We start from the raw sequence: 111,679 nt of genomic DNA on the forward strand, positions 1-111,679 counted from the left end.
GCAGCGGATTGAGACTCTAATTCAGTCACTTAAAAAAAAATATACAGTGATCATTGTTACCCATAACTTACAGCAAGCGCTTCGAGTATCTGATTATACTGCTTTTATGTATGTGGGGCAACTCGTAGAATATAATGATACTGTGTCTATTTTTGAAAGACCTCAAAGCGAGTTAACTGAAAATTACATTAACGGTAAATTCGGTTAGAACAGCATTACTAAAACAGTATGTTTTTTACCCTAACTTATTGATTTATTCGCTTTAATTTTTATCCCAAAACTTTGACAACATATAGTTAGGTATATAGTTTATTTGTGCAACTCTTAATAGTGCTGAGACGACATTCTGTTTGACAAAACCGCAGGCCAACAATGTAGGGCTCAGCGAATCCGCGTCTAAGCCACGAGCAATCCCTTAAGCGAACCCTTTTTTGCCCACAATAGGCGTTCGATTCGCTGAGTAACCATTCTTGCTCCAAAAATCACCATGGGTTTCTGGGTTAGATTTGGATAACCTTCAAAAGCAGCATTTCAGCCATTCATAGAATAATGGTTCCTGTTCTAAACGTTAATTGGCAAAGCCCACCCACCGACTACACGCTTAGCGAACGCGATGCAGACCTGCTCTCGCTGATAGAAACCGAGGACTTGGCGGTTTTCACATTCGATGGGCTAAAACGCAGAACAGGCTTGCACCCCGAGACCCTTTCGCGCATCCTGAGTCGCCTCGAAGAGGAAGGCATAATCAAAAAGGAACCTTCAGGTTACCGAGTTACCCCAAAAATCACCGAACTAAACCTCCAACACCCCAAAACCGAAACTCCCTGTTCACAGCTCATACAGACATTTCTGCCCTCAGACCTTCTCACCCAGCAGCTTATCCTGCAGCTTAAGGGTAAATGGTTCGGGGTGCTGCGTTGGTTGGGCATATCCGAAAACCAACAGGGCGTGACGCTGAAATGGGTAACCGAGGATGGGGGTATCCAAATTGCCGCTAACATCCAAGGCTCTGCTCTGTGCATCGAAGCCAAATTCCTCACAAGCAACAACCTAAACGTGGCGCTCAAAGCTGCATACCAGCTTATGTCGCTTATCGGCAAAATAGCTAACAGTTCAAAGACAGCTGGACCAGCGGTTGCTCGACATGTAGGCTACTTCGGCGAGTATAACATGCCCGCTTAGGCACAAATCTGCCTTTTGTGACTAGCTCTGTTTGTTCCTTAGTCAACAAATACCTTTCTGCCCATTATCTTTCTGTGAAAAGACATGACCCAACTAGTCAACTCACTCGAAGTCCTAAAATCCGTCTCAGACGCCACCAGCGCCCTCATCAAGAAAACCTCGCAGTCCGTCGTCGCAGTAAAAGCGCAGATGTCACGGGGCACAAGCGTCGTACTCTCCAAAGACGGCTACATCGTCACCTGCAACCATGTGCTGGCAGGCTGTAGCGCCGTCAAAATCGGGCAGGGAGAAAAAACCTTGAACGCTAAAATCGTGGGCACCGACCCCTACAACGACATAGCCCTGCTCAAAGCTGAACGCGGCGAGTTCACACCCATAGAAGTAGGGGACTCGGAACAGCTTAGTGTAGGACAATACGTGTTGGCGTTGGCAAACCCGTTCAACCGAAACCAACCCACCGCCACCCAAGGCATGGTCACCAACGTAAACAGCACCATACGCGGTTGGCGAGGTGCAACCGCCATGGAAAACGTCATCGCAACCGACGCCCAACTCAACCCCGGCTTCAGCGGCGGACCCCTAATCGACGTAGAAGGCAAACTCATCGGCATAAACACCGCCTACGTCTGGCAACGCGGCATCGCCATACCCATCAACAAAGTCAAAGCCATCACTGATCGACTCATGACAGGCAAAACCGCACAGCGCGGCTACTTGGGCATAATCGCCAACACCGTCGCCATCCCCCAAGAAATCGCTGAGCAGGCAGGATTGGAGCAGGAAACAGGCGTCATGATCTTCAGTGTGGAGGCGAATTCGCCAGCGCGCAAGGCAGGCTTAGCCATGGGTGATGTGCTCGTGAAATTCAACGGCAAACCCGTCACCTACTTCTACGACTTGCCCCGACTGCTCGCCGAAGACGTAGTCGACAAACCCGTCAAAGCGGTCATCATCCGTCGTGAGGCGCTCCTCGAAGTAACCCTCGTTCCAACTACTCATGGAGGCGAAGAAGACTGATAAACAAAACACCGCTCGAATTGGAACCGCCCTCGCCGATGCCGTCGCCGCCGCTACGCAAAAGACCCACCATAACCCCGCAGTTTAGCACCGTAACCGAGCCATCAACGCTCAGCTGTTCATCGACCAACGCTGGAACTAAACATTTTTTATTTTCTTATTTTTATGAGTGGTACATCCAAGTTATTGAGTTCTTTATCGCTACCAACTACAAGTTTTGATTTTGTAGCTTGTGCTGTGACAACTGCGAATGAATCTCCCAGCGATAAATGATATTTATTTTTTATGAGCGCTGCTTCACGCCACAGGCCATTATCTTCAACAGGTACTATCTTTAATCCGTAGAGTCGTAGCAGTTTCTGATTTTCTTCCGCTGCTTTTAGCTCTCGGCGTGCAATTGTGTAATAAACTTCGGTTAAGTTGAAGATATTGATGTATCCTTCTGCATCTTTGTTTTGAACTTTCTGTAGTAGGTCTATAACCTGTCTAGCCCACGGTTCACCACGGAAGAAAGCCACGATTGGTTCGGTGTCAAACGTCAGACAATCCAGCAAGTCTGAGCAACCTCTTTTCACGTTCGTAGTCTTCTCGTCGACCTTCTTCAACTAATTCTCTTGCAGTTTTATCGGGAAACAAGTGTTTTAGAGAACCGAATCCGTCGGCGGGTGATGGCAAAGGTTTGAGTAATATGCCCTTTTCGTCGTCTACAAGTAGTGCCTTGTCTTTGATGCGGTATTTTTCTCTGATTTTTTTGGGGATTGTTGCCTGTCCCTTTTTGGTGATGCTGACAACAATGACTTCTTCGACCATACTGATTTCACTGGTATTACCTTTATATTGAGTAATACTTATTGTTAACGGTGTTACAATGGGGAAAAGGTTTACTGCTCTTTTGCTGCTTTCACTGCCCTTTCCAGCACCAACGCGGCTGCGTCTTGGCTGGGCCAGCTTCCCAAACCGCAGTCAGGACCCGTAAACGTCATCTTCTCCCCATACTTTTCTTTAGCAAAAGCATACCGCTTCTTAATCACCTCCAAAGGCTCCACGAGCTGCTCAGCAGTCGGCTCAGTTACGCCTTTCTCGTAGAGCTCCGCCCAAATCGCGTCTATGTCTGTTCGGGCTATGCCCACACGGATCTGCTTGTCCGCCTCTTCCAACATGGCTTTGGAGACGGAGCCGATGTTTTTCGGTGAAGCGGCATACTCAAAAGACACAACATCCAACCCCTCAACGGAGAGCAAATCGTGGATGGCTGAAGCAAAATGCAGATGGATTTGTTTGGTTGGGCCTTGGAAATCGTAGGCTTTTTCCAGCGTTTTTCTGATGAGTTCGGGGGTGCCGCTGAAGCTGCTGTGACCGAGGCTGGGTTCATCGATTGAAACCACCGTGGTCTCTATGTATTTGTTGTTTAGGATGGTGCTTTTGGCGAAGCGATTAATCGTTTCCGCAAACCCTTCCAGCACGTCGGGGTAGGCTGTGGCGCCGACTTCGTTTAGGTACTGCTCTAAGGGGCCGAATAGGGAAATTCGCAGCTGGATTTTTCTACCGAACTCCTCACTTAACTGTTTGGCTTCTCTGTTTAATACGTAGACTTCTGGGAGGAACGCTTTTTCTTTGGGCACCACAAAGGAGCCTGCGGCCATGGCTTCATGGATTGCGTCGCCTACTTGGCGAAGTCCGCTGAAGTGCTGGGGAAAGTTAACCACATCTAGCCCAGTCGCCAGTTTTTTCTTGAAGGATTCGACTACGGTGTCGTAGAAGGTTTTCTTCACAAATTGGCTGCTTGTGGGGTCTTGGCCTTTGGTTATGGCTTCTCGTGCGGCTTCGTAGGCTTTGGTGTAGTCGTCTCTTTTGATTCCCGCTGGCAGGGGGAAACTACCGATATCATCCACTAAAGTATCCATATCTGTATTGAAATGGGGAATTCTATAAAAGCAATCTCCTACCACTAAACCCCTGAAAGGTATGACTCAGCTAAGTGAAAACTGCATTTTCTGCAAAATAATCCAAAGAGATGCCCCTGCGGATTTCGTCTATGAAGATGACGGGGTTGTGGCTTTTTTGAGTAACCGCCCAGTTAACCAAGGTCACACCTTAGTTGTACCTAAAAGGCACTACGAGAACATCCACGACATACCAGAAGACGAAGCGGCTTACCTGTTCAAAATCGCCAAGCGACTTGCGGGGGCGGTTAGGGATGCTTTTGGCGCGGCTGGTGTAAGGTTGGTGCAGAACAGTGGGGAAGCAGCGGGGCAAGTGGTTTTTCATCTGCATGTCCATGTCATACCAATGTACCAGCGAAACGTGGGCAGCCATGATGGGGCATTCCGTGACCACACGTCTATGCGTGACCCAGAAAGTTTGGAGTTAGATGCAAAAAAGCTACGGCGGCACATCGTTTAGTCTTCTTTGTTGTGTTGGTGGGGATGGGTTAATTGGAGTTTGCATACTTAGCCCTCTGGGCTTTGCTTAGCGGTTTAGCGCTTTGTTAAATTGTGTTCGCAAAAACGCTTATGTTTCTATGAAGTCGTCATATTCTCAGCAGCCTCTGGGCTGTAAAGGGGACGAGTTGAACTGATAACAGTTTCTTCCATAGTAGCGCCATTGATGACCTTCTTAGCCTTCATGATTATCGGGGCAAGCTTCAACTTCTTTGCGTTTCCGAAACTAAAACGAGCTACGTTGCTGGTTATTTTTGCAGTCGTGGCGGGTTCGCTTGCGTTAATTTTGGCAACTCAGTTTAGGGGTTCGTTGATGATGATGTATGAGTTTCAAAGTTTCGCCGCCATCTTCGAAGCCATAGGCGTGGACCTCATAAGATACAACGCACCCATAGTTGCAAGTTTAATTCTTGTCGCCATAATGGAGGTGGGTTTAGCTGCAGGTTTCATCGCCGCCTGCCGAATCGGCCAAACACAGGCCCAAGACAACCCTGTCGTTGTCCCTTTAAGCAAGGCTGAGGTTAAACGCATGGTTCAAAACGCCAAGCAAACTCGCCAAAGCAACATGTAGCTGTCGATTTTTGGTTGCATGGGTATGTGCTTGTTTTGTCAAAGACCGTGTGGTAACCCAAGTTATAGTAGCAGTTGGTTTAGCGATAGAACCGCAACGCCGCATAGAATTAGAAACGGCAATATTTTCAGTGCTTTCATGTTTATTTTTTCTGCAGCTTCGTCTTTTTTCTGGTCTACGTAGCGCATTATCAGAACTGAAACTGAAAGATTGTACAGGAAAATGATATAGACAAAAATCATCATCTTATCTGCGAACGTTAAATACCCCGTCGGCGGAATCCCGTTTAGAAGCGAGAGATGAAACGCGGTCGCAGAGAGCAGGGTAGTAACGCCTAATCCTATTCTTTGTGCAAAGTTTTTAGGTGACACAAAAAAAGCCAGCAGAGCTATCGTGGTTATTACTGCAATCGGCATTACGCTCTTAAAAATTGATGAAAACAGGGGACGCTGCAAAACAACGCTAGAGACAAAACGAGAGAAGGACTCATAGCCATATGAATGGGTAACTGTGCCTACTTCGAAGCTGCTGATGCTCCAGCCTGCCACGTTGGCTTCTGAATCAATGTTTGATTCCTCTTCGTCTGGGACATAAACAAGTTTTGTGGTGTCGAGGTTTTTATGTTCTATTTGTAGGTTTAATTTTTGGTTTTCGAAGGGATATTTTGTGAAGTCGAAAGTTTTGAAGAAGTCTCCTTTAATTCTGTATTCTAAGTATCCTTTTTCTGCTGTAACCTCGTATCTGGTCGGGGCTCCGTTTACGAATTCGAATTCCTTTACTTCTTGGAGGCTTATTTTGTCGGGGTCAAACTTGAACCATATGTAGAAATCTAGTTTGAAGGTGCTGGCTGCTAAATCTACTTTTTCTACGTTGATTAGCCAGACTCCAACTTTTACTTCTGTTGGATCGTTTTGTGTTTGGGCTTTTGCTGCTGGTGCCATTATGGAAAAGGTAACTATGAGAAACAATGTGACGAGGAGTACGCAGGCTTTTTTCATAATTTTATCATTGCTGCTTCATCAGAGTTATTTTTTAACCTTATTGTTTCTGATGGGAATTTTTTCCAACACAAAATATGAGATACAACCTAACGGTAACATGCTAAGTCATATTATGTCAGATATAATAGTGGTTGTTTACCTTGCTTAAAGAATTACTTAGGTAAAGCGATTAGACCAATCGATATTCTTTTGCTGACTGAATCAGTTGCGTATTAGCATAATAGTTCTTGAACAGCATTTGGTTCTCGGTGTGTATTGGAAAGAGGATTCGTGGGTTTATTGTATCAATCATGTCACATAGATTTTCTTTATTCATGTGTCCTGAAGCGTGCATCTGATGGAACTCTAGCTTAAAGTGCTCAAGCCAGTTGTGCATGACTTGGTCTTCTATGTCTTCTTCGCTGAAAGGTTCGCTCATACTGTGAATAAAGTGGCTGCTCGGCTCTGGTTTGATGTCGATTAGTTCTGTGAATTGATAGAAATCTAGATCCATAACGAGGTGCTTTTGGTTTTTGTGAACATAATCGTGGGTTACCATTTTGTCCATGAAGGTTCTTTCCCATAGGAAGTAGTCTTTGTCATCGTGGTTTCCAGATTTCTTGCGTTTATAGTAAACCAAGATGTTGCTGTCTTTTAGAGGGTCGGGCACTGATAGGTGTCTGTCGTCTTGGAGTTTTGTAAGCAGATACGCCGCTTTTGGGGTTATGACAAGTTTGCGGTTTGCTTTTTTAGCTGCAGCGTAGAAAGAGTTGAAGCGATCAATATCTCGACTGTAACGGGATGCAAAAACAATCTTATCAGTATTGCCAATTACTTGCTTAGCGTGTTTTTTTACGTCTGGTTCACTTATGTTTTTGTGTTTTTCAGTTCTTGCCATCCTGGTTCCTTCGCAGATCATGGCCACAGGATCAGCGGCTTTTGCTTTTTGGATAAAGTCTTCTGTTAAATCAGACCTTGGACCATGCCTGCGTAAATCGCCAGTGTAAACAACGTTTCCTGCTGAGGTTTCTATTATGAAGCCATAGGCAGCGGGGATTGAATGATCAACATGAATTGGCTCAACTGTTAGGTCTCCGACCTTGAGTTTATCGCCTGTTCTAAAAAGATTAAAGGTGTGGTTTCCGTAATTGCAGGAGAACCCTGTTTCTTCCATGCATTCCATAAACAGTTTGGTTCCGACACCTGCATAAACAGGAATTTCAGGATCCAGAAACTGCAGATGATTGATGTGGTCGAAGTGGGCGTGGGAAACAAAGACTGCATCTATCTTGGGTTTGCAGTACTGCAAATCGCAGTGGGATAACATTTCTTTAGAATACAGGCCTTCGATTCTTGGTAACAAGTTGAAGCATAAATAGTCTCCTAACCCGTTAAGGGCTCTTGGAGCTAACCAACCAGTGTAGTAGTCCTGCCCAAAGACAAAGGATTGACCAAAATCTAAGAGAACCTTTGTTTTCTTGTCTTCGAGGAGTATTTTGTTACCGCCAATTTCGTTAACTCCTCCGTAGAACTTTATTTTGACCATTGCCTACCACTAAGAGTTTGTTTTTGGTTCTATTAATAACATACAGCATACTATTACATATCAATACTAAATATTGAGAAACACGGTGGAGCAACTTTCAACAACCTGACTGTGCACTTTTTATCGGAAACCTACGCTATTATGGTTGAATGGACAACACTAGATGATAAGAATTAAAGTGCGACGATAGGTTTTTATGTTCCGCCTATGTCTCTATGGTGCACTAACGTATATTAAACCGTTAAAACAATGGATTGATGGACCAGTATGGTACGAAAAGCAAGAATACGCCTCACAAGCACCGATTACGCGAAACTAGAAGAGGTTTGCGGAGAACTACGAAGCATCGCTTCTAAGACAGGGGTCAAAATGAACGGTCCAGTCCCGTTGCCGACTAAACGCCTACGTGTTCCAGTCCTTAAAGGTCCATCAGGCGAAGGCACAGCAACATGGGACCGCTGGGAAATGCGCATCCACAAACGCCTCATCGACATCGACTCTGAAGAGCGTGTCATGCGTCGAATCATGCGTATCCGTGTACCCGAAGAAGTACACGTAACAATCGAACTTATCTAAGCAACTTTTTGCTTTTAATTTTGTTTTAGGCACCCCTTAAATTACGTCGCTAATCCATAAAGTATTCGTTGGAAAATTTTTTGGGGGAAGGCGTTGCATTTCGGTAGTGCGATGTGACTTTTTAGAAGAAGATTATCCAGCCTGTTATCGCTGTTAGAATAACTGCTGGGATAAACGCGGCCACCCACACTTTTTTGTTTAACATAAAGATTTTGTATCCATCCAAGATTCCGAAGGGCACCAAGTTAAAGATCGCCATAAACGAGTTTATGTAAGCTGAGAAAATCAGCATGGCCCACCAGTAACCATCTATGAAGGGCAATCCAAACGCTAAAGCCAGAAACACCGCTGCAAAAATCATGTTGGTTACGACTCCTGCAACAGAGATTTTTATCATGTCTTTAGCTGTCGGCGGGTTGCCTCCAATCATCATAGCGCCGGGGGCAATCATTTTGAATGGCATAAAAACTGAGACGAAGGTTAAGAGGGCTCCCCACGTGGTTAGGCGGAACTCTGCCCACATGCCTGCTTTCTGCGCCATAACTTTATGGGCGATTTCATGAACCAGAAAAGAAGCTGTCAGAACCAAAGCGAACGCCGACATCACTAACAGGTTCAAGCCGAAGCCGCCGAAACTGTAAAACGCCATGGAGTAACCTATGCCGATGACGAGCGCTGCAGCGATGGATAGGTGTTTGACTTCTTTTTTGCTCCAGCGTATGCGGTACTGGCGTTGCAGGGGTTGCTGTCCAAACACGTAGCTGTAATTGTAAGAGTTATAGGCTTGAGGCGTCATGACCCGTTCTTGGGTTTGTGCTCGGGCGGTGCTGATGCCTAGACACTTATGGTTCTCTGGCAAGCGGTGTGCACTGCAGAATTGTCCGCCGCAGAAGGGGCAGCGGAACGGCATCATGGTTTCTTGTCCGCATGTTTGGCATTTCATGATTGTTGGGCGCCTTTTCACTGTTAATGCATGTTGTATCTTATATTTTTACGCCAAAAAGTCGCCTAAAAATCGGGAAGAATCGGCTATCATAAATGCTTTAAAGTAGAACATCATATCAACAACGAATGGGTGTGTAAGGGAGTCTTTACCTGCTTGAAACCATTTAGCTTTGTCCATGCCTCTGACCTGCATTTAGGTTATGCGCAGTACGGCTTAGAGGCGCGTAGGCAAGACTTCGACAACGCCTTTAGCGAACTCGTAGACAAAACCATCGAGTTAAAACCTGACTTTATGATCATCGCAGGCGACCTCTTCCACCAAGCCCGCCCCAGCAACCACACCTTGGAGAACACTATTCGGAGTTTTAAGCGCCTAAAAGACGCAGGCATCCCCGTCCTAACCGTCGACGGCAGCCACGATTCAGCTCCGAACACCATAACCAGCACCATACTCTACCCGCTCGACAGCGCAGGACTAATCATTCACTTGCCAAGGCACAAGGGTGCGTGCTGGACTAAACTTGACTGTTGCTACGTGTACGGTATCCCCAACTACCACAACCGCCATAAAACGCAGGAGGCGCTCCCCCGATTCATGGAGGAAAACCCGCCCCAACCCCAAGCTGGCCTGGCCAACATCTTTGTTTTTCATGGCGCTGTGGATTTGCCTGACGTTACGCCTCCCTACATTGAGGCTGAAATCTCCCCCGATTTGTTACCCGATGGCTTCTGTTACTACGCCGCCGGCCACATCCACGACCGTCACATGGGCAAATTCAAAAGCGGCCTCTTAGTGTACAGTGGCTGCATCGAAACCGTGGGTTACGACGAAGCCAAAATCACCAAAGGCTTCTACCACGTTCAAGTAGACGAAAAAGGCCAAGTTACCCCTGAACTAATCGAATTAACCTCCCCCCGCAGGTTCATCATTTTGGAGTACGATTTCACGGGGATGGCGTCTTCGAAAATCACTGAGCAAGCCGCCCAGATGGTCAAGGAGGCTGATGAAGCAGACGCCATAATTATCCCCGTTCTCAAGGGGACGTTGCCCGCGGAAGCTAGCCGAACCGAGGTGGATGTGCCCAAAATCCGCTGCGCCGCCCAAAAAGCTTTGTTGGTGCACCCGATTGTGCAGCTTAAAGAAACTGCCGTCGCCGACGAAGTGGTGCGCTCGATTTTTGAGGGCGAATTCAAAGACCTAAAAACCAAAGCCTACGATTACTTCGTGCAGATTTTCGCTGACCGCTACGGCAAAGAAGACGCAGAAAAAATCGCCCACGGCGCCCTCAACCTCATCGACCCGCTGGCCCGTAAGCAGGACGAAAAAGTCAAGCAAACCATCGAGGAGTTGACCCAATGAAAATCGACGTCGTCCAGCTTGAAAACATCCGTAGCCACACCAAATCCACCGTGCCCTTCACTCGTGGCTTCAACTGTGTCGTGGGCGGGGTTGGATGCGGCAAATCGAGCGTGCTTTACGCCGTTGATTTTGCTTTGTTTGGGGATTCGGTGGGGCGTAGTTTTGAGTATTTGATGCGTGAAGATGCGGATTGGTGTCGGGTTACGGTGCAGTTTACTCAGAACGGCAAGACTTACAAGCTTACCCGCGGGTTAAAGCGTAAAGGCAAGGGCATTAGCCAAGATTTTGAGCAGCTTAAACTCTGGGAAGACGACCGCCTAATTGCCAGCATGAAAACGGAAGCCATAGCTGAACAATTTAAAGCCATAACCGGATTGGACAAGGAGTTGTACCGTGAAATCGTCTGGTTCCGTCAAGAGCACCTAAAGGAACTGTTGGATGCGGCTCCGCGGGATAGGCAGAGGCGGCTGGATGAGCTTTTCGGTTTATCCGACTACGAGATTGCATGGAGCAACATAGCCCAGTACCAACGTGACTACGAAACAGAGAAGCGCGTTTACGAAAAAGACCCTGATGTTAGCGGGTTGGAGAAGCTTAACGCGGAGTACAACCGTGCCAGCGAAGAATTCACTCTGTTAGAGATGGCATTGGAGGATTCAGTCCAGAAATTAGAGATAGCTAAACGTGGCTTGGAAGAAGCTGATTTGCGCCTCAAACGCTGCGAAGAGAAGAAACTCGCCGTTGAAGAGGTTAAACGTAAAGAAGCCCGCCTAAACGCCAACCTCGCGAACATGACCAAAACGTTGGCGTCGCTGGCTGAGCGGCTTGAAGGCAAAAAAACCATAATCGACAACCTCCAGCAACGCCAGAACTCGCTGGATAGCCAGATGAAGCTGTGCCTTGCTAAACTGGAGCAAGCGGGGCTGCCTACCAACCAGCCCTTTGAGCAACTAAGCGCTTACCTTGCAGGGTTTGACGATAAAATCGCTCAGCTTCGCGCCGAGCAGGAAGCCACTTCACGAAGCCTGCAGCAGGACCAAAAACGAGCCGCCACGCTCTCCGAAGCCACAGAGGACAGCAAATGCCCAGTTTGCAGTCAACCCCTAGTGGGCAGCTACAAGACGGATCTGCTGCAGAACATAAAACAGGAAAACGCCGAACGCGAAAGACTCATCAATCACCTGCGGCTTGAAGTGGCGACGCTGCAGAAAACCAAAACCCTCGCTTCCCAAGCCTACAGCGACTTGCAGACCTGCCTCACTCGCGGCGCTGACCTAAAGGCGCGTATCGCCGAAGAAGAGGGCAACTTGAAGAATCTATCCGCTGAACTCGAAGCGCAGCAGGGGCAGGAAACAGCGCTGAAAGCTGAGCTGGATGCGTGTGTGGCTGAAATCGCCAAATTCGACCTCTCCGAGTTGCAGGCGGCTAAAGACCGAAAAGACCAAGCACTCAAGCAGTACTACGCCGTCGAATCTGACCTGCGCACAAAGGAGAGCCGCAAAACTGACTTAGCCCGCCGCTTAGACGACACCAAAGAACGCATCAACCTCGCCCAAGAAAAGCTGGATCGGATAGAAAAAATCCGCCGAACCGTCGAACTCCTAAGCGCCATACGCGACGCCTACCGCAGCATCCAACCTAAACTCCGCAGCGAATTCGTCAAAGTCCTGCGAAACTTCGTGCAACAAATCCTTGACAGCCTCGTCGGCGGCGAAACCCCCATGCTAAACATAGTCATAGACGAAACCTACAGCCCCTACGTCAAAAGCGAATCAGGCGTAGCCCGAGAAGTCAGCAACCTCTCAGGCGGGGAACGCACGTTGTTGGCGTTTGCTTACCGTTTGGGTTTGGGGCAGTTGATTATGCAGTCTCGGACGGGGCATGGGTTGAGTATGTTGATGCTTGATGAACCCACAGAGAACTTGGGCAGCGAAGACGGCAGCATAGAACGCTTAGCCGAGGCGATAAGCCGCTTCAAGGCGATTGAGCAAATCATCGCGGTTACCCACAGTGAGGCGTTTGCCGCTAAGGGTGATCATGTGATTATTTTGGAGAAAGAGGCGGGCGTCAGCAAAATCTCAATAGAAAGATAAAAGGCTAAAAAGTAATTGTCGCTAAATAAATTCGGTATTCGCTATGGCAAATAAGAAGCTCTTAATTTTCAATGCGGTCATGGTTTTCTTTTTGTTTCTTTCTAGTCAATTTGTGCTGCTTTTGTTGAATGGAAAAATAGTGCAGGGCATTGGGCTATTTATTGACTCAGGGTTTCCAGTGACTCCGGGGTATCCGCCTCCTCCAACAGTGGCTGAACCCTTACCCAACTATCCATTGCTGATTTTTTTGGTGATGCTAATAGTGAATTTATCGTATTTCTTTTACACTAAACCTTGGAATAAAGCGCCATAAAACGGAAAAAAGGTAAAGCTATGGGGGGATGACTCCCATGCGGCTGCATTCTTCTTTGAGGCTATCTCGGACTTGCTTGAGTGTTTGGCGTTTCTGCATGTATTCGTCGCCGTCGATTTTTTCTGTTCGGAAATCGCTGTCTAACTGGCGCATCTGGTCGTTTATTTCGATTATGCGCGCTTTGATTTGGTCTACATATGAGTGGGCTTTTTCTTGCTCGATGACCTCGGAGGGAGCCAAAGCGGTTTTGATTACGCCGTCTTCGATGCGCAAGATACGGCTGGAGACGCGGGCGACGCTTGGGTCGTGGGTAACCATGATGATGGTTTTTCCGAGTTCTCGGTTGATTTTGACGAGGTGTTCTGCGATGATGCGTGCGTTTGCTGTGTCGAGTTCGCCTGTGGGTTCGTCAGCTAAGATGACGGGGGCGTCGTTGGCTAAGGCTGAGGCTATGGCGATTCTTTGCTGTTCGCCGCCGCTGAGTTCTTCGGGTTTGTGGTGGGCGCGGGCTTCTAAGCCTACGATTTTGAGGAGTTCTTGGACGCGTTCTTTGCGTTTGCTGCGTTTGACGCCTGATGCTACCATGGAGAACTCGATGTTTTCCTGCGCTGTGAGGGTGGGGATTAGGTTGAGGTTTTGGAATATGTGGCCGACCATTTTTCTGCGGTAGTCTACGAGTTGCCGTACGGAAAGGGAGGTTACGTTTTTTTCTCCGACGGTTACGGTGCCTGCGGTGGCTTTGTCTAGGCCGCCTATGATGTTTAGCAGGGTGGATTTGCCGCTGCCGCTGGGGCCGATGATGGAGACGAGTTCGCCTGAGGATATGTCAAGGTTTAATCCTCTGAGGGCTTGTACTTCGATTTTTCCTGTGTGGTGGATTTTTACTAAGTCTCTTACTTTTACGTTTAGTCCGCTCATCTTGCTCTTACCATCTTTTCTAGTTTAGTTACATATTGGCTGGTCATGACTATGATTGCCCCGATTGTGGAGGCGTATATGAGTGCAACGTAGGTGCCTATGGTGGCTAGGGCGTTTGCGGGGAAGATTATGCGTTGCATGACGAGGCTGTAGCTGCTGATGGCGGAGTTGGCTGTGGCTACGTTGCCATACACTATGATGACGCCTACTATGATGCCTAAGATGACGGCGAAGGTGATTATCGCCATGCTTTCCGTTACAAACATCCACACCAACTGTCGGAAGGATAATCCTCTAACGCTCATCAGGGTGGCTTCTCTGCTGCGTTCTTTGAGGCTGACTATGGCGATGAGGGCTGTTCCAACCGAAGCCGAGAGCACCGCAAAGATGAGGCCGAAGCTTTGCACGTCGAGCACTTGGATGCTGCTGTAGGTGTATATGTCTTCCATGCCTGTGGCGCGTCGCCATTGTTCGTCAAAGGAGTCTACGCCGTAAACTTCCAAGTTGAGGCTACGGATTTGGTTTGCCACTTCGGTTCCGTTGACGCCGGGGTTGAGGCTGATTAAGATTTTTGTGCTCCAACTTTCAAGAGTGTAGATGTCGCTGCCCTCTGTCATGTTGAAGAGGTCTCTTGGCACATAGGAGTAGAACTGCGAGTAGAAGGTTGGCGCGATTGAAGACCTTGCGTCTATGTAAACTTGGCCTTGGTTGCTGGTTTGAGGTTCAGGACCAAAGAACCCGACTATTCTGAGTTGCCGTGCGCATGAAGCGAAGTCCACTGTTATGGTGTCGTAGAGTTTGTAGCCGTACTGTTTGGCGATGCTTCGGTCAAGGATGATGGTGTTGTTGCTTTTTCTGAGGTCGATTAGCATCTGCTCCAAGGTGGGACCGCCACTGTACCAGCCTTCCTCGTAATAGGCGGAGACGCCCCATGCAGCGGGCTGTATGGTTTTTATCGTCATTGTGCCGTATTTTTCGCTTAACGTGGCTGTAAGTTGGCTTTCTATGCTTGCGTTTTTGATGCCTGGAACGGTTTGGGTGATGTTTTTGAGGATTTCTTGCCCTCTTGAGCCGTTAACGACGCTGACAGTGACGTCTGCTCCTACGTTGTTGCGGACGGTTCTGTATATGTAGTCTTCTTGGCTGGCTATCTGCCCCGTAACCTGCACGCTGAGCCCGATGATTAAGGCGATTAAGAACGCTATGGCTGCTAAGCGGGCGGGGTTTCTTCTAACGTTTTTTGCGGCTAAAGCGCCCAAGTCACCCATGACTGAGGAAATCTTGGATGCTGCTGCTTGGAATTTGGTTGAGTCCCGAATGACGAGTTTGGTGAATCCCCAGAAGAACAGTATGGGACCGATGAAAGTCATCGCTGCGTCAAACAGCACTAACGGCGAGGCGAGGTAAGTTAATAGTATGTTTCCGCTTGAGTAACTCCACTGATAAATCAACTGCTCCATGTTTAGGCCCAAGAGGTACACTGCGATTTTGTAGCTGCCCAAAATCAACGCGACTATGGGGATGATTCTGCGGCGTGGTCGCTCGTCGGTGGGCATGTAATCTCTAAGTGCTTCAACCGCAGGTATCCTTGAGGCTTTGCGTGAAGACCAAAACACCGCCGCAAAGGCCAAGATGACGCCGAATACGACGGTGACCACCATGATTATGGGGCTAAACATCTGAGAACTGAAAAGAGTGTTCAAGTTTACGGTTCCAGCATAGTACTGGTTTAGGATTAAGCCGCCGACTACACCCAATACGCCTCCCACTGCACCGATGACTATGGCTTCAGTGAGAAACATGCGCTGAATTTGCCCACTTGAAAGCCCCTTCGTGGAGAGCAATCCGATTTCTCTTCTGCGGATGTTGAAGGATACGTCGGAGACTGTGGCGCCAAGGTACCAAGCGACGAAGAAAATCGGTGCACAAACCATAAAGAAGTTAATTACCATGTTGCTGAAGCTGTACTGGAAATTCCACAGCGCATTGCTGAGCATGTTGTTTACCCAGCTGTAGGACATGTATTTGCCGAGTATTTGGTTTTGGATTTTGTCTGAAATCTGGTTTATTTTGGTGACTGAGGCTTGGATGTTCCAGGGGCTGATGAGACCTTCGCGGTCTACGTCGATGGAAAACGTTATTTCCACGGTGCTGCTGGGGTCTTGGGTGGAGTTCCACAGCTTCATCAAGGTGCTGTCCCAGCCGACAATCATCAAATCCGCGCGGTAACCGCTGTATGAACTTAAACTGGTTGCGTATCCGTAAGTGATGTAGTTGGTGCCTGAAACGTAGGCGTAGCCGTTGTCAGTTAACTCTGCAAACCCTGCCACCGTAAGATTGAGGTAAATGGTGGTTTGGTTGTAGTATTTCGGCTGCGGGAAAGTAATCATTGTTGTGATGTTGTCGCCAACGGAAACTCTTTGCGCCAACTCGGAGCCAGCCACGAGATACGTGTAGTTTTCAGGTATGCCGCCTAAGGGTCGATTGAGCCATTCAGGATAAATCTTCGAGTCGTCAGGGAAAGCCGCCATCTGAGAATAAATTATTTTAGTGTAATTATCAGCTGGAACCCCCACAGGCGTATAGAACCTTGCAACCATATCGACCCTTTTTACGCCCTCCATTGCCTTAATGTCCCTTAGAGCCAAAGGCAGATTTGTCCTGTTGAGGCTTACCCGTGATTCCATGTCGGTTAAGACGGAGCTGACCTGCTTGTCCAGCGATTGTTCCGCGGCTAAATCAGTTTTTATCCAGATGCCTGTGAAGAAGGTTGCTGCCAAAGTTACGCCGATGAGGAGCGCCGCGAAGAGTTTCCAGTTCCTATAGACGTGTTTGATTGAGTACATTAACGGCATAGCCATCAAGCTTTCTATTTGAAGTCATTTACCTTTTAAATCTACACATTAGAACACCTGTTCCGCCACGCCATTCAGTTATTGAAGTGCCAGAAAGAATTAAATCAACAACCCTAACTCTACTAATTCATGAAACCGTTTCTGGGCTACCTCAAAGAGGAAAACATGAGCCTCTTCACCGACTACTACGAACTCACCATGTGCGCCGCCTACTTCGACAACCAAAACTTCGAAACCGCAACGTTTGACCTCTTCATCCGCCGCTTGCCTGAGAACCGCAGCTACTTCCTCTTCGCAGGATTAGAAGAAGCCCTCAGCTACCTCCAAAGCATCAAATTCACCGAGGAACACCTCGCTTACCTTAGAAAGCAAGGTTTCAAAGAGGACTTTCTGGCTTATCTTAAAAACTTCAAGTTCACAGGCGAAGTGTGGGCCGTCCCCGAAGGCACAATTGTTTTCCCCAACGAACCGCTTATCCGCGTAACCGCCCCCATCATCGAAGCGCAACTCGTCGAAACCTTCCTACTCAACAGCATCAACCTGCAGACTATGATTGCCTCCAAAGCCAGCCGCGTCGTCCACGCCGCCAAAGGCAAAGCCGTCATAGAATTCGGGTTACGCCGCGAACCAGGCATAGACGCAGGCATGAAGGTGGCCCGCTCCAGCTACATCGCAGGCTGCCAAGGCACAAGCAACGTCCTAGCAGGCTTAACCTACGGCATCCCCGTGTTCGGCACCATGGCTCACAGCTTCATCATGTCTTACCCCAAAGAAATCGACGCCTTCCGCGCCTTCGCCAAAACCTTCCCCGACAAATCCACGCTGCTAATCGACACCTACGACGACATAGCGGGCGCCGAAAAAGCCGCCGTAGTCGCCAAGGAACTGGAAGCCAAAGGTGTCCGCCTAGGCGGAGTCAGGTTGGACAGCGGCGATTTGGTGCAGACAAGCAAAAAAGTCCGCTCAATCCTCGACGCCAAGGGTTTGCATTACGTGAAAATTTTTGCCAGCGGCGACTTGGATGAGTACAGAATCGCCGAGTTGCTCTCTGCGGATGCGCCGATTGACGCGTTTGGTGTGGGCACAAAGATGGGAACCAGCGCTGACCGACCCTACCTTGACGGCATCTACAAACTCTGCGAAACCCAAACCCCCCGCGGGGAATTTTCGCCCATCATGAAGCTTAGCAAAGACAAAAACACCCTGCCCGGAAGAAAACAGGTCTACCGAATCCGAGGTGGCGATGGCTTCTTCCAGAAGGATGTGCTTGCACTTGCTGATGAGCCGCCTGTGGGTGAACCTTTGCTACTTAAAGTCATGGAGAAAGGCGAGTTAACCTACAAGTTGCCGACGCTAAAAGAAATCCGCGACTCAGCCGCAGCCAACCTTGCTCAGTTGCCCAGCCAGTACAAGGTGTTAACCCACGCGCCTGCGTATCCTGTTGAGGTAAGCCAAAAACTCCAGCAGTTAACGGAGTGCCTAAAAATACAGATAACCGAAAACGAAATCAACCATTCCGTTTAGGTTTCGGCGCGGTTTCTCTTTTTGTATTCGCCGCAGTAGCTGCTTCCACCCGCACAGCATTGAGGCGACACTTTGCTGCATTCTTTTACGTATTCACATTTGTAGAAGAACCCTTCAAACCGTTTCTGCACACTGCTAAACATTCCCTCTACCCCTTTGTTCTCTCTTACCGAGGTTTGCTGCAGTCTTCCTATATTAACGGGTAGGGTTTTTTGCTCCTAATTTGGCAAATCCTTAATAGGCTTCCTCGAAAACCTTTAATGCTAAACCAAAAAGGGGAGACCACCATATGCAAAATCGCCCAGCCATCGTTGCTGTTGGCAGAACCAAGTTCGGTGAGCACTACGGGAAAGAACCCGAAAAACTCATCGAGGAAGCTTGGCTTGCTGCTTCAAAGGAATGTAGCATAGAACGCAAAGACCTACAAGCCTGCTACATGTCCGACTGCTTCTTACCTATAACCAACAAGTTAGGCCTCGAAGAAGGCTTCCTATCCGAATTAACCGAACTCCACGTACCCATGGAAGTCACCCGCTCATTCAGCGCCGCACTAAACACCGCTTGCCACGCGATTCAGGCAGGCGTCTACGATACCGTGCTAGTGGGCGGCATAGAGAAGATGACTGACCGCTGGGACAAAATCCGCGATGACCTTATGCTCCTCGACGACCCCTGGAGCTACTATGCAGGCGGAACCCCAGAATCCAACCATGAACTCATGATGCGGGCCTACATCAAAAAACACGGCATAAAAGGGCAAGACCAAGAGAAACTTGAAGTTGCCCTCGCTCAGGTCGCAGTTAAAAACCACGCGAACGGCGCAAAAAACCGGTACGCCCAGTTCCAACGCAAAATCACCATCGACCAAGTCTTAAACGCCCGCAAAGCAGCACATAAACCGCTTGGGCTCTACGATTTCGCGCCAGTCTCAGACGGCGCCACCGCGGTGGTTCTCACAAGCGAAACCGTCGCCAACAAAATGACTAATCGACCCGTCTTCGTTTTAGGGGTTGGTGCAGCGACTGATTACCTCAACTACACAGCCAGAGAAGACCTGTCAAGGTTTTTGGCAGCAGAACTCGCCATGCAAAAGGCAACCCAAACCGCCAAGGTGGCTGCTTCGGATTTGCAGTTAATCGAGCTCAACGACCAGTCCACCATGATGGAGTTGGTGTCGCTTGAAGACCTCGGCTTCTGTCCAGCTGGAACAGCTTGGAAAAGCATCTACGAAAGCTCCCAGACGGGGCAGCTTAGCTACGAATTGGGCGGCAAACCCGTCTACGTTAATACTGACGGCGGCTTAAAAGCAGACGGCAACCCTTTAGGCGCAACCGGCGGTGCACAAATTTATGAGGTTTATCGTCAACTTCGAGGCGAAGCCGTTGAACGCCAAATCAGCCTACCTAACGGTCTCCGACACGGCGCGACAGTGGAGTTCGAGGGGTTTGGAACTAAAGCTTACGTAACCATTTTAGGAGAGAAAACTCAATGAGCAGTGAACCGATAGAGCGTCGCGTCAGCTATTTAGGCGACCGATTGAAGGCATGTAAGTGTCAGTGCTGCGGAAAAGAGTACTTTGAAGTCCGCGACTACTGCAGTGTTTGCGGTAGAAAAAGCTACGGCAAAATGGACTCCATCGACCTCTTCTACGACAAAGGCACCCTCGAGTTATGCACCTACATAAACGAACCCACAAACAAATTCACTAAACTATCCGCTTTTGTTTACGGTATCGTTTCTTTCCACGGCGGCAAAATCCGTGTTCCCGCCCGTTTAACTGACCAGTTAGTCTGCGGCGGCGCAAACATAGACCTTGCCAGTTTGGAAGGCCGCGAAGTCATTCCTCGATTCCGCAGACGCTACTCAGTAGGCAAAAGCGAAGTCATACCCACGATTTCTTTAGCTTTCACCTTAGCCGACGAATACTACCCCCACCAAGAATACAAGGTAGTTCAACCCACCAAAGACTACGAGTTACCAGGAGTCGTGGGTTACGGTGTTTATTCTTCGCGGTTCCGCATAAAAGAAGACGGCTACGAACGCGCCGTGCCTTTTATGGATGAAGACTCCGTGACGGCCGCGGTGGAAGCGGGGAAACTGTCACTCATCCATTCAGGTTTAGACAGCACGTGGGTCGGCAAAGTCTACGCTGGCTCCGAATCCAACCCCTACGCAGTTAAACCCATCGCCGCCAAAGTCGCGCAGGTTCTTAAACTGGGTACAGAAGACGGCGACGTACAAGGCGTCGATGCAGTGGACACTGAATTTGCCTGCAAAGCCGCTTCAAGCATGTTCAAAGACGCCTGCGCGTTGGTCAGCTACCCCAAGTCAGGCATCAACTACGCCATGGTTATCGGCGCTGACAACTCTCAAGCTGCACCTCGCGGTTGCCCCGGCGGCGAATTAGATGCGTTTGTGGGTTACGGCGGCGCTGCATTCATCTTCGGCAAACGTGACGTTATCGCTGAAGTGGAAGGCTGGTACAGTTGCACCTCTGACACCCCTGACTTTTGGCGCAGAGACGGCGAACCATACCCCATGCACGGCGGCAGATTCACAGGCGACCCCGCATACCACAAGCACGTCAAAAGTGCAGCCTCAAAACTCATGGATCGCTGCAACTTCAAAGCTTCTGACATAAACTACTTTGTGCCTCACCAGCCGAACCCGTCTTTCCCCGTCAGGGTGGCGAAGGAGTTGGGCTTCAAAGAGGAACAGTTCATGCCTTCAATTCAGATGACAAAGTTCGGCAATACCTACTCTGGTGCCTCATTGGTCGGGTTAGCTGCGGTTTTAGATGTCGCCAAACCCGAGGAGCGTATCTTGGTTACCAGCTACGGTTCAGGTGCAGGCAGCGACGCATACATACTGCGCACTACAAGTCAACTGCTCGACAAACGGTCACGCCAAAAAATCAACGTCAAATTCCTCGCTGAAAACCCGTTTGTTGAATACGTGGATTACACGACGTATAGAAGACTAAAACTGGGCATGTAAAAGAGCCCTACTTTTTCTTTTTCCTTCTATACACATACACGCAAACAATGATAGCCGCTATTGTAATTGCGCAAATGATCACGACAAGTATGGAGGCGAACTCTGAGGGTGGCGTTATTGTAAAAGTGATTGTTTCTGAGGAGGCTGTGTTGCCGTATTTGTCTTTAGCGTAGACTGTAATGTTATGTGGACCTGTAGAGAGGTTGGTGAGGGTTAGGTTTCCAGTGATTGTTGCGTTGTCTTGTCCGTCTAAACTGTAGCCCAACCATGAAACTTGCTTGTTTAAAGTGAAGTTTAAGGTGACATTGGCGATTGGGAAAGTTGTGTTCAGTGGGTTAATCAAGCTCACTGAGGGCATCACCAGCCAATCAGGCACCAATTCCTCTATGGCGGAAAGGTTGTAGGGTGACATAAGCGGGTACTGGTCGAGGTGAGTGGAGTCCAAATAGAATGGCGAATCGCCAATGCCGTCATTGTTGCTGTCTAAGCCTTGATAAGTGCTCCAGTAGTTGCCTTCTTTGCCGTTGTCTAAATAGTCGGTATCGTTTGACATAGCGAATGTCCACATTTGGTAGTATCGATTATCTACGAAGTTGTTGTGTGTCAAGAAGCTGAGATTACCATTGGGGTTTAGGATAGAGTTACGTGCGTTTATAGTCCACTCATTATATGCAACATAGTTAGCATACATGTAACTATCTGGACTTGGAGCGATACCTATTCGGCAATAAGTTATGTTATTCAACAAGGCTCTATTGCCAAAGCCGACTAAAACTAAACCTGAACCATAATGATCTAGCACATTTCTACATATGATATTGTTGTTGCCATTGACTTTGAATTCTCCGCTTTCCTTGAAGAGATTTTTGTAATAGAAACAATCATCTGAAACCGAAGAAAAGGAACCTGTGACGTTGTTAAAGGAAATAACATCATAAGTGCCAGCGAAATTGACATCGCCGCAATTTATTTCATTTAAGGTAAAGTTGCAGTGGCTCCCTGCAATATTATAATCGTACAAACGTTTGACAGTGGGGCTTTCTGAAAATGTATTGCCTGTTATGTCGTTATGATTTCCAATAATAGTCAATGAGGCAGCTATTGAGTTGTCTTTTATTCGGTTATTATTTCCAGTTATGTTAATGTCTCCGCCTGTTGTAGTGATTTTGAAGCCAGATAATTCAAAGTTGTCAGTGTGCACAAACATCGCTCTACTGTACCAAACGGGAATGGGGAAGAGGTCTGGAAGATACCAATACAACGGTTCACCCACATTTCGTTTAGATTGTAGATTCAGTGTTGTCGATTGGGAACCCTCCCCTACTAATCTAATAGATTTGGTTATGGTTAGTTGATATTCAGTGTAGGTTCCTCTTTTAACGTAGACTGTGTCTCCATCTGTGGCGTTTGCAATTGCACTGGATATAGAAGGGTAACTGTCTGGGACAACAAGGGTTCTAGCCCCCGTTGCCTTAACAGGTAAGAATGTAATTATTGATGATGTGATAAGAAGCAGAAGGATTATTGAAAATGCGCGTTTAGTCACTATTGTGCGCTCCTTCTTCTTAAAAAAAAGTAAAGTAAAACAACGCTGACTAAAACTACTACAGGTAGAGAGAATAAGGCACCGACCGAAAATTCCAGTGGTTGCTCGATTGTGAAGTTTGTTGTTTCGGAAGCGGCCAGGTTGCCAAAGTTATCTATAGCATAAATCGTTATGTTATGCTGACCAGAAGGTAACCCCCAGAGGGTGGTATTTCCATAAATGACAGTGACTTGTCCGTCTAAAATGTAACCATACTCCAAGACTTGCTTATCGACTAAAAAGGTTATTGTTAGGTTTCCAATAGGATATGTTGTGTTTTGTGGGCTAATCAGGTTCACCGAAGGGGGAGATAACCAGTCAGGGGTTGGTCTGGACACGGTTGATGTGTTAAAGGGCGACATAAGGGGGTAATGGTCTATGTGAGCGGAATCTAAAATGTAAGGTTCGTCGCCTATGCCGTCGCTATTTGCGTCAGTTCCGCTGTAGTCACTCCAATAGTTTCCTTCTTTGCCATCGTCAAAGACGCATTGCTCAGAAGATGTAACTGGGTGTTTTAGGTTATAATTGTGGTTATCCTCAAAGTTGTTATGCGCTAAAACGCTTTTGTTTCCTTCTCCAGTGGTCATCGTTTCAAAGTTGCTAAGAATCCATGCGTTTCCAGAAAAATAATTCGCATAATACTTGTTGCCTGTTCCGGGTGAAACAGCCATTCCGCAGCGGGTTATCTGATTTAGGAGAAACGTGTTGTTGGAGCCACTTACTCTTAGTCCAATAGCGTAACGGTCGACAGTATTATCGGATACTATATTGTTGTTGCCGCTGACAGTGAAGAAATCGCTGGAGTCATGAAAGTGGTTGTTTTCTATTAGGGAGTTATTAGCTGAAATACCTACGTTGCCTCTAACGTTGTTTGAAGAGACAAGACAGTGTTCACCGTCCACATACAGTGCCCCTGCGACCTGATTAGAAGAAACGTTGCAGAACGACCCGGTTACAGATACTCCGTTTAGTGATACTTGTGGATAAAAACTGTTATTACAAACTTGATTGTGAGAACCCGTAACTGAAATGTGTGCAGTAATTGAGTTATCAGTCAGTTTTGTTTCGTTGCCGTTTATTGATATAATTCCACCTGTGGTAGCGATTGTGAAACCTGAAAGCCTGAAGCCGCTGCAGTTAACAACCAACGCGGGGTCATACCAAACGTAATGGAAGATTAGGCTCATTACGTCTTCGTGGCTGGGTGAATCTAAGTTGATTATCGTTGAATCAGCGTTTTCTCCGATTATCGAAATTGACTTGTTAATCGACAAAGAAAACTCGTTGTAAGTGCCGCTTTTTACGTAGATGGTGTCTCCGATAGCGGCATGGAAAATAGCCTCCGCGATTGAACCGTAATCGTCTGGCACAAACAAGGTTTCTGGGGAGGTTGCATTGACGGAAAACAGCGTGTTGCATGAGCTGAGCAAGAGAAGGATAAGCAGGGCGGTGGAGGCGTTTTTTGGCATGAGTTTTGATGGTTTTGCAGGGAATTTAAGGGTTCTTGTATAGGTTTCTTGACTATGCAGAGGCGTTTTTAGTCAAGATATGTTGACAAAACTGATTCAACCAGAAACACAATTAATCTTTCAGATACAGCACACTTTTGCCTTTAAATAAGGGGAGGGAGGTCAGCAGAGAGAGGTCGTGTAGTTAGGCTTTTGTAAATTCCCTTTTTTTACATGGTTTCACTGTTTTAGGGTGCTGCGCATCCACCCAAGATACTCCGCTGAGCCATCCACAACGGGCAACGCCAAAACCTCAGGCACCTCATAACTATGCAGAGCCTTCACTCGGCACGCTAACTCTGCAAACAAATCCTTACGCGTCTTCATCACAACTAGGCATTCTTCTGCGCGGTCGATTTTGCCTTGCCACAGAAAACACGACGCCACAGGGTTAACTATGTTTGCGCAGGCAATCAGGCGTTCGTCGAGGAGGGTTTGGCTGATTTTTTCTGCTTCCGCTTGGTCTTTGGTGGTGACTAAAACAACGATAAAATCCGTATCCATACCTCATCGCTAGATATGTTTGTGTTAGCTGGCTAAAAACGCTTCCCAACGTTGATTTAAATTAGCGTATGCTTATATGAGCCCCCAGCTTACTCTATAGGTCACACAAAAAATTGAGGCACCACCCTATGTCTGCGTTTGCATCCCCCGGAGCATACGATCATGCACACACCGTTTTCTCGCCTGACGGGCGACTTTTCCAAGTAGAATACGCCATGGAACTAGTGAACCGCGGAGCCACCATAGTGGGCATCCAATGCCCCGAAGGCGTGGTTTTAGGTTCCGAAGAGAACGTGGAACCCCTTGAGGAAGAGGGCAGTTCATGGAAGATTTTCCGCGTTGACAGCCACATAGGCGCAGCTATCGTCGGGTTGAGTTCTGACGCAAGAATTCTAATCGACCGCGCACGTCTTGAGGCACAGAGAAACCGATTAACCTACGATGAACCCATAGACGTTGAAGTGGCTACAGAAAAAATCTGCGACATCCAACACACCTACACCCAACACGGCGGAGGTCGACCCTTCGGTGTAGCCATGATATTGGCTGGTGTGGACAAGACGGGGCCGCATGTTTTGGCTACGCATCCAAGCGGAACCTACCGCGGCTACAAAGCCACAGCGGCAGGCGGCGGAAGAGAGACTGCTCTGGCGATTCTCAAAGAAGAGTACAGGGAGGATTTGTCTTTGCAGAAAAGCGCTGAGTTGGCTGTGAAGTGTTTGGTTAAGGCTTTGGAGGCGAGGCAGTTGCCTCTTAGAATTAAAGTCGCAGTGATTCCAACTCAATCGAAGAAGATGGATATGCTTTCTGAAGAGGCGGTTGAGGGCTACATAAAAGCGGTTGCGTCGAAGAACTAGACGCGGCTTTTTGTTTCTTTTTTGTTTTCAACTTATAGTCAACTCGCTGCTTGGTTTGCGTGGTAGTGGATATTTTATCAATTGGTAAATTTGTAAATTTACCAAATAGCGAGTCTTTATATTTAAGATGATACATTTCTTCTAAGGGGAAGAAAGGAGAAAATGAAAGAAATTCAATCTCAAATCAAAACTCTAACCGCAGGCGACCTCGTCTGCGTAGAATGGTGCGACGCCAGCATCGGCAAATCACTCAGCAACGGCTTAGGCGGCATAGACGTACCCGTCAAAAGCTGGGGCGTCTTCATCGGCGTCCTCGGCAAGCGCCGCGAGCACGTAGTTTTAGCTCAGAACGCGTTCCGCTACAGCGACGGCCTCTACGACATCGACTACACGGCGGTGCCACTGCCTTGGGCAACGGGCGCAACCCTCATCGAAAAGGCGCATGTCGGCGCTGAAGAAGCCAAGGTGCTGCTCAACAGTTTCACCATCAACCAGAAGACCAAGAGCGAGAAAACGACGTTTAACCGCTCCCGATGCAGCCAGCGGAGGCTACGGAACCATTGACGGACTGGGTGAAACGGGCGCTGACTCGCAAGACCAGCAGCAAAAGGGGAATCAAAGAAGAAATTGAACCTGACGAGCGACTTGTATTAGGCACTAAAGTCGTAATAGCTCTGATATTCTGCCTAACTGCGCTTGAAATCTCGCATTTAGCGTTTTTAGGAACGTGGAGCAGCGAAGTTTTTGCGGCGATTACGGGACTAACCGGAACCGTCACAGGCATACTGATTTCACAGAAGTCGCGTTGAGGCGTGTCTTTTTGTCCGAGGATCAATCGGAAGGTTTTGTTGCTCTCAGAGGACCCCCATCCCCCTATAAAAAGGACGAAACAGCGCAAACCAGAGGCGCGACAGAACTCATAAAAACAGAGTGGAAAATAATCGACTCACTGCTAGGCATGGTTGAAAACGCCAAAGACGACACCAAAAAAGCCTACATATACCAAGTCATGATGGGACACACAAGAGTCCTCTCCACACTCCTCAAAGAACACGGAGCCGCCGACCAGAGCCAAGACCTCGCCAAAGTCCTCAGCGAACTCACCAAAGAAGCCAAAACCACAGCCAAGAGGTTGAAACTGCGATGAGCGCCCCAGACGCCACAGAAGCGCTGAAACGGCTAGCCGAGGAACCAACGCTGTTTGCGCAGTTGCTTTTGGATTTTAAGCCGTTCTCCTACCAAGAGCGGCTCCTAAACGACCAATCCGAACGCATCATCGCCTGCATGGGACGACAAACAGGCAAAACCACCACCATAGCCACCAAAGCCATCCACTACGCCTACACCCACCCCAAAACCACAACGCTCATCGTTTCGCCTTCGCTGCGGCAGAGCATGATAATGTTCGACAAAATCCTCACATTCACCCAAAGCAACCCATACCTAAAGAAAAGCGTAACCAGAAAAACCCACACCCTAATCAAACTCACAACAGGCTCACAAATCATCGCCTTGCCTTGCAGCGAGCACATGCTAAGAGGCTACACGGCGAATTTGGTAATCTGTGACGAAGCCTCATTCATCCCAGAATCTATAATCACAGAAATCATCTACCCCATGATAAGCACAACCAAAGGCACTACAATCCTACTCTCCACACCATGGGACAAAAACCACTTCTTCTACAAAGCCTTCCTCAACCCAACCTACAGCGCCCACAAAATCCCCTCCACAGAAAACCCCTCATCCCGCAAGAATTCCTTGAAGAAATGAAGCAAACCATGACACAAGAAGCCTACATGCGCGAATACCAAGCGGAGTTCACCGAAGCCGCAACCAGCTACTTCCAGCAGGAACTCATCCGCAGATGCATCGAAAAAGCCCAGCAACTAAACCTCGAGCCATACACAAGCCTCGAACAAACCATCCTAAAGGGCGATTATTACGCTGGGTTGGATTTGGGCAAAATGCAAGACTACAGTGTCTTTGTAGTCATACAGAAGACCCAAGACCACCTAAAAGTCGTCTACACCCACCAGTTCCCATTACAGACACCCTACACCGAAGTCATAAACACCCTTGTTGCGGCTGATCAGAAATTTCAGTTCAAAAAACTCTTAGCCGACCAATCAGGCATCGGCGAACCGATCCTCGAAAGCCTAAAAGACGAGGGCTTAACCTCAGCCGATGGACTCACCCTCACCCAAGACTCCAAAACCGAACTCCTCACATTCCTCAAACTCTCCATGGAACAAAACAGCATAGCCATCCCCTACAACAAAAATCTCTGTCAACAAATCAACGACCAACAATACAGTTACGGCAAAAACGGCAAACTAACATTTGACCATCCACCAAACACGCACGATGACATGCTTTGGGCACTGGCACTAGCCGTCTACGCCGCGAAGAGTCAGGTGACACCTAAGCTTTGGGTTGTTTCAAAAACTGCCCGACGCAGAAGTAGACTTCAAACGCTAAAACACAAACTTGCCCACATAGGAGGCGCAAATAGATGACACGACGTAGACCAGAACATTTTCATATTGCCCAACTAAAACGTACTTACGACAGAAAAACCGATACTTTCACGGTTAACATCAGCTACGAAACGGCTCCAACACTCTTAACAGAACGCACTAAAGAAGTGGCAGAAGCTTTTGGGCTCGGCGTTGACCAAACCCGCCAATTCACCCTCTATGACAACGTCAACATCCATATTCGCCCAACTGACGTGGTTCTGATTACGGGCGACAGCGGAAGCGGAAAAAGCGCATTGCTGAAAGCAATTAAATCTGATTTAGGCTCAGAGGCGCTAGACATAAAAGACATACCCATTAACAGCAACCAACCTATCATCGAAACAATAGGAACAAACACAACCACAGCCATAGAAGCCCTTAGCCAAGTTGGGCTAAACGATGCCTTCATATTTCTACGCCCATACAACCAACTGAGTGAGGGACAGAAACACCGTTATCAAGCCGCGCTACTTGCCGCCTCAAGCAAGCCATTTTGGATTGTTGACGAATTTACAAGCACCTTAGACCGTGATACCGCGAAGATTTTGGCGTTTAATCTCCAAAAATTAGCTCGTAAGAATGGCAAGGCAGTAATCGCCGCTACTACTCACCGAGATCTTCTAAAGGACTTTGCCCCCAACGTTCACATCCATAAACGGTATGGGAAAGAAGTCACTGTCCGCTACTACCCCAAAGCCAAAGCCGTCCACTGCTCACTCACACGCCAAATGTCCATAGCTCAGGGCACTTCAGCCGACTACAAAGCACTCTGCGAATTCCACTACCGCGCCCACCGCACCCCGCCAACAAGAAAAATCTTTACCCTAAAACGCAAAGACGAACTCTGCGGAGTCATAGTCTATTGTTATCCGCCGCCGATGAGTTTTGGCAGAAAAAAGGTCTGGAAAGGCGACATCAAGCAACTTCAGAAAGAAGTCAGCGTTATCAGCCGCGTAATCATTCACCCGAAGTATCGCAGTATTGGTTTGGGCGAAAAGTTGGTTCGGGACACGCTAATGTTTGCGGGGACGCCTTATGTTGAGGCGGTTGCTGTTATGGCGAAGTACAATCCGTTCTTTGAGAAGGCGGGGATGCAGAAAATCGCTGAAAGCAAACCCAGCAAACCCATAACCGAAGCACTACAACGGCTCGAGAAGTTGGGCTTTGACTGCATGCTCATGGGCTCAGCAAGCTACAACCAACAAAAAATCGCCCAAACAGGCACCCAACCAATCATCGACATCCTAACCGAACTCTCGCAACGTGACGGCGGAATCAGACGCAGACTAGCCAACACCACAAACCCCTATCCACGCCACCCCGAAGCAGCGCAAAAAATCGCCGCCTACACCTCAGCCGACCTAGCAGAAGCCCTAAAACGCCTCAGCTTCGCAAATCAAACAAAAACCTACCTATTTTGGAGACCGCCTTAGATCTTCTTTAAAAACACAACTGTAAATAGTTAAGACCTAAAAGGAATAGTCAATTAGGCAGGTTTCTTTGGCCAGTCTTCAAACTTCAAGGTTATTGACTTGTCGCCTACAGGTTTGAGTACCAAATTGAGTGTAGAACCATCAGTCTGTGCATCTGCGAGCCGTTCCACCTCGTCTATGGGGAGCGCAAACTGCATATCAGGTAAGTCGATGGTATTCTTCCCAAACGGAATCTCCTCGTCGAAGAGCTTTAGCGTTGTGGTCTGTGTTACTTTCATTTGAGAAATCTTGCCTTGCTTTTTCTGAATATCGATAATCTGCCTTGTGCCTTGCTTCAGGAATCCCATTGTTATTTCGTTGATTTGCCCTGAGTCTTCGCCTGTGTCTATCACTCGGATGGCAGTGAAAATATCTTTTATGTCTTCCTGAGTGATTTTCTTTGGCATTTGTATTCTATGATTGATTTTCTCTTGGATATAGGCCAGTTTTGACAATAGATAGCGCCAGTCCTCCGATTGCTCAAAGGTGTCACGCATTTGGAAAATGAGTAACGGCTTGTTATCTTTCGGATTTACAAGCGAAATACGCTTGTGCTTATTGATAGCACTTATCAACTCTTGAAACTGATAAGCCTGCTTTACATCAGCCTTCTCCGTTTCAAACTCAAAGTTAAACTTGTTACTTTTCCCTGCCGCATCAACTATGAAATTGAAAATAAAAGGCAAATTCCTATCCTGTGATGACAAGTAATTAACGGTTCCCTCTGATTTGGTACGCCAGAGGTGGACATTATCAAATGCAATGTCGGAGCCGGGCACTTCCAGCCTTACGGGTGGTGCGGCTTGCGGTTGTGGAGCGAAAGTTAATGAAGCCTTTCCTTTTTCCACATCTATCAGTGACTTTCCATTCATTGTCAAGCCTTTGAGTTGCGGCGACTCTATCGTAAATGGCTTTAAGGTCTTAATCGACTCATTCAACCTTTCTAAAAGAGTTGGCTCACCTTTCTTTGTCTCTGCCGTAATAGTAAACGGTATGCCGCCTTCCTCAGGAGGCTTGGTCGATTTGAAAGCAAGACTAACCTCTGGCTTTCCTAAGACACCGTCACTGAGGCCCTCGCTTAAGCCCTTGACCACCTCTTCCAAAGCCTCTCCGAGAGGTCGAGATTGCATTTCTCTCTTTATCTGCTCAGACAAGTTGTGTTTAAGGCTTAGAGTTTGCAGTTTTCCCTCAAGCTTTCGCTTGTTCTCCTCATTACCGTAGATATCCTCAAAAAGAAACAGGTTATGCTGAGCGATATAATTAGTCAAATCATCTTTATGGCCTTCGGAAAGCTTTCCCTTGTAGATTATCATAAAATGATGCCAAGGCTTCGGCACCTTACCTGTTGGTGTCCCGTAAATCTTCAGAGTGTTCGCAAATATTGACCTATTATCCTTAGTTTCAACCTCAAAGGTCATGAGAGGGGTTTGCTCTTTCTTAAGCTTCCAAATAACATCAACAAAGTATTCTCTGGCAACCAAAGGGTATTCTAATTCAGCTATGTACCCAAGCGATTCTCCTTTTGCCTTTAACCAATCGATAAACTCTAAAGTATCTCTATCTCTATGCTTTCCCATAGCTGGTAGATACGCTGGTTAGTATATAATTTTGTTTATTCAGAGATAAAGAAAAAAGAGGAGAAGAATCAACCCTTTCGGGTGTTGTACGCTGGGTATTTACCAGACTGCCTGCGATATGTATCAAGTTCTGCATTTTGCCTCTGAACGCAACGATCCTTTCCACCAGTATATTCAACTCTATAGTAGGACGCACCAGGACATGGTTCTGAACCTTGTGCAAAATGGCACATCAGTCTATCGTATATGCGACCTTCACCGATGTATATAACTCCAGAGCCATTTCCAAGTTCATAGATACCATAGTTATTGCTCTCTCTCCCAACGTTTTCTTTAGTGTAGTACGACCATTTTATTGCTAATGGCACTGCTATCACCAAGGTAGGGTTTACTTGATTGGAAATAAAAGTGTTCTTTGCATAACTAGCAATTTTTTCAGGTACCTGAATGAAATTTTACAGAAAAAATTCTAAGAATACTAATCAGGGTATTAAACGGAAGCTGGTGCGAAAAAGTTCGAAGTAACGATGGACTACAGCAGCGATTCCCGAGGCTCCCTCGAACTATTATGGATTCACCTAAAAAGTCTCTCAGTTCAGCGTTGAGGAGTTGGTTTTGGCGCTTGCGCGGTTTGGGTTTTGTGTGCAGAGCAAAGTGTACTTGTTTTGGGATTCTAGCAAGTAGCTCTTTTTTGGATTATTTTATATTGAACTTTACACAGATAGCTATACTGATATAGGCGCATTTTATGTCTGAATCCTCCACTGTGGTGGACCGAAACGCCCATTTAGCTTCGTTTCCGATTCTTAATCCCAGCCCAATTATCGAAGCTGACTTTGAAGGTAATTTGCTGTTCGCTAACCCCGCAGCACAAATCATCTTCGCAGGTCTTACAAGCAACCCTGCGGTTCACCCGATTTTTAGGCAATGGAAAGAAATCGTCTCCGCCTTCACCGAGAAGAAGGTGACGCATTTTCAGCGGGAAATCGAAGTTGAAGGTTCATGGTTTATCCAGCAAATCTTCGTAGTTCCAGGCAGCCAGAAAATAAGGATCTACTTTACCCCGATTAACGAATTAAAAAAGACGCAGCAGCTTTTGGAGAGAGAAAGAAACCTGCTACGTTCAGTGATGAATGGCGCTAAAAACGTACATTTAGTCTATCTTGATAGGGACTTCAATTTTGTCCGCGTCAACGAAGCTTACGCCAAAACCTGCGGCTACACACCTGAAGAGATGGTGGGGAAAAACCATTTTGTTCTCTATCCAAATCCAGAGAATGAATCGGTTTTTAGGCGGGTGAGAGACACAGGCATATCCATCGAGTTTAAGGATAAACCCTTTGTTTTCCCCGACCAACCAAATCGAGGCACCACATACTGGGATTGGACGCTTGAACCCATCAAAAACAGCCAAGGAAAAGTGGAAGGCCTAGTTTTCTCGCTGGTGGAAACCACAGAACGCAAACGAATCCAAAGAAAACTCGAAGAATACGCTTGCCGTATGGAAGAGTTGGCGCGGCAGAGAGCCAAAGAGTTAAGCAACAGTGAACGGATGGCGGCGATTGGGCAAACCGCGGGTATGGTTGGCCATGACATCCGTAATCCACTGCAGGCTATTGCGGGGGAACTTTACCTTGCTAAAGAGGAGTTGGAAGCGATGCCTGATTCTGACTCTAAACGGTACCTGCAGGAGAGCATCAGCGGGATTGAGCAGAACCTTTTCTACATCGACAAAATCGTGGCTGACTTGCAGGATTACACTAAACCCCTAAAACCCAACATGGAACAAGTAGAAATCAACAAAGCCATCGAAGAAGCCTTACTCGTCGTAACTATCCCCAACAACATCGCTGTGAACATAAACACAGAAGGCTGCACCCCAATCAACGCAGACATGTCGATGCTCAAACGAGTCCTAATCAACCTCATCCAAAACGCGGTGCAAGCCATGCCAAACGGCGGAACCCTAAAAATCCACGCAGCCAACCAAAACAGCCAAACCCACATCGCCATCCAAGACACAGGAGAAGGCATCCCCCAAGAAGTCCAAGAAAAACTCTTCACTCCCCTTTTCACAACGAAATCTAAAGGTCAAGGCTTCGGATTAGCAGTCGTTAAACGCCTCGTCGAAGCCCAAAATGGCACAATCAGCTACCAAACCCAAAAAGGCAAAGGCACAACCTTCACCATCCAACTCCCCCAAAACCAAAAACAGTAGCGATGGACCACAGCAGTTCGACGCCCAGACTCCACCTAGACACCCTCAACCCTACACTCTTACCCGCACCCCCTTGAGCGCATAACGTCCAAACTTAGGTTGCTCTCTCCCGAGCCTAGCCGGGTTCGCCTGCTAAACAACGAAACAGTTTCCCTACGGAAACCGCCCGTTGACCGCCAGCCCCAAAGGACGGATAGTCACTGGTTCGGAAATGAAGATCTAAGCGGCCTTTGACGCCTCAGCTGCCGATGTCAGCCCGTCATGTAGAGGATTTACGGAAGTAATGGACCCCTAACCCACCGCCTAAGATCCATCGCCGCAGATAGATGGGGCAGTGTTTGGTTTAAAACTTTCGCAAAACCCAAAACAGCATCATAAGGGTTCTACAGGCGAAAAGCAAATAGCTAAAGAAAAACATAGTTTGGGTGAGGTTTTTGTGTGACTTGTTGGAAGTGGTTTGGAGGCGTTCTAAAAGAGGCAGGCGTGGAGGCAACGGATGCAAACAAAACAAAAATCGACCAAGTTATTCATAGCTACATCGGGGAACAGTCAAGTTATGGGCGATGTTCGGCAGACTGGAAAACCGCGCGCAAACAGATTGCTGGCGACGAAAAGATGAAGGCAGAACTCATCGCGGAACTCAAGAAACTGGTCTGAGCCTGCCTCTCCTAACTTTTTTTAGTTGCCCTTTTGAGTGCTTCTGCACTGGTCTGCAGCTGGTTTAGCATGTCGTTTCGGTTTTGTTGCACTATGTTGATGAATGCGCTACCCACGATGGCGGCGTCTGCCCCCGCGTCGATGACGGTTTTGACGTGTTCAGGTTTGGATATGCCAAAACCCACTGCGAGCGGTACTTTGCCCGCCACTTGAGGCTGCACCTTTTGGATAAGCTGCACAGTGGAGTCCGCTACGTTTTGCTGTGCGCCTGTGACCCCAAAGCGTGAGACCAAGTAGAGGAACCCTGAGGAGGCATTGACGATTTTGGTTAAGCGGTCTTTGGAGGTGGCTGGAGAGGCGAGGAATATGGTGTCGAGGTGGTGTGCTGCTGCGGCTTTGCGGTAGTCATCTGCTTCTTCTACAGGCAAGTCGGGAACGATAAAGCCGTCTACGCCCGCCGTTTTGGCTGCACCAAGGAAGTGGTCGAGTCCAAGGTGAAACACCGGGTTGTAGTAAGTCATCACAACCACTGGCACATCATGCTTGCTTTTGATTTCTTTGGCTATTTCCAGCACCTGCATCGGTGTTGTGCCTGCGGTTAAGGCTCGTAGACTTGCCGCCTGAATTGTTGGGCCATCGGCGATGGGGTCAGAGAACGGCAACCCCAACTCCAAAATGTCCACGCCGCCTCGAATTAGAGCGTCTGCGATTTGAGGTGTCGCTTGGGGTGTGGGGTCACCTGCAGTTATGTAACCGATTAGGCAGCCGCTGCCGTTGGCTTTTGCTTTTTGGAAAACTGATTGTATGCTGTTCATATCTTTGCACCCATGTATTTGGCTATTGTTTCTACGTCTTTGTCTCCGCGCCCCGAGAGTGTAACTACGATGGATTGTGACTTCTGCATCTTCGGCGCTAACTTGACGGCGTGCGCTATGGCATGCGAGGATTCTAACGCGGGAAGAATTCCTTCTTGTTTGCAGAGCAACAGAAAAGCGTCTACCGCTTCTTTGTCGTTAACGTAGGCGTATTCAGCTCGTTTGATGGATTTGAGGAAGGAGTGCTCTGGGCCGACACCGGGGTAATCTAAGCCTGCAGACACGCTGTGGGTTTGGGATATCTGCCCGTTTTTGTCCTGCAGTACATAGGTGTACATTCCGTGAAATACTCCTTCGCTGCCAGCCGCCAACGTAGCGGAGTGTTTGCCTGATTCGATGCCTTCACCTGCGGCTTCGACGCCATAGAGCTTGACGTCTGTGTCGTCTTCGAAGGGGTAGAAGGTTCCCATCGCGTTGGAGCCGCCGCCGACGCAGGCAACCAGCGCGTCGGGTAAACCGCCTGTTTTCTGCTTGAACTGTTGCTTGATTTCTTTGCCGATGACGCTTTGGAAGTCTCGCACGATCATGGGGTATGGATGTGGCCCCATGGTGGAGCCGATGAGGTAATATGTAGATTCCAAGTTGGTTACCCAGTCACGAAACGCCTCGTTAATGGAGTCCTTCAAGGTTTTAGAACCTGAATCGACAGGGTAAACTTCGGTGTCAAGGAGCTTCATGCGAAAAACGTTCAGCCGCTGCCGCTCACAATCCTCGGTTCCCATGTATACGACGCCTTTCAATCCAAGTGCAGCGCATGCGATTGCTGTGGCGACGCCGTGTTGTCCTGCGCCTGTTTCGGCTATGACGCGGGTTTTACCCATCCGTTTGGCGAGTAGCGCTTGCCCCAGTGTGTTGTTGATTTTGTGTGCGCCGCCATGTGCGAGGTCTTCGCGTTTCAGGTAAATTTTTGCGCCGCCGAGTTTGCGGGTGAGGTTTTCGGCGAAATAGAGCGGTGTAGGTCTGCCGACGAATTCGGCGAGGTAGTAGTCGAGTTGTTTTTGGAAAGTTGGGTCCGCTTTGGCTTCCGAGTATGCCTTTTCTAACTCGGTGATGGCTTCCATCAAGACCTCAGGGACGAAGCGTCCGCCGTACTTGCCGTATTTTCCGTCTATGGGGTAGTTGCTTAACTTCAAGGGGTATTCACTAACTCCTTAACTTTACTTTCAACGTCTTTCGTTAACATGATACTTGAACCGACCAAAAAAGCGTCCGCACCGCAACCGCGCAGAAACTGTAAATCAGAAGGCGATTTTATGCCGCTTTCGCTTACCACAGTTTTGCCTTGTTTGCGGTAGTTTTGGAGGATTTGCTGGGTGGTGTTTAGGTCGATTTTTAAGGTGGCGAGGTTGCGGTTGTTTATGCCGACCAAATCTGCCTCTGTTTCGACGGCTACTTCGAATTCGGCTTCAGTGTGAGTTTCAAGCAACACTTCCAATCCCTTCGCGTGCGCATAAGCTATCATTTTGTCAACATCCATTTCTGTGCAACGCCTATCAAACAACGCCTGAATAAGCAGGACAGCGTTTGCGCCGATTTTTGCTGCCGCCTCAATTTGGTCTGCAACGATAACTATATCTTTCATCAGAATCGGCAAATCCACTGCAGTGCGTGCTTGGATGAGGGCTTCAAGTGAACCATTGAAGTGAATGGGTTCCGTCAAAACCGAAAGCCCTACAGCGCCGCCACTCTGCATAGCTTTTGCGATTTCAGCGGGGTTTGTGTTGCTGCGTATGGTTCCAAGCGAGGGCGATGCCGATTTTATTTCGGTTATGACGGCGTTTATTTTGCAGTTTTGGATTGCAGTTTTGAGGCTGATTTTTGGGTGGCTTCGCGTTGGGATGTTTTGGTAGTAGCCGCGTTCAATTGTCTTGACGGCGTCCATCGCCAAAGTGTCCAGAAAATCACTCATTTGATTCTAACTCCTCAAGGTTTGCCAAGTTGCCGCCTGACGCTTTGACTAATTCTTTGAGTTTAGCGTAAGCTGCGCCGCTGTTGACAGATTTTTTGGCTAACTCCAATCCTTCAGCGAAGTCGCAGGCTTTTCCGCCGACGATGATTCCCGCAGCTGCGTTAACGAGAACTATGTCGGCTTTAGCGGTGCCGTTTGCTTTTCCGTTTAGGATTTTGAACATGCTTTCAGCGCTTTCATCAGCAGAGTCACAATGCAAATCTTTAACTGCAGCCTTTTTCACTCCGAAATCAGCTGGAACCAGCGTTTTACGTGTCACTTTTCCCTCTTTAACGTGGGCCATTGCTGTTTTCCCCAATGTTGAGATTTCGTCAAGCCCATCAAGACCATGCACCACAATCGCTTCTTCGCAACCCAACTTTTGCAGCGTGTACGCCATCGGCTCAACCAATTTGGCATCGTAGACACCGAGCAGTTGCCCAGCGGCAGATGCAGGGTTAGTTAGAGGCCCCAAGATGTTGAAAACGGTGCGTATGCCGATTTCACGTCTGGGTTCAGCGGCGTATTTCATGGCGGGGTGGAAGGCTGGCGCAAACATAAACCCAACACCGACTTGCTCAATGATTTGTTCTATGGTTTGGGGTTCCAAAGAGAGACTCAACCCTAGTTTTTCTAAGACATCGGCGCTTCCGCTTTTACTCGTCACTGCCCTGTTGCCATGCTTCGCGACTGGAACGCCTGCGCCAGCGATGACAAACGCAGCAGCTGTGCTGACGTTGAAGGTTTTGACTTTGTCGCCTCCAGTTCCACAAGTGTCCACAAGTCGACCCTTGACTTTGGGGTGGATTTGGCGGCAGTGTACCTTCATAACTGAAGCAAACGCGATGAGTTCTTCGACTGATTCGCCTTTCATGCGCAGGGCTGTGAGAAATGCTGCGGTTTGTGAGTTGGTGGCTTTACCCGACATTATCTCAGTCATTATCGCACCTGATTCCTCGAAAGTGAGGCTGGCGCCTTCGATGAGTTTTTGGATGCCCTCGAGAATCAAGGCTTTATCCCCAAGAAGTTTTTGATTATGATTTTTCCGTCTTCGCAAAGGATGCTTTCAGGGTGGAACTGGACGCCATAGATTGGGTACTTGATGTGACGTATACCCATGATTTCTCCATCATCTATGGCTTCAGCAGTAATTTGGAGACACTCTGGAATTGAAGTTCGTTCGCCTGCCAGCGAGTGGTAACGTGTGGCGTTGAAGGGGTTGCGAACGCCTTTGAAGATGCCTTTCTGGTCGTGGCGTATAACACAGGTTTTGCCATGCATGAGTTTTTTGGCGTGCACGACTTTGCCGCCATAGGTGTGGATGATGCCTTGGTGACCGAGGCAGACGCCGAGTGTGGGAATAGTGGGGCTAAGTGTTTGCAGTATTGCTTTGCAGACGCCGAAGAATTTGTCGTCTTCAGGGTTGCCTGGTCCAGGTGAGATGACGATGCGGTCTGGTTTGAGTTGGGCAGCTTCTTGAAGGGTGATTTGGTCGTTTCGGTAAACTGCGGTTTCTGTACCTTGTTCACCTATGTATTGGACGAGGTTGTAGACGAATGAATCGTAATTGTCAATGACTAAAACTTTCATGGTTGTCTTTCTCCTGCGGCATGTTCAAGCGCCTTCATCAATGCCTTGGCTTTGTGGTCCGTTTCATACCACTCTTTCTCAGGGTTCGAGTCCGCAACAATCCCTGCGCCTGCTTGGATGTACGCTCGGTTGCCTTCCGCGAACAGGGTGCGTATGGTTATGGCAAAATCCGCGTTGCCGTTACAGCTAAAGTAACCCACAGCGCCAGCGTATGGTCCACGACGTGAAGTTTCAAGTTCCTCAATGATTTCCATGGCGCGAACTTTAGGTGCTCCAGAAACCGTACCCGCTGGAAAAACCGCTTTGAGAGCATCAAAACTCTCTAAACCCTCCTGCAAGTCACCCATAACTTGGGAAACAATGTGTTGAACATGGCTAAACTGGTGCACTTGCATAAACTCTGGGACAGAAACGCTGCCGTACTTGCTGATTCTGCCAATGTCGTTTCTGGCTAAATCAACCAGCATGACGTGTTCAGCGCGTTCTTTTTGGTCTTTGAGTAAATCGTTGGCGAGGCGCTGGTTTTCTTCTGGGTTGGGCGTGAAGGGTGCAGTGCCAGCGATGGGGAAGGTTATGACTTTGCGTTTATCTACTCGGACTATCATTTCGGGGCTTGCACCGACGATTTGGCGGCTTCCTGACTTGTAATAGAACATGTAGGGTGAGGGGTTGATTTGACGCAGACTCTTGTAGAAAGAGAGCAGGCTACCGCTGTATTGGAATTGGAAGCGTTTGGAGAGAACTACTTGGAAGATGTCGCCTGCTGTAACGTACTCTTTAGCTTTCACGACGGCTTTCTCGAAATCAGCTTTAGCTGTGTCAACTGTTGGCTGCGTGTAGCTGAAGGGTGAATCTTTTGTGGCGGGTTCTTTGAGTAGTTCTTCGATTTCGCTTAGGCGGTTTTCTCCGCGGAAATAGTAGTAGGCTTGGTTTTGGGTGTGGTCAAAAACGACGCCGTCCTCAAAGATGCCCATCTCAATGTCGGGGAAACCGAGGGTGTCGGGTTTCTGGTTTGGTAGCTTTTCGATGTAGCGTATGGCGTCGTAGCTGATGTAGCCTAATGCGCCTCCGACGAAACGGAAGTCCACCATGTCGTTGTCGTAGGGGCGGAGTTGTTGTTGGATGATTTTGAAGGGGTCGCTGGTTTGCTGAGTAGTGGTTTGGGCTGTTTTGGTGTTGGTGATGGTTAGGGTGCCGTTTTTGGCGGTTATGGTGGTTTTTGGGTCGAAGCCTAAGAAGCTGAACTGGGCGAGTTTTTGGGGGCCTTCGATGGATTCGAGGAGGTATGTGGTTTGGTAGTGTTGGTGGAGTTTTGAGAATACTTCTATGGGTTGGTTTGTGTAGGTGAATTTAACGTAGTTTAGTGGTTTGGTTTGGGTGGTTGTTTGTGGGCCAAAGGCGATTCCCCATTTGAATCATGCTCCAGTATGGTTCACAACCATACAGCAATGATATATTTAAGGCTTGTTTGTACAAAAATGTGCGTGGAGCATGCGGCATCGTATCCGCACCTGCTGAAAACCACGCGACGTCTCAGCAGCTACCTCCCCTCCCTTATATAAAGAACAAAAATGGCAGTTTGAAGTTTGCCTCGTTGCCCAACGTTTCTATCTGTTAAGGCTCATAGGGCTGATGGCAGGGTTTGGTATACTATACCCTTCTTAGTTAGGATATGGCTAAAATGTTAAACCCAACATTTGGGGGTCTAGCAATTTTAATAAGGGCGATACCAAACGATTTGTTGGAGACCTATCTTTGCCAGAGAAAGTTCTTGTAACATCCGCTTGGCCCTACATCAACGCCACCCCACACTTAGGCAACCTAGTCGGCTCCGTCCTCTCAGCCGACGTAACAGCCCGCTACTACCGATTGAAGGGTGCAGATACGTTGATGGTCAGCGGTTCAGACACCCACGGCACACCCATGGAAGTCGCAGCCCTAAAAGAAGGCATAACCCCCAAAGCCCTCACCGAACGCAACCATGCCAAAGTCGCTGAGCTGTTTCGCCGTTGGGACGCCTCGTTTGATAATTACACCAGCACAGAGAGTCCAGTGCACAAAGAGTTCGTACAAAAAACACTCCTCCAAATAGAAAAAAACGGCTACATCTTCGCCAAAGACACCCAGATGCTCTACTGCGAACATGATCAGCGTTTTCTACCCGACCGCTTCGTGGAGGGCAAATGCCCCTACTGCGGTTGCGAAAAAGCCCGCGGCGACCAATGTGACAGTTGCGGCAAGCTTCTTGAACCCACACTCTTGGTTGAGCCTTACTGCATCATATGCAAAAGCAAACCCATAGTGAAGACCACAAAACACTGGTTCATCGACCTAACTAAACTCGAGCAGCCCCTGATCCAGTACATAGAAAACAACTGTCAACTGCCGACTAACGCCAAGAACTTTAGTTTAAACTGGATAAAAGAGGGCTTAAAACCCCGAGCAGTCACCCGTGACGTGGACTGGGGGATTCCAGCGCCGTTTGAGGGCGCAGAAGGCAAAACGATTTACGTCTGGGTTGAAGCTGTGTTGGGTTATGTTTCAGCCACCATTGAGCATTGCCAACGGCTTGGGCAGCCTGAGCGGTGGCGTGAATTCTGGTTCAACAAAGACGCAAAGACCCTGTACTTTGTTGGCAAAGACAACATCCCCTTCCACACAATCATCCTCCCCGCACTGCTGCTGGCTTCTGGTCAAGGCTACAACCTGCCATGGAACGTGTCCGCAACCGAGTTCCTCCAGTTTCGCGGCCAAAAAGCCTCAAAAAGCCAACGCGTGGGCATCTGGATAGATGAAGCCTTAGAGATGTTTCCTGTGGATTACTGGCGCTTTTTCCTCATTTCGACGCGTCCAGAAAGCAAAGACACTAATTTCACTTGGTGTAGCTTTGCCGATAAAATCAACGCGGACTTAAACGACACCTTCGGCAACTTTATCCACAGAACGCTCTCGTTTATCAACAGCAAATTTGAAGCCACAATCCCCGCACCCACCAAAATGGATGCCGACGACCAAGCGGTGCTCGACTGCGTAAAAGAGAAGGTGGCGCAGGCAGCTAAAGAAATCGAGGATGGTTGGCTTCAATCCGCTGCCAACACGCTTATCGCGATTAGTCGCGCAGGGAACCAGTACTTGAACACTAAAGAGCCCTGGAACCTTATGAAGACCGACAAAGAAAAAGCAGGAACCGTATTCTACGTTTCAGCGCAGGTCGTAAAAGCTATTGCAGTGGTTTGTGAGCCGTTTATGCCCAGGACTGCGCAGCAATTGTGGCAAACCCTAAACCTGGCGGGCGCGGTTGACCAGTGCAAATGGGCAGATGCATTGGTACCTGTTGAGGCTGGACATAAAATCAACAAGCCAACGCCGTTGTTCCACAAGATTGACCCAGACGAAGATATCCTTGACGGGCAACTGGCAGAGGTACGTGCGAAGTTAGGGTCAAAATAGAGCGACCCAGCTATTTCCTACTTTTATTGGTTTTTCCGACATTTTTATAAGTGTAAGTAAGTTAAATTTATGTAAGGAGAAAAGAATTTTGGTTGAAGCAGAGACTGTAACTGTTTCTTCAAAAGGACAGGTAACTCTCCCCTCAAAACTACGAAGACGCCTAAAAATAACCAAAGGCGAAAAACTCTTAATCGTTAACGAAGACAACATAATTAAACTGGTTCCTGTCCCAAAATTATCCAAGCTTGCGGGTGCCGATGAGGAATTATTCGCTCATAGAAAACCCTCGGAAGAACTAAAATCCATGCGCAAAGAGTGGACAACAGAATTTGACAAACGAATCCAAGAACTGTAGATTACTGCTGGACACAAAGCCGTTGATTAAACTCTTCGCAAAAGAACAAGGTTGGGAAGCAGTACAAAATATCATCCTGCAAATAGAAAATGGAGAAATAGACGCAGCCATAAGCGTAGTTACATTAACGGAGATCTATTACAAATATTTGCACGAAAAAAGGCCCGATTTAGCCAAAGCAAGAGTTGAAGCCCTAAAGTATGCGACTTACATAGAAAAAATTGGCATCGACGAAAAAATAGCGATAAAAGCAGGCGACTTTAAAGGAAAATACCGCATCCCCATATCAGACTCACTGATAGCCGCAACGGCATACTACAGCGGCGCCATCACAGTAACTGACGACGATGACTTCAAGCAAATCTCTGAAATAACCGTGTTAAGTGAAAAAGAGTTTCTTTCCTCCAAAAAACAACGTTAAGGAAAAACAGAAAGTGACGATACAAATAAGAGCCGACCTCCACGTTCACACCACTTACTCAAATGACTCGCTAATCACACCCAAAGACCTCGTCTTCTACGCAAAAAAACGCGGCTTAAACGCGTGCGCAGTCACAGACCACAACTTTTTGGATGGCGCTTTCAAGATTGCAAAAGAAACCGATTTCCTCATAATCCCCGGCATGGAAGTCTCCAGTGCCCACGGACACATCGTAGCTCTCAACGTCAAAGAACCCGTACCTCGAGGCTTAAGCGCAACTGAAACGGTGGAGCGCATCCACAAAGCTGGAGGAATAGCCATCGCCTGCCACCCATACGTCTTCTTCAAAGGTTGCCTGCGAAACAACGTCTGCGAAGCCTTCGACGCTATAGAAGTGATTAATGCGCGGGCGTTTCCGTTTGGCAGCAGCGTCAGAAAAGCTCAAGAAGCTGCTGAGAGGTTCAGGTTGTCGCGTGTGGCGGGGACGGATGCGCATTATGGGCCGCAGATTGGATACGGCTACACCGAAATCGAAGCTTCAGCACCAACGGTTGAAGCCGTTGTTGAGGCGATTGTGGAGGGACGTTGTTCACCGCATGGGCAAAGGGTGCCTGTTTATTTGAATGCTGCGCAGACGGTCATGAGGTTTAAGCGGATGGTTAAGAAGCTCAGCCATGTATGAGAGTTTATTGCTGTATCTGCTTTGAACGAATTAGTAGACGGTTGCGGGTATCCACAAAATGAATATATTACGGGAAGCTATTTAGCGCTTTAAGTGGGCAATTTATGAAAACCAAAGTTATCGCAACAGTAGCCGTGATAATAGCAGTTATTGTAGGTGCAACGTTTGCAGCGTTGTACTTCACCACCTACAACAATTTGGTCGCTTTAGACGCCTCAGTAGATGAAAAGTGGGCGCAGGTGGAGCAGGAGCTGCAACGCCGATACGACTTAATCCCCAACGTGGTGGCTGCCGCGCGGGCGTACATCAACTATGAAGGCTCAATCTTAGAGAACATCACAAGACTGAGGAGCCAATGGATGAGTGCAGCACAAAGCGGAGATTTAGACGCAATAAACAGCGCCACCAGCCAGATGGAGTCAGGCATATCAAACTTGGTTGTTACCTTTGAAGCGTACCCTGATCTAAAAGCTTCAAGTGTTGTACAGTCTTTGATGATTACTTTAGAAGGCACAGAAAACAGAATCTCCACCGAACGCATGCGATACAACGAAGCAGTTCGCGACTACAACACCGCCATCAAAGTGTTCCCCGCAAACCTCTGGAGTACAGGATGGGGTTTCACAACTGCGGCGTACTTCCAAGCTAAGGTTGGTTCAACTGAAGTTCCGCCAGTAGATATTTGAGGCAACACATTTTGGCTAAATGCGTCTACGCCATTATTTTTCTCTCACTTCTGCTGATACCAGCCACTTTTGCAGTCCCATGCAACGCCCAACTCATCGAAACCGAATGGATCGACAGCATCGAAAACTACGCCTACGCAATTGACCAAAACACCACTGCAGAAATCGTCGTTTGTGTGTTTCCCTCACTGTTTGGGCATGGCATAAAAGACAAGTCTGGCCAAGAAATCAATGACATAGTCAAGTTAGGGGTTCATGTTTTCAATGATGAGGCGCTGGATGTTTTGGACGGCACGCAGACGGGAATTGGCAAAAAAGGCAAAGACAACGGAGTGCTGGTGCTAGTTGCACTTGCGGAACAGCAGTGGCGCATCGAAGTGGGCTATGGTTTAGAAGGTGACATAACCGACATAGAGACAAACCTAATTGCGCAACAGTACCTTGTGCCAGCTTTAAAGGAGGGCTACTTGGGTCAAGGCCTATACGATACAGTTGTGGCTCTGGGCGAGCAAATTCCTCCAAGCAACCAACCTGCCAGCTATGTTAGGGGTTACTATTACTATGAAAGCGACACCACCACCCCGAAGTCTACGCCGTTTTGGCTCTACGAAATCTATGGGTTACCGCTGTGGCTGATTATTTTGCTTGCAATCCTCGGCGTAGGTGTGCCTGTTTTTGGTGGCAGAGGCCGAAGAGGCGGTGGTCGCTCAGGTGGCGGTGGCTCTTCGGGTAAATGGTAACTTAGAGGTTGAGTCTAAAAGCCAGCATATCGCGCATTATCTTTTTGGAGTCCCTCATGGGGTTGACTTTTGAGCCATTCTTGTTGTGCTCACACCAGTTGACTGGAACTTCAGTTACTGGGAACCCCATCTTTTTGCAGTTCACAATCATTTCCGTGTCAAAAAAGTAGCCGTCTGAGCGGGAATTGCTAAGGACCACTGCGGCGAGGGTTCGGCTCATGGTTTTAAAGCCGCACTGATGGTCACGTATACCGTCGAGGAAAAGCAGCCGTACAAAAACGTTGTAGCTTAGGCTGAACAGGGTTCTTTTGGCGTGGCGCTGCACGTTGGAGCCTTTGACGTGCCGTGATCCGATTGCCATGCCACCGCGGGATTTGGCGACTTCGAAAAGTTTTGGCAAACAGGCAAGATCGGTGGCTAAATCCACATCCATAAACGCTATGTATCTGCCTTTGGAGGCGTTGACGGCGTTTTTGATGGCTTTGCCTTTTCCCAGCCGCTTGGGGTAATGTAGTAGAACCAAATCTGGGTTACCTTTTGCCATTTCGGCGACGATTTTGTCTGTGCCATCCGTGCTGCCGTCTTCGGAAACGATGATTTCGTAGCTATTACAGAATTGTCTAACCGCCGCATCGACTGCTTGTATGCACCGCCGTATCTGCGATGCCTCGTTAAACGCTGGCAGCAGTATGGAGAGTTCCTTTTGGGGCGGTTGATTCTTCAAGCGGATTCCACGACGTTTAGACTTTTGAAGAACCAACCTTCCATAAATTACTTGTGCATCCAGCTGGGGTTTGTTATCGCAAACTCTTTTTAGAACCGCCAACTAATCATCCATCCAAAAAGAGAGGGGCGCAATCATCACCCAAACCAGCAGCACACACAAAAACGGCTTTGTGAAAAACCAGAAATACAGGTTGGCGTTGCTTGCGTTTCTTGTAGTTTTCGCTGCTGCCGCCAGCTACGAGTTAGGGTACATGTCGGTGCAGTGGGATGAGATGCCTCACCTCTTCGGTGCCACCCTACTAAGCCGCGGACAAATTTGGGATTACATGACCACATACGGCTATTACCCGCCTCTTTTTGACTTAGCCGCAACAGGCTTCTTCGCGTTGGTGGGTGTAACTGAGGTGGCGGGGCGGCTTGTAGCGGTTACGTTTTCGGTTTTGGCGATTTGGCTGCTCTTTGAATTCACCAAGCGCACCTATGGACAAAAACACGCCTTGCTTGCCAGTGTATTGTTGGGGACGATGCCGGGGTTCTTTTGGCTCAGCCGCGTAACCATGCTTGAAACCATGCTCATTTTCTTCTTTACGCTGGTCATGTTTGCCTTCTACACTTGGCTAAACAAGCAAGACAGCAACCGGGCATTGATTTTTTGCGGTTTAGCGTTGGGTATAGGTGTCTTGGCGAAGTACCAGATTATCGTAGCCGCGTTAGCGATGCTACTAAGCGTCCTGTTTTTGGCGCGCAAACACCTAAAGCGCAACATCGGCAAACTCGTCGTAATCGGCGTCATCACTGTTTTGATTGTGTCACCGTGGTTCTTGGCGATTTACCACTATAATGGCATGACTAAATTTGAAACCATACAGTACGTCATGAGCGAAGGCGGACAAGACCGCCCTGCATACAGCAACCGCTTCCAACCCTTGCCCATCTTCTACCTCGTCGAGATGACTTGGCCGTTTAAAGACATCCCCGTCCACCCCATTGCGTTACCCATCTTCCTCTTGGGGTTATGCGGGTTGGGGTTGTTTGCGTACCGTAGAAACCGCCAAGACATCTTCTTCTTAACATGGTTCTTGGTGGTTTATGTTTTCTTTTCGTTCATCCCCAACAGGCAATGGCGCTACATCACGCCGCTGTTTCCCATCATGGCGATTTCAGCTGCAAGTTTTGTCATGTTCCTCTACGGCAAAGTGGAACGGTGGCATCCAAAGCAAGTGGGGCTCAAAGCTGAGCGGCTAAAGAAACTGGCTGCATTATCCTTCATCGCGTTGATTGCAGGTGCCGTAGCTTACAGCGGATACGCCTCATATCAAATGACTGAGCGCGACCAAATCCACATCCCAATAAAAGAGGCAACAGCATATCTCGCAGGCAACTTAACCAAAGACCAATCGGCGGTGTTGGTCTGCGCCTACAACCTCTTGAGCCAAGACATGTTCCGCTTCTATTTACCTCAAAACATGTCCAGTGAACAAATCTGGCAGTACCCCGCGCTTGCCGTAGACGCCTTTACGCCGTACTTTAACATAACGGAGTTTGTGGAGTTGTGCCGCGAGCGAAACGTGAAATATATAATACTCTACGATTACGGCGTCAACGCAGAATTCTTCAACACTACGCTTGATTACACACAGGTGAGGCGGATGATTGCCGAGACAGGTTTGTTCGGTGACCCCAAAGACCAACCGTTCTGGGGCGAATACAACGGTTGGATGGGCTACCGCATATTCCTCGTCCGCTTCTTAGGATAACTAGACGGTTTCAAGGAACTCAAAGCCAGTAGCTTTATTTTTAACACGCTTCGCAGAGCCACCCGTCAATTCTAAAATGGCGACTTCGCCTATTTGCCAAACCTCAACCCCCATCCGCACGCAGCCCGTGACTGCGTTGTCGTTGCGCCCGAAGCTTGCATGCATGTGGAGTTTGGGTGTGCCTGATTCATCGGTGAATATGGTGCCGACTCCAGCGCCTTCATGTACCCCTTTGAGTAGCGTAACCATGGGTTGTGGGGGCATGGCGTTGCCGTCTTTGGGTCCGACGACTATTTTGCTTTGGTCTTCTGCGCCGCCTAAAAAGAAGCACAATGCGCTTTTGATTTGTTTTTGAGCTGCTAGTTTCTCGATTTCTTGGTGGAGGATGTCTCCTTGGTGGAGTCGGAGGATGAATATTCTGCCTATGGTGGCTTCAGTGTAGTCCATGTTTAGTCTTCTCTGGTTAAACGGAAGGCGAAGGGGTATAAAAGAATTAAAAAACGCCCATTCAAAGATAAGTGGCCTGTATAAAGCAGATTATGGAGCAATTAGGCAGGCGATTTTTCCTTTAGACGCGGGTTATGTAAAGCGGTTCTTGGGCGTCGTTTTTGCGTGTCTTGGCTGAAACGACGATTTCCGCCATTACCTCTGATGATTCATCTGAAAATTCGAGCTTGGTGATTTTTTTCTGGGACATATTCTGTGACCTCGTAAGAGTCCAACGTAGTATCACAGACCCCTTATAAATGTTGCCTTATTTTTAAAATATTAAACTAAGCGCTCAAACTATTGCAAACCACCCAACAGCAAAAACCACATTGATTTAATCGAAACCCCGCTCAACGGCGGTAGCGGTCGTTTCGCCACACATCGGCGCTGTCACTGTAACCCCGCCGCTCCCAAAACCCCAACTCCTTGACGCGGGTAAATTTTAACCCAACAACCCACAAAGCACTCTTATACGCATATTTACTGGGTACAATTAACCGCACAGGAAACCCAAGCCCCTCCTCTAAAGGTTCATCGTTTAGTTTATGCGCCAAAAGTACATCGTCGCCTGCGAGTTCCTCTCGGAAAAGGGAGGTTGTGTAGTTGTCGGCGCATTCAAACGTGACGGCTCGGGCAACATCGCGGGGTTTGACGAGTGCCTCTATGTCGCGGATACGTACGCCTGTCCATTTGCAGCCCAAAACGCTCCAGCCCTCGACACAGTGAAAATCGCTAACAGAAACGGTCTGCGGCAACGCCAAGAAATCTGACCAGCTAAGCTTGGCGGGGTTTTCGACTTCGCCGTCTATTGTGAGGGTGTATGTTTCGAGTTTTAGCTGCGGATTGGTGGTGGTTATGCCTGGGTGGTCGGTGCCCCATCTTAGAATGTGGTCTGTTTCTGTTTGGTCAGGCGGTAACCTGTTTTGTTTATGAGTCATGGAAAACCCTGTTTTGTTATGGTTTTCTTTGATAATTAAATGTTGTTGTTTAGTTGGTGTTTGATTCAAATTTTTATAAAACTTCACATAGGTATTTAATGTTTTAAAATTATCGATTATTATTAATTAAATTATTGAGAATTTTCAGCTTTAAAAAACAGCATCACAAATATATCTTAACATTTCATAAACAATATAGTTGTCACCGACCTTCTTGATTTAAGAATCTATACAGGGGAACAGAACACACCATGAAAATCAAAGGAAAAATGTTAGCATCCTATATGCTAATAGTTGCTCTTTTCGTCGGCATAGGCGTTGCCATAACATTAAACACAATGAAAATGAGCGAAATCCAAGCCAACGTAAACAAGCAAGTAGAAATCGGAAACTACGCAAACGCATACCAGAAAGGTTTCCAGCTAAGAAGTCAAGGACTTGCTGAAGTCACAAATGACCCAGAAAACGCAATCAAAGACACACAAACAGGCCAAACCCTGACAGCCGCAACCTCAGAATACCTATCAAATAACCTACCAAAAGACTCAACCCTATACACAGTTTTTAGCTTATGTAAACAAATAGATACAACCATCATAACACCAGCCGTTGACAAAGCAATCCAAGCATACAGTTCAAAAGACATGACTGGTTTTGCTGCACAGATGGAAATCATCGAAAACGCAAATCGCGAAGTCGACGCAAACATGGACAACTTCCAGCTGCTAGTAGTAGAAAACGTGCAAGCTGCAACTGAGGAATCACAGAACTACGCAAACTTTAGTGTACTCCTTTCAGCAGCAGGCATCTCCTCTATTGCAGTCGTGTCAATCGTGATGGCATTAGTCATGGGCAACCGCATCACTAATCCACTCAAAAAACTAACTGACATCGCAGGCAAAGTAAGCATGGGCGAACTTGAACACGAAGTTAAAATCAACAGCAAAGACGAAATCGGCGACTTAGGCGAAGCCTTCCAGAGAATGATAAACGCCTTCAAGATGACAAGTGCAATGAGCCAAACGGAGGAATAAGTCAATGTCACTGGAACAACAATGCCTAGCCGTACTGACAAAACAGATGGGTCCAGCAGCTAAAGCCTTCCTTGAGAGGCAGTGCAAGTCACACCTCAAAAAGGAACCCGCCGCATTACAGAAAAGCGACCTTGACGAATTGGCGAAGTGGTGCCAAATCGGTACGCAACTCATCTTGGGTCAAGTAGTCGGGGACAAAGTCAAAGCTGACCTATTGGCACTCAAATAAGCCAAACACCCTTTTTCCTTTTTTCAAATTTTATTGACCAAAAAAGAAGCTCAACTGTTTCTGCTTAGGTTCTTCTTTGCTGAATCCTGAAACCTTCACGCCGACCCGTCGGATTTCCAGCGGCGACTCAGAGAGGAACTTTTCAAACAGTGACTTGACGTTTCTTAGGATTGTTTCTTTGTCTTTGGCTGGTTGCTCTAACGTGATTGAGCGGGTTTTGCTACTTAAATCCACGTTAACCACGTAGATAGAGATGGTTTTGTAGTTGTAGCCTTTGGCTGTGACTTCTTTGTAAACGTATTCGGTTAGTTCGTCAGTTTTCTGCAGAATAAAAGCGAGGTCGTGTGTGTCTTGTTTTAGGGTGCCGATTTTACTTATGGATTCGGCTTCGCCTTGCTCTTGGACGGGTTCGTTGTCGATGGCGTTGGCGGCGTTGTGGAAGTATATGCCGAGAGCTTTGCCGAAGACTTCGATGAGCACTTGGCAGTCGTAGTTTGCTAGGTCGCGGATGGTTTTTATGCCCATCTTTTCCATTCGGGCGGTGGTTTTTTTGCCCACACCCAGCAGTCGGTCAACGGGCAGCGGTGCAAGAAACGCCTCGGCTTCGTCGGGTTTGATGATGGTTAAGCCGTCGGGTTTTTGGCTGTCGCAGGCAATTTTTGCCACAAGCTTGTTGGGTCCAACGCCGATGGTGAAAGTTATGCCGACTTGTGCTTTCACGTCAGCTTTGATTTTGAGGGCGTAATCCTTTGCCTTTTCAAAGCTACCCTCCACCTGCTCCGTGACATCCAAATAAGCTTCATCCACGCTGACCTGTTCGATGGCGGATGCGTGGGTTCGGAAGATATTCATGATTTTGGTGCTGATTTCGTCGTAGTACTCGTGGTCAACCTTGAAGAAAACCGCGTCGGTGCCTTCAAGTTTCTGTTTAGCCATAAAAAGTGGGAGCCCTGATTTGACGCCGTATTTGCGGGCGATGTAGTTACTGGTAGATACCGCTCCGCTGTCTTCGGTACGCCCCGAATAGACACCGACCACGATGGGTTTGTCTTTAATAGCTGGGTTTCGGAGTTCCTCGCATTGGGCAAAGAAGTAATCGAAGTCAGCCAACATTATCACGCGAGTCTGCACTGTTTAACCTCCTTTGCTTTAGGCATAAGCCACGAGCCATCGCAGGCAGCCGTATTCAACTCGGCTAAGCCTTCACGGCAAACCCCAAACCCTAAACCGCAGTTCACCGCCGAATCCCTCACACCCTTGAGAAGCTTGAATCGGTACTCTTTAGGCAAGAGCACGCTTCCGCCGACACGTTCACCCTGCTGAAAATACAGCGGCTTAAGCGGCTCCATCACCTTCGGCAAGGCTTTGGCGAGGCGTGCCCAGTTGTCGGGTTTGGCTTTGTAGGTTGAGGCGGTTATGTGTTTGACGCCGATGCTGGCTAAGTCTGAGATGAGTTTTTGGGGTTGGTCGTTTAGGTTGGGAATGATGGGGTCTATGCGGACGGAGACGGGGATGCCTGCTTTGGCGAGGTCTTGGGCTGCTCTAATCCGCTGGCTTGGCGGCGGCGCGTAAGGCTCAATGATTCTAGCGAGGTTATCGTCATCTGTAGTTATTGTTAGCGCCACCGTGGCGGGCACCTTGCAGAGCAGGTCGTCGTCTCGGGTGACGAGGTTGCTTTTGGTTATGATTTGGACTCGACAGTTGTACTCCGCTAAAACTTCGAGGCACCGCCGAGTTAAACCCTCGGAGGCTTCTATTTGAGGGTATGGATCGGATGAGTTGGAAAGCGATACGGTTTCGCCGTTGAGTTTTACTGCTTCCCTCTTTAGCGTGGTAAGGAGCTCTTTTTTTGGGTGAATTTCGTGGAAGTTTTGGATGTAGCTGGATGCGTAGCAGTAGAGGCATTGGTGGTCGCAGCCTGTGTAGGGGTTAAAGGTCAACTTGGCTGGGCATGTGCAGAGGCTGGAACGCCATGGGTCAAAGGGGGAAATCAGCGGCAATCTGCGTCACTAAGCAGTATATTGGTGGGGTTTGGGTCAAAAAGGATTCGCTTTATCCCATCAAAAAGTTAGTCAAGAAACCTTGACTAAACTTTAGTCCAGAAACCTTGACAAAAACGCTTTTACATCAAAAAAAGGAAGCAGCATAATGGAGCGATATGTAATGGCAACAAACCACTATGTGATTAACCACAGACTAATGTTGCGAATCCAGAAAAAAGGAACCCTCTCATGTCTAATCTGCCACAAACCCATCCTAGAAGGGCAACGGGTTGCAGCCCGAAAAGCCACCGCGCTAAGACATGAAGAATGCTACCAAAAATCCTTCTTCTAAAACCCCAAAAACCATACGGAAACGCGTTGACTGCATCGAAAGTGTTTTAAACACTTTCAAGTCTTTTCCAATCTTGGGAAAGGACAGCCAGTGAGGAAAACGTCACTCTTCGAGTTCGAAGTGCCATCCTACCGCAAACGCGCAGTCGGACTCGACGCCAACACTAAACGCCCACGATAAAGCGGTTGACACTTGAGGCAAAGCAAACCTAAGTGCCCACTTGACTAGCAGATTTTCTCGAAGACAAACAGGAAGCAAAGCTTCCCCGCTTAACATAAACAAAGACCGAAATCAAAACCACAACAAAAACCAAAAGCGCAACCCAAATTGTCGACTCTTGGGTTGGCGTGTCTTTGGGGGTTGCAGGTAGAGTGTTGCTTGCGAAGACTATGACTAAATCGCCTGGTAAGTCTGTGGCGTATTGAGATTGCATTTCCATTTTTAGAGTGTTGATTGGGTCTTCTTGGGTTAGGTTGTATTCTTTAGGTATCCAGTCTCTTGGCGAACTATTGGGCGGCGCGGTGTAAACATGCAATTCAGCGATGTCAGTTTCGAATTGGATCGTGAAATAGGCTGTGGATGTGGGGTTTTCTGCAGACAGGTACTGGGCGATGTTGAGGTCGTAGAGGAACACGTAGCTCCCGTTTATGGTTTCTAGCGGGTGCTCGTAGTGAATTCGTAGGGTGAACTCGTCTGAGATGTTTTCGAGCAGGCAGTAGATTTGCCCCCAGTCACCTATAGCGGTTTTATGCAGCATCGAAGGATACACCTGGGTGTAATTGCTCCATGCCAACTCTTTGCCGTCTAAGGTGACAGTGATGTTTGTTGCGTTGGGCGGCATAGGATAGAGCATCGGCAACCCGTCGAGGTTTAGTTTGTCTGTGTAGATGGGGTATTCGCCGTCAATTTTAACCCACAATACACCGTTAACTTCGGAGATGGTGTAGCTGATGTGTTCTCTGGGCATCGCAAACTTTGGAAACGCCTGCTGATTCACGGAGGCAGCGCAAACTCCTACGCCAACTACTATGAAAATGACAAACGCAAAAGCAATGAAGACAGCAGTCGGCTTCATGAATCAACAACAAAAGGTTCCCAGAGACGCTTTTAACATTTTGCACACAACAATCCAAGAGGCGTGGTGGTGTAAGCTTTTAATTAGGCTGGACGCTTAGTTTTGGTAAGAGTCTGTTTTATTCGAGGCTTTTTGGGAATAGTTATGGGCACCTGCAAAGAGAAACCAGAGCACGCACTTGGAGAAGAATCAGAAAACAAACGAGTACTTGTCGGCTTCGCGGTTTGGCTGGGCATAACCATACTTGTATGCGGCGTACTCGACATATTCTTCGACGGCATCCCCATCAACTTCACCGTTCCCCTCCTCAATCTCCCCGCGTCAGTAAGTATGATTCTATACTACACAGCCATCTTAGCCGCCGCTATCTACATCGGCATCACAGGCTTAAAAGAACTCGTGGTTGAGCGGCGTTTCAGCGTTGAATTTCTCATGGCAGTTGCTGGGCTGGGCGCTTTGGCGCTGGATTACCGCTTCGAAGCAGCCACCGTGCTCTTTCTGTACTGCATCGCCGAGTACTTTGAGGGCTACATTCAAAATCGTGCTCGGCGGACAGTGGAGAAGCTTTCAAGGGTGATTCCTGAAAACGCCCGCTTAATAATCGACGGAAAAGAAGTAAGCGTCAAGGTCTCCGAAGTACAAACAGGCAGCACCATAATGGTTAAACCGGGTGAGCGAATTCCGCTTGACGGCAACGTGGTAGATGGGTTTTCGCATGTGGATCAGGCGCTGGTGACTGGGGAATCGGTGCCTGTGCCTAAACGGGTCAACGACTGCGTCTTTGCAGGCACCCTCAACACAGGTGGCGTACTCAAAATCGCCGTAACCAAGAAAGCCAGCGAAACTCTCGTCTCCCGAATTGTAGAGTTGGTTGTGGAGTCGCAAAAGCGGAAAGCAGGCATCGAGCGATTGGTGGACCGTTTTGCGCGGTTCTATGTACCAGTTGTTATTGCTTTGGCGGTTTTCACAGCTGCGGGGCTACCGTTTTTGCTGGGAGGCGGCTTTGAAACGTGGTTTTACCGTTCCCTTATCCTGCTGGTAGTGTCCTGTCCAAGCGCGTTTATCATCTCGGTGCCCGCAACGATTTTCGTAGCGATAACGATTGCCGCTAAACATGGCGTCATAATCAAAGGCGGCGTCTTCATCGAAAAACTCGCCAAAGTCAAACGAGTCATCTTCGACAAAACAGGAACATTGACGCTTGGGCGGCAAGCAGTTCATGAAGTCAGACGCGTGGACTTAACCAAAGCGGAGGATGAAGCAATCGCGTACGCAGCGGCGCTGGACCAGTTCTCCAATCACCCCATCGCCCAAGCCATCGTACGCAAAGCCGTGGAACGCAAGATTGATTTAAGCAAACTCAAAGTCACCGACGTAGTTGAAGTCCCCGGAAAAGGCATCGTTGGCTTAGTTAACGACAAACACGTTGCCATCGGCAACCTCGAATTCATGCGTGAATTGGGCTGCGACTGCACTGAAGCGTTTGAAATCACTGAGGGAGACGTTCACACAGCGGTTTGTGTCTCAGTTGCGAAGACTGGGTTGGCTGCGGTTTGTGTGGTTGATCAAGTCCGTGAGGATGCGCTAAGAGCAGTAAAAGAGCTTAAAGCCTCAGGGGTTAAAACTGCGATGCTCACAGGTGACCGAGCTGAAATCGCCAACGACACCGCAGTTGGACTGGGCATCGAAGAGGTGCATTCTGAGCTTTTCCCAGAAGACAAACTGCGCTGTATAGAGGACATGAAGGGCAAAGACGGGTTGGTGGCGATGGTGGGCGACGGCGTGAACGATGCGCCTGCGTTGGCGGCTAGCGATGTGGGAATTGCCATGGGTGCGCGCGGTGTGGATGTGGCGTTGGAGTCGGCTGATGTTGTGTTGGTCAAAGACGAGTTGGCACAAATCCCATATCTGCTAAAGTTGAGCCAGAAAGCTATGGTTATCGCCAAACAAAACATCGCCGCGTCACTGGCAATAAAGTTTGTTTTAGGCGCTTTGGGGTTGGTGGGGTTGACGCCGCTTTGGTTTACGGTGGCGGCAGGCGACGACGGCGTAACCATGCTACTGCTCCTCAACACGCTCCGTCTGGAACGCATCAAATAGTTGCTCTTGGATGACTAGAATTTAAGGCGCATACGAAACCTTATCCGCAAAGGCTGGAGCGACGCTACTGCTCTGCCATAGACCCCCCTCCCTTATCGGTAGATCAAAAACTCAATCTTGGTAGTTGGTGTGGGCCCCTCTTGTTTCATCATCTTCCAGCCGACTGCGCAGGCGACTGTTTTTGGACTCTGGAATGTGTGTTACGTTGCAGGCTGGTTGTGGCGCCTTCCGCAAGCAGAACAAACAAAACAGACAATTCTTGATCCACTGATTATATAAAGAACAAAGGCACTAATGCGTGCTGATCCTTCAGAGCAACAGGTCGCTAAGTAACAGCAGAACGAGTGATGAATAACTTATCGTACCAACATTTTAGTGAGCATATGCAGAAACAAAATACTGGAGTTAGCCCCAATAAAATGGGGGCTAGTGGTTGGTTAGTCGTCGTCGGGTTCTCTGTCTCTTAGGAGCGAAGCGATGGATATGACTGCGGCTATGATGCTTACGATGAGGGCTGCATAGAGGATGGTGTTGTCTGCGTCCTTTCCAGCGGGACCCGCCGCACCCTTTGGACCTCTGTCTCCAGTAGCGCCTGTGTCGCCTTTGGGGCCTGTTAAATCTGGGACAGTTATGGCTGCGTTTGCTGTTGCGCCAGTCTGGGTTCCAGCAATTAGGGTGTAGTTGCCGCTTATACTTGTGGGAATTATGAGGGTTAGCGTGAAGTTGCCGAGTGTGTCTGTCACTGCGTAATCGGTAAAGTTGTAGGAGGAATAGGCGGTACCCAGCATTGTGAAGAAGACTATTTGTTTTGAACCGAAACCGCTGCCAACTACTTTGATGATGTTACTGTTGGCTGGCGAGACCGTTATTTTGGGGGTTGTTGAAATGGCGATGGTGTATTCTCTGGATGCAACCTGTGATGAGGTTTTAGCGTATACGTTGTATGTTCCGTATGTTGCGGGGGGTAAGGTGACTTCTTTTGAAAACATACCCTGAGGAGTGGTGGCTATGGATTCAGTGAAGTTGTATACGACTACTCCTGTGGTGGCGTTTACCAACGCAAGGTAAACAGGTTCGTTTGGGTCGAAGCCGTTGCCCACTACAGATATGACATTGGCGTTACTTGTGGGAACAACCATTAAGGTTGCCACAGTGGCTGCGCTTGCCGTTGCCAAAATGGGCATAGATAGCATAACGCAGATCACTGCCAAGATTGAGAAGTTTTGAATTCTTTTGTTGATTCTTTGTTGTTTACTCATTTTTTCACCTTCTTTACTCGTATCTCAATGCCACTACGGGCTTGAGCTTAGATGCCTTCCAAGCGGGATACAAGGCAAAGATAACACTAACACCAACGCCGAAACCAAACGCACCTAAGAGTACCATAGGACTAAGGACAGGCGTTATAGTGAATCCACCGCTTGAACCAAGCATACCTGACCCTAAGATGTTGGCAACGACAACGGCTAAGCCAAAGCCAGCGGCTATACCGATGACGGCACCCATGACGCCGATGATTGCGGATTCGCCAAGGAAAATCGACAGCACAGTTCGGCTCTTCATGCCTAATGCTTTGAGAATGCCTATTTCGCGGGTACGTTCAATCATCGAGACAATCATGATATTCATTATGCCAATGCCAGCAACCAGTAGCGAGATGCCTGCGATGCCGACGAGGAACAATTGTATGGTGCTAAAGATTGAAGTCATCATGCTAAGCATTGACGTGGAGGACATGACGGAAACGTCAGAACCGTAGTAGTCTTTGATAGCCTCAGTCACCGCATCGATGGTTGCCTCGGTGCTGTCGGACAGTTTAACCACTATCATACTGCATTTTGTGGACCCAAAGAAGTCTTGAGCTGACTCTATGGGTATGTAAACGCCTGAATCAGAGGGCCCTGAGAGGCTTAAGCCGCCGATCTCTGCAAGCACACCGGAAACGGTTACCGTCATAGTCTCGTTTTTAGGCGGATAAGTTGTGGAGTTAGTCCATGTGATGTTAATCTTGTCGCCAGCACCGAAGTAGCTGGTTCCGTTGTCGTCTGGATCAACTACCCTTTCACCTACAATAACTTCGTCTTTATCTGGGTTGGTGGGTATGCTGCCGTCTTGTGTTATAAACGTGGAGCTATAGATTTGTTCATAAACTCCAAAATCAACCGCGTACAGTGTCACAGACGAATTGAGGTCATCACTTTGGACATACCCAGTGCGACTTATGACTCCTGCGGTCAGTTCAATGTCGGTAGATAAGGAGCTAATTATTTCTGTATCGTTAACGTAGAGTGCAAACCCTGAATCATCACTAGAAGCAGCAGCTCCGCCAAACCCTGAACCGCGACTTTGAGACCCGCTGTTGCTCATAAACCCTGCGAGGCCACCACTTCCAGCAGTCACAACTAAGGTGTCAGCGGACAAACCCTCGTTTAACTGGCTGGTTAGCGATGCCTCCAATCCAGAGGTGATGGATAGCAAAGCCACAATAGCAGCGATACCTATCACTACACCTAAAGTTGTCAATCCCGCCCTAAGCTTACGAAGCTTAATGGCATTAAAAGAATAACCGAAAACATCCAGTCTTCTCATCTTAATTCACCACTTCCTCAGCTATTTTACCATCAAACATTTTGATGGTTCTTTTAGCCTCATAAGCGAGCTTCTCATCGTGCGTGACCATGATTATGCTGACTTTTTTTTTCAACGTTTAACATGTGGATTAAATCCAGCAAATCCCGCGCCGTCTTGGAGTCCACGTTGCCAGTCGGCTCATCTAAGAGAAGAAACGCTGGATCGTTAGCTAACGCACGTGCAATTGCTACACGCTGTTGCTGCCCACCGCTTAATTCAGCAGGTTTATGCTTCATTCGTTCTTTGAGACCTACAGTTTCAAGTAGCTCGATTGCCCGTCGGCGTCTCCTCCGGGGACCTACGTTAGCTATTGACATTGATAACTCGACGTTGTCGCGGGCGCTTAATCTTGGAATTAGGTTGAAGAATTGGAAAACAAACCCTATTTTAAGTCGCAGTTCTGAAAGTTGATTATCATTGAGTTTTGCGACGTCTAAGCCATCGATCAAAAGCCTGCCAGACGTCGGTTTATCTAATGCTCCGATAAGATTGAGCATTGTTGACTTGCCGCTTCCAGACGGCCCCAGAATTGAAACGAATTCGCCGGCGGCGACAGTGAGGTTTACCCCTCGGAGGGCTTCGACCGGCACTTTTCCAAGCATATAGGTTTTCTTCAAATCTATAGCTTCAACTATTGCTACCATGTGTTTTACCTCATTTTTTCTAATATATTTGATAGCAATATATTGTGGTGGCTTAAAAGGCGGACTCATTCCGAGGGAGTTAAAACAGCAGAGCAAATTCTAAGTAAAATAGCGTGCAAAAGCAAACATGATTGGGTAATGATGGAAACCAAGAAGAGACCGTATGATAAAGGGGAGTTGCCTTGGGCAGGATTTGGGTTTTGGGTTCGGTCTCTTCTTGATAATCCATGGTTGATAGCTACTATTTTGGAAACATAAAAAGCGAACTCACCGCGGGGGAGCACCAAAAACAGGTAATCAAGTTCTAAGACCTAAACGGGGAAATTTAAGTTGCCCAACGTACTTCATTATCCATTGAACAAAATCATCGTAGGCTTTAGAACCTTCTTTAGTTAAACTCACAAGGCCATCCTCATCAACTGTAACGAACCCTTTTTCAGACATCCAAGCTAAATACTTCACTAACTTATCATAGGCGAGTCCCGTGGAGGTAGCGAGGGCAGTTTTATTCATCTTGTTTTTCTCTTTCAACGCCTTAATTATTCTGGCGATGACGTAAAGATCTGGCTTAGAACTCAGCTCTCCTAAGCTCAACGCTAAACCACCGCAACTCCCAAAGTAGATTATCCAAAGCCCTAATCTGCCTATATCGCCTCGAAAAGTCTTTTCTCAAAAGTAGATAAACAACCAAAAATGAAACCAACCATAAAAGTGGGGGTCCGCCAAAAAAAGCCTCACGCAAAACAAGGAAAGACACAACGTTACCCACAAGACCTACCGCGAATATTGTGATAATCCAATAAGCGAAAATTTTCATAAAACTGTAGATAGCATAGCCGACTCGCCCGGATGAAATTTCGTCAAAAGTTTTATCCCAATCGAGTTCCGTCAAAATTTTTATAGCCGACGGAAAACCACCTGAAAGCTCAGCTTTCCATTCACCAGTCTTGATCGAGTTTACTTTTTTTCTAATGTAGAAAACACCCGCTGCGATCCCGCCGATTGGGATAAGCAGAGATAAAAACGCTCCCAGCAAAATATGCGGCCTATCAAGCGGAATGACTAGATTTATGAAGCCTATAGATGCTGCAACCGCAAAAAAAATTATGATTGAGCCCCCCACAATCAGGGCAAATTTCTTCAAAGAAGCAGAAAGCGCGTTGTATTTTTTAACTTGGTCTAGAGTCTCCATTAAGTCAGCTACTTTTGTGACGACGTTTTCTTCTGTTAACTGCATGGTTTGAGCGGTTTTTTCTCCCATACGTTACATCGGAGGCTCCAGCCGATGGCTTGTGACTGCATTAAGGTAAAGTTAGGTGATATAAATGGAACTCACTCCGAATGAGGCATAATCACTGTTATTCTTTCGCCACTATTAGGGCTTTCTTAAGGTGTCTGTCTGCTGCAACCAAAAGCTCATTTAGAAAAAGCTGACAAAACAGTTCTCTATTGAGAACCTGAAATATTAATAAGGGCTGAGTCCGCAACTACCCCTATGCCTAAACCCCAAAAAACGCAGCCCAAACAGAAAACAAAACCAAAAGCCAAACCTGAAAACCAAACCCCCAGCTTCACAGCTAAAAAATCCTACTGGGTTATGCTGACGGCTGTGTTTGTTGTGGTTTCCGCAGTTTTTGGGGTTACCCTGAATTTGGGTTTAGAAAAGACGGTGGTGTTGGCGGCGACGTTTGCGGTGATTATTGGCGTTATAGGCTTTATCCGCACCAGCCCCTCTGTTTTGTCGATTAGCAAGCGGATGACGGTTATCTTTGTAGGTGCCTCGTTCATCGGTTTCGGCATATGGGCGGTGACGGCTTTGGTGTTTATGCCCCAGATGGTTGCATTGGACATCTTCTTCGTGGTTTCAAGTTTGGCGGTTTGCTTAGCCTTTGGAGCCTTGATTGGAGATTTGCTTGGCAGAGTTCGCAGAGTACAACAGCGACTTTTCCCCCAGAACCTTTAAGAAGGAAAACCCTTTGCATGTTTTAAGCATCTAAGGACAGACCCCAATGAAAATTGGCATAATGACACGGAACCCTGAAGCTTGGAGCAGTAGCCAAGTCCGCGAAGCACTCACAAACCGCGGCATCGCCTATGAATGTTTTACTTTTCCTCGACTAGTTGCACGGCTGGCGTATCGACCTTACTTCAAAGTTAACGAAATAAGCATCCTAGACGATTTGGATGCGCTCATCATTCGCCCCATCGGACGCGGCAGCCTCGAAGAGCTAGTGTTCCGCATGGACATGCTCTACAAGCTTGAACGCAAAGGCTTCTACATGGTAAACCCCCCCACAGCGATTGAGCATTGCGTCGACAAATACGACATCCTCGCACTTTTGGAAGATGTAGGCGTCCCCGTCCCCCGAACGTTGGCAACTGAAAGCGTTAATGAAGCCCTAAAAGCCTTCCATGAACTCGGCGGCGACGTCGTCGTCAAACCCATCTTCGGCAGCCGCGGACAAGGAGCCACACGCGTCAACGACATAGACATAGCCGACACGATATTCAAAGCCATAACCTTCCATCACGGCGTCATATACATGCAGGAATTCGTTGACCATGGCTTTAGCGACATCCGTGCCTTCGTCTTGGGCGACCAAGTTATCGCTTCGATGCGGCGCATTGCGACGGGGTGGAAGACCAATTATAGCCGAGGCGCCAAACCTGCGCCGACAGAGATAAGCGACGAATTCAAAGAACTCGCAGTTAAAGCCGCTAAAGCGGTGGGTTGCAAAGTTGCAGGCGTAGACATTCTCGAAGGGCCAAAAGGGCCCTGCATCGTGGACGTGAATAGTCAACCAGGCTGGAAAGGGCTACAGGTCGTATCGAAAGTCAACATTGCAGATGAAATCGTCAAGTTCGTGTTGTCTGAACTCAAAAAGTAGTGGCCATCATGGCTGTGTAGGGGTCGTCAGCGTGCTCTGGAAAAGCCGCCTCACTTTGCCCTTTAGCTATAATACGGTCTTTGTATTCGGTGAATTGCCCGATAAAGTAGCCCCTAAGCCCCAACCCTTCAAGAGTCTGTAACGCCGCTCTTTTTGCTTTGGGTTCTACCGCAGCCAAAATCGTCCCAGTCGAAGACATAGCCAACAATTGCGCGTCACTTAAATCAAAATGCCTCTGCAACACCAAAGCTTCCGGTTGTATGGCAATTTTGTTCCAGTCCACTTCGAAACCGAGTTTTGAAGCCCCCGCAAGCTCGTTTAGCGCCGCAACAAACCCGCCCTCCGTCGCATCATGCATGGCATGCACCCCCTCAACCTCTGCAAGTGACAAGGCTTCTTTTACGCAGCTCTGCATAGATACAAGTTCGCTGTATTCCGCGGGGTTTTTGGAGCTGAAAAGGTTTTGGGCCGCTTCTTTGTGGGCAAGCGCGAAGTTTGTGACTGTTTCCAGTCCAAGCGGCTTGGTGCACAGAATCAGATCACCTGCTTTTGCGTCGCCCGAGGTTATCAACCGCGCGGGTTTGACTGTGCCGTAGACGGTGCAGACTCCGACGAGATCGTTTAAGCTGTCGTACATACCTGTGTGGCCACGCACTATGGCTATGTCAAGTTCGTCAGCGGCTTGGCAGGTTTGCTGCATGGCACGTTGGAAACGGACGGGGTCGGTGGGGCGGGGTCCAAGCAGGGTAACGGTGCAGAATTCGGGTTTGGCGCCTGAGAGTGCGACGTCGGAGGCGGCGTAGTTGATGAGTAACCAACCGAACCATTCCTCAGGCACACCCGTGCAGGGGTCTGCAGCAACGACGAGGTACTGGTCGCCTATGCGGTGAACTCCCGCGTCGTAGCCGATTAACGGCGGAACAACTACGCGTTCGTCGGGTTTTATGCACTGTAACAGTGCCTTTAGTTTTTCTCCAGACAGCTTCACGCCAAATGCGCTCCTCTACAGGTATGCCTTTAACACTTTAGTTTTCTGCAACAGGAAGAGTATAAATCCGCTTACAGCCAACTCAGGCAAGAGGTAGCTGCCGTTATAGACGGATGAGTAGATGATTGGGTCTATGCCGGGGGCGTAGATGGGTGCCCAATAGATTACACCCGAAGTGAAGTGCATCACAAACCGCAACCCGATCCCAACTGCCGCGCCCACGACAGGCCACTTCTGAAAGAAACCCGCTAACCCCAACACGCCAAACGCCAAGGGGTAATCGAGCAGGACTTGGATGGGGTCGATTGCATAGGGCAATAGCATGAATTGTATGCCACCATAGATTGTACCCGTGACCACTCCAACTATTGGGCCTCGTCTGAGTGAGAGCCACAAAATCGGCACCATCGACGCCAACGTGATTGAGCCGCCTTGAGGCATGACGTAGATGACTATGGTGCTCAACGCGGTTGCCAACGCGGTGAAGATGGCGATTTCAGCTAAAACACGTGGGTTTCTAAAGGACTGATAATATTTACTGTTTTGTTTTATAGAGTCTAGATGGTTGTTTGTTTTCACTTAAGGTTTCCCTCCGCCAGTATTACCTGGTTCAGGTTCACAGGGTCGACGCCGCTTTAGGCATCCTCTCAGCCGGGTCTTTCCCAGCTCCCCAAGAACAAAAATCTAAACCTACACGCGAAATATTAGTTTTACCATTCCAACCCAGATCAATGCGGGGGATTACTTGGGCAGGGGCTTGACCAGCACCACCATCAAGTCCTGTGTAACCGTTGACACCTTAATTTCTAACCCCAAATCCGAATAAACCGCGCCGACCACTGCGGGAAAAGACCGTGTCTGCTCCAAGTTCTTGGCCACATAGAACAGGCCTGACTCATCAGAAGGAGACATACGGTAGCTGAAAACATACGAGTCTCCATTGTGCTGATATGTCTGTGAGGTGCCAGGAACCAGACTCAAAGTGGTGTATTGAGAGTCTGAACCGTTTGAGCTTTGAAAGAAGGAGGATATGGCTGGTGCCTGCCAAACCAAAACCACGACGCCTACCGCAATCAGAAAGCCGATTATTAGGAGTTCGTAGAGTAAGGTTTTCTTCTTAGAATTAAAGTTGAATGATAAAGTCCGCGGCATTGGTGTTCTATTTTGTTAAGGCGGCAAACCTAAAAAACCTGTTCTCCAACACAAGAGATCGATTGTTCTCAGAATTGGTAAGTTGATTTCGGTTTTTTAGGTAAATCCTGCTTTTTCGTCCAGCCACACCAGCCACTTTGGCTTGTTGAAACCATTACGTTTGCCAACCCAATAACCCCAAACTGCACCAATCGCAGGAGCAACAAATATCATAAAAACAGCATACTCAGCAGAAAAAAAATACCGTAAAAGATTTCTAGCAAAAGTAACCAGAATCAAAAGTACCCCAAAAAAGGACAAAACGAAACCCAGCCATGCGCCGCCCAATGGGTAAGCAATACGCATGCGCTTCTTCATCCGCTCGGAGCCTGGAGCAGGCGGATTAACCATCATCATGTATCCAAAATACGACATCGGCAACCCCATGGCACAGCTAATACAAGCTTGAATAAGCCGCGTGTAATCAACTGTACCCAAAAAATAGAATACGACAACACTTGCCAAAAGTACAATTTGGCCCATTGCCAAAAGAAACCAGTAAATTTTTTGGGCTCTCCGTTTTCGAGCTAAGTCTGATTCTGCAGGGAAATTGTAGAGAACCGAATAAGCCACTTTTCCCTTATCGGTTAGCTCATATTGACCAGTGTCGTTTTTTGCGATGAGGTCGCCTAGAACTTTTATGTGATAGTTGAGGAGTCCTGTGCTTCCTGTTTCTGAGGCTTCCAGTAGTTCAGTGTAGCTGACTCTTCCTTTGTGTTGAAGAATCTTGATTATTTTTTGTCTGTTCTCGTCTTTTAGGATCTTGTAGAGAGAGGAAAGCCCAGCGCTCATAAAAATAAAACTGTGTTCTTATAATTTAGGGTTTTTTGACTGCGAAAATAGTCAAACTACAAACAATGTTTTACGAAAGATAAACGCAGAAAAATTCGTTGAAATTAGCAGCTGAAAAAAGTAAGATATCGAAAAAGTTCATGACATAGTTACAAAAAATCATCACAAGCCAGAATTGTATCGAGCAGTAAGAGAGCCTATAGAGAATATATCGGGCAACCCTAAAAACCGCTCCAACCATAACTCAACTGGAGACAGCAAACAATGTGTAACTTGGCATTGGTAGTGAACCGCGGCGACACGTTTCCCAAGCTGGACGTGAAACCGAAGAAAGAAAACAGTTCCTGCTCGTTGGAACTGATAGTGGAGCAGTTAAGTGAGGTGCCCGCAGCATGTACAAAACGATAGTTATAGACTGCCAAAACATAGTCGCTGAAGTTTCCTGCAGCGATTGCTTGGTTTTCAAAAAATGTGAATTGACAAAACAAAAACCAGAACCCCCCAAATAAGCCACAAAGCACCCTTTATCTATCGATGCAGTCAGCCGCGACGCTAAATTATAAAGCCAACTTCAGCATTGACCATACCAACAAGGAGATCAGTCATGAAGCAGTTTCTCTTAACTCCCCAAGCGGGCAAACGCCTCATCGCCAAAACCATAGCCACCCACCCAGTCGTCAGAAAAGCCATCCGAAACGGCACCGTCGTCATCGTGGCGGGAACCACCAACGGCTACGTAGCTGAAGAAATCCTTAAAACCCACAACATAGAAGGCGACTTTTCCCGCAGGCACTTCTTTCGTGGTGTCACGTTACCGCCGAACATGCCTGTCACCAAAGAGGGCAGACTCTTAGATGAAAGTCGATTCCCCGGCGACGTAGTCATTGTCAGGGGCGTCTGGCAGAAGGGCAAAACCATCGCTGACGTAGTTGACGACCTAAAAGAAGGCGACGTTATCCTAAAAGGCGCCAACGCGCTGGATTTAGAGCGCAAGCAGGCGGCGGTGTTGATTGGTCACCCCAAAGCAGGCACAATCGGCTTAGCTTTACCTGCAATCGTGGGACGCAGAGTCAGGCTTATCGTTCCAGTCGGGTTAGAAAAGCGGATTTGCGGCGACTTGGATGACTTATCCGCCAAACTCAACAGGCCATGTGCAGACGGATACCGAATGCTGCCGTTGCCGGGAGAGGTTTTCACTGAAATCGAAGCCTTAGAAGCCTTGACCGCTGCAAACGTTGAGTTGATTGCGGCTGGAGGTGTATGCGGCGCAGAAGGTTCAGTTTGGCTGGCTGTGAGTGGGGAGCCTGAACAGGAAGAGTTTGCGGCCCAAGTCATCGCTTCGGTATCGGCTGAACCGCCATTCACCACCGAGTTTCTCTAACTCTTTTCTTCTCCATGAATCATGCTGTGTGCGCTTTCCATTTTGCCTTTGCTGCTTTGTCCACGCCACTGAGAAGCCATATCCACCATGTGAGACATGTTTTCTTTAATCAAATCCATCGCGGCAGGGTTGATTTCGAGTTCCATGGTGAGTTTGACTTTGCCGCTTTTCTCGGCTGTCTCCATTGATTCACCTCCTAAAGAACGCAGAATTTAGCTACCTATGTGGTGGCGGGTGCTGGTTTAAACGTGAGTGGCTGTTCAGATGCAACAACAAGAAGAAGCGACGCCAAGTTTGCTGCTCTGCGGTGACTAGACCCCCATTATTTAGTGGCGCATACGAATCCGTATCCGCAAATACGGGAATCACGCGACGTCTCACAGTGTACCTCCCCTCCCTTATATAAAGGCGGATTGGTTTGTGGTCCTAAAGTGTAGGCGGTTTTATTGGTTCCAGTGTTTGGCTAACGCGTCAAGTGCGCTGTCGAAGAGGTAATCGTCTGGCACCACATCGACTTTCACTTTGAGTTCTCTGAGAGCTTGGGCTGTGGTGGGTCCGATGGCGACGACTGTAACTTTCTCGGCGAGGATACTGCGCAGTTCCTCCATTGGGGCTTTTTCTGTTAGCATCTTGAAGATGTTTTTGGCGCTTAACCCGCTGCCGAACAGAACTGCGTTTATGCGTCCGCTGGTCAAGTCGTCGTAGAATTTGGTTTTTAGTGCTTCATCCACAGGTAAGCCTGACTCGTACACGTAGATTTCCTCCACATCCGCGCCCATTTGCCTCAGTTGGTTGGTCAATGTTGGGGTTGCGTTGCTGGTTCTGGGGATGCGGATTTTTTTGCCCGCAACGTTTCGGTCTTGGAACGCTTCGAGTAAGCCTTCGCTGCTGTACTTCTGCGGAACCAAATCTACCCGCACGCCTGCGTCTTTTAGGGCTTCAGCGGTTTTTGGTCCAACACCGATGACAAAGGACTTCGCTAAGCCCTCGCAAAGTTTGCGGTTTTGTCCAACCTCTTGGGCTGATTCGAAGAGGTATTTGACGCCGTTGGTGCTCATCAAAATCACGTAGTCCACTGTGCCTGCTTGGAGTTCTGCGATGAATTTCTTCATGGGTTCGGGGTTGCTGAGCGGTTTGATTTCTATGGCGGGGATGTAGTAGGGTACACCGCCTTTTGCCCGAATCAGCGCGCCTGCTTCTTCTGCTTGTCCAGTGGGGCGGGTGATGGCTACGACGCGGCCTTTTAGAGGGGTTGTTTGAACCATGCGAGTTTCCTGCCTAAGGTTGCGACTTCTCCGATGAGGATGACTGAGGGCGGCTTGATTTGCTGCTTTTGGGCTTCTGCGACGATTGTGCCTAATGTGGCTATGAGTGTGCGTTGCTGGGGGAGAGTGCCTGATTCAATCATGGCGACGGGTTTCTGTGGGTTAATGCCGCCTGCCAGCAGTTTGCTGACGATGCCCTCTAAGGATTCGACGCCCATCAAGATGACCATGGTGTCGACGGCGTTGGCGATTTTTACCCAGTCTACGGGTTTTTCTGCGTCGCCCGCTCGGTGCCCCGTGATAATGGCGACTGAAGCTGCATAGTCACGATGAGTTAAGGGAATGCCTGCATACATTGGAGCCGCAACGGAGGAACTAACACCTGGCACGATTTCGAATTCGATACCTTCCGCCACTAGCGCTTCGGCTTCTTCGCCTCCTCTGCCGAAGATGAAGGGGTCGCCGCCTTTGAGCCGCACCACTTTGCCGCCTTCTTTGGCTTTCTCGATTATGATGTTTGTGATTTGGTCTTGTGGTACCTCATGGAGACCTGTGCGTTTGCCTACAAAAATCCGCTCAGCTTTTTGAGGTGCCATGTTGAGCACTTCTTCGCTGACGCCTAAACGGTCATAGATGACTACGTCGGCTTGTTTGAGTACTTCAACAGCTTTAACCGTGAGCAGTTTGGGGTCGCCTGGACCAGCACCGACGAGGAAGACTTTACCATACACCATATTTTTCTCTCCATTCCTTCTCGAAGTCTTTTGCACCCTGAGCTATGAGGTCTTCGCCGACTTTTGCTCCGAGTTTCTCAGCCTCTGCGAGGGTGCCTTTTGCTGATGCACTGATTTTTTTGCGGTCGTTTAGCGAGAAGATGCTGCCGTAAAGCGTGAGGTTGTCGCCGTCTGCTTTGGCAACTGCGCCGATGGGAACACGGCAACCGCCCTCCAACTTCAAAACGAGGCTACGCTCCGCGGTAATCTCAGCCCGTGCCGCCTTGTCCTCGACAGACTGCAGAATTTTGATGACTTCGCTGTTGCCTTCTTTTGTGACCACTGCAATCGCGCCTTGCCCTGCAGCTGAAGGGAACTGGTCGAGTGAGAGGCGTTCGGTCATTTCGCCAGTTATATCCATGCGTTCTAGACCTGCTTCGGCGAGAACTATTCCTGCGAGTTCGCCTCTGCGCACCTTGCCGATTCGGGTGTCGATGTTGCCGCGGATGGGTTCCACTTGAAGGTCAGGGCGGAGGTATTTGATTTCTGCTAGGCGTCGGAGGCTGCCTGTTCCGACAACCGCGCCTTTGGGTAATTCGGCAAGTTTTATTTGGTTCTTGGATATGAAAACGTCACAGGGCGAATCCCTCTTTGGAATAGCTGCTAAAACGGTGCCTGCTTGCTGCTCCACGATGGGTACGTCTTTGAGGCTGTGAACGGCTAAATCGACTTCTCCGCTGACGACTTGCTGATCGATTTCTTTCTCAAAGATGCCTTTGCAGTCGATGCTGAACAGGGGTTTGCCGTGTTCTTTGTCGCCGATGGTGTGGATGATTTTCACTTCGAAATCAACATCTGGGTTTTTGGCTTTTATCCACTCCAAGGTGCGGTTTGTCTGTGCAAGGGCGAGTTTGCTGCCTCGGGTGCCGACTGTTAGCTTCATGGGGTTTTCCTCGTTTTCGCAGCCGCAAAAAGCGCTTTGTCGAAGGCGTTTATGGTTGATTTGAGGTCGTCTTCGGTGTGGGCGGCGGATAGGAAGCAGGTCTCGTACTGTGATGGCGGAATAAACACGCCCTCCTTAAGCAAAGTTTGGAAGTAAGCGTTGAACATGGCGGGGTCGCTGTGTTTGGCGCAGGCGTAGTCGGTTACGGTGTCTTTGGTGAAGAAGATTTGGTAGAGTGAGGCGATGCTGTAGACCTGTGCGGGGAGCTTGTGTTGGGTGGATAGGTCGGTTAGGGCTGCTTTGAGTGTGGCGGCGTGTTTTTCGAGTTTGGGATAGATTTGGTTTTTGTTCTTGTTTAGGTAAGTGAGAATTGCCATTCCTGCTGTTGCTGAGATGGGGTTGCCGCTGAAAGTGCCTGCTTGGTAGACTTTGCCGACTGGAGAGATGTTTTGCATGATTTCTTTTTTGCCGCCAAACGCCGCCAACGGGAACCCGCCGCCCAAAACTTTGCCCAATGTGGTCATGTCGGGTTTAACGCCGAAGTACTCCTGTGCCCCGCCCAAGGCCAATCTGAACCCTGTGATGATTTCATCAAAAATCAAAACCGCACCGTTTTTAGCGGTGATTTTTCTTAGACTTTGCAGGTAATTTTTTTTGGGCAAAATTAAGCCGACGTTGCCCATTACTGGTTCTACGATAACTGCAGCGATCTGGTTTCCTTCACTCTTAAACGTCGCCTCTAAGGCTTCCACGTCGTTGTAGGGCAAAACAATCGTGTTTTGGGTGGTTTCTTCGGGAACTCCAAGCGAGTTCGGAGCCCCAAAAGTCGCAGCACCTGACCCTGCCTTAACCAAGACGTTGTCGTGGCTGCCGTGGAAGCATCCGTCGAATTTGATGAGTTTTTTGCGGTTTGTGTATCCGCGTGCGGCTCGGACGGCGTGCATGGTGGCTTCGGTGCCTGTGCTGACTAGGCGCATCATTTCCATGCAGGGCGAGGCTTTGCTGATTTGCTCGGCAAATTGGACTTCCAACTCGGTTGGTGCACCGTAGAGTGTGCCTTTTGACAGTTGCGTTTTAACTGCGTCTAGGATTTCTGGGTGTGCATGACCTAACAGCAATGCGCCGTACGCCATGCAGTAGTCTATATATTTTTTGCCGTCGGCGTCGTAGAGTTTAGAGCCCTGAGCGCACTCGACAAAGAAGGGGTATGGTTCGAAGGCGCGAACGGGGCTGTTTACGCCGCCAGGCAGGGTTTTTTTAGCTCGCTCAAAGAGCGTTTTAGATTTGGATTCGGTCAAGGTTGGGTCAACCATGTTTTTGCGTCTTTAGCGTGGTAAGTGATGATGAGGTCTGCGCCTGCGCGTTTCATGCTGGTGAGGATTTCACGGATGATGGTTTTTTCGTCTATCCAGCCGTTGGCTGCGGCGGCTTTTATCATGCTGTATTCGCCGCTGACGTTGTAGGCCACGATAGGCACGTTAAAATTAGCCTTCGCCAACGCGATGATGTCGAGGTAAGCCAAGGCGGGTTTAACCATAATCATATCAGCGCCTTCGGCGATGTCAAGCTCCATCTCACGCAGCGCTTCCTGAGGGCTGCTCGGGCTCATCTGGTAGCTGCGACGGTTCCCGAATTTAGGTGTGGATTCAGCTGCTTCGCGGAATGGTCCATAGAAACCTGAGGCATACTTCGCCGCGTAAGCCATGATTGGGATTTGGTCGTAACCTGCTTCGTCAAGGGCTTCTCGGATTGCAGCGATTTGACCATCCATCATTGCAGATGGCGCCACGATGTCCACGCCTGCCTCGGCATAGCTCACTGCGATTCTGCCCAAAAGCTCCAGCGTGGGGTCATTTTGGACTTCACCGTCTTTGACGACACCGCAATGTCCATGGCTCATGTACTCACAGAGACAAACGTCACCGATGACGACTAGTTCGTCTCCGCAGGCCTTTTTTAGTTCGCGGATGGCTTTTTGGACGATGCCGTCTTTGGCGTAGGCGCTGGTGCCTTCTTCGTCTTTTTTAGCTGGGATACCGAAGAGCAGCACACCTTTGACGCCTTGAGCTTGGGCAGCTTTGCCTTCGGCGGTGACCTGAGAAAGCGGCAACCGCGCGTAGCCAGGCATAGAGCTGATGGGTGCGGGTTTTTTGATGCCTTCTTCTACGAAGATTGGGTAGATTAGGTTGCTTGGGTGGAGGTGGATTTGGTTTAGCATTTCACGCATCGCTTGGGTTCTGCGTAGTCGTCTCATTCGTACGGTTGGAAAACTCATGTTTGGTTGGCTCCTTTTTCTATTAATTGGATTGCGAGTTCTTCTGCCTCTGCAGTTTTGCCTTCAGAGAGGGCTTTTTTTATGCCTTCGCTGTTGAGTATTTCGTAGAGTATTTTGCTTCTTTCTTTTTGGTCCAAAACTTTGCCCTTCAAGGCGGCGCGGGCTTTCTCTTGCAGCTGAATCGCCAAAAGGTCCTGGGGTGTAACCATTTTTTCAACCCGTTCCCGCAGCACATGAGCCATAGCGGGGCTTTTGCCGCCCGTGGAAACTGCGATCTTCACGTCTCCCACATGCGCCACCGCAGGCAAAATGAAGTCGTTTAACTCGGGGTTATCTATTGCGTAAACTATGCAGCCGTAATTTTTGGCGGCTTTGACCAGTTCAAGGTTGAGGGCAGGGTTGTTTGTGGCTGCCAAGAGCACATACGGTTTGGGGCTGAGGCTGTCTACGAAAACCTGTGCGTCTTTGATGCCTGTTTTGAGCAGGGCAACCCGTTTTTCTTCGCCTAGCTTTTGAAGTTCACTTGTAAAGTCTCGGCTTATCACCCAAATCTTCGCTTCCGACTCTAAGAAACTCTGGATTTTTCGGGTTGCTTCTACGCCTCCGCCGATTACCATGACGGTTTTGCCAGTGAGTCTGAGGTCGATTAACACGTTTGTTGGTTGCCACCTTGTGAAGCGTTATGGCTGTAGTGGGTTATGAGGTTTTTGAATTTGGCAGTTAGGGCGTTGTAGTCGATTTTGGCGGGTTTGGGGGGTGCAGCGACTTTTGTGATGAGGTCTATGTTGAGGTTTTTTTCGGCTGCGGCTATGGCTTGGGCGCAGAAGTCTTCGTAGCGGATTTCTATTTCAGGAATCATGCCGCGGTGCTCCAGATTCAACCGTGGAACCATACCCAGTAACTGCACGCCGAGTTTTGCGAACGCCTGCTGCATCATGGAGACGGTTTCTTTAGTCATGTAGCTAACATGCAGCTTGTTTAATATGACGCCTGTCGTGTTTACGCCTAAACTCTGCAGCACGACGATGTTGTTTAGGGTGTCTATTAGGGCGCCTTCTAAGCCTTCTTGGTCGCAGGCAACCACCAGAACCGTGGAGGCCCCCAACGCTGCAGCTACCTCGACCGTGGACATGGGGCGCTTGTATTTTTCGTTGAGTAAGCCTGTGAACGCGTTCATGGCGCCTTCGACGAGTAAGAAGTTGTAGTCTTTGCTGGCTTCGCTGATGGCTTGTTCAGGGGGCATCCAGCCGCTTTGCCCCACCGCTATAGAAGAGTATTCCCTCATTGGTTCTTTGATTAGGTAGAGGGATGGGACGGCATCTCGTATGTCTCCGCCGACTTTGATTACGCCGACTTTGTAGCCGCGTTTTTTGAGGGCTCCCGCGATGCCTGTTATGACAAAGGTTTTTCCTGAACCGCTGCCCAAAGCGGTAACCAAAAGGAGCTTGGTTTGTTTCTCTTTGATTGAAGGCTGCTGACGTATACCTGTGGATATGCCGACTTCGCCTCTTATGTTCTCTAACAGTTTGGCGTTGGCTGCTTTGACGGCATCAAGGTCAGCTTGGTTCATGTCGAGGGATTGCATGATGCTCTGGGTGATTGTGGGGTTGTTGTCCAATAAGCCGTGGATGAAGACTCCGACTACGTTGCCGCTTTTGTTCGCAACGCCAGAGATGAGGTCTTTACCCTTCCCGAAATAGTTAACCCGTTGAGCATGGGTGATTAGGATGGTTTTGGAATCACTGTGAAGATGGATTTCGCCGTAGGTGTGACAGTGAAAACCAGTGACTTGTTTGCCCACTTCCGACGTTAGAAAGCTTTTGTCTACTACGTCGGCCGTTACGCGGTCAGTGCAGATAAGCGGCTTGAACTCTGCGTCAAGCAACCCTAAGCCTTCACGTTTAACGGGGATGGTTGAGAGGCGTCCGACGTCGGTTTCTTTGGCAAGCACCTGAAACCCTGAACAGATGCCAAGCACGTATTTGCCTGAGTCTGCCATCTTGAGGATTTCGCGGGTTACCGTGGGGTTGACGCTTTGGGATTCGACGAGGCTGCCTCCGGGGATGATTAGCATGTCTAAAACTTCGCTTGCAGGTTTACCGTCTACTTTTGCGTCGCCGCACACCAAGTCCGTGGGCAGGTTTCCGAAGTTTTCGAAGCAGGGAAGTGCACCTGGGAGGTAAATTAAGCCGATTCTGTGGTGGAGAGTCATCCGTGGGCCCCGTCGGGTAGTTTACCGTAAATGTTATATTTAAGCTGGTCGGTTTATCCATCCATGCATTCATCAGCGAAGGTAGACCACGTCCTCAACGTCAGAATCACACACAAAACAGCGCACGTACCGCTGATGGAAGCAGTCGCTTTTAAAGACAAAACCCAAGCCCTCACCGAATTACAGGCAATCGAAGGCGTAGAAGAATGCATCTACCTCCAAACGTGCAACCGCATCGAAGTCTACCTCGTCGCCGAAGAAGCACAAAACACCCTCACAGTTGCCAGCGACCTTCTAGCGAAGAGAGCAGGCGAACAAATGGAGGAAGCAAAAAAAGCCATAGAAACCAGCGTCGACAACGCTGCATTTGAGCATTTACTGCGAGTCACCTCAGGTATGGAATCCATGGTCATAGGCGAAGACCAAATCCTAAACCAAACTTGGGACGCCTACCTCGAAGCTGACAAAGCCAAAACACTCGGCCCCATCCTAAAACACCTCTTCAACCGCGCCGTAATCGTCGGCAGACGCGTCCGCAACGAAACAGGCATCAACAAAGGCGCAGTGTCGATTGGGTCAGCCGCCGTAGAATTAGCAGGCAAACTCCTTGGGAACTTGGAGGACAAAAAAATCTTGGTTATGGGCGCGGGTGAAATGGGCACGTTGGTTGCAAAAGCCCTTGCTCGGCGTTGTTTAAGCCCCATTTTCATCGCCAATCGGACCTACGACCGCGCAGTTAAGCTTGCGCAGGACCTGTCAGGTCAAGCAGTCAAGTTCGACAGGTTCGACGAGGTCATGGTGGACGCTGATGTGGTTATCTGCTCAACCTCAGCACCCCACAACTTACTCACAAAAGAAATCGTCACCCGTTTGATGGCTAAACGTCAAAACGTCAACCCGCTTGTAGTCATCGACATCTCCAACCCCCGCAACGTAGAAAAAACCGTCACCGAAGTCTCAGGCGTCAAACTCTACAACATCGACGACCTGCAAATGATTGCCGAAAAAAACAGGGCTCAGCGGGAGGCAGCCATCGAGAAAGCCGCCGAACTCCTCAAAAAAGAGCTACTTATTTTGGAGGAGGAGATGAAAAGCTTCAGTGTGCGCTTGATAATCTCAGAAATTCTCTCACAAGCTGAAGAAACCCGTCAAAGAGAGCTCGCAACGGCGCTGAATATGCTGGGGGAATTGGATGAACGCCAAAAACGGGTCATTAACGATTTAACGTCCATTCTGCTTAAACAAACTTTTATTCCAATCGTAGAAAACTTGAGGTCAGCCGCCAAAAACGGCGACAAACAAGCCATAGAAACAGCCATAAAATTGTTTGAGAAAACGGAGAAAAAATAACTTGCAAAAACCCACCCACGACAACGTCGGTTTAATCTTAATCGGCCACGGAAGCAAACTGCCACACAACAGAGAAAACCTCGAAAAGCTAGCGCAGATTATGAGGGAACGCTCCAGCTTCAAAACCGTTGAAATCTCTTTTATGGTTCGGAATTCACCGACGATTCCCGAAGCCATAGACACCATCGCCAAGCGGGGCGTCAACAAAATCGTTTTGGTTCCAGCCTTCCTTGCGCCTGGCGTGCATACAACACAAGAAATTCCTGAACTCATCGGCGTCAAAGACAAAGAATCCCAACTCTCACAGCGGGGAATTGAACTTATCTACGGTGAACCCATCGGCGCAGACGAATGCATCGCAGTCATCCTAGAAGAAAAAGCCCTCAAAGCGTTAGGTGAAGATTGGGAACACCACCATGCACCCTTCAAAGCAAACGCCCCCATCGCTTTGCCTGCGGCGTCAACAAAAATTTTTGATAAAAGCATGACCCTTATCCGACCAGAAATCCAAGACGTCCTCGCTAAGGCACCAAAGAATCAGGCAGCCATAATCGAGCGGGTTGTACACACGACTGCTGACCCCGAATTCGCCAAACTGCTCGTCATCAGCGACCAAGCCGTTGACGCAGGCGTCGCCGCGATTCGATCGGGCGCAAAAATCGTCACTGATGTCAAGATGATTAAGGCAGGCATCAACGAATCCCGGGTGCACAGATTCGGGTGCAAAGTCCTCACCTACATCGATGACGCACGCGCCACAAAGATGGCTGCCGAAGAAGGCATCACACGCTCCACTGCCGCCATGCGTCTCGCAGTAGCCGACGGAGCAGACGGAGCCATCTTTTTAATCGGCAACGCACCAACCGCAGCCTTCGAGTTAGCCGAACAAGTCCGAAAGGGCAATGTTAAGCCTGCTTTGATTGTTGCGGTGCCAGTAGGCTACGTTGGTGCAGCGGAATCCAAAGAAGAAATCGCCAAACTCCCAACCCCCCACATAATCACAAAGGGACGCAAGGGCAGCAGCACCATCGCAGTAGCCGTCTTCAACGCTCTGCTTGCCATGGCTGAAGCTCAACAGTAAGGAAGCGAAAGCATGGCGCGGTTTCTCAAATACGGCATCACGACTGGCGCAACAGCCGCGGCAGCAGCCAAAGCCGCAACGATTGCAGCCGTCAAAGAGCCTGTGGACCGCGTCGTCATTCCAACGCCGATTGGATTACGTTTTGAAGTTCCAGTCAAATCCAGCAGAAGAATCTCTGCTGATACCGCCGAAGCAGTCACAGTTAAAGACGCAGGACAAGACATAGACGCAACCGACAAAATGGAAATCACCGCCACCGTCAAACTCACAAGCGACGGCAAAATCACCGTCAAAAGCGGCGCTGGCATTGGCACAGTCACCAAAGCAGGTTTACAAGTGCCTATCGGCGAAGGCGCCATTAACCCCACCCCAAAAGCCATGATAATCGAAGCCGTAAAAGAAGCCCTCCCACAGGGCAGGGGCGCAGAAGTCACAATCAGCGCACCTGAAGGGGCAAACATCGCCAAAAAAACCACCAACGCCAAACTCGGCATAAAAGGCGGCATCTCAATCTTGGGCACAACAGGCGTGGTCAAGCCGCTCTCGCTGGAAGCATGTAGACGTTCATTGGTGCCGCAAATCGACGTTGCCATCGCTCGTGGCTATAAGCGCATTCTCTATGTGCCAGGCAACATTGGCGAACGAATCGCTAAAGAAAAATTCGGCGTTCCTGAAGATGCCATCGTGCAGACAGGTGACTTCGTCGGTTACATGCTTGACAAAGCTGTCGAGAAAGGCATCAAAGAAATCATCGTCCTCGGACACTCAGGCAAACTGGTTAAGGTTGCTGCTAGACTCTTTAACACGCATCACAAAGTCGGCGACGCAAGAAACGAAGTTGTCGCAGCCTACGCAGGCGCAGCAGGAGCCAACCAGAAAACCATCAAGGCACTCCTCGAAGCAAACACAACTGATGAAGCCACAGAAATCCTGCGCCAAGCCAACCTAATCGAAGCTACCTACGACCTCATAGCCGAACGGGTACACAAACAAGTTAGTGATCGAGTAGAAAATAAAATCAAAATCAGCGTCGTAATCGTAGCTATGGACGGCAGAGTCCTTGGCATGGACAAAAATGCACGGAGCAACAAACCTTGGCAAAACTTAACATAGTCGGCGTCGGACCAGGCTCACCAGATTACGTTACGCCCGCCTCAAAAAAAGCGGTTGCAAAAGCTGAGCTTGTTATTGGAGCACAGCGGAGTTTAGCGCTTTTCACAGGCGAAATCAAAGGCGAAAAAGCTGTTTTAACCGCCAAAAACCTACAGGCGCTACTGATAAGGGCGGCAGAAGCAGTTAAAGCGGGTAAAGAGGTGGCTTTGCTTTCGACAGGTGACCCAGGCTTCTCAGGGTTGCTGCACACTGCACTTGAAAGCGGCCTTTTCGCACCAGAAGACATCACAGTTGTGCCAGGCGTTAGCGCCATCCAAGCTTGCGCAGCCCGCTTAGGCATTAGCTGGGACAACGCAAGCTTATTCACCTTCCACGAAGGCAACGTCTCCGACGACGAAAAAAGCAAACTCGTCTCTGCCTACCAATGCGGGCGCACAATCATGCTGCTCCCTGCACCCAAGGGTTTCACACCCAAAGACATCGGGGCGTTGCTGCTTGAAACAGGTGCAGACCCCAAAACAGAAGTGTACATCTGCGAAAACGTCACTTTGGAAGACGAGAAAATCACCCAAACCACTCTGGAAAAGACAGCAGACCAGAGTTTTGGTTCCCTATGTGTTATGGTTATCAAGCAAACAATTAGTTAACAGAAAAGTGAACATAACAATGACGAAAAATTGGCCTTACAAAACCCCCGGTATACCAGACGAATGCTTTAACCAAAGCGAAGCTGTTCCGGGTCCAACTAAAGAAGAAATCCGAGTAATCACCATAGCCAAAGCCAGACTAAACGAGGGACAAATAGTCATCGACGTGGGCTGCGGCACAGGCGGCTTAACCGTAGAGGCAGCACTACAAGTTGGTGCAAAGGGAAGGGTTTATGCTTTTGACGAGGATGAAGCCGCAGTTGCATTAACCAAGAGTAACCTGCAGAAATTCGGCGCAGAGGGCAACGTTTCACTCGCAAAGGGCAAAGCTCCCGAAGCGCTCATCGCGCTGCCGAATGCAGACGCCGTTTTTATAGGGGGAGGGGGGGTTTCTCTGAGAGCAATCATCCAGACAGCACACTACAAACTCAAACCCAACGGCAGAATCGTCATAAACGCCATCCAACTGGAAACCGCAACCACGGCGATTTCTGAACTTAAAGCGTTAGGCTACAGAGACATCGACGTCACAAGCATCTCTGTCGCAAAGGGAAAAACCACCATCAGTGGAACCATGATGATCGCCAAAAACCCCATCACGATAGTTTCTGCAACAAGACCCGCGGGAGGACAACCATAGATGGGTGTATTCATCGGAATCGGCGTCGGACCAGGCGACCCCGAATTACTCACACTCAAAGCCGCAAAAGCCCTCAAAGATGCAGACGTCATCTGCATACCGAAGTCGCATGCTAACAAACCCAGCATGGCGCTGGATATGGTAAAAGGCATCCTTAGCGAGCGCAAAAAACCCGCTGAAATGCTTGAGCTTGTTTTCCCCATGACCAAAGACGACCTTAACAACCGCAAACTCTGGGTAGAAAACGCAGCCATAGTCGCAGCCAAAGCCAAAAAAGGCAACGTTGCCTTCATCACACTCGGCGACCCCATGCTCTACAGCACTTTTCTCTACCTCTACGAATGCGTCAAAGAAACCTACCCCGACATCGAGTTAGAAATCATTCCAGGCGTAACCTCCGTTACCGCTGTTGCAGCAAGCTCCAAGTTGCCGCTCGCAGAAAAAGAAGAAGTAGTCACCATCATCCCCTCAGACCTTGACCCAGCAAAAATTGAAGAAGCCGCCAAACACGCCGACAATGTAGTCTTTATGAAATGCGCTTTCCGCATCAAACAGTTACTCCCCATCCTGCTTAAGTCAGGCTTCACAGAAAACTCTACCGTCGCCTTGGTGAAACGGTGTACTCTTTCGAGGGAGAAGGTGATGGTGGGCAAGCTTGGCGAAGTCAGCGGCTGGGACGTGACAGAGGATTACTTTTCAGTAGCCATCGTCAAAAAAAGTCAGGTTCCTATTCATTGGAAACAGAACGGAAACGGAGGCTGCAGGGCATGAATAAAGTTGTTTTTATCGGTGCAGGATCAGGCGACCCCGAACTCATTACGCTGAAGGGTAAAAAGTGGCTGGAGCAGGCGGATATAGTAGTCTACACAGGGAGCTTGCTTAACCCCGAATACCTCAAATACTGCAAAAAAGGCGCAGAACTCCACGATAGCGCAAAGATGGGGCTGCCTGAAATGCTCAAAATCATGGTTGAAGGCGTCAAAGCAGGCAAACAAGTCGTCCGCCTCCACGACGGCGACCCAAGCTTCTACGGCGCCATCCAAGAAGTGATGACTGCACTCGACAAAGAAGGCATAGAGTACTTCCGCATCCCAGGCATCAGTTGCCTACTGGGCGGCGCCGCAGCACTCAACCGCGAATTAACCTTGCCAAACATCTCTCAAACCGTTATCATTACCCGCCCCGAAGGCAGAACCCCTGTGCCAGAAAAAGAAAGCATCCAAAAACTTGCGGCACACCAAGCCACCATGGTCATCTTCTTGGGCACGCCCCACATCGCCCGCGTAGTTGAGGACCTCCAGAAAGGCGGCTACGCCAAAGATACCCCTTGCCAAGTCGTCTACAAAGCCACTTGGCCTGAACAGAAAATCGTTAAAGGCACCCTCGCGGACATCGTGGCAAAAGTCAAAGCTGAGGGCATCACGGAGACTGCGCTGATTTTTGTGGGCCGAGTTCTTGACCCAGAAGCCTACGATTTATCTAAACTCTACGACCCCAAATTCACCACAGCATTCCGCAAAGGCGAAACATAACATGTACGACAGGGGCATAGCAATCGTTGCAGTAACAAGGCGCGGCGTAGAAACCGCCCTAAAAATCAAATGTGCCCTTGAAAAGGCAGGTTTGGGCAGCGTGGTTTATGCCCCAGAAAAATACAGCCAAAAAGCTGTAACAGCTCTCAAAGGAAACATCGTAGATTTTTTCAAGAACACCTACAGCCAAGTAGACGCCCTAGTTGGAGTGATGGCTACAGGAATAATAATCCGAGCAGTGGCGCCTCTGCTTGAAAGCAAACTCACAGACCCAGCCGTTATAGGTGTGGATGTTTCAGGCAGATTCGTCATAAGCCTACTAAGCGGGCATTTGGGCGGCGCAAACGAATTAACCCGCATCATCGCCGAAGGCATCAGCGCCACGCCAGTCATAACCACAGCATCAGATAGCATGGGCAAACTGAGCGCAGATGAACTCGCCCGAACCCTGCATTTGTCGATTCAAAACCCAAACAGCCTCGTGGCGGTGAACTCTGCTATTGTGAACGAGGGGCACGTTGTAGTTGTTTTAGTGGGCGAAGTTGAAATCCCCTTGGAAGCAGCAGGTTGTTTTGAAGTCAAAAAGGCTCAAAACATAAAAGAAGCACGCGAAATAATCAACGCCTACGATGCAGGCATTATAATCACAGATGAAACCGTTACCGCCCAAAAAATCGGCAAACCCGTTACCATACTAAAACCCAAACGCATCACCGTTGGGTTGGGGGCACGCAGAGACACCCCCGCCGAAGCCATAGTCACGGCGGTTGATTCGGCGTTGGAACGTGTGCATGTACCACTTTCAAGAGTTCACCGCTTCGCAACGGTTGACATAAAACGCAATTCAAAACCCATGCTTGACGCCATGGAAAAGTTAGGTGCACCGTTTGAATTTTTAAGTGTTGAGGCACTTGGCTCAGTAGTTTATGATGACCTGTCGCCTGATTCAGCGATGGTACAAAACAAAATCGGTATTGGAGGAGTATGCGAACGAGCAGCACTAAAAATAGCAGGACCAAACGCAAAGTTGATTCTAAAAAAGACCAAACAAAACGGAGTAACAGTCGCAGTAGCCGAGGCAGAGTAAGCGTCGTCGGCATCGGACCCGGCAGCGCAGAGCACATGACGCCGAAAGCCCAAAGCGAAATCGAAAACGCAGACGTAGTCGTAGGTTACGGCACCTACATCAAACTCATCCAAAACATCATCAAAAAAGGAGCAGAAGTCATCTCAGGCACCATGGGCAAAGAAGTGGAACGCGCCAAAATCGCAGTTGACAAAGCTAAGGAGGGCAAAGCGGTGGTTATGGTTTCCAGCGGCGACCCAGGCGTGTACGGAATGGCAGGCGTCGTCCTCGAAGTAGCCGCACAAGAAAAAAACACCGTACCCGTCGAGATTGTTCCAGGGGTGACCGCAGCCACAGCCGCATCTGCCATCCTCGGCGCCCCACTCATCAGCGACTTCGCAGTTATCAGCCTCAGCGACCTATTGACGCCGTTGGAGAAAATTGAGCGCCGACTCGAAGCCGCCTCACAAGCCGACATGTCGATTGTGCTCTACAACCCCCAGAGTCAAGGACGCATCGAGCCGCTGATGAAGGCTTATGAGATAATGATGAAGCATATTGATCCTAAAACGCCTGTGGGCATCGTCAGGAATGCGGGGCGCGAAGGGCAAACCTACACCTTAACAACCCTTAAGGATATGTTGAACTGCGAAATAGACATGGTCACCACGTTAGTAGTCGGAAACTCAGCTACAAAAGTCGTTAACGGCAAAATGGTCACAGCAAGAGGCTATGACTTAACACAATAATTTTTTTTATCGTTTTCTAATGAGTTGATTGCTTGTTTGGGTATTCAATCAGCCCACGGTATTTTGTGTTTTCGAATTTCTGTGCCAGTTTAAGGTCAAGAGTAAGCAATCGAATATCTAAATTATCCGCAAGCGACAGAAAAGAAGCATCATAAACAGCAATATTATATTTCAACGCTAATGCAATAGCGTCAACGATAACCTCGCCAAAACTGTGCACACCAAAAAGGTTCATGATTTCAAGGGCTTTGGTGAACGCTTTTTCAGCCCCTTTAGCGGTCAGTTCAGTCGATGCTTTACATTTTATGGCGTTGGCAACTTCATAATAACTAAAATCCAAAATGTGAAGAAAAGTGTGCTCTGAAATTTTTTTTAGAGCCCAATCAGAATGTTCCTCGGGGATAACTAGAGCTATGATAACTGATGAATCCACGACTACTTCAGTGACCATGGTCGCGGTCTTCCCTGATTATATCGGCAGAAGGTGTTGTGTTACCGATTTTTTTGTATAACTCTTGCCTAAACACAGTAACTTCAGCTAGTACTTTGGCTAGTTTTTTCCTTTTTACCATTTGTTCCAGATACGCCCGCACATCCTCTGCGTAGTCGGGGTTGAGTTGTTGAAGTTCCTTTTTTAGTTCTTTTGGAACTCTTATCGCAATTACATCGCTCATGTAAACAATTTATGTAAACAGTAGATATAAACATGTTGTAAACATTTTGTTAACAAAAACGTTACAGGACACCGAGAAGCAGAGCGACCGCCATAACCACAAGCACCACTCCGCTGACTTTTGGTATGTACTTCTCGTAGCGGCTGATGCGGTCTTTAACACGCTCATACATCTTCATACCCAGCAACGTAACGCCTATAAGGCCCACAGCCACCGCCAACCCATAAGCCACCATCAACAACAACGGACTAACACCACCCACCGCCAAAGCCAACAGGGCAAACTCCTCCTCATGCGCAAAGCCCAAAACAAAGGCGCAGCTCGCAAGCTTCCAAAGCGACATGTTTAGACGTTTAGGGTGCAGGTGCTCATGATTATGTAAGCCAACCTCTGCGTGTTCGTGTTCATGCGTGTGGGTTAAATCGCAGGCGTTGTCGTGGAAGTGTCCATGCTGCTCCGCCAAGTCCGAGTGTACTTTTTCGGTAAACAATTTAATTGCTAAAATTATCAGTACAGCGGCCGCGATGTAAGTTAAAATCGGGCTTGAAAAATCGTAGAACACACTAACTACTACGTAGATTAAAACCACCGCGATAGAAGAGGCGAAATGAGCCAGCGAAAGTATGCCTGAACTCACAAACGCGTAGAACATCGGTCGGGTGGTTTTTGCAGAGTAAAGCAACGCTAAAGGCCAGCCGTGCCCCGGCTCCAACCCATGTAGCAACCCGATGACGATTACGCCGATTATGGAAGCCTCAATTGCAGTCATTGCTCAACCTACTTTTCAGATTTTGTTGTTCCCAAGAGCTGGAGAATTTCTTTTCTTGCTTCCCCGATTGTTAGGGGTAGTTTCTCGTCGATGGGCAAGTTGTCTTCTTTCTTTAGGACCTCAAAGAGGTGTGTTAATCGTGGGGCACGCAGATTCACTTTACGTATCAGTTCTGCATCGGAGAAGAGGTCTTTAGGTGCACCTTCGGAGACGAGTTTTCCTTTGCTGAGGATGTAGAGTTTGTTGGCGAACAGTGGCACCATGTCAACGTCATGCGTGGCCAGCAAAAGTGTGATTCGTTTTTCTTTGTTAAGACGTAAAAGTAAGTGCAGAATGTCGCTTGTGGCTCGTGGGTCAAGGTTAGATGTGGGCTCATCCATAATTATGACTTCAGGCTCCATCGCAAGCACACCAGCTAATGCAACACGTTTTTTTTGGCCCAAACTGAGAAAATGCGGAGGCTTCTCCTTAAACTCCAACATACCAACAGTTTCCAGCGCATCATCAACGACTTTTTTAACCTGCTCAGGGGGTTGCCCAAGGTTTAAGGGACCAAAAGCAACGTCCTGTTTTACGGTTGGAGCAAAGAGTTGATCGTTTGGGTCCTGAAAGACAAAACCCACTCTTCTTCTGAGTTGAAGCAACGATTTGGAGTCGTATTTTAAGGGTTGATCTTGATAGTAAATTTGCCCAGAAGTGGGTTTTAGGATGCCGTTTAGGTGGTTTAGGAGCGTGGTTTTTCCTGAGCCGTTGGTTCCTAAAAGGGCAATCCTGTCGCCAGTCTCGAAACTGAGCGAAACATTGTCTAAGGCGATTGTACCATCTGAGTATTGATGCACGAGGTTTTCGAGGCGAAACAGCATTTCAACTATACAACTCCAAAGTAGAGCAATAAAAAGATTACAACTGCAAATACAACATCAAACAAAACTATGGCTATGATGGCTGATTTTTTTGGGCTGGGAAGCTCTTCAAGTAACCTGATGTTACCGTCGTAGCCTCTGGCGCTCATTGCGGTAAACGTTCGTTCACCTTGTTCTAGAGTTCGGATGAAAAGGTTGCCCGCAAGTAGAGCTAGTGAGCGGATTCGCCTCATAGCGCTGGAGTGCCCCAGTCTAAGGCTTTGAGCAGTGTTCATTTTAGAGGAAACTTCCATGAAGACAAAGATGTAACGGTAGATGAGCAAAGAAAGTTCTATGACCACTTTGGGGATTTTGATTTTTCTCAAAGTTACAAAGAGGTCAGTCATTGATGTAGTTAAAACTAAAAAGAAAGTGCAGGTTATGGCCCCTTCAACTCTGAAGAAAGTGGTGATCGCCATTGTTATGCCGTTTTGGTAGATGCTCCAAGTAAACCAAGGGAGAGAAATCTGGGCAATCGTTTCCCCGAAGCCAAAAAACAAGGCGATAATTAAAACACTTAAAATCACAGCTAAAGTGGGATATTCAAGCAAGTGAAAATAAAACTTGGCTGGAATTTTTGCTATAGACAAAAGCAAAATGGTGTTAATTATGAAAATTATTATGGGGATTATCGGGGTCGGAGATGAAACGCTTATAATCAGTGACGAGAGTGCAAAGAAGATTTTTGTTGTTGGGCTATTCTTCGCTATTCCATTCGTGTAAGCGTACCTGTCAATTTCTCCAGATAGATCGTGCTGGTGACTCAACTGCTCAAGTTTCCTATGGTGCCGGGTTCTGCTGTTTTAGTTTTGCTCTTTTTCCCCGCTCATAACCAATAAAGTACCCAATAATAAGGGCACCTATAGCAGCCTGTAAAGAGAAAAGCAGGGTCTCGATTTCACCGCTGGGAGGCTCCCAAATCGATGTAAACCAAGGTTCGTAGCCTTGGTCAGAAATTGCGTTTTCAGCTGAGCTGTCGGCACCGCCGAATTCAGCGTTGGGTAAGATTATCAGGGGTATCGCGAAGAGAATCACAACGGCGACTATTAGGACGATGTAGTATTTTGAGTTCATTGCGTTTTTTCCTCCTGATTGCGCTTTATTGTGGGTAGTTTGATTACTTTCATGGCTGCTAAGAGTTGTCCTTTGTATTTGGCCAAGAAGTCAAACATTATGACTGCCAGTATACCTTCGCCGATGGCTAGTGGGATTTGGGTTATCGCGAAGATACCGCCGAACTTGATGAATGCATCCATGAAGCCTACTGCGGTGGGGAAAGCAAGGGCAAGTTGGGCAGAAGTAATGACGTAGGTAAACAAGTCACCTAAGAAGGCTGCGAGAAAAATTCCTACTGAAGAAGGAAGGTTTGTCCTCTTTGCAACTTTCCATATTCCATAAGCTAAAAATGGCCCAGCTATACCCATTGAAAAAACGTTAGCTCCAAGAGTGGTCAAACCGCCATGAGCCAGCAGTAAAGCTTGGAAAATCAATACGATTACTGAAAGTACGGAAGTGATCCATGGGCCAACAATTACGGCGGCTAAACCTGTTCCAGTGGGATGTGAGGTGCTGCCCGTTACGGAGGGTAGTTTCAGCGATGATAACACGAAGATGAAGGCTCCCATTAGCGCCAGAAGCGGCTTTGCTTCGGGGATTTGTTTTGCGATTTTTGTGAGTTTATATATGCCAAAGGCAACAAACGGGATTGCTATTGCGAACCAGATTTCCCACCATGGATGGGGGAGGAAGCCTTCCATTATGTGCATTGTTTAACCTCTATTTGTTGGATAATCCAGCCAACTGGCGTATAAATCTTCGTTCAACCAAAGTTAACAAGAGGTTGAATAGGCAGATTTCAACATGAAATCAGCTGTCTTTCACGTGCCCAGTAAGAGCAGTATGCTCAAGCAAACCAGCCAACTTATCCTTCGAAACATTAAGCAAAGAAGGCAAATCGGAGGGGTGCTTAACAAAAACTGCGCCGCCCACCTTCAAATCCCGCATAAGCGCCGTCGCACGTCCTCCCGTAAAATCGCGGCTTTCGATAGGAACCTCATCGATAACATAAACAGGTATGCCGCGTTGGAGCGCTTCTTTTGCTGCATCCAAATTCCGCAAGTTCCCCAAACCAAACGGAACCGAAGTCAAAACCACCATACTCGCGTTGCATATCATTTCCAAGTTTGCAAAATACGTCTCATCATTTATAGCTGAAAACGGTGCTTCCGCTACGACTGGGATTTTAAGCATTTCACAGGCTTCAAAGTCTGAATCCAGCTGGTTCAAGACACCCGCAGTAACCGAGTAACCCTCATCAACAAGCGTCTTCATCAGCATCGTTCCGGTACCTGCTCCGCAAATCAGGTGGATAGCGCATTTCTTGTCTGCAGAGGCCTTCTTGGGTGAAAGGGGAATAATGTTGAGTGAGTTAGTTACAAGGTTTTTTCGCACGATTGCATCCACGGAGAAGACGCTGCGAATGTTTTCGCTAGTTAAGACTTTTTCTACTTCGCCTGCTGCAAAGATTGTGCCGTTTTTAAGCATCAAAACAGTGTTGCAGTAGCGGGCAGCCATGTTTAGGTCATGAATTACCGCCAAGACTGCTAAGCCGTTTTGGACACAGAGACTTTTGACGAGGTCCATGACTTCGAGTTGGTTAATTATGTCAAGGTGACTCATGGGTTCGTCTAAGAGCAGAATTTTGGGCTCCTGCGCCAACGCACGAGCTATGATAACTCGTTGGCGTTCGCCGCCGCTGAGTTCATGAATGGATCTACCTGCCAAGTGCCAAGTGTTGGTTAACTCCATGGCTTTGCGGGCTATTTCAACATCTTTTGGTGACTCCATCTGAAAAGCACCCAAATGCGGGTTGCGACCCATCAAAACCACATCCATAACAGAAAAGTTGAATCCAACGGTACTGTCCTGTGGAACCACAGCCATCTTTTTGGCGACGTCGATGGGTTTTAGGGCGTAGATGTCGTCTTTATCGATTAGTATTGAGCCGCCGTGTGGTTTGAGCACTCGGCTGATGCTTTTGAGCAGGGTAGTTTTTCCCGAGCCGTTTGGTCCCAGAATGCCGACGAAATCGCCCGGTTTGACTTCTAGACTTATGTCTGAGAGTATCTTTGTGGAGCCGTAACGGCATTCTACTCCATTCACGTTTAAGGTAACCATAGCAGTTTCACTTACATGCGGTAGCTTAGTTTCTTTCTGCGCAGCAAGAAGATAAAAAATGGTCCTCCTGCCATGGCAGTTATCACGCCGACGGGTAACTCTGCGGCGCCAGTTGCTACTCTTGCCAGAGAATCACAAAGGACAAGGAAGATTGCACCGACAATCACTGAAGCAGGCAGAAGAATGCGGTGATCGGGTCCAATTATGAGACGCGTTATGTGTGGAATCATCAGCCCAACAAAACCAATCAGGCCACTTATAGATACTGCTGCAGCGGTCATCATCGAACCTAATGCAAGCAGAATTTTTTTTGTCCTCTCGGTGTTGACACCTAAATGCTGCGCCGTGTCCTCACCCAACGCGATCATGTTTAAGTCGCGAGCAAAGAAGTAAGACAAAATTATGCCGATTAAGATGAATGGGAAAATTGACCACCAAGCACTCCAAGTAACGTTTGTTATGCCACCGATGAGCCAGTAAACTAGGGCGTGAAGTTGACTGCTGGGGGCTATAACCTGCAACAGGTGGAATACGGCTGAGAGGAAAATTGTGATAGCGATACCTGAAAGAAGCAAGGTCATTTCTGGAACCCGCGTACCGACTCTGGAAATGTTGTAGACAACAAAAATCGTAATCAATGCTGCGATGAAAGCTGCTGTTGGAACAATCGGGAAGCCAACAAAGCTTAAGCCAGCGCCAAACACTATAGCTAATCCAGCGCCCAAAGAAGCGCCCGCAGAAACGCCTAACACATATGGGTCAGCCATGGGATTTTTAAAAACTCCCTGATAGAGAACACCTGAGGCTGCTAAACCAGCACCTATTATCACACCTGCCAGTATACGTGGGAGGCGAATATCGATGATGATGGCTTGATTAATGGGTGTAAATGAGTTGGGGTCTATGCCTCCGTTTATTAAAGGAATCTGATTACCTAACACTGCGAGGATTTCTGAGAAGGATATCGGAGCGTAACCGATGTTTAATGAAAGAATAACCGTGACAAACAACGCGAGAACTAAAGTTGTTAGGGTTAGTTTCCACCGTTTGGACCGCTTCTCGTATGATGTTTCGACTTTGTTTGTCACGATAGTGTCACTTTAAAAAAATTTAGGGGGAAGTGAAGAGTTGTGGGTAGAGACATTTGGCGACTATTTCAACTTGGTCAGCAACTCTCATACCTGGCTCACTGAATAGGTCTTGGTCTATGACGTATAGGCGGTCGTTTTTGATGCCGTTTATGGCGCTCCAGCCAGGACGGGCTTTAACTTCTGCTACGCTGCCATAGAATGGTGTACCAGTGCCCATACCTGTCGGCAAGAGTACAACGTCTGGGTTCTTTTGGACTATGACTTCTGAGCTTGTTGTTGGGTATTCTTGGGTTTCGTTAGCGAAGATGTTTATTCCGCCTGCTTTGTTAATGACATCGTTTATCCACGAAGATGCACCTGCACTCATAACACCCGAGGAATCGTACCAGACTTCATAGTAAACAGTGGGTTTGTCCGTTATTTGGGCTGCAGCTATTTTTGATTCTATGCCGCTGATTTTCGTCTTCAAAGAATCAACCAATGAAGCGGCACTTGCTTCTGCCCCTGTGGCTTTACCGATTAGATTGATAGTTTTGTAGATGCCTTCTATGCTGGTGGGACCCACCACGACTACTTTGTAGCCGAGTTGCCGCATGTTGGGAATGGATGCTTCGTTTACGTTTGTTGTAAAGATGATGTCGGGGTTTACTGAGGCAATTGCTTCCATGCTTGGTGTAGAGAAACCGCCGACTTTAGTCATGTTGCCTGCTTCGAACCATGCTGTAAAGTTGTATGGGTAGTCATCGTATTCTGTTAAGCCGACAACTTTGTCGCCTACTCCAATTTCATAGAGGATTGGCGTAACGCTTGGAGCTAATGAGACTATTCGCTGGGGAACAGCAGGTAGGATGATTTCGGTTCCTTGATCGTCAACTATGGTTATTTGTCCTGTTTGCTGGTTTGAATTTTGGGTTGAGTAATAAATGTAAACTATTGATACTGCTAGTATGGCGATTATCGCTGTTGCCAATATTGCTTTTGTTTTCACTTTTTTCTCCCTCGTTTTTCCCTTATTTTGTGGTTGGTTTATCCAGCCCAAACCTTATTAAGTTTTGTTTTATACACACACCACTTGGTAGCCATGACAAAAACACCAAAACGACTAATTTTCCAAGACAAAGGCGAATTCACCAAATTCCAAATCCTCCTCGAAGTCATGCGCAACCAACCCCACATCAAACAAAAAGACATAAGCGAAAAACTCGGCATAACCATCCAAGCCATCTCCAAATACTTCAAAAAACTGTCCAAAGAAGGCCTCCTCGAAGCAGGCTCTGAACGCGCAGACTACCACCTAACACCAAAAGGCGTAAGCAAACTACGAGAAGACATGCGCAACATAGAAAACTATGTCTCAGAAATCAAACAGGACCTAAAAATTGAACGGGCATGGCCAGCCATAGCCACTCAACCAGTTAAAGCAGGGCAAGAAGTTGGCCTCATCATGAAAGAAGGCGTCATCTACACCATACCCACCGACAGCCCGCTTGCTCAAGCAAAAGGCACCGCACTGAGTGACGCCAAAGTCGGCGAAGACCTGGGCTTAAAAGACTTACATGGCAAAATGCATGTGAAACAGGGTAAAATCCTCATAGTTAAACTTCCGAGCATACGCAAAGGCGGCTCTCACGCAACCGACATGACAAAAGTCAAAGCGTTCTACGACGAATTCAAACCCGACCGCATCGGCGTCATGGGTGCAGTCGGTAGAGCTGTGCTTGCCAAGTTAGGTAAGGAGACGGATATTGAGTTTGGTATTAGCCGCTCCGCAGCCATAGCCGCCTCACGAGGACTCAACGTGTTTGTTTTGGTTGTGGGCAGGATGGTTAACCGCATGATCCAGGAAATCGACCAGATAAACATGAAGTCAGGCAGCAACATAATCTACGAAGTTAAAGATGCCCAGAAAACTTAGGTTCAAGATACAGAAAAAATTCAAAAAAAGGAGAAGAGGTTGGTTAGGAAGGAACCAACAGTTTTGCGGATGTTTAGCTTGTTTTGAACACTGAATCGGCGATTGTTGGGTTAACTGCGATGCAGTAAACTTTGTTTGTAGTGCCGTTTTCAGTGTAGGTGTAGTCAGCGTTTGTGTCTCCGTTTGCGATTAGCTTGTCAACTATGTTGTGGAAGGGTGTGACATAGTTGGTGCAATCGTCAGCGAAGTTTGTTGCTGTCCAAGTTGCGCCGCCATCCATTGAAGCGTAGGATTTCTGTGCACCCAAGTCGATGATGTAGGAATAATTCCCTTCGGCTAGACACATATCTACACGCAGAATTTCGTCTGAGGCGTTAAAGTTCTTGCATGTGTATGTGTAGCCAACTAAGACATTGTTTGTTGTTTGATCTACGCTGAACTGCAGTGCGGTAGCTTCTGAAACCGCGACCGGTGTTGGTGTGGGGGTTGGAGTGGTGGTTCCACCATTTCCGCCCTGATTGAGCAGCATAACTCCTGCGACGCCGACAACAATCACGACAACTAAAACCGCGACAACAATGTAAATCATTTTTTTGTCCATTGTCTCACCAATTTTTAGGCAGGACTGTGTTTAACTCTAATTTTATATAAGCTTTTCCAAACTCTAAAAAGTTTGACCGAAAAACAGGCAATCAAGCCAACTTTTTCACTTCAAATGACCCCTCCACTGCCAAAAAAACACCTTTATTCGCTGATTTTAAATACACCCACCAACACATCAACCTAAAAGCTGTGAAAAACATGTCAGAAGACACCGACAAACAACCTGAAGTTCAAGAAACTCAAGATAACACCCAGGTGGAAGAAAAAAGTGAACAGATGCTACGGATGGAAGAGAACAAGAAAAAATACGAGTTCATAGAAGACCTCCCCGGAGTGGGCCCAGCAACAGCAAGCAAACTCCGTGAACTCGGCTACCACACCGTCGAATCCTTAGCTATGGCAACCAGCCGCGAACTTGAACCCGTCGGAGTCAGCGAGAAAAAAGCCTTCCAAATAATCGAAGCAGCCCGTTCATCCATCGGCATCGCGTTTATCCGCGCAGACGAATTGTACAAGATGCGCAAAAGTGTACTGCGCCTCACCTCAGGCAGTAAAGCCCTCGACAAAATTCTCGCCGGCGGCTTAGAAACTCAAACCATAACTGAATTCTACGGTGAATACGGCAGCGGTAAAAGCCAGATGTGTCATCAACTATGCGTCAACGTCCAGCTTCCCCCTGAGCGGGGCGGATTAAATGGGGGTGTTCTCTACATTGACACTGAAAACACGTTTAGGCTGGAGCGCATCGTGCAGATGGCGAAGTTTTTAGGCTTAGACCCAGAACAGGCAGTTAAAAACATCATTTACGCTGAGGCGTACACAAGCGACCATCAAATGTTTCTGCTTGAAAACGCTGACGAAATAATCAAAGCAAACAACATCAAACTAATCATAATCGACTCCTTAACCGCTCATTTCCGAAGCGAATACATCGGCAGAGAAATGCTGGCTTCCCGACAGCAAAAACTCAACAAACACATGCATAAACTCGTCTCCTTGGCCCGTGCATTCAACGCAGTTGCCGTTGTAACCAACCAGGTTATGGCTAAACCAGATCAGTTCTTCGGCGACGCTATTCACCCCATCGGAGGAAACATAGTTGGCCACACAAGCCACACCCGCGTCTATCTGCGTCGTGCTTCGCATGGCCCAATACGCATCGCTAGATTGGTTTCTAGTCCGTATTTGCCTGAAGGTGAAGAAATCATCAAAGTAACTGAGAACGGCATTGAGGATGTCTCTGAAGAGGAGAAAGCCACAAAATCCCGACGTTAAAAAACGTCGTTTTTTTAACCTGTATGGTAACTCAGCAGGGGCGGGAGGCGCCATCAGGTATTTATTTATCCTAAACCGATATTGCCGTGTTTACCCCAAAGTGTGCCCCAGAGGATGAAAATTAACTATGCCGATCGCACAAGCCTTAGTAACCCGCTATTTCCAGCTCCTAGTTGCCCGCCAATTCACAGAAGCTGAACGCGAGTTGGAGCGGGTTAAGCAGAAAATGCAGAAAACCGAGTGGAACAGAGGCTACTTCCGTGCACTCTACGGCATGTACCTTACCCGGAAAAACGCATCTGACGACTACGCATTCTTCTCCAAACTGGATTTCAGTGACAAAGTAGCCCTCAACGATAACCGAAAAGAGTTCCTTGCCCACATGGGCAACGGTTTGCATGGAGACTTTGACCGCGGGTACTTTTCTGCGTGGGCGGATTGTATGCGTATCATTTCAAGGATGAACATTGCGCCGCCGCCATCTGAAAAAGCGGCAGAGGAAGAGAAAATTGAGACGTTGCGCACGGATAAAAGTCAAGCTACCATTGCTAATTTCTTAAAAGAAACTAAGAAGGAAGAAAAACAGTAGTAAACACTCTTTTTATGCTGCTGTGCTTGTGACTACTTGGATAACTGTGTAGAAGAGCACGAAGAACATTAGCCAGCTGAAGAAGTACATGCCGATGCCTGTGCTGAGAATTTTGGATTGCTTCTCTATCTTGTTCTTGTAGACGGCTTTTAGGATGTAGTATGTGATGAAGTAGAAGAGCAACGCGACGGTGATGCTGTTGATTAGGGGGGTGTAGTCGATTGCGGCTCCGAACACATATTTGGCGATGACCGCTGTGATTGCGCCTGCAGTTATGCCTAATGCAACTCTTAACCAGTAAAGCTGAACGATTGGAGTCATACGTAAACCTGTTCCTTGGCTTGATATATTTGGTTCTTACTTAAAAAAGATGCCCAAGTATTAATGGTTTCCATCGCTCGGCGCTGGCGTTAGCGGTTTTTTTGGGTTGTTTTTCTTTGGTAGTTGTTGCAGAAAACCCCCATTTATACAACAACCAGTAGACTACAAAAAAGGTTGCTTCAACGGTTCAGGATTGCCATTGAATTGAGGCCTGGTTGTGGCGACTTCCACAAGCACTTCATTTTCGCGAAGCTTGAGGCGGAGGCCAGCTGCGATTTTTTCTCTAGTCCGCTTATATAAATCTGCATACGTTTCCGTATCCGGACCTGCTGGAGTCACGCGACGTCTCAAAGCGGACCTCCCCTCCCTTATATAAAGCACGACTTGGTTCCACTGCTAAAAACTTGTCGCCCATCGTAATAGTAAAACAAAAAACACCAACCCTGTCCATAACTCAACAAAAAAGAGCAAGCCTGTGCAAACGGTTATTTTATAGACAGCACAATATAGCCAAGACTGGTGGATGCATGAAGAAAAAAGAGTTCTCAAGCTTCGACATAGCCGCCGCAATAAAAGAACTCCAAACCACGATACCCGATTCAAGAGTGAACAACATCTACCAGTTCGGCGAAAAAACCATCATATTCAAACTGCACAAAACCGACCGACCCCCAATCCGCCTCGTAGTGGAAGCAGGCAGACGCCTCCACTCCACCAGCTACGCCGAGGAAAGCCCATCTGAACCCCCGCCATTTTGCATGATGCTCCGTAAGTACCTTCGAGACTCGTGGCTTCGCAGTATCGTGCAGTACGAGTTCGAAAGAATCGTCACCATAACCTTCGAAACCAAGACTGGGCTGCTCAAGTTTGTTGTGGAACTCTTCGGCGACGGCAACATCATACTAACCAACCCCCAAAACATCATCATCCAAGCCTTAGCCTTCAAAAAAATGCGTGACCGCGACATCGTCAGAGGCGTCGAGTTGATGTTTCCGCCCGCGTTGGGCAAGAACCCCTTTAAAGTTACCCAGCCTGAACTCGAAGATATACTCAAGGCAGGCGAGGGGGAAGTGGTGCGCACGTTGGCGCGGTCTTTGGGCATCGGCGGAGTATACGCTGAAGAGGCACTGCTTAGAGTGGGGATCGAGAAGAGTAAACCCTGCAAAGATCTATCTGCAGAGGAAACGTCCGCGATTTTTGGGGCGCTCCAAACCTTACTCACCCCAGTGCAAGAAGGCAAGTTTGAGCCCAGCATCATCCAAGATGCAGAAGGCAGCTACCTCGATGTTGTGCCTTTAACTCTTAGACGCTATGAGGGCTACCCAACGCAAAAGTTCGAGTCCTTCAACGCTGCACTCGACGAGTTTTTCCTACGCGTAACTGCAGTTGAGAAAGCAGCGGGCAGTGTAGAGGTGGACAAATTAAAGCAGGAAGCGCAGCGACTCAAGCGCATCGTGGAGGAACAAGAGAAATCCATCGCTGAAGACGAAAAAAGAACCATACGAGACAAGCAAATCGGCGACACCATCTACGCACATTTCCAAGAATTGCAAACCTTCCAAGAGCAACTACTAAAAGCTAACCAGCAGGGATACGAATGGAAGGATATCATCGCGCAGGTTATGGTTGCTAAAAAAGCAGGCAAAGCTCCCATGAGCTACGTGGAGTCGTTTGACGGAAAAAACCTCGCCGTGAACTTGGGCATCGACGGCTACCACTTCAGCCTCAGTTTACGTATGTCACTTTTTGATATTGCCAACGAGTACTACGAGCGCGGGAAACGGGCGAAAGAGAAAGCTCAAGGTGCCCAAACCGCACTCAATGAGACAAAGAAGAAACTCGCAGAAATAGAAGAAGAACTCAAGCGCGCCGAGGAGCTGAAAAGTCTCAAACCTGCCCAAATCGTAGAAGCCCTAGCCAAACGCAAAGAGGAAATGGCTAACAAGCAGTGGTTTGAAAAATTCCGCCACTTCACCACATCCGACGGTTTCTTGGTAGTTGCGGGTAAGGACACGGTGAGCAACGAGGTCCTCATCAAAAAGTACACTAAAGAAGAGGATGTGGTCTTTCACGCTGAAATCACGGGTTCACCCTTCGTAGTTATAAAAACCGAAGGCAAACAGGTCAGCGAATCCGCGCTCAAAGAGGCGGCGGAGGCGGCGGCATCCTATTCCCGAGCGTGGCGCGAGAACGCAGGCACAGCAGACGTTTACTGGGTTAAAGTTGACCAACTCAGCAAGAGCGGCCCAAGCGGCGAATCCATCCCTCATGGAGCTTTTTTTGTGGTTGGCAAACGCAATTGGTACAAGAATACGCCGCTTCGGGTGGCCGTGGGCGTTGTGCTTGGTGAAGAGGTCTCCTTCGTCGGTGGCCCCGTCGACTCAGTGAAAGCTAAAACTAAAAGTTATGTTGTTATCCAACCCGGAGACTATCAGGGCAAAGAGTTACTGCAGATGATTATGCGTACGTTGACTTCGAAGCTTTCAAAAGAGCAACGGGAAAAAGCAGGCAAAACTAGCATCGAGCAAGTGCGGGAGTTTGTGCCCTACACTAAAGGCGCCATTAACCTCAAAGCGACATAGAAAAAGTTAAACCACAAAAGAGGTAACGTTTGTTAATGAAGAGAAATCGAAAGCTCGGTTTGGTTTTCTTGGCGCTCAGTCTTGTTCCGTTAGGGTTCCTTACTTACACTCTTCTCAACATAGAGGCACTAAACATCCCGATAACACATCCCAGAGTGATCATTGAAGGCTCATCGTTTGTTGCACTTTTGGTTGTTAGTTTCTGGCTAAGCAAAAAGAAGTAAACGTAAAAAATCCAGAGACGCTATCCAACTGAGATATACAGTAAATCAGCGTTGTTGGAGTCATGGTAACCTATGTGTGGGTTGCCGTTGGAATCCAAGGCAAGCGAGGAATAGCTGCCTACCGCTGGCGATGAATCGATTGTGGCTATTGTCCATTCTGAGCCTGTCCAGTATGCGTATTTTAAGTGGGCACCAGTTGTTTCATAGTAACTTATGCAGGGGTTACCGTTAGCATCCAATGCCATCGAAGAATACCAACCGACAAAGTTTTCTGAATCAACCGTTTGCGTGCTCCATGTTGAACCAGAGAGTTTGGCGAGTTTTAGGTCGCCATTTGTGTTATCCAGATAGCTTATGTAGGGATTTCCAGAGTGGTCAAGCGCCAAAGAGGAAGAGATACCGACGTCGCCTGCTGTGTCAACTGTTTGTATGTTCCAGTTTGTTCCAGTCCATTTGGCATATTTGAGGTCGGCGTTTGTCTTGTCGTAGTAACTTATGTGGGGGTTATTGTCTGCGTCTATGGCAAGAGAGGAGTAGACACCTACATCAAAGGCTGAATCCACTGTTTCGATGCTCCAAGATGAACCCGTCCACTTTGCAAGTTTGAGGTGCCCATTAGTTTCGTCATAGTAGCTTATGTAGGGGTTATCGTTGGAGTCTAAAGCCAGCGAGGAGTAGCTTCCAACATCACCATCGGAATCGACAACAGTAATTTCCCACTCTGTTCCTGTCCAGTTAGCGAACTTCAAGTAATGATTTGTTGAATCATAGTAACTTATGCAGGGATTACCGTTGGAAGCTATTGCTAAAGATGAGAAGCAACCAACGTTGCCATCGGAATCCACGGTCTCTAGATGCCATTCACTGCCCGTCCATTTGGCAAATTTTAGGTCCATGTTGGTTGAGTCGTAATAACTTATGCAGGGAGTGTCGTTTGGATATATGGCTAGTGATAGGTAGATTCCGACTTCTCCTGATTCATCAACTATTTGGCTAGTCCAAGTTAATGGGGTGGGTGTCGGTGATGGCGTTGGGGAGGGTGTCTCCGTTGGAGATGGAGAGGGGGTTGGGGTGGCCGTTGGAGTTGGGGTTGGGGAGGGTGTCACTGTTGGTTCAGGTGTTGGTGTTGGCGTCGAGGTTGGAGTGGGTGTCGCGTCTTGTGTTGTGTCGGAAGAGGATTCATTTGTGTTGTCGGTTTGTGTTGGGTTTGCTGTTGGGGTTGGGGTGGGTTCTGTTGGGTTTATGTTTGAGGTGGGACCAGGCGTGGGTGTGGGTGTTGTTGTTTGGGTGTTTGGGTTCATTAGCAAGCCTGCTACGGAGATGGTTGCCACTGTAATGACTATGAGCATAATGGAGACTATGATAATGCGGGTTTTTGAGGAAGAGGGGCGGGGTGTGGGCTCTTTGGGTTCTTCCTTTTGGGCGTTTTCGGGGTTTATCATGTTGACTACTTGAACCAGCCAAAACTAATATAATAAGTCTTACTACATAATGCATCGTTTAGTATAAGTGTACAACACAAAAACAGCTACACAAAATGAAACTCACGTCGCACCCCAACCCAAATAAGGGAAAAAGCAGACAGCCATCAGCCTGAACCTGCAAAAGCAAAATTTTTTATCTCCAAAAAACAAGAAACCAATGGAGCCACAACAGTTTTGGACAAAATTGACCTGAAGAAAGAATTCAAACAACTCTACAACCCCTCAGCCAAAGAGGTCTCATTTATAGAAGTTCCCGACATGAATTTCATTTTGATAGACGGTCAAGGCGCGCCATCTTCAAAGGAGTATATTGATGCAGTGCAAACCCTCTACCCCCTCGCGTACGCCCTGAAGTTTATTGTTAAAAAAGCCAAAGGCGTCGATTACGGCGTGATGCCCCTTGAAGGCTTATGGTGGATGGATGACATGACCCAGTTCAGTGTGGAGCGTAAAGATGAGTGGAAATGGACGGCTATGATTATGCAACCCAAATACGTCACCCAAGACGACTTCAAGCTGGCGCTGGAGCAGGTGAAAAAGAAGAATCTGCCCGCGATTGGCAAGGTGCGGTTTGAACTGTTCCATGAGGGCAAGGCGGCGCAGATAATGCACATCGGACCCTACTCAGCCGAAGCGGCAAACATCCAGAAAATCCACGCAGCCATCAAGGCATCAGGGCACCAGCTAAGCGGCAAACACCACGAAATCTACCTCGGCGACCCCAGAAAAACAGCGCCAGAAAAACTCAAAACCGTACTTCGACAACCAATGAAGTAGGTTATATGAAAGTTTTGCTCCAGCGGGTGCTTCCATCTTTGAAAGCTGCATAAGCAGTTTCGAGTTCATAGAGGCATCCGTTAAAGTATGTGTAGGTTGCCTTTGTGTAGCCTGTTTGCTCATTGAAATCAACGCTTACAAAAGCCTCAACCCGAAAGTAATAGGACGCCAGCGAACCCTGAGTGTTTTCTGGATATGCCCCGCATCTTGAAATTCTCTCAATGTAGTTTTCACGCCATGATAAGCTACTATTGTAGATGCCGTAATTTTTCAGCCAATCTTTATTGTTGATGTTTTCTGGTTTTAGAGTCCATTCGTATACTACGTACTTGTAGGGGCTTTCGGTTGCCGCTGGAGAAGCTGCAGGTGTAGTGGCTGCTTTTGGTGTAGGCGTGGGGTAGGCTTCGGTTGCTGGTTGTGTGGGGTTAGTTTTGGGTGGATTGATTAAATCGATTTCACTCTGCAAGTAAGCAAATCCAGCAAGAACCACGACTACGTTGATTAGCAACAAAGCAAGTATGGCGTAACCGACTTTGTTATCCAAACTATTCGCCTTGTTAAAATTAACCAATTTTAGGCGATATTAAATTTACGAGATTTTCCTAGATAACTCGGCAATTTGATCTCTAAACCTCTGGCGCATCTTGGTGAAGCGCATGGCAGCGGAGGGATGAATAATCTCTACATACTCTATTCCTTCGAGGCGGGGGGTTTCCTTGGCAGATGCGCCCAGCAGCACGATTATTTTTGGTTTAATGATGCCGATCTGCTCAACTAGGTAGGGCAGGCACGCTTCGACTTCGTCGGGGTAGGGTTTGCGGTTCTGCGGCGACGTATGCTTAACGATGTTGGTTATGTAGACTTCTTCGCGTTTTATGCCGAATTCCGCGAGGGTTTTAGTTAGGTATTTGCCAGCTCTGCCTACGAAGGGTCTGCCCTGTTCGTCTTCCTCTGCGCCGGGGTTCTGCCCCACAAACATCACCCTCGCATCTAGCGGCCCCTCGCCTGTGACGCCGTGTTTTGCGGCTTGCCAGAGGCGGCATTTTCTGCAACTTTGGACTTGGCGGTTTATTTCTTCCATGCTCAAAGGTTTCGCCTTTGCTGTTGGAATGTTACAGCAACACAACCTTAAAAAATTCCCTCCCTCTTCTAGTCTCAAGCCTCTGCCGCAAAGATAGCAGGCAAGGGCGCTGGCGTGGTTTTATGGTTACTGAATCGGTTTCGCAATCGCTCATCTCGAGTACTGTTCGGGTTCTACTCAAGGTAGCGTTTGCTTTTGAACCCCTCGCGCCCACAGCCATAACTGTGCTTATGAATCAGCAGTTGCGCCGCTACAAAGAAGCAGGCATAGTCTGCAACTACAAAACCCGAACCAAACGCCTCGGCAGGTACCATTACCGCGTCGTGATGGATTTGGATTTAACGGGTAAGCAGGCAGTTCACTTGATAGGCAACATTTTTCCCAAACAGTTAAGCCGTTATGGGAGGTGGTTCCATGACTGAAGAAAAGAAAGGACGCCTCAAACTCACCTTAGAAGTGGAAGTTAATGAGGAATTGATGGATGTCGTTAAAGAAGCCATGTCTAAGGCGTCAAGCAGAATCCCCGACATGATGCGCAAAAGCGGCGAAAACAAACAGCAATAAGCATCTAAACTTCGCAGGCTTTCTGCAAAACCTTAGCGGTTAAGTCGTCACGGACGCGTTCCGCTTCCAATTCAGCCTCCTTTTTGGGCAACAGCAGTTTTTTGATGTGCCTCTGGGCGTGGGCTTCTATGGCGCGGCTCATTTGTTTAACGTTTGGGACAAGCAGGATTTTTTCTCCGCAGAAACATTCAACCAAGGGCAACTGGATGGCGCTATCGGTATTCTTTTTTTGAGGCAAGGCACTATCCCCCGAATCTAGGGTCTAACGAGTTTGTGGTGTTATAAACCTTTACAGGACAAGACGCTTGCACGGTTTTGTAGAACACTTATGCTTAGCCACTAAGAAAGCCCTTTTATACCATACCGTGATGCTCTATTGAGGGATCAAGATGAAGTTTTTAGTCATACAAAAAGTAAAACGCGACATCCCACTTGACCGTTGGTCAAAGCTTTTACCTTTGCAATTCAAGTACTTTGAAAAACTGGAAAAAGAAAAAACATTAGAACTCTACTACCACCTCATCGGACAACAAGGCAGCATGTTAATCGTCAACGTTGAATCCGACGAGAAACTCAGCCGAGTCATCGGACAAGACCCAATGTTCTTCGAATGCGAACGCGAAATCTACCCCCTAACCACCCGCCAAACCCATGAGAAACAAATCCGAGAACTATTCGGCACACCACCCAAAGGCGCATAGTATGGCTTGTCATGGCGGATTTAGCTTGGATGAACAAACTCGACGTTCATGGTACAACCCCGAAGCGGTACTCGACGGGCTTAAAAAGGGGATGACTTTTGTGGATGTGGGCTGCGGTGAAGGCTTCTTCAGCATTTTGGCAGCCAAAAAAGTCGGCTCAGAGGGCAAAGTTTACGCTGTAGACATAGACCCCACAAGGGTGGCGAAACTGCAAAACAAAGCCGCTATCGAGAGATTAACTAACATCGAAGCTACCGTGGGTCGCGCGGAGGACGCGGTTTTCTGTCGGGGATGCGTAGACTTCGTGCTCTACAGCATGGACCTACACGACTTTGACGACCCCCAAAAAGTCCTCGAAAACGCCCACGCCATGCTGAAGCCTTCAGGGGTGCTGGTGGATTTGGATTGGAAGAAACAGCCGATGGAGTTCGGTCCGCCTGAACGCATACGATTCAGCGAAGCAAGGGTGGCGGAGATGCTTATGCTGGCAGATTTCCGCGTGCAGTCCACAACGGAAGCAGGCCCCTACCATTACCTCATAGTGGCAAAACCCAAGTAGCCTCTACTCTGCGTTTGCGTACAGTTCGAGCAGGTCACGTTTGAACCATTCAGGTTGATCCTGATACGCCGAGTGTGCCGCGCCGTTGTAGACGAGCATTTTCGCGTTAGGCAACGTATCAGCTAAGGTGCGCATTTCTTCGCCTGAAATGATGCTGTCATGTGTACCCCACACTATACGGACGGGAAACTTGAAACCCTTGTAAGCTGCCACAAGCTCGTCGTTGTCAAACGCGTGGGCTGGGGCGATTAGGAAGAGACCTTTGACGGGATGTGTTGCGGCGTAGTTGAGGGCTATGTAGCCGCCTAGGCTGGCGCCGACTACGACTGGGGCTTGGTTGCCGAAGACCGCTTTAATTGCTTCTGCTGCGAAGGTTATGTTGGTTTTGAGGTCGCGGGTTTTGGGTTGGCAGTTGCTTTTTAAGCCGTAAGGCATGTCCAAGGCAAGGAAAGGCACTTTTTTCTCCACAAGATGCTCGGTGACGCCTATGCGTTCCCAGATGTGGATGGTGTAGGATAAGCCGTGGAAAAACACCACCGGAACACCCTCTGATTTGTGGATGAGGGCTTGGCATTTGCAGCCGCCAACATTAAGCGTTTTTTCTTCCAACGTAGCTTCACTGTCCACTGCTAACTACGTAGAGGTTTATAATATTTCGGCGGAATTAGAAAAACATAATAGCCATCCCACGCCACTGTGTTGTGGTGAATTTTTTGACTGTTAAAGTTGGCGATAAAGCCCCAGACTTCACTTTACCCAGCCAGCTGGGTGACAACGTAACCCTAAGCGAGTACTTTGGCAAAAAGAACATAGTGCTTTACTTCTACCCCAAAGACGAAACGCCTGGCTGCATCAAAGAAGCCTGCAGCTTCCGCGACAGCTACCAACAGCTGACGGATTTAGGCGCCGAAGTCTTAGGCGTATCTGGGCAGAGTGTGGAGTCGCATAAGTCGTTTGCTACGCATTATGGGTTGCCGTTTATTTTGCTGGCAGATGAAGGCAACAAAGTGCGTGAACTCTACGATGTACCCAAAAGCATGGGCGTAATGCCTGGTCGAGTCACCTACATCATCGACAAAAAAGGCGTCGTCCGCCACATCTTCAACTCCCAAACCCAAGCCCAACGGCACGTGGAAGAAGCCAAACAAACCCTTGAAATGATAGACAAAGAAGAAAAAGCCACCGTCTAACTGGTCGCCATGCTGCGCCTCCACAACACTCTTACCCAAAAAAAGGAGCCCTTCCAACCCGCCCAAGCCCCAAACGTCAAAATGTTCACCTGCGGCCCCTCCACCTACCAACGCGCCCACATCGGCAACTACCGCACGTTCCTCTTCGAAGACATCTTGCAGCGGTACTTGGAGTATTTGGGTTACAGGGTTACGCGGGCGATGGCGCTGACTGATGTGGAGGATAAGGCGATTTTGCAGGCTAAAAAGGAGGGGCTCTCGGTTGAGGAGTTGTCTGGGCGGAATGAGGCGGTTTTCTTTGGGGACTTCGAGTTGTTGGGTATCAAAAAACCCGATTATTCAGTGAGAGCGTCGGATGCTGTTGACCAAGCCGCAGGTTTAATCGCTAAACTCCTCGAATCAGGTTACGCCTACAGGCACAAATATTTGGGTACAGAAAACATCTATTTTCGTCCCCTAAAATTCGATGGCTTCGGCAAACTATCCCATCTGGATATGTCTAAGTGGCCTAAGAAGCCGCGGCGATTCCACAAAGACACCTATCCTGGCACGCCTTGGAACATGGGAGACTTCATCATCTGGCATGGCTGCGCTTTGGAGGGCGTCTGCTACGAAACCCCCATCGGCAACGGTCGCCCCGCATGGAACATCCAAGACGCCGCAATTGCCACCAAAACCCTTGGCTTCACAATCGACATCGCATGTGGAGGCATAGACAACTTGGTCCGCCACCACGACTACACCTTGGCGATTGCCGAGTCGGTTTCGGGAACGCAGTTCGCCCGTTTCTGGCTGCACGGCGGCCACCTCTACGTGAACGGGAAAAAGATGTCTAAGAGCCTCGGCAACGTCTACTACACGACCGATGTGCTGGCCAAGGGTTTTAGTGGAGTACAACTGCGGTTTTTTTTAATCTACGCGCCGTACCGTGAGCGACTTAATTTCACTTTTGAAAGGCTGCTGGATGTGAGCCGAAAACTCGATGCCGTCCGCGGCATGGTTGCGGATTTGCAGAACACCAAGCCCGCGAGTCAAAGCAGAGGCGACCCCAAAATGGGTGCAGAATTAGCTGCTGACTTCGAAAATCACATGAACGACGACTTAAACGTGAAGGGCGCCTTCGACGGCTTCAGCCAAAACTTAGCATTGATCCACCAGAAACGCTACACCTTGGCTGCGGGGGAATTAAAAAATGTGTTAGACGGCTTACGTCGAATCGACACTGTGCTGCGGTGCTTATTCTAGTTCGCCGACGAGTTTAACGCGGCTAAAGTTTTCGTCGCGGTGCGGCGCCATCTCTAAATCTTCGGTGAGGTCTTTGCCTGCGCTGTGCATGCCCATGTGTTCGCCTTCCATCCAGAAGCTGCTGTCCGACACGTCGTAGACTTTGCCTTGGTAGGCTATCCAGGCGGGTTTACCGTTTTTGCCGTCGTTTGTTATGAGTTCTTCTTGTGTGACTTTTTTTGTTTGAGCCAAAAATTTCACCTATAATCTCTATTGGGTTTGAAGGGGGCAATAAAGGTTTAGATGCTTGCCTGTTTAGTGGGCGATGGTTTGGGTTTTGTAGTTTGCGTTTATGTAGATGCTTCCGATGCCGGTGACGCGGTTGTTGATTTCGATGTTGCTTGCTGCGGGGTAGTTGGCGGATTGCAGGGGGGATTTGCTGCCTGTAAAGTTGTTGAGGTTGGTGTTTATGTCGCCAAACGCGTTTGTGTCGGAGGTGATTTTTGCGCCTACGCCGCCGTCGATGGTTAAGCCTACGTTTATGGAGCCCGTGACGGTTTCGGCTTCTACCTCCAAGTTGCCCTGTAGGGTTCTGGTTTGGGTTATATCCATGGTAACTGAACCCGTGGTGGACTGCAAGTTTAGGCTGCAGTTGCCGACGACGTTGGTTTCAGCCATGCGGTAATTCACTGCACCCGTCGTAGTGGAAAGGGATAGGTTTCCTGCGACGGTGACGTTGCTCTGCAGGTGTGCTTCCACTTCGCCCGTCGTGGCGCGCAGGGTTAGGCTTTGGATGGTTGTGGGTTTGTCGGCGGAGAAACTAACTTGCCCCGTGGTCGAAGTCACATTCAAATTCAAGTTTAGGGCGGGGTCCACGTAGATTTGGCAAACCACATTCGCAGTTCCCGACAAAGCATCCTCCACCGACATCTTCACATCCACGAATAACTCGTTGCCTGCGGTCTGGTTTGTAAATGTGACGCTTAGGGGGTTTTCTCCCCCGCTGATGCCGCGTGAACCGTTGCCTTGGATGAAGATGCCGATGTTGTTGTCGCCGATTTTGCTGGTGAAAACCGTTACGCGTCCGACGTCGGTGTCGAAGTTGAGGTTGAGGGTTTTTATGCCTTCGGTGCTGTCGGCAAAGGAGCTGCTGGTGCTCCACGTCGCGAATGGCGCAACAAACACCGCTGCAATAACCACTGCAATCACCAAAATCGCAACCAAAGCCACCGCGCCAATCACGAAGGGGTCTTTGCTTAGGGGCGGCAGAGGCTTAGAAGGGGCGGGGGCATCTGGTGGGGGGTTGTAGGTGATGGCGGGGGTGCCGCATTTGTGACAGAAACGCGCATCCTCCACTAGTTGGGTTCCACATCGACGACAATAAGGCAACTATTTCTCCTCAGAGAAGGGGTTATGGTTGAGACGTAATTTAAGCCTTACCAAACGGCATAGCTTCACATCGCTTGCGAAATAGCAGCCAGCCTATTGAGACAGAAATGGCAACCAAAACGGCACAGACAACTACCATTAGAACAGGGAACGAATCTGTTGTGGGAATGGCTACTGTGAAGGCGACTGTTTTAGGCAGAGCTTCAACTCCAGCTAAACTGGTTGCGTATATGACTAGTGTGTGGTTGCCGTTTGAGCAGACTAATTAGTAGCCCACCGGCTTTTCCCGTTTCTATTCAGCCACCACAGTACTGTTTTGTGTTGGTTTTTTTCGCAGAGCAAAAACTGCAATCAAAGGCACAGCTAGCAATAGCGGAATAAGTGCAAAGGTAGGTAGTTCGGGTACGGAGGGGGAAGGTGTGGTTTGGGGGATGGTTATGGTTTGGGTGTTGCTCCACTCGCTTGTTTGACCTTCAAAAATCCATGGGAACATCAGCAGAGGGTCTGTTTGGCTACCATTTTGGATTCGGTGAACGGCGCCTATCAGCGCCTGAACTTGAAAATCAACCTGACCACCGCTCTGGTTTATGTTATCCCAGAACGGGAATTCATTATCATCAAGGGAATAAGACACGACGGTATATTCAGAGCCCGACTGAGTTAAAAATCCCCTGCTAGGACTATATATTTGAATCCACTCTTTTGCATAAGATCCTTTTGTTCGGATGTTTAAGTAGAAATCGATTATCTGTCCGTTGCTTTGATATTTAGTGAAGGGCTGATTTCTAATGCTGACCTCAATGGTTCTGTTTTGCACATGATAACCTGAGTGTTCCACTGTTGCTCCTGTGTAAGGGTCCATTGAATATGTTGTTGGCACATCGTAAGATGCATCTACGAACTTGAGAGTGAATTGTGGAACAGCCGGTTTAGATATTGACTGAGCAGAGGCAGATTCAACCAGCATCAAACCCGAAGCAAATAAGACGATTATGAGGGCTAAAGTGGAGGTTTTTTTCATCTAAACCACAAATAGGCTTGAGGCGGGTTTAGCTTTAAGGCTTCTTGTACAGGTTTCTTGACTACGGGTTGTCAAGGTTTCTGGACTAAACCTGTCGAAGCGTGTGCGGTACTGTTTTTATATTCGGAGTTGCCCATTAATTTTGGTAGAGTTTTAGGAAGTTTGATGGGTGTGACTGTTTTTATTGACCGCGTCGATGCAGGCAAACGCTTAGCCGCAGCGCTCAAAAAAGAATTTGCCAGCAGAAACGGGGTGGTTTTGGCGATTCCCCGCGGCGGCGTAGTCGTCGGCTACCAAATCGCGGAATCGCTGGATATGCCGCTGGACGTGATTGTTCCCCGCAAGTTGGGTGCACCGTACAATCCCGAGTTGGCGATTGGTGCAGTTGCGGAGGATGGTTCAGTGGTGCTGGATAGCAACCTCGTCGCCTACCTCGATGTCAACCGAGAATATATTGCTGAGGAGAGTGAGCGGCAGAGGCGGGAGATTGATCGGCGGCAGAGTGTGTACCGTCAGGGCATGGAGCCTCGCGAGATAGCGGGCAAAGATGTTATCGTAGTGGACGACGGCATTGCCACTGGCTCTACGATGAAGGCGGCTTTGGCTTCGGTGAAAAACCAAGGAGCCAAAAGCGTAACCGTCGCTATACCCGTGGGACCGCCCTCCACGATTGAAGAACTAAAGACAAGGGCTGACCGCGTCGTGTGCCTCTACACGCCCGAGTACTTCCAAGCCATCGGGGAATTCTACCAAGACTTCTCTCAGACCACAGATGAAGAAGTTATTGACCTCCTTAAGAAATGCAGACAGAACGCCGCCAAACAAGGAGCCACCGTGCCATGACCCACACCCAGATGGAACTCAAAATTCCCGTCGGCAACGCCCAAGTTGTCGAAGGCAATCTCTATTTGCCCTCTGAAGTCCATGGATTGGTGGTGTTTGTGCATGGCAGCGGAAGCAGCCGCTTTAGCCCCCGCAACCAGTTCGTTGCCAAAAACTTCAACAAAGCCGCCTTGGGTACGTTGCTGTTTGATTTGTTGACGCCAGAGGAGGAAGAAGAGGACGAGTTAACGGCGCATTACCGCTTCAACATAGATTTGCTCTCTGAACGGTTGGTGGGCGTTACCGAGTGGCTTAGAAAGGATGCTTCTACACGGAACCTGAAACTGGGCTATTTCGGAGCAAGCACAGGCGCGGCTGCGGCACTGATTGCGGCGGCTCGGATGCCTGAGGCGGTAGCTGCAGTGGTTTCGCGCGGTGGACGCCCCGACTTAGCAGACAAATATCTGCCGCTGGTGAAGGCGCCGACGTTACTTTTGGTGGGCGGCTGGGATGAGCAGGTCATAGAACTAAACCGACAAGCACAGAGCCAAATGCGCAACCAAAACAAACTAGTCATCATCCCAGAAGCCACTCACCTCTTTGAGGAACCTGGCAAGCTCGAAGAAGTCGCCAAACACTCGACGGAGTGGTTTCTGCGTTTTCTGGTTTGAAAAGAAAGAAAAAGTTGTGGGTTTCGTCGTTTATTGTGGTGGGGGTGGCGGGGGAGAGTTGCTGCCTGGCATGTTATTGTTGACTGTGACGTTGACGTTTACGTTGTTTTTCTTTTCTTTCTTGCCGAACAGCATCATTAGTATGGTGAAGATGAGCCATGCGATAAAGCCGTAGATGACTCCGTTGAAGACTGCGATGATGGCGGTGACTGCGTCGACTTGGCCTCCGACGAGGTAGCCTGCGGCTGCTTCAGTGCCTGGCAGTACCGCTTGGTAGATGGCTTTGCCTGGGGGTATATCCACGTTGCCCAAAGTCAAAACGACGAGTATAACGAACACTAATAGAAATACTATTGCGCCCTTCATACTCCATGCCCTAAATAGCGCTTATTCAGTTACTGAGCATATAAGCTTTATTTCAAACCGCCAAACCCATACATGCCCAAAACAAAGAAAAAGAGAAAAAAGCCGCAGAAACGGCTAAAGTTTAATGTTAACGGTTTTAGAGAAGTAGCCAAACGGCATCTTGACGCGGTCACCGTACGCTCGCTTTAGGATGTCAGTTAACTCGCTGTTTTCGTTGAAGCGGTACTTGTAGGTGCCCTGTGTGCTTTTGATTTCGGCCTCGAACTCGCGTGGACCATCGTTTTGGTGTTGCCCTTTTAGGTGGACTTTGATCTCGCTTATGGTGTTGTTTAGGAGGGCGAAGTTGCCTGGTGTTTCGTTAAGAATCGCCTCTGGGGGCATAGTGAGGTATCGGTTGGTGAAGCCAAAGGTGTTTCTAAGTTGATCTGCCCACTGCCCAAAGAAGCCTTTGCCTTCCGCTTTGGCTTGGTCACGCGCTTGCTGAGCCGCCGCAGAGATCATCTCGGAGGTTAACTGCGCAAAAATCATGCGTTGGTTGGTCACAACCGCTGCGAACGCGTCGTAACGACCCAATGACTTCATGCGTCGGAAGGGGACGACGCCGATGGTGACTTCGCCGCTTTGTTGCATCGGTGCCGCTGTAGATGCGGGTTGGGGCTGAATTGGAGTTTGCTGATATACGGGTGGAGCTTGGTACACCGGTGAAGGTTGTACCTGTCGGGGTGGAGCCTGATAGGCAGGGGGCTTGGCGCCTGCGATTGGCAAAGGTGCGGAGGTGACGTAGCGGGGGTCGGGCGGTGAGTAATAGTTGAGACGTTCTCGCTTCGGCGTAGACGAGGGTTTGTTTGGGGGTTGCGACTGGTTTTGGGTTGGTTGGGTTCGGGCGGTGCCGCAGTTGCCGCAGAACTTCGCGGTTGGACTGACTTGGGATCCACAACTCTCACAGTAAGGCATAAACAATCATCGAATCTACTGAGCGGTTTAACTTAATAAATTTAGGGCTGACATGTCGCTGTATATAAAATTGAAGAAAAAAGGCAGATTTTTGTGCCTTACACTATGCTGGATAGTACTTGTAGTATGGTGTTTGAGGTCACTGCGAATCCGAGTCCGTCTGAGCCGCTGACGATGGCGGTTGTGATGCCGATGACTTCCCCATTGTAGGTTAACAAGGGGCCGCCTGAGTTGCCTGAGTTGATTGGTGCGCTGGTCTGGATTAAGCCGTTTATGTCGTAGCTGCCTCCTGTGTCGCCGCTGACGGTTATGGTGCGGTCTAATGCGCTTACTATGCCTGAGGTCATGGTGCCTGCTAAACCGTATGGGCTACCGATGGCTACTACAGCGTCGCCTACGCGGACTTGGCTGCTGCTGGCGATTGTCAGTGGCTGGTATTGACTGGTGGGAGCGTTGGTGGATAGGACTGCAAGGTCGTTTGAGGGGTCGGTGCCTAAGACGGTGGCGGTGTAGCTGTTGCCGTCGGCGAAGGTGACAGTGATGCTAGATGCGTCTTCGATGACGTGGTTGTTTGTGACTATGACCATTTTGCCGTTGTATTGGGTGACGAAGCCTGAGCCTTGCGCTGTCGAGGTGACGGTGCTTTGTCTACCCCACGGACTCGCATAGGTGTAGGTTATCTTGCACTCTATCGTAACGACGGAGTCTTTGACTGCGGCGTAGAGCGCTGAGAGCGAGGTTTGGGTGTTGGAGACGGCTGTGGTGCCGACGCTGCTTTGGACGGTTGCGGCTAAGCTGGACAGCTGGTTTTGCAGAGCGGTGACTTCTGCGGTGAGGTTGTAGACGCTATAGAGAGCTGCGGCGCTGACTAGGCTGGTAACTAAGAGGACGGCAATGAGGGCTGCGGTTAGACCGTGGCGGGAGCTGGTTTTGGTGTGATGAGCTGGCGGGGTCTGGATGGTTGGAGTGGGTTCTGGGGGTGGCGGAGTTGGTGGGGCTTCGAATGCGGGTGGGTTTTCGGTTTGGGTTTCTGTTTGTGGGTTTGCTTCCAAATTTACACCTCCCAACACGTGGGTTCTATCAAAAGCGTCTTGGGCGATTTGTAATTAAGGGATTTTCCAACATTGAACCCAAAACATACCCAAATCTCAACATTGGCCTAAAACTCACGTTGAGTAATAGCATTTTTTCTTCAAAACCGTTTCTTTTACACCTCGTGAGAAACAAAATTTTTTATGTAAAGGGGCATTAACACATTTATTTCCCGTTTACTATTCTTAGGTGTCGAGGCGAACCTTTCTTGAAAGACACTCAACTTAGAATCCTAAAAACCATGAACGAAGCCACTAGCAGAATCGACTTTACCACTTTCTCCCACAATGTAGACCTAACCCCCAACCAAGCCATAGTAGAAATGCAGCAGCTTGCAGCGGAAGGTTTCTTGCATAAAGTCGGGGCAGGATTCTCGATAACTGAGAAGGGAAAAAACGCTCTAAAAATCCTCGACACCGTGCCAGAAGAGAAAAAGTTTCGGTTCTTCGTAGCGGTGGATAAACCGCTGGGTTTCAGTGCACACTCTATAGAAGAATTCTACCGATTGATTCGGCAGGTTGTCTCCGACTCGCTTGACTTTCACGTGTACCGCGGAGACTTCGAGAACTGGCTTCGCGACGTAGTACACGATGAGGTTTTGGCTGCTGAGGTTGAGAAAATCAGGGCATACGACTTAGAAGGCGAGGAGCTTCGCAAAGCCCTGCTTAAAGCCATCGATGAGCGCTACGGCGTCGGCGAATTGCTTTAGGTTTCGTAGAGTTTACGCCACCAAACGGGTGCATGGGCGTTTTGGGGCGCTTCCCATGGGTCGTAGGGCTTAATGTCTAAAACAGGCGTCCCGTCAAACGCATCTAAGCCTCGAACAGTCAAAACGTTTCCTTCAACTTTTAGGATTTCAACGATGGTTAAGCCGATGGGGTTAGGGCGCATCATGGTTCGGGTAGCGAATATTCCTGTGAGGGGCAGGTCGGTTCGGCGTTTGGGATGAATTTTAAGCGGCATCGCAGAGTCTTTGGCGACTTGGTTTAGATGAAACAGCACAAAGATATGGGAAAACTGCGCTAAGCCTTCTAAGCCTTCGACGAGTTCAGGCAGCAGTACAATCTGAGAAATTACTGCGTCATCTTTGACTTGGTCGCCGACGGCTTCAGTTTTTACGTATCCGATGGGGGAGAAAACAATTTCCAAAACACCACACTCAAACCCAGTGGAGCAGCAGACTATTTAAGGCTTAGACGGCACGCGGATTGGTACGTTTGTTTACGAATACAGCTAAAAATCCAGTCACGTAAACGCACTCTGGATGGCGTTGAGTTTGAAGCGTGTGGTATGAATTACTGTCTTAATGGCGGCCAGTTTTAATTCCACCATAGCCATCTCTTTGTCATGCCTAAGCTGTACCTCATCGGCGGCGAAAACGTCCACCACCGAAGCGCCCAACACATCAACGCCCAAGCCTTCACAGATGCAGGCAAAAACCCAACTGTTTTGGTGCTTCCTTGGGCAAACGCAGGTTTTGACCGCAACTACCAAAAACGTAAACTCCTAACCGACTACTTCAGAAGTTTAGGTGCAGAAAAAGTCGAGTTCGCCGAGTACGACCACCTTGAAGACCCAGCTAAAAAAATCTCCACCGCCGACCTTGTTTACTTGACGGGTGGACAAACCACCGCTTTGATTGAACGAATTAAAAAAGCGGCGCTTGAGGGGCAGCTTCAAGGTTACCGCGGCGTCATAGTTGGGCGCAGTGCGGGGGCTCTGGCGTTGTGCAGTAAATGCCTAACGACTTGTCGAAGCAACCAAAAACCCAAAATCGTAACAGGCCTCGGACTCGTCGACATAGCTATGAAAGCACACTATCGAAGCAGCAGAGACGACGTGCTTAGGCGTTTCTCTTTTGTAGAACCTGTTTTTGCGGTGCCCTCCAAATCTGCGTTAGTCAGCGCAAACGGC

General features: G+C 48.5%; 128 protein-coding genes, 1 other RNA gene and 1 riboswitch (2 of these 130 only partly in view). Of the genes, 60 read left to right on the plus strand and 69 right to left on the minus strand.

All coding sequences use genetic code 11. The annotated features are described in order from the left end of the window. From pstB to NWE96_07560, 3 genes are all read left to right on the plus strand, one after another. Positions 1-208, plus strand: the 3' portion of a protein-coding gene (gene pstB, locus NWE96_07550; GenBank protein ID MCW3983836.1) for a phosphate ABC transporter ATP-binding protein PstB. 545 nt of this gene lie to the left of the window's left edge; 208 of the gene's 753 nt are visible here — the last part of the coding sequence; its start codon lies off the left edge, out of view; its stop codon occupies positions 206-208. 341 nt (positions 209-549) lie between these two features. Next, positions 550-1,182 (plus strand): hypothetical protein, encoded by a 633-nt coding sequence (locus NWE96_07555; GenBank protein ID MCW3983837.1) that lies wholly within the window; start codon positions 550-552, stop codon positions 1,180-1,182. Positions 1,183-1,266: 84 nt separating this feature from the next. Continuing rightward, entirely contained in the window at positions 1,267-2,199 is a 933-nt protein-coding gene (locus tag NWE96_07560; protein MCW3983838.1) for a trypsin-like peptidase domain-containing protein, read from the plus strand. 149 nt (positions 2,200-2,348) lie between these two features. Here NWE96_07560 and NWE96_07565 read toward each other — a convergent pair whose 3' ends face one another. The 3 genes from NWE96_07565 to NWE96_07575 all read right to left on the minus strand — a co-directional run bounded on the left by NWE96_07565 (position 2,349) and on the right by NWE96_07575 (position 4,091). Further along, positions 2,349-2,753 (minus strand): PIN domain-containing protein, encoded by a 405-nt coding sequence (locus NWE96_07565; protein MCW3983839.1) that lies wholly within the window; start codon positions 2,751-2,753, stop codon positions 2,349-2,351. Then, positions 2,731-3,009, minus strand: coding sequence for an AbrB/MazE/SpoVT family DNA-binding domain-containing protein (locus NWE96_07570; protein MCW3983840.1), 279 nt, complete (start codon positions 3,007-3,009; stop codon positions 2,731-2,733). Before NWE96_07570 ends, NWE96_07565 begins: the two co-directional genes overlap by 23 nt. A 71-nt stretch (positions 3,010-3,080) precedes the next feature. Then, positions 3,081-4,091, minus strand: coding sequence for a hypothetical protein (locus NWE96_07575; protein ID MCW3983841.1), 1,011 nt, complete (start codon positions 4,089-4,091; stop codon positions 3,081-3,083). A gap of 73 nt (positions 4,092-4,164) precedes the next feature. Between NWE96_07575 and NWE96_07580 the strand changes: the two genes are divergently transcribed. Beyond that, positions 4,165-4,602: an HIT family protein gene (locus NWE96_07580; GenBank protein ID MCW3983842.1), complete on the plus strand. Its 438-nt coding sequence runs from the start codon at positions 4,165-4,167 to the stop codon at positions 4,600-4,602. 204 nt (positions 4,603-4,806) lie between these two features. Further along, entirely contained in the window at positions 4,807-5,211 is a 405-nt protein-coding gene (locus NWE96_07585; GenBank protein MCW3983843.1) for a hypothetical protein, read from the plus strand. Positions 5,212-5,273: 62 nt separating this feature from the next. On the opposite strand, the gene NWE96_07590 is transcribed toward NWE96_07585, so the two are convergent. Both NWE96_07590 and NWE96_07595 read right to left on the minus strand, forming a co-directional pair. Further along, entirely contained in the window at positions 5,274-6,209 is a 936-nt protein-coding gene (locus NWE96_07590) for a hypothetical protein (GenBank protein MCW3983844.1), read from the minus strand. Between the two features lie 172 nt (positions 6,210-6,381). Further along, positions 6,382-7,737, minus strand: a complete 1,356-nt coding sequence (locus tag NWE96_07595; protein ID MCW3983845.1) for an MBL fold metallo-hydrolase — start codon at positions 7,735-7,737, stop codon at positions 6,382-6,384. A 267-nt stretch (positions 7,738-8,004) separates the two neighbouring features. Here NWE96_07595 and rpsJ point away from each other — a divergent pair, with 267 nt between their 5' ends. After that, positions 8,005-8,313 (plus strand): 30S ribosomal protein S10, encoded by a 309-nt coding sequence (gene rpsJ / locus NWE96_07600; protein ID MCW3983846.1) that lies wholly within the window; start codon positions 8,005-8,007, stop codon positions 8,311-8,313. Positions 8,314-8,434: 121 nt separating this feature from the next. Here the strand turns inward: rpsJ and NWE96_07605 are convergent, their stop codons facing one another. Next, positions 8,435-9,256, minus strand: a complete 822-nt coding sequence (locus tag NWE96_07605; protein ID MCW3983847.1) for a hypothetical protein — start codon at positions 9,254-9,256, stop codon at positions 8,435-8,437. Between the two features lie 156 nt (positions 9,257-9,412). On the opposite strand from NWE96_07605, the gene NWE96_07610 reads away from it, so the two are divergent. The 3 genes from NWE96_07610 (at position 9,413) to NWE96_07620 (ending at position 13,024) form a co-directional block, all read left to right on the plus strand. Further along, a complete protein-coding gene (locus NWE96_07610) occupies positions 9,413-10,618 on the plus strand; it encodes a DNA repair exonuclease (GenBank protein MCW3983848.1) in 1,206 nt (401 codons plus the stop codon). Beyond that, a complete protein-coding gene (locus NWE96_07615; protein MCW3983849.1) occupies positions 10,615-12,711 on the plus strand; it encodes an SMC family ATPase in 2,097 nt (698 codons plus the stop codon). The genes NWE96_07610 and NWE96_07615 overlap by 4 nt, the downstream gene beginning before the upstream one ends. 124 nt (positions 12,712-12,835) lie before the next feature. Then, a complete protein-coding gene (locus NWE96_07620; protein ID MCW3983850.1) occupies positions 12,836-13,024 on the plus strand; it encodes a hypothetical protein in 189 nt (62 codons plus the stop codon). A gap of 18 nt (positions 13,025-13,042) precedes the next feature. Here the strand turns inward: NWE96_07620 and NWE96_07625 are convergent, their stop codons facing one another. Continuing rightward, positions 13,043-13,942 carry an ABC transporter ATP-binding protein gene (locus NWE96_07625; GenBank protein ID MCW3983851.1) on the minus strand — a complete coding sequence of 300 codons (900 nt, stop codon included), beginning with the start codon at positions 13,940-13,942 and terminating at the stop codon, positions 13,043-13,045. Beyond that, positions 13,939-16,797, minus strand: a complete 2,859-nt coding sequence (locus tag NWE96_07630) for an ABC transporter permease (GenBank protein ID MCW3983852.1) — start codon at positions 16,795-16,797, stop codon at positions 13,939-13,941. Before NWE96_07630 ends, NWE96_07625 begins: the two co-directional genes overlap by 4 nt. A gap of 129 nt (positions 16,798-16,926) precedes the next feature. Between NWE96_07630 and NWE96_07635 the strand changes: the two genes are divergently transcribed. Continuing rightward, positions 16,927-18,321, plus strand: coding sequence for a nicotinate phosphoribosyltransferase (locus NWE96_07635; protein ID MCW3983853.1), 1,395 nt, complete (start codon positions 16,927-16,929; stop codon positions 18,319-18,321). Here NWE96_07635 and NWE96_07640 read toward each other — a convergent pair. Further along, positions 18,318-18,464, minus strand: coding sequence for a hypothetical protein (locus NWE96_07640; GenBank protein MCW3983854.1), 147 nt, complete (start codon positions 18,462-18,464; stop codon positions 18,318-18,320). The two genes, NWE96_07635 and NWE96_07640, sit on opposite strands and share 4 nt — an antisense overlap. A 146-nt stretch (positions 18,465-18,610) precedes the next feature. On the opposite strand from NWE96_07640, the gene NWE96_07645 reads away from it, so the two are divergent. After that, positions 18,611-19,813 carry a hypothetical protein gene (locus NWE96_07645; protein ID MCW3983855.1) on the plus strand — a complete coding sequence of 401 codons (1,203 nt, stop codon included), beginning with the start codon at positions 18,611-18,613 and terminating at the stop codon, positions 19,811-19,813. After that, entirely contained in the window at positions 19,810-21,318 is a 1,509-nt protein-coding gene (locus tag NWE96_07650) for a hydroxymethylglutaryl-CoA synthase (GenBank protein MCW3983856.1), read from the plus strand. The genes NWE96_07645 and NWE96_07650 overlap by 4 nt, the downstream gene beginning before the upstream one ends. 7 nt (positions 21,319-21,325) lie before the next feature. Here the strand turns inward: NWE96_07650 and NWE96_07655 are convergent, their stop codons facing one another. From NWE96_07655 to NWE96_07665, 3 genes are all read right to left on the minus strand, one after another. Then, on the minus strand, positions 21,326-22,864 hold the full coding sequence (locus NWE96_07655) for a hypothetical protein (GenBank protein ID MCW3983857.1): 1,539 nt from the start codon (positions 22,862-22,864) through the stop codon (positions 21,326-21,328). Continuing rightward, positions 22,864-24,372 carry a hypothetical protein gene (locus NWE96_07660; GenBank protein ID MCW3983858.1) on the minus strand — a complete coding sequence of 503 codons (1,509 nt, stop codon included), beginning with the start codon at positions 24,370-24,372 and terminating at the stop codon, positions 22,864-22,866. Before NWE96_07660 ends, NWE96_07655 begins: the two co-directional genes overlap by 1 nt. Before the next feature lie 219 nt (positions 24,373-24,591). Beyond that, positions 24,592-24,915 carry a divalent-cation tolerance protein CutA gene (locus tag NWE96_07665; GenBank protein MCW3983859.1) on the minus strand — a complete coding sequence of 108 codons (324 nt, stop codon included), beginning with the start codon at positions 24,913-24,915 and terminating at the stop codon, positions 24,592-24,594. A 128-nt stretch (positions 24,916-25,043) separates the two neighbouring features. On the opposite strand from NWE96_07665, the gene NWE96_07670 reads away from it, so the two are divergent. From NWE96_07670 to NWE96_07700, 7 genes are all read left to right on the plus strand, one after another. Next, the gene (locus NWE96_07670) at positions 25,044-25,772 is read left to right on the plus strand and encodes an archaeal proteasome endopeptidase complex subunit alpha (GenBank protein ID MCW3983860.1); all 729 of its coding nucleotides are present in this window, start codon (positions 25,044-25,046) and stop codon (positions 25,770-25,772) included. 162 nt (positions 25,773-25,934) lie between these two features. Next, on the plus strand, positions 25,935-26,336 hold the full coding sequence (locus tag NWE96_07675) for a hypothetical protein (GenBank protein MCW3983861.1): 402 nt from the start codon (positions 25,935-25,937) through the stop codon (positions 26,334-26,336). After that, positions 26,333-26,581, plus strand: coding sequence for a hypothetical protein (locus NWE96_07680; GenBank protein MCW3983862.1), 249 nt, complete (start codon positions 26,333-26,335; stop codon positions 26,579-26,581). Before NWE96_07675 ends, NWE96_07680 begins: the two co-directional genes overlap by 4 nt. 11 nt (positions 26,582-26,592) lie before the next feature. Beyond that, positions 26,593-26,919, plus strand: a complete 327-nt coding sequence (locus tag NWE96_07685) for a hypothetical protein (protein MCW3983863.1) — start codon at positions 26,593-26,595, stop codon at positions 26,917-26,919. Further along, positions 26,916-27,545 (plus strand): phage terminase large subunit, encoded by a 630-nt coding sequence (locus tag NWE96_07690; protein ID MCW3983864.1) that lies wholly within the window; start codon positions 26,916-26,918, stop codon positions 27,543-27,545. Before NWE96_07685 ends, NWE96_07690 begins: the two co-directional genes overlap by 4 nt. Positions 27,546-27,553: 8 nt before the next feature. Further along, complete coding sequence (locus NWE96_07695; protein MCW3983865.1) at positions 27,554-28,291, plus strand: hypothetical protein; 738 nt, start codon at positions 27,554-27,556, stop codon at positions 28,289-28,291. After that, the gene (locus NWE96_07700) at positions 28,288-29,727 is read left to right on the plus strand and encodes a GNAT family N-acetyltransferase (protein MCW3983866.1); all 1,440 of its coding nucleotides are present in this window, start codon (positions 28,288-28,290) and stop codon (positions 29,725-29,727) included. Before NWE96_07695 ends, NWE96_07700 begins: the two co-directional genes overlap by 4 nt. A gap of 53 nt (positions 29,728-29,780) precedes the next feature. Here NWE96_07700 and NWE96_07705 read toward each other — a convergent pair whose 3' ends face one another. Then, positions 29,781-31,343 carry a hypothetical protein gene (locus NWE96_07705; protein MCW3983867.1) on the minus strand — a complete coding sequence of 521 codons (1,563 nt, stop codon included), beginning with the start codon at positions 31,341-31,343 and terminating at the stop codon, positions 29,781-29,783. 68 nt (positions 31,344-31,411) lie between these two features. Then, positions 31,412-31,723 (minus strand): hypothetical protein, encoded by a 312-nt coding sequence (locus NWE96_07710; GenBank protein ID MCW3983868.1) that lies wholly within the window; start codon positions 31,721-31,723, stop codon positions 31,412-31,414. Positions 31,724-32,091: 368 nt separating this feature from the next. Between NWE96_07710 and NWE96_07715 the strand changes: the two genes are divergently transcribed. Next, positions 32,092-33,561 carry an ATP-binding protein gene (locus tag NWE96_07715; GenBank protein MCW3983869.1) on the plus strand — a complete coding sequence of 490 codons (1,470 nt, stop codon included), beginning with the start codon at positions 32,092-32,094 and terminating at the stop codon, positions 33,559-33,561. Here NWE96_07715 and ffs read toward each other — a convergent pair. After that, an RNA gene (gene ffs, locus NWE96_07720) (signal recognition particle sRNA) lies at positions 33,562-33,877 on the minus strand. Between the two features lie 122 nt (positions 33,878-33,999). Here ffs and NWE96_07725 point away from each other — a divergent pair. Next, complete coding sequence (locus NWE96_07725) at positions 34,000-34,218, plus strand: hypothetical protein (protein MCW3983870.1); 219 nt, start codon at positions 34,000-34,002, stop codon at positions 34,216-34,218. Positions 34,219-34,229: 11 nt separating this feature from the next. On the opposite strand, the gene trpA is transcribed toward NWE96_07725, so the two are convergent. Genes trpA through trpE form a run of 6 tightly spaced genes read right to left on the minus strand, consistent with a single transcriptional unit; the run spans position 34,230 to position 39,959 of the window. Continuing rightward, entirely contained in the window at positions 34,230-35,033 is an 804-nt protein-coding gene (gene trpA, locus NWE96_07730) for a tryptophan synthase subunit alpha (protein ID MCW3983871.1), read from the minus strand. Further along, positions 35,030-36,226, minus strand: a complete 1,197-nt coding sequence (gene trpB, locus NWE96_07735; GenBank protein ID MCW3983872.1) for a tryptophan synthase subunit beta — start codon at positions 36,224-36,226, stop codon at positions 35,030-35,032. The genes trpA and trpB overlap by 4 nt, the downstream gene beginning before the upstream one ends. Further along, positions 36,223-37,002, minus strand: a complete 780-nt coding sequence (locus NWE96_07740) for an indole-3-glycerol-phosphate synthase (GenBank protein ID MCW3983873.1) — start codon at positions 37,000-37,002, stop codon at positions 36,223-36,225. The genes trpB and NWE96_07740 overlap by 4 nt, the downstream gene beginning before the upstream one ends. Continuing rightward, positions 36,995-38,050 carry an anthranilate phosphoribosyltransferase gene (gene trpD / locus NWE96_07745; protein MCW3983874.1) on the minus strand — a complete coding sequence of 352 codons (1,056 nt, stop codon included), beginning with the start codon at positions 38,048-38,050 and terminating at the stop codon, positions 36,995-36,997. The genes NWE96_07740 and trpD overlap by 8 nt, the downstream gene beginning before the upstream one ends. Next, a complete protein-coding gene (locus NWE96_07750; protein MCW3983875.1) occupies positions 38,047-38,631 on the minus strand; it encodes an aminodeoxychorismate/anthranilate synthase component II in 585 nt (194 codons plus the stop codon). Before NWE96_07750 ends, trpD begins: the two co-directional genes overlap by 4 nt. After that, entirely contained in the window at positions 38,628-39,959 is a 1,332-nt protein-coding gene (gene trpE / locus NWE96_07755; protein ID MCW3983876.1) for an anthranilate synthase component I, read from the minus strand. The genes NWE96_07750 and trpE overlap by 4 nt, the downstream gene beginning before the upstream one ends. Positions 39,960-40,386: 427 nt before the next feature. Between trpE and metG the strand changes: the two genes are divergently transcribed. The 6 genes from metG to NWE96_07785 all read left to right on the plus strand — a co-directional run bounded on the left by metG (position 40,387) and on the right by NWE96_07785 (position 44,965). Next, positions 40,387-42,081, plus strand: coding sequence for a methionine--tRNA ligase (gene metG / locus NWE96_07760; protein MCW3983877.1), 1,695 nt, complete (start codon positions 40,387-40,389; stop codon positions 42,079-42,081). An 88-nt stretch (positions 42,082-42,169) separates the two neighbouring features. Beyond that, a complete protein-coding gene (locus NWE96_07765; protein ID MCW3983878.1) occupies positions 42,170-42,436 on the plus strand; it encodes an AbrB/MazE/SpoVT family DNA-binding domain-containing protein in 267 nt (88 codons plus the stop codon). Next, complete coding sequence (locus tag NWE96_07770) at positions 42,411-42,857, plus strand: PIN domain-containing protein (protein MCW3983879.1); 447 nt, start codon at positions 42,411-42,413, stop codon at positions 42,855-42,857. Before NWE96_07765 ends, NWE96_07770 begins: the two co-directional genes overlap by 26 nt. A gap of 13 nt (positions 42,858-42,870) precedes the next feature. Next, positions 42,871-43,539: a CehA/McbA family metallohydrolase gene (locus tag NWE96_07775; GenBank protein MCW3983880.1), complete on the plus strand. Its 669-nt coding sequence runs from the start codon at positions 42,871-42,873 to the stop codon at positions 43,537-43,539. Between the two features lie 104 nt (positions 43,540-43,643). Continuing rightward, positions 43,644-44,225, plus strand: coding sequence for a LemA family protein (locus NWE96_07780; protein MCW3983881.1), 582 nt, complete (start codon positions 43,644-43,646; stop codon positions 44,223-44,225). An 11-nt stretch (positions 44,226-44,236) separates the two neighbouring features. Further along, a complete protein-coding gene (locus NWE96_07785) occupies positions 44,237-44,965 on the plus strand; it encodes a TPM domain-containing protein (protein ID MCW3983882.1) in 729 nt (242 codons plus the stop codon). A 1-nt stretch (position 44,966) separates the two neighbouring features. Here NWE96_07785 and NWE96_07790 read toward each other — a convergent pair whose 3' ends face one another. Beyond that, positions 44,967-45,689: a glycosyltransferase family 2 protein gene (locus tag NWE96_07790; protein MCW3983883.1), complete on the minus strand. Its 723-nt coding sequence runs from the start codon at positions 45,687-45,689 to the stop codon at positions 44,967-44,969. A gap of 172 nt (positions 45,690-45,861) precedes the next feature. On the opposite strand from NWE96_07790, the gene NWE96_07795 reads away from it, so the two are divergent. Continuing rightward, positions 45,862-47,448, plus strand: a complete 1,587-nt coding sequence (locus NWE96_07795; protein MCW3983884.1) for a glycosyltransferase family 39 protein — start codon at positions 45,862-45,864, stop codon at positions 47,446-47,448. Here the strand turns inward: NWE96_07795 and NWE96_07800 are convergent, their stop codons facing one another. The 3 genes from NWE96_07800 to NWE96_07810 all read right to left on the minus strand — a co-directional run bounded on the left by NWE96_07800 (position 47,449) and on the right by NWE96_07810 (position 48,875). Beyond that, positions 47,449-47,895 carry a DNA-binding protein gene (locus NWE96_07800; GenBank protein MCW3983885.1) on the minus strand — a complete coding sequence of 149 codons (447 nt, stop codon included), beginning with the start codon at positions 47,893-47,895 and terminating at the stop codon, positions 47,449-47,451. A gap of 121 nt (positions 47,896-48,016) precedes the next feature. After that, positions 48,017-48,145 carry a hypothetical protein gene (locus tag NWE96_07805; protein ID MCW3983886.1) on the minus strand — a complete coding sequence of 43 codons (129 nt, stop codon included), beginning with the start codon at positions 48,143-48,145 and terminating at the stop codon, positions 48,017-48,019. Between the two features lie 142 nt (positions 48,146-48,287). Beyond that, on the minus strand, positions 48,288-48,875 hold the full coding sequence (locus tag NWE96_07810) for a molybdopterin-dependent oxidoreductase (GenBank protein MCW3983887.1): 588 nt from the start codon (positions 48,873-48,875) through the stop codon (positions 48,288-48,290). A gap of 251 nt (positions 48,876-49,126) precedes the next feature. On the opposite strand from NWE96_07810, the gene NWE96_07815 reads away from it, so the two are divergent. Both NWE96_07815 and NWE96_07820 read left to right on the plus strand, forming a co-directional pair. Then, positions 49,127-49,909, plus strand: a complete 783-nt coding sequence (locus tag NWE96_07815) for a HAMP domain-containing protein (protein ID MCW3983888.1) — start codon at positions 49,127-49,129, stop codon at positions 49,907-49,909. Positions 49,910-49,913: 4 nt separating this feature from the next. Then, positions 49,914-50,138, plus strand: a complete 225-nt coding sequence (locus NWE96_07820) for a hypothetical protein (protein ID MCW3983889.1) — start codon at positions 49,914-49,916, stop codon at positions 50,136-50,138. Positions 50,139-50,168: 30 nt separating this feature from the next. On the opposite strand, the gene dinB is transcribed toward NWE96_07820, so the two are convergent. Continuing rightward, a complete protein-coding gene (gene dinB, locus NWE96_07825) occupies positions 50,169-51,269 on the minus strand; it encodes a DNA polymerase IV (GenBank protein ID MCW3983890.1) in 1,101 nt (366 codons plus the stop codon). Continuing rightward, the gene (locus NWE96_07830; GenBank protein MCW3983891.1) at positions 51,254-52,138 is read right to left on the minus strand and encodes a radical SAM protein; all 885 of its coding nucleotides are present in this window, start codon (positions 52,136-52,138) and stop codon (positions 51,254-51,256) included. The genes dinB and NWE96_07830 overlap by 16 nt, the downstream gene beginning before the upstream one ends. Before the next feature lie 148 nt (positions 52,139-52,286). On the opposite strand from NWE96_07830, the gene NWE96_07835 reads away from it, so the two are divergent. Next, the gene (locus NWE96_07835) at positions 52,287-52,472 is read left to right on the plus strand and encodes a hypothetical protein (GenBank protein MCW3983892.1); all 186 of its coding nucleotides are present in this window, start codon (positions 52,287-52,289) and stop codon (positions 52,470-52,472) included. A gap of 208 nt (positions 52,473-52,680) precedes the next feature. Here NWE96_07835 and NWE96_07840 read toward each other — a convergent pair whose 3' ends face one another. Beyond that, positions 52,681-53,547, minus strand: a complete 867-nt coding sequence (locus NWE96_07840) for a hypothetical protein (protein MCW3983893.1) — start codon at positions 53,545-53,547, stop codon at positions 52,681-52,683. A gap of 144 nt (positions 53,548-53,691) precedes the next feature. Between NWE96_07840 and NWE96_07845 the strand changes: the two genes are divergently transcribed. Then, positions 53,692-55,647, plus strand: coding sequence for a cation-translocating P-type ATPase (locus NWE96_07845; protein MCW3983894.1), 1,956 nt, complete (start codon positions 53,692-53,694; stop codon positions 55,645-55,647). A gap of 437 nt (positions 55,648-56,084) precedes the next feature. Here the strand turns inward: NWE96_07845 and NWE96_07850 are convergent, their stop codons facing one another. From NWE96_07850 to NWE96_07870, 5 genes are all read right to left on the minus strand, one after another. Beyond that, a complete protein-coding gene (locus tag NWE96_07850; GenBank protein MCW3983895.1) occupies positions 56,085-56,906 on the minus strand; it encodes a collagen-like protein in 822 nt (273 codons plus the stop codon). A 13-nt stretch (positions 56,907-56,919) separates the two neighbouring features. Beyond that, complete coding sequence (locus NWE96_07855) at positions 56,920-58,236, minus strand: ABC transporter permease (protein MCW3983896.1); 1,317 nt, start codon at positions 58,234-58,236, stop codon at positions 56,920-56,922. Between the two features lie 74 nt (positions 58,237-58,310). Next, entirely contained in the window at positions 58,311-58,922 is a 612-nt protein-coding gene (locus tag NWE96_07860) for an ABC transporter ATP-binding protein (protein ID MCW3983897.1), read from the minus strand. A gap of 297 nt (positions 58,923-59,219) precedes the next feature. Beyond that, the gene (locus NWE96_07865) at positions 59,220-59,516 is read right to left on the minus strand and encodes a hypothetical protein (protein ID MCW3983898.1); all 297 of its coding nucleotides are present in this window, start codon (positions 59,514-59,516) and stop codon (positions 59,220-59,222) included. Further along, a complete protein-coding gene (locus tag NWE96_07870) occupies positions 59,491-60,114 on the minus strand; it encodes a hypothetical protein (GenBank protein MCW3983899.1) in 624 nt (207 codons plus the stop codon). The genes NWE96_07865 and NWE96_07870 overlap by 26 nt, the downstream gene beginning before the upstream one ends. A 303-nt stretch (positions 60,115-60,417) precedes the next feature. Between NWE96_07870 and NWE96_07875 the strand changes: the two genes are divergently transcribed. Together NWE96_07875 and NWE96_07880 are read left to right on the plus strand one after the other, a co-directional pair. Further along, complete coding sequence (locus tag NWE96_07875) at positions 60,418-60,885, plus strand: hypothetical protein (protein MCW3983900.1); 468 nt, start codon at positions 60,418-60,420, stop codon at positions 60,883-60,885. 46 nt (positions 60,886-60,931) lie between these two features. Then, positions 60,932-61,810: a RimK family alpha-L-glutamate ligase gene (locus tag NWE96_07880; GenBank protein ID MCW3983901.1), complete on the plus strand. Its 879-nt coding sequence runs from the start codon at positions 60,932-60,934 to the stop codon at positions 61,808-61,810. Here NWE96_07880 and NWE96_07885 read toward each other — a convergent pair. The 4 genes from NWE96_07885 to NWE96_07900 form a co-directional block, all read right to left on the minus strand. Next, positions 61,800-62,798, minus strand: coding sequence for an AIR synthase-related protein (locus tag NWE96_07885; GenBank protein MCW3983902.1), 999 nt, complete (start codon positions 62,796-62,798; stop codon positions 61,800-61,802). The two genes, NWE96_07880 and NWE96_07885, sit on opposite strands and share 11 nt — an antisense overlap. Before the next feature lie 15 nt (positions 62,799-62,813). Beyond that, a complete protein-coding gene (gene thiT / locus NWE96_07890; protein ID MCW3983903.1) occupies positions 62,814-63,377 on the minus strand; it encodes an energy-coupled thiamine transporter ThiT in 564 nt (187 codons plus the stop codon). Then, a riboswitch (TPP riboswitch) is annotated at positions 63,371-63,481 on the minus strand. Its footprint overlaps the gene before it by 7 nt. 58 nt (positions 63,482-63,539) lie before the next feature. Continuing rightward, on the minus strand, positions 63,540-63,950 hold the full coding sequence (locus NWE96_07895; protein ID MCW3983904.1) for a hypothetical protein: 411 nt from the start codon (positions 63,948-63,950) through the stop codon (positions 63,540-63,542). Positions 63,951-64,046: 96 nt separating this feature from the next. After that, entirely contained in the window at positions 64,047-64,781 is a 735-nt protein-coding gene (locus tag NWE96_07900) for a winged helix-turn-helix domain-containing protein (protein MCW3983905.1), read from the minus strand. Positions 64,782-65,385: 604 nt separating this feature from the next. On the opposite strand from NWE96_07900, the gene NWE96_07905 reads away from it, so the two are divergent. Then, positions 65,386-66,162 carry a hypothetical protein gene (locus NWE96_07905; protein ID MCW3983906.1) on the plus strand — a complete coding sequence of 259 codons (777 nt, stop codon included), beginning with the start codon at positions 65,386-65,388 and terminating at the stop codon, positions 66,160-66,162. Here NWE96_07905 and NWE96_07910 read toward each other — a convergent pair. The 8 genes from NWE96_07910 to NWE96_07945 all read right to left on the minus strand — a co-directional run bounded on the left by NWE96_07910 (position 66,159) and on the right by NWE96_07945 (position 73,570). Then, entirely contained in the window at positions 66,159-66,347 is a 189-nt protein-coding gene (locus tag NWE96_07910; protein MCW3983907.1) for a hypothetical protein, read from the minus strand. The two genes, NWE96_07905 and NWE96_07910, sit on opposite strands and share 4 nt — an antisense overlap. Positions 66,348-66,605: 258 nt before the next feature. Further along, positions 66,606-67,427, minus strand: coding sequence for a uroporphyrinogen-III synthase (locus tag NWE96_07915; GenBank protein ID MCW3983908.1), 822 nt, complete (start codon positions 67,425-67,427; stop codon positions 66,606-66,608). After that, positions 67,406-68,161: a uroporphyrinogen-III C-methyltransferase gene (gene cobA / locus NWE96_07920; GenBank protein MCW3983909.1), complete on the minus strand. Its 756-nt coding sequence runs from the start codon at positions 68,159-68,161 to the stop codon at positions 67,406-67,408. Before cobA ends, NWE96_07915 begins: the two co-directional genes overlap by 22 nt. Beyond that, on the minus strand, positions 68,148-69,083 hold the full coding sequence (hemC, locus tag NWE96_07925) for a hydroxymethylbilane synthase (protein ID MCW3983910.1): 936 nt from the start codon (positions 69,081-69,083) through the stop codon (positions 68,148-68,150). Before hemC ends, cobA begins: the two co-directional genes overlap by 14 nt. Continuing rightward, entirely contained in the window at positions 69,080-70,396 is a 1,317-nt protein-coding gene (gene hemL, locus NWE96_07930) for a glutamate-1-semialdehyde 2,1-aminomutase (protein MCW3983911.1), read from the minus strand. The genes hemC and hemL overlap by 4 nt, the downstream gene beginning before the upstream one ends. Continuing rightward, complete coding sequence (gene hemB / locus NWE96_07935) at positions 70,378-71,358, minus strand: porphobilinogen synthase (GenBank protein ID MCW3983912.1); 981 nt, start codon at positions 71,356-71,358, stop codon at positions 70,378-70,380. Before hemB ends, hemL begins: the two co-directional genes overlap by 19 nt. Next, the gene (locus NWE96_07940; protein ID MCW3983913.1) at positions 71,355-72,011 is read right to left on the minus strand and encodes a bifunctional precorrin-2 dehydrogenase/sirohydrochlorin ferrochelatase; all 657 of its coding nucleotides are present in this window, start codon (positions 72,009-72,011) and stop codon (positions 71,355-71,357) included. The genes hemB and NWE96_07940 overlap by 4 nt, the downstream gene beginning before the upstream one ends. Next, positions 72,005-73,570, minus strand: a complete 1,566-nt coding sequence (locus NWE96_07945; protein ID MCW3983914.1) for an AAA family ATPase — start codon at positions 73,568-73,570, stop codon at positions 72,005-72,007. Before NWE96_07945 ends, NWE96_07940 begins: the two co-directional genes overlap by 7 nt. A 30-nt stretch (positions 73,571-73,600) precedes the next feature. Between NWE96_07945 and hemA the strand changes: the two genes are divergently transcribed. The 9 genes from hemA to cobJ are packed head-to-tail and all read left to right on the plus strand — an operon-like array spanning position 73,601 to position 81,748. Beyond that, the gene (gene hemA / locus NWE96_07950; GenBank protein MCW3983915.1) at positions 73,601-74,920 is read left to right on the plus strand and encodes a glutamyl-tRNA reductase; all 1,320 of its coding nucleotides are present in this window, start codon (positions 73,601-73,603) and stop codon (positions 74,918-74,920) included. A gap of 1 nt (position 74,921) precedes the next feature. Next, complete coding sequence (gene cfbA / locus NWE96_07955; protein ID MCW3983916.1) at positions 74,922-76,001, plus strand: sirohydrochlorin nickelochelatase; 1,080 nt, start codon at positions 74,922-74,924, stop codon at positions 75,999-76,001. Positions 76,002-76,013: 12 nt separating this feature from the next. Then, on the plus strand, positions 76,014-77,114 hold the full coding sequence (gene cbiD, locus NWE96_07960) for a cobalt-precorrin-5B (C(1))-methyltransferase CbiD (protein MCW3983917.1): 1,101 nt from the start codon (positions 76,014-76,016) through the stop codon (positions 77,112-77,114). Beyond that, the gene (gene cbiE, locus NWE96_07965; protein MCW3983918.1) at positions 77,096-77,761 is read left to right on the plus strand and encodes a precorrin-6y C5,15-methyltransferase (decarboxylating) subunit CbiE; all 666 of its coding nucleotides are present in this window, start codon (positions 77,096-77,098) and stop codon (positions 77,759-77,761) included. The genes cbiD and cbiE overlap by 19 nt, the downstream gene beginning before the upstream one ends. Positions 77,762-77,780: 19 nt before the next feature. After that, positions 77,781-78,401 (plus strand): precorrin-6Y C5,15-methyltransferase (decarboxylating) subunit CbiT, encoded by a 621-nt coding sequence (gene cbiT / locus NWE96_07970; GenBank protein ID MCW3983919.1) that lies wholly within the window; start codon positions 77,781-77,783, stop codon positions 78,399-78,401. Then, the gene (cobI, locus tag NWE96_07975; GenBank protein MCW3983920.1) at positions 78,402-79,172 is read left to right on the plus strand and encodes a precorrin-2 C(20)-methyltransferase; all 771 of its coding nucleotides are present in this window, start codon (positions 78,402-78,404) and stop codon (positions 79,170-79,172) included. It begins immediately after the preceding gene. Further along, a complete protein-coding gene (gene cobM, locus NWE96_07980; GenBank protein ID MCW3983921.1) occupies positions 79,169-79,933 on the plus strand; it encodes a precorrin-4 C(11)-methyltransferase in 765 nt (254 codons plus the stop codon). The genes cobI and cobM overlap by 4 nt, the downstream gene beginning before the upstream one ends. 1 nt (position 79,934) lies before the next feature. Beyond that, the gene (locus NWE96_07985; GenBank protein MCW3983922.1) at positions 79,935-81,020 is read left to right on the plus strand and encodes a cobalamin biosynthesis protein; all 1,086 of its coding nucleotides are present in this window, start codon (positions 79,935-79,937) and stop codon (positions 81,018-81,020) included. Further along, positions 80,918-81,748 (plus strand): precorrin-3B C(17)-methyltransferase, encoded by an 831-nt coding sequence (gene cobJ, locus NWE96_07990; GenBank protein MCW3983923.1) that lies wholly within the window; start codon positions 80,918-80,920, stop codon positions 81,746-81,748. Before NWE96_07985 ends, cobJ begins: the two co-directional genes overlap by 103 nt. 16 nt (positions 81,749-81,764) lie before the next feature. Here the strand turns inward: cobJ and NWE96_07995 are convergent, their stop codons facing one another. From NWE96_07995 to NWE96_08040, 10 genes are all read right to left on the minus strand, one after another. After that, on the minus strand, positions 81,765-82,199 hold the full coding sequence (locus NWE96_07995) for a type II toxin-antitoxin system VapC family toxin (protein ID MCW3983924.1): 435 nt from the start codon (positions 82,197-82,199) through the stop codon (positions 81,765-81,767). Further along, the gene (locus NWE96_08000) at positions 82,189-82,422 is read right to left on the minus strand and encodes an antitoxin (GenBank protein MCW3983925.1); all 234 of its coding nucleotides are present in this window, start codon (positions 82,420-82,422) and stop codon (positions 82,189-82,191) included. Before NWE96_08000 ends, NWE96_07995 begins: the two co-directional genes overlap by 11 nt. Positions 82,423-82,483: 61 nt before the next feature. Next, on the minus strand, positions 82,484-83,191 hold the full coding sequence (locus NWE96_08005; GenBank protein ID MCW3983926.1) for a nickel/cobalt transporter: 708 nt from the start codon (positions 83,189-83,191) through the stop codon (positions 82,484-82,486). 8 nt (positions 83,192-83,199) lie between these two features. Then, on the minus strand, positions 83,200-84,054 hold the full coding sequence (locus NWE96_08010; GenBank protein MCW3983927.1) for an ATP-binding cassette domain-containing protein: 855 nt from the start codon (positions 84,052-84,054) through the stop codon (positions 83,200-83,202). 5 nt (positions 84,055-84,059) lie between these two features. After that, on the minus strand, positions 84,060-84,860 hold the full coding sequence (cbiQ, locus tag NWE96_08015) for a cobalt ECF transporter T component CbiQ (protein MCW3983928.1): 801 nt from the start codon (positions 84,858-84,860) through the stop codon (positions 84,060-84,062). Positions 84,861-84,873: 13 nt separating this feature from the next. Next, on the minus strand, positions 84,874-85,167 hold the full coding sequence (locus NWE96_08020; protein MCW3983929.1) for an energy-coupling factor ABC transporter substrate-binding protein: 294 nt from the start codon (positions 85,165-85,167) through the stop codon (positions 84,874-84,876). Next, a complete protein-coding gene (locus NWE96_08025) occupies positions 85,164-85,859 on the minus strand; it encodes an energy-coupling factor ABC transporter permease (protein ID MCW3983930.1) in 696 nt (231 codons plus the stop codon). Before NWE96_08025 ends, NWE96_08020 begins: the two co-directional genes overlap by 4 nt. A gap of 100 nt (positions 85,860-85,959) precedes the next feature. Beyond that, the gene (locus NWE96_08030; GenBank protein MCW3983931.1) at positions 85,960-87,270 is read right to left on the minus strand and encodes an ABC transporter ATP-binding protein; all 1,311 of its coding nucleotides are present in this window, start codon (positions 87,268-87,270) and stop codon (positions 85,960-85,962) included. An 11-nt stretch (positions 87,271-87,281) separates the two neighbouring features. Then, positions 87,282-88,358, minus strand: coding sequence for an iron chelate uptake ABC transporter family permease subunit (locus NWE96_08035; GenBank protein MCW3983932.1), 1,077 nt, complete (start codon positions 88,356-88,358; stop codon positions 87,282-87,284). A gap of 22 nt (positions 88,359-88,380) precedes the next feature. After that, positions 88,381-89,349 carry a cobalamin-binding protein gene (locus NWE96_08040; GenBank protein ID MCW3983933.1) on the minus strand — a complete coding sequence of 323 codons (969 nt, stop codon included), beginning with the start codon at positions 89,347-89,349 and terminating at the stop codon, positions 88,381-88,383. A 93-nt stretch (positions 89,350-89,442) separates the two neighbouring features. Here NWE96_08040 and NWE96_08045 point away from each other — a divergent pair, with 93 nt between their 5' ends. Next, positions 89,443-90,276: a winged helix-turn-helix transcriptional regulator gene (locus NWE96_08045; protein ID MCW3983934.1), complete on the plus strand. Its 834-nt coding sequence runs from the start codon at positions 89,443-89,445 to the stop codon at positions 90,274-90,276. 73 nt (positions 90,277-90,349) lie between these two features. Here NWE96_08045 and NWE96_08050 read toward each other — a convergent pair whose 3' ends face one another. Beyond that, positions 90,350-90,877, minus strand: a complete 528-nt coding sequence (locus NWE96_08050) for a hypothetical protein (GenBank protein MCW3983935.1) — start codon at positions 90,875-90,877, stop codon at positions 90,350-90,352. Positions 90,878-91,155: 278 nt separating this feature from the next. On the opposite strand from NWE96_08050, the gene radA reads away from it, so the two are divergent. Together radA and NWE96_08060 are read left to right on the plus strand one after the other, a co-directional pair. Further along, positions 91,156-92,154 (plus strand): DNA repair and recombination protein RadA, encoded by a 999-nt coding sequence (radA, locus tag NWE96_08055; GenBank protein MCW3983936.1) that lies wholly within the window; start codon positions 91,156-91,158, stop codon positions 92,152-92,154. A 127-nt stretch (positions 92,155-92,281) separates the two neighbouring features. Next, positions 92,282-92,743 (plus strand): hypothetical protein, encoded by a 462-nt coding sequence (locus tag NWE96_08060; protein ID MCW3983937.1) that lies wholly within the window; start codon positions 92,282-92,284, stop codon positions 92,741-92,743. 12 nt (positions 92,744-92,755) lie between these two features. On the opposite strand, the gene NWE96_08065 is transcribed toward NWE96_08060, so the two are convergent. Further along, positions 92,756-93,064 carry a hypothetical protein gene (locus NWE96_08065; GenBank protein MCW3983938.1) on the minus strand — a complete coding sequence of 103 codons (309 nt, stop codon included), beginning with the start codon at positions 93,062-93,064 and terminating at the stop codon, positions 92,756-92,758. A gap of 527 nt (positions 93,065-93,591) precedes the next feature. On the opposite strand from NWE96_08065, the gene rqcH reads away from it, so the two are divergent. Next, positions 93,592-95,646 carry a ribosome rescue protein RqcH gene (gene rqcH, locus NWE96_08070; protein MCW3983939.1) on the plus strand — a complete coding sequence of 685 codons (2,055 nt, stop codon included), beginning with the start codon at positions 93,592-93,594 and terminating at the stop codon, positions 95,644-95,646. Between the two features lie 35 nt (positions 95,647-95,681). Further along, a complete protein-coding gene (locus tag NWE96_08075; protein ID MCW3983940.1) occupies positions 95,682-95,870 on the plus strand; it encodes a hypothetical protein in 189 nt (62 codons plus the stop codon). A 20-nt stretch (positions 95,871-95,890) separates the two neighbouring features. Here the strand turns inward: NWE96_08075 and NWE96_08080 are convergent, their stop codons facing one another. Continuing rightward, positions 95,891-97,312 carry a BNR repeat-containing protein gene (locus NWE96_08080; protein ID MCW3983941.1) on the minus strand — a complete coding sequence of 474 codons (1,422 nt, stop codon included), beginning with the start codon at positions 97,310-97,312 and terminating at the stop codon, positions 95,891-95,893. Positions 97,313-97,528: 216 nt separating this feature from the next. On the opposite strand from NWE96_08080, the gene NWE96_08085 reads away from it, so the two are divergent. Beyond that, a complete protein-coding gene (locus NWE96_08085) occupies positions 97,529-98,131 on the plus strand; it encodes a GyrI-like domain-containing protein (protein MCW3983942.1) in 603 nt (200 codons plus the stop codon). Position 98,132: 1 nt separating this feature from the next. Here the strand turns inward: NWE96_08085 and NWE96_08090 are convergent, their stop codons facing one another. Together NWE96_08090 and NWE96_08095 are read right to left on the minus strand one after the other, a co-directional pair. Beyond that, positions 98,133-98,675 (minus strand): hypothetical protein, encoded by a 543-nt coding sequence (locus NWE96_08090; GenBank protein ID MCW3983943.1) that lies wholly within the window; start codon positions 98,673-98,675, stop codon positions 98,133-98,135. 45 nt (positions 98,676-98,720) lie between these two features. Next, positions 98,721-99,212, minus strand: a complete 492-nt coding sequence (locus NWE96_08095; GenBank protein MCW3983944.1) for a uracil-DNA glycosylase — start codon at positions 99,210-99,212, stop codon at positions 98,721-98,723. 122 nt (positions 99,213-99,334) lie between these two features. On the opposite strand from NWE96_08095, the gene NWE96_08100 reads away from it, so the two are divergent. Next, positions 99,335-99,634: a hypothetical protein gene (locus tag NWE96_08100; protein MCW3983945.1), complete on the plus strand. Its 300-nt coding sequence runs from the start codon at positions 99,335-99,337 to the stop codon at positions 99,632-99,634. Then, positions 99,627-99,776 carry a hypothetical protein gene (locus NWE96_08105; protein MCW3983946.1) on the plus strand — a complete coding sequence of 50 codons (150 nt, stop codon included), beginning with the start codon at positions 99,627-99,629 and terminating at the stop codon, positions 99,774-99,776. The genes NWE96_08100 and NWE96_08105 overlap by 8 nt, the downstream gene beginning before the upstream one ends. Before the next feature lie 4 nt (positions 99,777-99,780). Here NWE96_08105 and NWE96_08110 read toward each other — a convergent pair whose 3' ends face one another. Continuing rightward, entirely contained in the window at positions 99,781-100,014 is a 234-nt protein-coding gene (locus NWE96_08110; protein MCW3983947.1) for a hypothetical protein, read from the minus strand. A gap of 151 nt (positions 100,015-100,165) precedes the next feature. On the opposite strand from NWE96_08110, the gene NWE96_08115 reads away from it, so the two are divergent. Continuing rightward, the gene (locus tag NWE96_08115; GenBank protein ID MCW3983948.1) at positions 100,166-100,477 is read left to right on the plus strand and encodes a hypothetical protein; all 312 of its coding nucleotides are present in this window, start codon (positions 100,166-100,168) and stop codon (positions 100,475-100,477) included. A 1-nt stretch (position 100,478) separates the two neighbouring features. After that, positions 100,479-101,036 (plus strand): class I SAM-dependent methyltransferase, encoded by a 558-nt coding sequence (locus NWE96_08120; GenBank protein MCW3983949.1) that lies wholly within the window; start codon positions 100,479-100,481, stop codon positions 101,034-101,036. 3 nt (positions 101,037-101,039) lie between these two features. On the opposite strand, the gene NWE96_08125 is transcribed toward NWE96_08120, so the two are convergent. Next, the gene (locus NWE96_08125; GenBank protein ID MCW3983950.1) at positions 101,040-101,663 is read right to left on the minus strand and encodes an alpha/beta hydrolase; all 624 of its coding nucleotides are present in this window, start codon (positions 101,661-101,663) and stop codon (positions 101,040-101,042) included. 86 nt (positions 101,664-101,749) lie between these two features. Between NWE96_08125 and NWE96_08130 the strand changes: the two genes are divergently transcribed. Together NWE96_08130 and NWE96_08135 are read left to right on the plus strand one after the other, a co-directional pair. Beyond that, positions 101,750-102,226 carry a peroxiredoxin gene (locus NWE96_08130; GenBank protein MCW3983951.1) on the plus strand — a complete coding sequence of 159 codons (477 nt, stop codon included), beginning with the start codon at positions 101,750-101,752 and terminating at the stop codon, positions 102,224-102,226. A gap of 9 nt (positions 102,227-102,235) precedes the next feature. Next, positions 102,236-103,471, plus strand: coding sequence for a class I tRNA ligase family protein (locus tag NWE96_08135; protein MCW3983952.1), 1,236 nt, complete (start codon positions 102,236-102,238; stop codon positions 103,469-103,471). Here the strand turns inward: NWE96_08135 and NWE96_08140 are convergent. From NWE96_08140 to NWE96_08150, 3 genes are all read right to left on the minus strand, one after another. Then, a complete protein-coding gene (locus NWE96_08140; GenBank protein MCW3983953.1) occupies positions 103,463-103,702 on the minus strand; it encodes a cytochrome B5 in 240 nt (79 codons plus the stop codon). The genes NWE96_08135 and NWE96_08140 overlap by 9 nt on opposite strands. A 63-nt stretch (positions 103,703-103,765) precedes the next feature. Further along, positions 103,766-104,839 (minus strand): zinc ribbon domain-containing protein, encoded by a 1,074-nt coding sequence (locus NWE96_08145; protein MCW3983954.1) that lies wholly within the window; start codon positions 104,837-104,839, stop codon positions 103,766-103,768. A 292-nt stretch (positions 104,840-105,131) separates the two neighbouring features. Beyond that, on the minus strand, positions 105,132-105,860 hold the full coding sequence (locus NWE96_08150; protein MCW3983955.1) for a hypothetical protein: 729 nt from the start codon (positions 105,858-105,860) through the stop codon (positions 105,132-105,134). A 165-nt stretch (positions 105,861-106,025) separates the two neighbouring features. Here NWE96_08150 and NWE96_08155 point away from each other — a divergent pair, with 165 nt between their 5' ends. Both NWE96_08155 and NWE96_08160 read left to right on the plus strand, forming a co-directional pair. Beyond that, positions 106,026-106,703, plus strand: coding sequence for a phosphoribosyltransferase (locus NWE96_08155; GenBank protein ID MCW3983956.1), 678 nt, complete (start codon positions 106,026-106,028; stop codon positions 106,701-106,703). Continuing rightward, the gene (locus NWE96_08160) at positions 106,700-107,353 is read left to right on the plus strand and encodes a dienelactone hydrolase family protein (GenBank protein MCW3983957.1); all 654 of its coding nucleotides are present in this window, start codon (positions 106,700-106,702) and stop codon (positions 107,351-107,353) included. The genes NWE96_08155 and NWE96_08160 overlap by 4 nt, the downstream gene beginning before the upstream one ends. Positions 107,354-107,383: 30 nt before the next feature. Here NWE96_08160 and NWE96_08165 read toward each other — a convergent pair whose 3' ends face one another. The 3 genes from NWE96_08165 to NWE96_08175 all read right to left on the minus strand — a co-directional run bounded on the left by NWE96_08165 (position 107,384) and on the right by NWE96_08175 (position 109,725). Beyond that, positions 107,384-107,719 (minus strand): hypothetical protein, encoded by a 336-nt coding sequence (locus tag NWE96_08165; protein MCW3983958.1) that lies wholly within the window; start codon positions 107,717-107,719, stop codon positions 107,384-107,386. Between the two features lie 114 nt (positions 107,720-107,833). Continuing rightward, positions 107,834-108,673: a zinc-ribbon domain-containing protein gene (locus NWE96_08170; GenBank protein ID MCW3983959.1), complete on the minus strand. Its 840-nt coding sequence runs from the start codon at positions 108,671-108,673 to the stop codon at positions 107,834-107,836. Between the two features lie 98 nt (positions 108,674-108,771). Next, positions 108,772-109,725 (minus strand): trypsin-like peptidase domain-containing protein, encoded by a 954-nt coding sequence (locus tag NWE96_08175; protein ID MCW3983960.1) that lies wholly within the window; start codon positions 109,723-109,725, stop codon positions 108,772-108,774. Positions 109,726-109,973: 248 nt separating this feature from the next. Between NWE96_08175 and NWE96_08180 the strand changes: the two genes are divergently transcribed. Next, complete coding sequence (locus NWE96_08180) at positions 109,974-110,474, plus strand: DUF5752 family protein (GenBank protein ID MCW3983961.1); 501 nt, start codon at positions 109,974-109,976, stop codon at positions 110,472-110,474. Here the strand turns inward: NWE96_08180 and tsaA are convergent. Next, positions 110,471-110,914, minus strand: coding sequence for a tRNA (N6-threonylcarbamoyladenosine(37)-N6)-methyltransferase TrmO (tsaA, locus tag NWE96_08185; GenBank protein MCW3983962.1), 444 nt, complete (start codon positions 110,912-110,914; stop codon positions 110,471-110,473). The genes NWE96_08180 and tsaA overlap by 4 nt on opposite strands. Positions 110,915-111,112: 198 nt before the next feature. On the opposite strand from tsaA, the gene NWE96_08190 reads away from it, so the two are divergent. Then, positions 111,113-111,679: the 5' portion of a Type 1 glutamine amidotransferase-like domain-containing protein gene (locus tag NWE96_08190; GenBank protein MCW3983963.1), read on the plus strand. Its footprint extends 75 nt past the window's final position; the window shows 567 of its 642 coding nt (coding positions 1-567); its start codon is at positions 111,113-111,115; its stop codon lies off the right edge, out of view.

The sequence above is a fragment of the Candidatus Bathyarchaeota archaeon genome (genome assembly GCA_026014685.1).
GTDB lineage: Archaea > Thermoproteota > Bathyarchaeia > Bathyarchaeales > Bathycorpusculaceae > Bathycorpusculum.

Bases quoted from the DNA above. Each gene is read 5' to 3' on its own strand.
- NWE96_07555 (MCW3983837.1), top strand. From the start codon at position 550: ATGGTTCCTGTTCTAAACGTTAATTGGCAAAGCCCACCCACCGACTAC.
- NWE96_07560 (MCW3983838.1), top strand. From the start codon at position 1,267: ATGACCCAACTAGTCAACTCACTCGAAGTCCTAAAATCCGTCTCAGAC.
- NWE96_07570 (MCW3983840.1), bottom strand. From the start codon at position 3,009: ATGGTCGAAGAAGTCATTGTTGTCAGCATCACCAAAAAGGGACAGGCA.
- NWE96_07580 (MCW3983842.1), top strand. From the start codon at position 4,165: ATGACTCAGCTAAGTGAAAACTGCATTTTCTGCAAAATAATCCAAAGA.
- NWE96_07585 (MCW3983843.1), top strand. From the start codon at position 4,807: ATGACCTTCTTAGCCTTCATGATTATCGGGGCAAGCTTCAACTTCTTT.
- NWE96_07590 (MCW3983844.1), bottom strand. From the start codon at position 6,209: ATGAAAAAAGCCTGCGTACTCCTCGTCACATTGTTTCTCATAGTTACC.
- NWE96_07595 (MCW3983845.1), bottom strand. From the start codon at position 7,737: ATGGTCAAAATAAAGTTCTACGGAGGAGTTAACGAAATTGGCGGTAAC.
- rpsJ (MCW3983846.1), top strand. From the start codon at position 8,005: ATGGTACGAAAAGCAAGAATACGCCTCACAAGCACCGATTACGCGAAA.
- NWE96_07605 (MCW3983847.1), bottom strand. From the start codon at position 9,256: ATGAAATGCCAAACATGCGGACAAGAAACCATGATGCCGTTCCGCTGC.
- NWE96_07615 (MCW3983849.1), top strand. From the start codon at position 10,615: ATGAAAATCGACGTCGTCCAGCTTGAAAACATCCGTAGCCACACCAAA.
- NWE96_07625 (MCW3983851.1), bottom strand. From the start codon at position 13,942: ATGAGCGGACTAAACGTAAAAGTAAGAGACTTAGTAAAAATCCACCAC.
- NWE96_07630 (MCW3983852.1), bottom strand. From the start codon at position 16,797: ATGCCGTTAATGTACTCAATCAAACACGTCTATAGGAACTGGAAACTC.
- NWE96_07635 (MCW3983853.1), top strand. From the start codon at position 16,927: ATGAAACCGTTTCTGGGCTACCTCAAAGAGGAAAACATGAGCCTCTTC.
- NWE96_07640 (MCW3983854.1), bottom strand. From the start codon at position 18,464: ATGTTTAGCAGTGTGCAGAAACGGTTTGAAGGGTTCTTCTACAAATGT.
- NWE96_07645 (MCW3983855.1), top strand. From the start codon at position 18,611: ATGCAAAATCGCCCAGCCATCGTTGCTGTTGGCAGAACCAAGTTCGGT.
- NWE96_07650 (MCW3983856.1), top strand. From the start codon at position 19,810: ATGAGCAGTGAACCGATAGAGCGTCGCGTCAGCTATTTAGGCGACCGA.
- NWE96_07660 (MCW3983858.1), bottom strand. From the start codon at position 24,372: ATGCCAAAAAACGCCTCCACCGCCCTGCTTATCCTTCTCTTGCTCAGC.
- NWE96_07665 (MCW3983859.1), bottom strand. From the start codon at position 24,915: ATGGATACGGATTTTATCGTTGTTTTAGTCACCACCAAAGACCAAGCG.
- NWE96_07670 (MCW3983860.1), top strand. From the start codon at position 25,044: ATGTCTGCGTTTGCATCCCCCGGAGCATACGATCATGCACACACCGTT.
- NWE96_07675 (MCW3983861.1), top strand. From the start codon at position 25,935: ATGAAAGAAATTCAATCTCAAATCAAAACTCTAACCGCAGGCGACCTC.
- NWE96_07690 (MCW3983864.1), top strand. From the start codon at position 26,916: ATGAGCGCCCCAGACGCCACAGAAGCGCTGAAACGGCTAGCCGAGGAA.
- NWE96_07695 (MCW3983865.1), top strand. From the start codon at position 27,554: ATGACACAAGAAGCCTACATGCGCGAATACCAAGCGGAGTTCACCGAA.
- NWE96_07700 (MCW3983866.1), top strand. From the start codon at position 28,288: ATGACACGACGTAGACCAGAACATTTTCATATTGCCCAACTAAAACGT.
- NWE96_07705 (MCW3983867.1), bottom strand. From the start codon at position 31,343: ATGGGAAAGCATAGAGATAGAGATACTTTAGAGTTTATCGATTGGTTA.
- NWE96_07715 (MCW3983869.1), top strand. From the start codon at position 32,092: ATGTCTGAATCCTCCACTGTGGTGGACCGAAACGCCCATTTAGCTTCG.
- trpA (MCW3983871.1), bottom strand. From the start codon at position 35,033: ATGAACAGCATACAATCAGTTTTCCAAAAAGCAAAAGCCAACGGCAGC.
- NWE96_07740 (MCW3983873.1), bottom strand. From the start codon at position 37,002: ATGAGTGATTTTCTGGACACTTTGGCGATGGACGCCGTCAAGACAATT.
- NWE96_07750 (MCW3983875.1), bottom strand. From the start codon at position 38,631: ATGAAAGTTTTAGTCATTGACAATTACGATTCATTCGTCTACAACCTC.
- NWE96_07780 (MCW3983881.1), top strand. From the start codon at position 43,644: ATGAAAACCAAAGTTATCGCAACAGTAGCCGTGATAATAGCAGTTATT.
- NWE96_07800 (MCW3983885.1), bottom strand. From the start codon at position 47,895: ATGGACTACACTGAAGCCACCATAGGCAGAATATTCATCCTCCGACTC.
- NWE96_07805 (MCW3983886.1), bottom strand. From the start codon at position 48,145: ATGTCCCAGAAAAAAATCACCAAGCTCGAATTTTCAGATGAATCATCA.
- NWE96_07810 (MCW3983887.1), bottom strand. From the start codon at position 48,875: ATGACTCATAAACAAAACAGGTTACCGCCTGACCAAACAGAAACAGAC.
- NWE96_07815 (MCW3983888.1), top strand. From the start codon at position 49,127: ATGAAAATCAAAGGAAAAATGTTAGCATCCTATATGCTAATAGTTGCT.
- NWE96_07820 (MCW3983889.1), top strand. From the start codon at position 49,914: ATGTCACTGGAACAACAATGCCTAGCCGTACTGACAAAACAGATGGGT.
- NWE96_07835 (MCW3983892.1), top strand. From the start codon at position 52,287: ATGGAGCGATATGTAATGGCAACAAACCACTATGTGATTAACCACAGA.
- NWE96_07840 (MCW3983893.1), bottom strand. From the start codon at position 53,547: ATGAAGCCGACTGCTGTCTTCATTGCTTTTGCGTTTGTCATTTTCATA.
- NWE96_07845 (MCW3983894.1), top strand. From the start codon at position 53,692: ATGGGCACCTGCAAAGAGAAACCAGAGCACGCACTTGGAGAAGAATCA.
- NWE96_07850 (MCW3983895.1), bottom strand. From the start codon at position 56,906: ATGAGTAAACAACAAAGAATCAACAAAAGAATTCAAAACTTCTCAATC.
- NWE96_07855 (MCW3983896.1), bottom strand. From the start codon at position 58,236: ATGAGAAGACTGGATGTTTTCGGTTATTCTTTTAATGCCATTAAGCTT.
- NWE96_07860 (MCW3983897.1), bottom strand. From the start codon at position 58,922: ATGGTAGCAATAGTTGAAGCTATAGATTTGAAGAAAACCTATATGCTT.
- NWE96_07870 (MCW3983899.1), bottom strand. From the start codon at position 60,114: ATGGAGACTCTAGACCAAGTTAAAAAATACAACGCGCTTTCTGCTTCT.
- NWE96_07875 (MCW3983900.1), top strand. From the start codon at position 60,418: ATGCCTAAACCCCAAAAAACGCAGCCCAAACAGAAAACAAAACCAAAA.
- NWE96_07880 (MCW3983901.1), top strand. From the start codon at position 60,932: ATGAAAATTGGCATAATGACACGGAACCCTGAAGCTTGGAGCAGTAGC.
- NWE96_07895 (MCW3983904.1), bottom strand. From the start codon at position 63,950: ATGCCGCGGACTTTATCATTCAACTTTAATTCTAAGAAGAAAACCTTA.
- NWE96_07900 (MCW3983905.1), bottom strand. From the start codon at position 64,781: ATGAGCGCTGGGCTTTCCTCTCTCTACAAGATCCTAAAAGACGAGAAC.
- NWE96_07905 (MCW3983906.1), top strand. From the start codon at position 65,386: ATGAAGCAGTTTCTCTTAACTCCCCAAGCGGGCAAACGCCTCATCGCC.
- NWE96_07910 (MCW3983907.1), bottom strand. From the start codon at position 66,347: ATGGAGACAGCCGAGAAAAGCGGCAAAGTCAAACTCACCATGGAACTC.
- NWE96_07915 (MCW3983908.1), bottom strand. From the start codon at position 67,427: ATGGTTCAAACAACCCCTCTAAAAGGCCGCGTCGTAGCCATCACCCGC.
- cobA (MCW3983909.1), bottom strand. From the start codon at position 68,161: ATGGTGTATGGTAAAGTCTTCCTCGTCGGTGCTGGTCCAGGCGACCCC.
- hemC (MCW3983910.1), bottom strand. From the start codon at position 69,083: ATGAAGCTAACAGTCGGCACCCGAGGCAGCAAACTCGCCCTTGCACAG.
- hemL (MCW3983911.1), bottom strand. From the start codon at position 70,396: ATGGTTGACCCAACCTTGACCGAATCCAAATCTAAAACGCTCTTTGAG.
- hemB (MCW3983912.1), bottom strand. From the start codon at position 71,358: ATGAGTTTTCCAACCGTACGAATGAGACGACTACGCAGAACCCAAGCG.
- NWE96_07945 (MCW3983914.1), bottom strand. From the start codon at position 73,570: ATGACTCTCCACCACAGAATCGGCTTAATTTACCTCCCAGGTGCACTT.
- hemA (MCW3983915.1), top strand. From the start codon at position 73,601: ATGTTATATTTAAGCTGGTCGGTTTATCCATCCATGCATTCATCAGCG.
- cbiD (MCW3983917.1), top strand. From the start codon at position 76,014: ATGGCGCGGTTTCTCAAATACGGCATCACGACTGGCGCAACAGCCGCG.
- cbiT (MCW3983919.1), top strand. From the start codon at position 77,781: ATGACGAAAAATTGGCCTTACAAAACCCCCGGTATACCAGACGAATGC.
- cobI (MCW3983920.1), top strand. From the start codon at position 78,402: ATGGGTGTATTCATCGGAATCGGCGTCGGACCAGGCGACCCCGAATTA.
- cobM (MCW3983921.1), top strand. From the start codon at position 79,169: ATGAATAAAGTTGTTTTTATCGGTGCAGGATCAGGCGACCCCGAACTC.
- NWE96_07985 (MCW3983922.1), top strand. From the start codon at position 79,935: ATGTACGACAGGGGCATAGCAATCGTTGCAGTAACAAGGCGCGGCGTA.
- cobJ (MCW3983923.1), top strand. From the start codon at position 80,918: ATGCGAACGAGCAGCACTAAAAATAGCAGGACCAAACGCAAAGTTGAT.
- NWE96_07995 (MCW3983924.1), bottom strand. From the start codon at position 82,199: ATGGTCACTGAAGTAGTCGTGGATTCATCAGTTATCATAGCTCTAGTT.
- NWE96_08000 (MCW3983925.1), bottom strand. From the start codon at position 82,422: ATGAGCGATGTAATTGCGATAAGAGTTCCAAAAGAACTAAAAAAGGAA.
- NWE96_08005 (MCW3983926.1), bottom strand. From the start codon at position 83,191: ATGACTGCAATTGAGGCTTCCATAATCGGCGTAATCGTCATCGGGTTG.
- NWE96_08010 (MCW3983927.1), bottom strand. From the start codon at position 84,054: ATGCTGTTTCGCCTCGAAAACCTCGTGCATCAATACTCAGATGGTACA.
- NWE96_08020 (MCW3983929.1), bottom strand. From the start codon at position 85,167: ATGAACTCAAAATACTACATCGTCCTAATAGTCGCCGTTGTGATTCTC.
- NWE96_08025 (MCW3983930.1), bottom strand. From the start codon at position 85,859: ATGCACATAATGGAAGGCTTCCTCCCCCATCCATGGTGGGAAATCTGG.
- NWE96_08030 (MCW3983931.1), bottom strand. From the start codon at position 87,270: ATGGTTACCTTAAACGTGAATGGAGTAGAATGCCGTTACGGCTCCACA.
- NWE96_08045 (MCW3983934.1), top strand. From the start codon at position 89,443: ATGACAAAAACACCAAAACGACTAATTTTCCAAGACAAAGGCGAATTC.
- NWE96_08050 (MCW3983935.1), bottom strand. From the start codon at position 90,877: ATGGACAAAAAAATGATTTACATTGTTGTCGCGGTTTTAGTTGTCGTG.
- radA (MCW3983936.1), top strand. From the start codon at position 91,156: ATGCTACGGATGGAAGAGAACAAGAAAAAATACGAGTTCATAGAAGAC.
- NWE96_08060 (MCW3983937.1), top strand. From the start codon at position 92,282: ATGCCGATCGCACAAGCCTTAGTAACCCGCTATTTCCAGCTCCTAGTT.
- NWE96_08065 (MCW3983938.1), bottom strand. From the start codon at position 93,064: ATGACTCCAATCGTTCAGCTTTACTGGTTAAGAGTTGCATTAGGCATA.
- rqcH (MCW3983939.1), top strand. From the start codon at position 93,592: ATGAAGAAAAAAGAGTTCTCAAGCTTCGACATAGCCGCCGCAATAAAA.
- NWE96_08075 (MCW3983940.1), top strand. From the start codon at position 95,682: ATGAAGAGAAATCGAAAGCTCGGTTTGGTTTTCTTGGCGCTCAGTCTT.
- NWE96_08080 (MCW3983941.1), bottom strand. From the start codon at position 97,312: ATGATAAACCCCGAAAACGCCCAAAAGGAAGAACCCAAAGAGCCCACA.
- NWE96_08095 (MCW3983944.1), bottom strand. From the start codon at position 99,212: ATGGAAGAAATAAACCGCCAAGTCCAAAGTTGCAGAAAATGCCGCCTC.
- NWE96_08100 (MCW3983945.1), top strand. From the start codon at position 99,335: ATGGTTACTGAATCGGTTTCGCAATCGCTCATCTCGAGTACTGTTCGG.
- NWE96_08105 (MCW3983946.1), top strand. From the start codon at position 99,627: ATGACTGAAGAAAAGAAAGGACGCCTCAAACTCACCTTAGAAGTGGAA.
- NWE96_08115 (MCW3983948.1), top strand. From the start codon at position 100,166: ATGAAGTTTTTAGTCATACAAAAAGTAAAACGCGACATCCCACTTGAC.
- NWE96_08120 (MCW3983949.1), top strand. From the start codon at position 100,479: ATGGCTTGTCATGGCGGATTTAGCTTGGATGAACAAACTCGACGTTCA.
- NWE96_08135 (MCW3983952.1), top strand. From the start codon at position 102,236: ATGCTGCGCCTCCACAACACTCTTACCCAAAAAAAGGAGCCCTTCCAA.
- NWE96_08150 (MCW3983955.1), bottom strand. From the start codon at position 105,860: ATGAAAAAAACCTCCACTTTAGCCCTCATAATCGTCTTATTTGCTTCG.
- NWE96_08155 (MCW3983956.1), top strand. From the start codon at position 106,026: ATGGGTGTGACTGTTTTTATTGACCGCGTCGATGCAGGCAAACGCTTA.
- NWE96_08160 (MCW3983957.1), top strand. From the start codon at position 106,700: ATGACCCACACCCAGATGGAACTCAAAATTCCCGTCGGCAACGCCCAA.
- NWE96_08165 (MCW3983958.1), bottom strand. From the start codon at position 107,719: ATGAAGGGCGCAATAGTATTTCTATTAGTGTTCGTTATACTCGTCGTT.
- NWE96_08170 (MCW3983959.1), bottom strand. From the start codon at position 108,673: ATGCCTTACTGTGAGAGTTGTGGATCCCAAGTCAGTCCAACCGCGAAG.